Below are 98,309 nucleotides of genomic sequence, written 5' to 3'. Positions count from 1 at the left end.
TGAACTCGCTCGCGTAGCGGGCTGCCAGCCGCGGTGTGCGCGTCGCACCGTGACCGCCGATCAGCACCGGCACCCTGGACTGCGCAGGCTTGGGCAACGCGGGGGAATCGGTGAGCTGGTAGTAGGTGCCGTCGAAGCTGAACGTCTCGCCGATCCCGGTCGCCCACAGCCCGGTGATGATCTCCAGCTGCTCCTCCAGCCTGCCGAACTTCTCCTTGGGGAACGGAATGCCGTAGGCCTTGTGCTCCTCCTCGAACCAACCGGCGCCGAGACCGAGCTCGATGCGCCCGCCGGACATCTGGTCGACCTGCGCGACCTGGATGGCCAGCACGCCGGGAAGCCGGAAGGTCCCCGCGGTCATCAATGTGCCGAGCCGGATCCGCCTGGTCTCACGCGCCAGCCCGGCCAGCGTGATCCACGCGTCGGTCGGGCCGGGCAGCCCGTCCCCCGGCCCCATGCGGAGGTAGTGGTCGGAGCGGTAGAAGGCGTCGAAGCCGAGGTCCTCGGTCGCTCTGGCAACGGTGAGCAGGGTGTCGTAGCTCGCCCCTTGCTGGGGCTCGGTGAAGATTCGAAGATCCATGCCTCCATCCTGCACCTCCGGACACCGGTCGCCGGCCTCCTGCGAACTCCCCGCCCGCTCACTCCCGGAGCCCTGAACGGCTGCGGCCGGCCACGGTCGTGCCGGCTGCTCCGCCGATCGCACCGTGCGGGCCGCGCGCACCGCACGGGCCGTCCCGCCCCCGGCCGCGCTCCAGATCCTGCTGCCGCTCCCTGTCCTGCTCGTCGAGACGGCGGAGCATTCCGTGCACCCGGTCCATGGACTCGTCGGCCGCGTCGATCGCCTCCATGCACTGCCAGTAGAGCCCCTGCTCATCGGTCTCGCAGGCCACCCCGACCAGCGCCATCCCCACTTCCCCGAGCAGCGTGCCCAGCCCCGTCAGCGTCGCCCGGGGCTCGGTGAGCCCGGAGAGCTGCGTGGCCCGCGCCACCCCGGCCCGCGCCGCCGGGTGGTCCAGCGCCCCGCCGCTCCGCCCGCCGATCTCGCTCAGCCCGCGCGCCTCGCCCCGTAACTCCTTGGGCCCTTCGGCTGCCAGGCGGCTGCCGATCGCCTGGGCCAGCGCCTGCGCCTGCCAGGCCTCCGCGATGATGTCCGGTGTCCCCCGGCTCTGAGCCAGAGCACGCCGGCTGACCCCTACAAGCCGTTCCGCTTCCATGCGTTCCCCCGTCCATACGAAAAGCCGCTCACCTCATTCATTACCCACAGTGAGGTCACTGGTACCGAAAAGCCAGGGGAATTCGGAAATCTGTGGACACCAACTCGATTGTTGATAAGTCGATCACTCCGAAGAGTGACGGTCGCTTGATTCCGGGGAGTCCTGGCGTCCCGGCACCGGGAAGCGGGACTCGTTCCGGTCGATCTTCTCCGACAGTGCCGTGAGCGCGTCGATCCCCAGCACCTCGCAGAACTGCAGCAAGTACGCGAGGACATCCGCGACCTCGTCCGCGACCCGGTGCGCCGTCTCGGGCCGCTCCATCACCCGCGCCGATTCCTCCGGCGTCAGCCACTGGAAGATCTCCACCAGTTCGGACGCCTCGACGCTCAGCGCCGCCGCCAGGTTCTTCGGGGTGTGGTACTGCTCCCAGTCCCGTGCGGCCGCGAACGCGGCGAGCCGTCTCTGCAGGGCGCGTACATCGAGTTCTGTCACGGCTCCAGGTCTACCACCGTCACCTCGGGCGTCTCCCTGGCCCTTGCCGCGCCCGGCTCCGTGACCGTCCCGACCAGTCCGAGGTGTCCGGCCGCCCCGACCGACACGGCCAGGGACAGCAGTTCGCGCAGCTGTCTGCCGTCCAGGTCACGGTCGAGTCCGTCGGCCGGCACGGTGAGGGTCTGCAGGGCCGACGGCACCTCCCCCGCGGCGTCCACCTCCAGTCCCCCGGGGCCGGTGAGCAGCACGAGGGCGTGTGCGAGATACCTCGGTTCGCCGTCCCCCAGCCGTCCGACCGGGGTGGACCGTCCCCCGCCCCGCCCGACCGTCGCCCGCAGCGATCCGTCCATGAGCCGCTCGACACCCAGCGCGGTCACCGGCCCCGCGCATCAGGCGTCCGCCGCTGCGACCAGCCGGGCATGACGCTGGGCGCACTGCGTGTACGTACGCTCCAGCGCCGCCGCGAGGTTGTCGCAGCCGCGTCGCAGCCTGTCGTCACCGGCCGGCACGGGGGCACGCATCCGCTGCGGCTGCGGTTCGCACACGTGCGGTCATGGGCGAACGGTATGCGGGCCATGGACCGGCGAGCCGTTCCGCCTGAACGACCTTCCTACGATGGGAGTACGTGAACCGGCTCGCTCCCGCCCGGCCGGGCTACCCTCCCGCGGACCAGGGCGTGTTCCGAAAATCCCGCCCGGCCGGGAACGCCCGGCACTTCCCCAAGCTCTCGGCTTCGCTCGAGCAGGGGAGACCCCATTGCTCGCCGCGTTGTCGGTCGTCGGCGCAGTCCGCTGCGCTCTCCTCCCTCCGCCTCGCGATCGCACGCACCAGACGCCCCGGCTCCGGGCGGACGACGCCACCTTCGAAAACCGCCCTAGGAACCGGGAAGGCCCGCCGCCGTGACTCCCTCGACCTCCATGCCGACCGGCGACAGCAGGAAGACATTCCGGTCGACCCGGTGCATTCCGCTGCCGAGACCGAAGACCACCCCACTGGTGAAGTCCAGGATGCGCTTGGCGACGTCCGCCTCGGCGCTGGTCAGGTCGAGCAGCACCGGGATCTGGGCGACCAGGTACTCGGCCACCTCCCGTGCGTCCGCGAAGACCTGGACCCGCAGCACGACGAGTCGCCGCTGCTCCGACGCCGGGCTCTCGTCGGGGACCGTGCGGTGATCCACCCTGGACGGCCACTCGTTGCGGCTGCGCAGAGGCACGACCTGGGCAAGCCCCTCCCACTGCTCGTCCGTGACGTCGTACCTGTCGTACCTGCTCACCGGACCACCCCGTCTGTGCTTCGGTCGGCGTTGCGCCGGCTGCGCTCGCTGTTCATCGGGCAATTCTCTCGCCACTCACCCGTTCGGCGTACCACCGACACGGTTCATGGCCCGATCGACACCGCCGGCGCCCCGTCCGCGGCTTCCCCTGCGGCCCTGAGCCGGTGCGCTTCCGCACTCATGTCGACGGGGGTGAACCGTACCGGAAGCCGGACCAGCGCACGGTGGAAGGGTCCCGGACGCCACTTCAGCTCACCGACCGGAACGGCCAGTTCCGTGTCGCACAGCTGACTGGTGAGCTGCTCGATCGCGGTCATGGCGATGAGCAGCGCCGGCTGCTTCGCCGGGCACCGGTGCGGACCCGCGGACCAGGCGAGGTGGGCACTGGCCCCGGAGCGGACCGCGAGGTCCGAAAGACCGGGCACGGAGCGGGTGTTGGCCGCGGCGTAGGAGACCAGGAGGAGTTGTCCGGCGCGCAGTCGCACACCGTGGAACTCCGTGTCGTGCCGCGGGTAGTGGGCCGCGAGATTGGCCAGCGGCGGGTCCTGCCAGAGGACCTCGTCGATCGCCTCGTACGCCGTCATCGCGCCGCCGTGCAGCGAACCGGCGTAGCGGGCGTCGGTGAGCATGTGCAGCAGTGCGTTGCCGATCAGATTCGTGGTCGGATCGTGGCCCGCGCTCATGATGAGGGTGATCTGACGCACAGTCTCGTCATTGTCCAGATTCGCCGGGTGGCCGAGGAGGTACGAGGTGAGGTCGCGGCGCGGCCGGGCCCGTCGGTCGGCGACCAGTCCGGTGACGACCTCGACGAGGTCGGCGTAGGCGGTGGCGGCGTCCTCGGCCGAGTTGAACATGCCCGCGACGCCGTTGACGATGCGTTCGCCGTCGCCCGGCGGCACGCCGAAACAGGTGACGAGGACGTGCAGCGGAAGACGTCGGGCGTACTGGGCGATGAGGTCGCCGTTTCCGGTGGCGGCGAATTCGCCGATGAGCCGCTGGGCGACCCGGGCGACCTCGGCCCTCAGGACGTGCGGTTCGATCAGGGCGAGGCTGTCGTTGATGGCGTCGCGGTAGCGGGCGTGCACGTCGCCGTCGCTGAAGAGCGCGGTGGGCCGGTAGCCGAGCATCGGCAGGACAGGCGAGTCCTCGGGGACGGTGGCCTGCCAGGCGCGCGGGTCCTTGGTGAAGGTGTGGGTGTCGCGCAGCAGATCGACGGCGGCCTGGTAGTCGGTGACCAGCAGGGCGTCGATGCCGGGGGCGAGCCGGACGGGCGCGAGCGGGCCGTGTTCGCGCAGCCGCCGGTAGTGGCTCTGCGGGTCGGCGGCGAATTCCGGACCGTACAGGGCGAGGGGCTGCGGCGGCTGTGCGAACGGTGTCATGACGGGTCCTCGGGCCTGGGCATCCGGGTGAGCACGTGCTCGGCCAGCGCGATCAGTGCGTCGATGCTGCCGCGGCGTTCGCGGGCGTCGCACTGCACCAGCGGGGTCTCGGGCGCGAGGTCGAGGTGTGTGCGCAGGACCTCGTCGGGGTGGGCGGGGGCGTCGGGGAAGCGGTTGACCGCGACCGCGTACGGCAGCCCCTGCTCCTCGACCAAGTCCATGACCGCGAAGGAGTCGGCGAGCCTGCGGGTGTCGACCAGGACGAGTGCGCCGAGCGCACCGCGCGCGATGTCCTCCCAGAGCGGCAGGAAGCGCTGCTGGCCGGGGGTGCCGAACATGTAGAGCACCAGGTCGTCCAGGACGGTGAGCCGGCCGAAGTCGATGGCGACGGTGGTCGTGGTCTTGTCCGGCAGCCCGGCGGTGTCGTCGAACCGGGTGCTGGACTGGGTCATCGCCTCTTCGGTGTGGAGCGTGGCGATCTCCGACAACGTCCGGATCAGGGTGGTCTTGCCGACGCCGAACGGCCCCGTGACGACCAGCTTCATCAGGGTCCGGGCCGCGGGCGGCAGATAGCCGACGCCGGTGCGGTCAGTGGAGGGAGCGGAGTCCAACGAGCAGCCTCTCGACGAGCGACCGGTCGATCTCCCCGGCACTGGGGATGGGCGGTCGGGTGTGCAGATGTCCGGCGGCCGCGAGGTCCGTGGCCAGGAAGACGGTGGCGCTGACCGGCAGGTCCAGATGGGCCGCGCACTCGACGACGGTGAGTGCCCCCGGTTCGAGCAGCTCGCAGAGTCTTCGCTGTTCAGAGCCGGTGTCCGGGGGCAGCTCGGTGTCGGCGCGTACGAGTACGTCGAGCCGGTCGAGCGCGGGGCCGGCGGGCCGGGTCCGGCCGCCGGTGACCAGATAGGCGGGTATCAGACGGCGCCCCGGGCCGGAGGTCATGGCCGGGCTGCGGTGTCCGGCCGGCGGGCGGGTGCGTTCATCGCCCGGGTCAGGGCGGTGACCTGCACCTGCATCTGGTACGCGATGTCGCCGAGCTTGGCACCGGGTTCCGCGAACAGGGCGAGTGTGGTGTTGTTCCCGGCCGGTACCACGATGGCGAAGCCCTGGTCGGACTCGACGACCGTCTGGGCCAGGCGCGGTGCCTCGACATCGGTGAATGCCGTGGTGAACGCGCGCGCCGCGGCGTGCAGCGTGGCGGTCATGGCGGCGACGCGTTCGCCGGAGGCCCGGTCCAGGCCGGGCGAGGCGCCTTCGACGAGGCCGTCTCCGGTGGCGACCACGGCGTGCTGGACTCCGGGCAGCTCCAGCAGCGGGGTCAGCACCCATGCGAGGTCACCGGTGGTGGAAGTGGGGGCGCTCACGTCTGGTCGTCTCCTTGCTCGTCCCGGTCGTCCGGGTGGTCGTGGTCGTCCGGTGCCGGTGCGGTTGGCCGCCCGGCGACGCTCCTGCCGTTGAGGGTGCCCTGCTGGAGTGCCGCCCAGGAAGCCCCGGCCTGCTCCGGTGTACGGGGCACCTGTTCCCGGTCCGGGGCGGCGTCGGCGGGCGCGGGGCGGGCCGGGGCCGGACGCGGGGTGCGTCGGCGCCGGCTGGGCAGCGCGGCAGCCTCCCCGCCGGCGGGTTGCGGCACGGGGAAGGTCTCCTGCTCGGTCGGGGCGGAAGCGGCCTGCGCCTGCACCGGCTTCGGGGCGAGGGCGGAGAGGCTGTGGTCCTCCTCCATCACGGTCAGCAGATGGGCGGGGACGCGCAGGATCGTACGCATCCCGCCGAACGGCGAAGCCTCGATGTGGCACTTGAAGCCGTACCGCAGCACCAGCCGGCCGACGACGGCGAAGCCGGTCTGCGGCGGATCGCCCAGCTCGGTCAGCAGGACCTCGGGCGGTCCCGCCAGCAGGGCCCGTGCCCGGTCGAGCGCGTCGTCGTCCATGCCGATGCCCGCGTCGTCGACCACCAGGAACGCGCCCCGGCCGCCGCTCTGCTGGACGGTGACCTGGACATCGGTGTCGGGGTGCGAGTAGGCGGTGGCGTTGGCCAGGAGTTCGGCCAGTGCGATGGCGAGGGGTTCGGCGGCGCGGGCGACGAGCGCGAGCCGTTCGTCGCGCAGATGGTTAGCGACCTTGATGCGTTCGTAGCCGGCGACCCGGGACTGGGCACCGAGCACGATCTCGACGAGCGGCGAGTTCTGACGGGCGAGGCCGGGCCAGGCGTCGCAGAGCACCGCGGTGGCCTGGGTGCGCCGCAGCGCCAGTTCGTTGCGGAAGTCGAGTTGCAGGATCCGCGGGTCGTCGTACTCGTGCTGGAGCTCGTGCAGCAACTGCTGGGACTGGTTGAGCAGGGACTGGATCTTGGCGGAGGTGCCGCGCATCGCCGCGCGGGCGGCCGCGTCGATGCGCCCGCGCTCCTCGACGACGGCCTCGCGGGCGGCCTGCACCGCCTCGGTGAGCAGCCGCGCGGAATCGCCGTCGACCTCGGCCGCCTCGCGCAGTCCGGGGACCTTGGCGGTGGGGTGGGAGAGGGCGAGCGCGGCGACGGGTATCCGGTTGCGGGCCAGCTGACGGATCTCGTCGTTGAGGGCCGCGGTGCGGGCGTCGGCGGCCTTCGACTGCCGTTCGGCCAGCTCGGCGCGGGCCAGGGCGATGTTCTCGGCACGCGCCGAGTTGTGCGCGCGGACCGCTGCCGCCACGGCAGCGGCGACGGCGATCACCGCCACTATCCATCCCATGCCGTCACCGCGTTTCTGTTGTCGGATCGGTCTTCCGGCCGAAGCGGCGGCCGGGGCCCGGCCTACTGCTCCGTGGGGCGGGCCTGCTCATGCGGCCGCTCCAGTTCTTGAGCGACCACGGCGACCTCGGTCATCACCTGGAGCACTCCGGGCAGTTCGGAGCCGTCGAGCTGCCGGTACTCGCTGCCGATGGTCACCACCAGCCGTTCGGGAAGGCCCAGTTCCGGGTAGCGCCCCTCACCGATGACCCGGCGGGCTGCCTCGACGGCGGGAACCCCCTCCGTGTGGAAGGCGTGGGCACGCTCACGTACGTACTCCAGGTACACGATGTGGTCGCGGACCCCGGGCCGGTCGAGGAGCGGACCGTGTCCCGGGACGACGGTACCGGCGCCGGTGGCCAGCACCCGTTCGCAGGCCGAGATCAGATTGCTCAGCGGGCCCGCCCAGTGCACCGGGTGGTCGCCCGGCTGCTCCGGGGTGGAGGAGAAGATGATGTCCCCGGTGAACACGGCGTCCTGCGCGGGCAGATGGACCATCAGGTCGCCGGTGGTGTGTGCGGACGGCAACGCGGAGATCTGGACCGGGTACTCCCCCAGCGTCAGTTCGAGCTCACCGGTGAAGTAGGTGGTCGGCACGACCGGTTCGGTCTGCGACCAGTCGAAGCGGCCGAAGTGCCGGGCGAGGTAGCTGCCGAGCGGGGTGGCCGGATCTCCTGCGGCGACGAGGGCGTGCTGCTGCTTCGGCGTGGGTTCGTAGTGGATGTGCTCGCGGGCCTCGCGGGTGGCGATGATCTCCGCGTCCGGGAGCACACCCGCACCCCAGAAGTGGTCCCCGTTCGCATGGGTGACGATCACCCGGTCGATGCCGACGCCGTCGGGCAGCAGCTTGGTGGACTCGGCCAGGAACTGGCCGGCCAGCACGGCGTCGTACGGGGTGTCGATCCAGAGTGCACCGCGGGACGAGACGAGCAGACCGCAGTTGGCCAGCCCCCAGCCCCGTTTCGGCGGGAGCCAAGCGTAAAGGCCCCGCCCCAGGTCAACGACGTCTCCACCCGTGATCGACATGGACGCGATTATGCCGACCGAATTCCGGCCACGTGTTCGAGCCCGGCCGCCCGGAGATCATATTGGCGCAAATTGATCGCTCACACTCCTCGACGGCGAGGGCATGGTGACCCTACGAGACTGGATCACCTCACCCTCGCCTGCCATCTTCCGGACAATCCGCACCAAACCTTCCGACGTTGTCACACGTCTCGGCACACACCCACCGAGCGACCGTCAAACCGGAACGAGCCGATTACCCACCGAGCATGGCTGAAAACAGCCATAGAGAGAGCTCCGGGGAAAGTGCTGGAAGGCACTGCTCCCGGAGGTCTCCCGAGCGCCGAACCGTTCGCACCGGTCGCACCCGTCGTGCCGGCCGCCGGTCAGCGGACCTGGCCGCCCTCGAAGTGGGCGACCGGCTCCGGGTCGAGGGCCGGTACCTCGAAGGGCGCACCGCCCTCGCGCAGGGAGCGGGTCGCGAGCACACCGGCGGCGACGCTCATCCGGGCGGCGACCGGTGAGGTGTCGGTGACGCCCCCGTCACGCACGAACCGGCAGAGCTCCTCCATGATCCGGCTGTCCCCGCCGCCGTGCGAGCCCTCGGCCTCGGGCACCCGGCAGGTGATGTCGGCCACTCGAACTCGGCGCCACGATCACGACTGCAACACGCACCGGTGGCAGTGCGGCCGTTGCTCCCTCACAGCGACAGTCTCATGGTTCACGACATGCAACCCGATGGCAAGAGTTGTTCATTTAACGCGGGTAACGAACATCCAAGGACATCGAAGTCTTGGTCGGTGTCCGATTCGCCCCCGCCGAAACCCATAATCGGGCACGTCGGAGGCGTGGAGCAGAGACGGAGGAGGCACCTGCACGTTCGACGTACCTTCGGACGGCGCCGCCCCGGCCGCCGCCTCCTCACACGGCGATGACGGTGACACCGGCCTCCGCGAAGCGGGCGCTCGCCGGGGGTGTGATCCCCTTGTCGGTGACCAGGAAGTCGACCTGCCCCAGATCACAGACCCGGGCAAAGGCCCGCTTGCCGATCTTCGAGGAGTCGGCGGCCACGACCACCCGCTGCGCCTGCTGGGCGAGCAGCCGGTTGATGCTGGCCTCGCCCTCGTGGTGGACGTACGCACCGCGCTCGGTGTCGATGGCGTTGACACCCAGCACGGCGACATCCAGCGTGATCTCGCCCAGCACCCCGCTGGCCAGCGGGCCGGTCAGCTCGTACGACTGCGGCCTGGCCACCCCACCGGTCACCACGATCTTGATCTGCGGCCGGATCACCAGTTCGTTGGCGATGTTCAGGGCGTTGGTGACCACGGTCAGGGTCGGCTGGCCGCCCATGTGGGCCGCGCTGTCGCCCACGATGTCGGAGCGCACCGCCAGCGAACGGGCCACCTCGGTCAGCGTCGTACCACCGGTCAGTCCCACCACCTCGCCGACTGCCACCAGTTCGGAGACCGCGCGGCCGATCGCCTGCTTCTCCGGGGCATGGCGCCCGGTCTTGTAGCGCAGGGCCAGCTCGTAACTGACGCCGTGCGCCACCGCGCCGCCCCGGGTGCGGGTGAGCAGCTGCTGCTCGGCGAGCTGGTCCAGGTCACGGCGGATGGTCGCGGCCGAGACGTCCAGCGTGGTGGCGGCGTCCTCGACGTCCACCCGGCCGTTCTTGCCGACGAACTCCAGCAGCGCGTTCCACCGGGCATCCCTGGACAAGGCAACTCTCCTTACGAACCCGGGCTTCGGGCACCCGTCCCCTTGGGTACGGTCACCGGACACGCGCAAGCGTCGCACAAGGCTCCGCCGAGTCAAGCTCCCGCAATCACGATGCTTGATAATGCTCGCAGGTCACATATAACGTGCACAAACGAGCATCCCATCACGAGTACGGAGTGCAAAAGTGTCATTCGTCGAGATCGAGACAGCCAGTCAGCCGGAGTGCTGGCGTCGCGCCGCCGAGCTGGCCCGGACGCAGTCGGCCGCTCTGCCCGCCGCAGGCGAGCGCATCGCGGTCGTCGGCTGCGGCACCTCGTTCTACATGGCTCAGGCGTACGCCGCGCTCCGCGAGGGGTCCGGTCAGGGCGAGTCCGACGCCTTCGCCGCCTCGGAGTTCCCGCTCGGCCGGGGCTACGACCGGGTCGTCGCCCTCACCCGCTCGGGAACCACGACCGAGGTGCTGGAGCTGCTCGACCGTCTGCGTGGTGCCACCCGCACAGTGGCCGTCACCGCCGACCCGAACACCCCGGTCATGACGGCCGCCGACGACGTCGTCGTGCTCGACTTCGCCGACGAGCAGTCCGTCGTGCAGACCCGGTTCGCCACCACCGCGCTCACCCTGCTCCGCGCCCACCTGGGTCTGCACACCGAGGACGTGGTGCGCGACGCGGAGACCGCGCTGGCCGAGCCGCTGCCCGAAGGCCTGGTGGACTGCACCCAGTTCAGCTTCCTCGGCCGCGGCTGGACGGCGGGGCTCGCCAACGAGGCGGCGCTCAAGATGAAGGAGGCGTCGCTGTCCTGGACCGAGTCGTACCCCGCGATGGAGTACCGCCACGGTCCCATCAGCATCGCTACCTCGGGCACCGCGACCTGGATGTTCGGCGCCGCCCCCGAGGGCCTTGAGGAGCAGGTGCTGGCGACCGGCGCCCGCTGGGTGGAGAGCGGTCTGGACCCGTTGGCCGAGCTGGTGCGCGTGCAGCGTCTGGCGATCGCCCGCGCCGCCGCCCGCGGTCTGGACCCGGACAGCCCCCGCCACCTGACCCGCTCGGTCGTGCTCACGGACGCCTGACCGGCCGGTGCACATCGTCGAGCGCACCTTCAGCGACCCTGGCGAAGGCACTCGCGAGGCTGCTCGCGAAACCCCTCATGAAGCCCTCCGCCAGGGCGTTCGCGAGGGGTATCTCGCAAGGCCCGCGGGCGCGCCGGTACCCGGCTGCGAGGTCGGGGTCCTGGTGCTGTCCGGGTCCAGCGGACGCGTCGAGGAGGAGCGGTGCAGGCTCCTGGCCCGGGAGGGCATGGCCGCCCTGTCGGTCCGCTGGTTCGGGGGCTCCGGACAGCCACCGGGCATCTGCGAGGTCCCGCTGGAGACGTTCGAGTCCGCGATCGGGGTGCTCCGCGCGGGCGGCGCACGGCGGATCGGCGTCCTCGGTACGTCCAAGGGTGCGGAGGCCGCCCTGCACCTGTCAGTGCTCCTGCCCGGTGTCGACGCCGTGGTGGCGCTCTCGCCCACTTCGGTGACCTGGGCGAACGTGGGCCCCGGCCGGGACGGGCAGGACCGGCCGTACCGGTCCTCCTGGACCTGGCGCGGCGAGCCGCTGCCCTTCGTCCCCCTCGACGACACCTGGGCGCCGACGTCCGGACGGCCCGAAGGCGGTCCCGTGGCCGTCCTCGGCTGGTACGAGCAGAGCCGGCGCAGGTACGCCCGCCACGTCGACGCGGCGGGAATCCCGGTGGAGAGGTCGGGTGCCGAGCTCGTCCTGGTCGCGGGCGGCGACGACGAGATGTGGCCATCGCTGCGCTCCGCCGAGGAGCTGGCCGCCCGCCGCCGAGCGGCCGGGCTGCCCGTACGGATCATCAGCGGCCCCGACGCGGGCCACCGCCCACGACTGCCGGGCGAGGGCCCTGCGCCCGCCTCCACGCAGTTCCTGTACGGAGGTTCGACCGCGGCGGACGCGGCCCTCGGGGCGGCCGCCTGGCCCCACATACTCGACGCGCTGCGCGGCACACGCGCTCCGGCCGAGGGCGCGTGAGGAGGCCGACGACAGGCGAGAGGGCCGGCGGTACATGAGGGGGCCGGCGGTCGTTCCGTCCGCCGGCCCCGGCCTTCACACGACACCGCCGCGGTCAGGACTCCTCGAAGTAGGCGTCCAGAACCTCGTCGAGTTCCGCCGCCCACTCCTTGAGGCTGCTCCTGGCCGGTGCCTCGACCTCGGCGTTGAACCACCGGCGGGTCGACATGTGGACCGTCACGGTGAACCGGCGGCCGAACCGGGGGGTCTTCACCTCGACCGCGCCGATCTCGTCCCACCGCCACTCGGCCTCCTGGTCGTCCAGCCGGAACCGGACGCCCACACGGTCCGCGGTGATGGAACCGCGGCGGTCGCTCACCTCGAACGAGGGCCCGTCCTCCGCCTCCTTCTCGTCCGCCGCCGGGGCCTTCTCCGCGTCGGCCCCGGCTTCGGCGGCGTCGGACTCCCGCTCCCGCGTCCCTTCCTGCTCCGGCTCCGTCTGTTCCGGTTCTGTCTGCTCCGGTTCTGTCTGCTCCAGGTCTGTCTGCTCCAGGTCTGTCTGCTCCAGGCTCGAATCCGGTTTCCCGGCCGTGACGGGGGCCGTGAGACCGGGGATGAACGCCGGGTCTGTCCCTGCGGCGTATCCGGGCTGAGTGTTCGGATCTATGCGCTGCTCCACGGCGGGCAGTATGGCCGACGAAGCTGTGCCGGGCCAGCGAGCCCGCCGCGGAACGGCCGTGGGAGCCTCAAGAGGACGAAGGCCATGACGCCGAGGGCACTACGACACCGCTCCCCGGGCCGCCAGGAGTTCCGTCACCTGCTCCAGCGGAAGTGCCGGTACGTGGTGTCCGGCCCGGCCGGTCATCGAGTGCGCACCGGTGAGCACATTGAGCACCGCCTCCTCCACCGACTCGACCACCGCTCCGTAGAAGGGGTCCATCCGGCCCCAGGGAACGAAGCGCATCGACTCGTAGGGCGCGCTGCCGTCGTCCTCGGGAAACGTACTGGTCAGTGCGGTCGGGTTGGCCGTGGAGAAGGCCAGGAAGAGATCTCCGGAGAAGTGGCTGCCGGTGGTGCCGGTACGGGCCAGGCCGAGCGTCACCCGACGGGCCAGCGCCTTGCACTGGCCCGGCAGCAGCGGTGCGTCGGTCGCCACCACCACGATCACCGAACCCGCGCCGGGCGGCACGGGGCGCTCCCCGTCGGGCTCCGCCGCGGGGGGCTGCTCCTCGACCGGGTCGGTCAGCTCGCGCCCCACCGGTACGCCGGCCACCACCAGTTCGCGCCGCGCGCCGAAGTTCGCCTGAACGAAGACACCGACGGTGTACCGGTCCTCGCCGTACTCCACCACGCGCGACGCGGTGCCCGAGCCGCCCTTGAAGCCGTAGCAGCGCATGCCCGTCCCGCCACCGACGCATCCCTCCTCGACCGGGCCGGACGCCGCCGCCTCGATCGCGGCAGCCGCGTGCCGGGACTCCACGGCCGGACCGTGGATGTCGTTGAGGTGGCCGTCCCAGGTCTCCGTGACGACCGGCAGCAGCCACTCGGGAGCCATGCCACGGCAGTTGGCGCGCACCCACTCGACCACACCCCGGTGCACCGGGCCGACCGCGTACGTATTGGTGATGACCACCGGAACCGCGAGCGAGCCGCTCTCCTCGATCCAGGCGGTCCCGGTCATCTCGCCGTTGCCGTTGAACGAGTGCCAGCCGGCCGCGCAGGGGGTGCCCACACCGTCCCGGCCGCGCGGCAGAAGTGCGGTCACTCCGGTGCGTACGTCGTCGCCGTCGATGAGGGTGACGTACCCGACCTCGACACCGGGCACGTCCGTGATCGCGTTCCACGGCCCCGGCTCACCGGTCAGGGGGATGCCCGACTCGCGTGCGCGCCTGCGGTGTTCGCCCTGGTGATCTCCGCTCATGCGGACAGAGGTTACGGGAACACCTGTCCGCCGGACAGACCCTGATCACCGGCGGCGTTGTCGATGACGATCGCGGTCAGCAGCAGCCCGTTCTCGGACAGCCAGCGGCCGTGGAAAGCCGCCGGGACCGCCCGCGCCCCCGTCCCTGGCGCCGGCTGCCGGTCGGAGGCCAGCAGTTCGGCGGTGAAGCTGCCGTCGGGGCGGAGCTCGATGTCGGCCTCCTCGAAGCCCAGCCAACGGCGGGTGAGCGGGAACCACGCCTTGTAGACCGCCTCCTTCGCGCTGAACAGCAGACGGTCCCAGTGGATCCGCGGGTGTTCCAGGCGCAGTTCGCGCTCGCGTCGCTGCTCGGTCGCCAGGGCGATGCTGTTGTGCACGTCGCCGGGCAGTGGCGCGTGTTGCTCGGCGTCGATGCCGACGGTGAGGACATCCGGCCGGTGGGCCACGGCAGCGGCTCGGTAGCCGGTGCAGTGGGTCAGGCTTCCGACCGTGTTCTCCGGCCAGAGCGGGGCGCCCCGTTCGCCCTTGAGGATGGGGACGGGAGCGATGCCGAGCGAGCCGAGTGCGCGGCGGGCGCAGTGCCGCGTCGTGGTGAACTCCTTGCGCCGCTTCTCCACGAAACCGCGGGTCAGCTCCTTTTCACCGGGCAGGAGCACGGCGTCGGACAGGTCGGAGAACGCCTCTGCCACCGCTACCCGGGACGGCAGGATTTTCTCGATCATGATCTCCCCTTACCGGCTGGACTCCCCCGTCCTGCCTGGTGTCGGGCGTTCGTGCCCACCGTCCGATGGGCACGAACGCCGACTCCACAGTGTCGCATCGGACACAACGCCGCCGTCAGCGGCCTCCTCGCCAACCTCCCCCTCGTCCCAGGACTCGGCGAGCCTCGGCCGGCGGATCCGCGTGGCGCACAGGGCCATGAGGATCGCCGAGGCGATTGACGGAGTTGCGCCTCGGGGGCGCGGATCACGGCAGCGCCCAGCGGGTCCGCGAAGGCCCGCGGGTACTCGCGGGTGAGCTTGTCGCGGACGGGCCCGGCCGCAACCCGGCCATGCCGTGCCCGCTCTAGGGCCGGGCGTCGGCCGGTGCCCGGCGCAGTGCGGTGGCGACGGTCTCCAGGACCTCGATGGGGCGCAGCAGATCCCCGTAGCCGATCGGCGGCCTGCCCGTTCGGGCCATCTCCAGGAACGCTTCGAGGCCGGGCACGCAGTAGTCCGCACCCGGAACGATGGTCTGCTGGGCCATGCTCTGCCGGGTGAACGCCATTGCGTGGAAGGGAATCTGGTCCGTGCTGCCCGGCTTGACGAGATTCACGACGACGCGGGTGTCGCCGGCCGTGAACGACGCGACCACCGTGGTGTCGGTGACATCCGTCCGGACGCCGGAAATCTCGCCGGGGGCGAGCCGGAGAGCGATGTCCACCGCGTGAATGCCGTAGAAGAAGATCCCGCCGTGCTCGCCGGCCGGATCGGCGGGCCCGGAGACGACGACCAGCTCCGGCCTTCCTTCCGCGGCCGACCGGGCCACCAGAGCGTCGGTGTCGGGAATCCACCGGAGCGCCGAGGACGAGGTGAGCGGCGCGTCGTGGGCGCGCGCGGTGTCGATCAGGGCTTGGGCGTCCTCGACGGTGCGGGCGAGGGGCTTGTCGACGAAGACCGCAAGGCCCTCCGCCAGAAAGGGAATCGCCTGCTCCCGGTGGCGTGCGCCGTCCCGGTCCGCGACGACCACGGCATCGACCAGCCCCAGCAGTTCCGCGGGCTCGTCGACGACTTCCGCGATCCCTCCGGTGGCCGCCAGCGCCTCGTTGCGCCGGCCGCGTCCGCCGCTGAGTGCCACGACGCGCGCGTCGCCGCCGGCCCCGTCGACGTTGAGGTGGCGGACGATCTGGTCGACATGGCTGTTGTCGGTGCCGACGATCCCGATGCGCATCCGGAGAGCTTCCCTTCGAGGTGACAGGCTGGCAGAACCGCACCCTCCCGGACGCGAGGGGCGCCCCTGCGCAGCGCAGGACCGAGTTTCCCACGCGGGACGAACAGGAGACGAGGCGGCCACGGCCGGACCGGCGGCCACCCTCGCCGGCGCTTCACCGCATTCGGCTTCGGTTCCGGACCGGCTAAATACGACGGATGGGCACACTCTCGATCAATGAGCCCATATACGCGCTCCCGTTGACGATGGAGACGCTGCGCGCCGAAGGCCGCGCCGAGGCGGCCGAACCTCAAGGCGGGTTCGGCGACGAGGCCGTTCTGACGCTGCTCGCGCGCGTGGAGAACGACCGCGTCCGGCTGGTCGTGATCGTCGCCGGGTACCCGGACAGGATGGCGGAGTTCCTGGCCGCCAACCCCGGGCCGGCGAGCCGGTTTCCCGAGGACAACATGCTGCGCTTCCCCGACTGTCCGCCGAAGACGCTGCACACCATCGCGCTGCGCCGGCCGGCGGAACGGGGTGCCCGGCCCTCGCACCTCACCGAGGACCGGCTGCAGGAGATCGTCACGGGGATGCACGACGCCCGCAGCGACACCTCCGATAACGGCCGCGACATGCGTCCGCCGCCGGCCGGTCGGCGGTGCTCCCGCCCGGGTTCACCGACCGGCTTCCGCTCCGACCTGGAACCTCGTCAGCGCGAACAGGATCACGAGGTCGAGTGCCATGACGGGGATGGCCCACGCCGGGTAGTACGGAACGAACATGAACTGTGTGATCAGGCTGATCCCCGCCGCCGCCACACCGGCCCCGCGGCCCCAGCTCTTGTTCGCCAGAATCGCCAGGCCGGCGACGACGAGCGCCACACCGACCACGAGATGGATCACGCCCCAGGCCGTGAGATCGAACCGGTAGGCATACCGGGTCGAGGCGGCGAACAGGCTGTCCTCTGCGATGCCGGATGCGCCCATGAGGATGCTGAGCGGCCCGCTGAGCATCAGCATGGCCCCGGCTACCTGGGACGCACCGTCGAGCTTCGCACTGCCGGACCCCCCGTGCCTCGGCGGTGTCCTGTTCGGCATCGCTGTCATGGCCGTCGCCTTCCTGTACGGCGCAGCCACCGACGCACATGGCCCGTGCGAAGACAGCCACGTTCCCCTGCCAGGATCACCGCATTCGCCCGGCGCCGCCACCGCACCCATCGCGAACGGGGCAAAGTCCGCCACCACCCTGGAGTGCCGGAGCCCGGCTGCTTCACCGCCCGTGCCGGCGGAAGCATGAGGTCCACGACTGGGCCGTACACGGGGCCGGGCCCGATGCCCGGACGGCCATGGGCGTCCACCACGCGCAGGGCCGCGAGGCCGGGGTCCGTCCCTGGCAACCGGGTGAACCCCCGTCCCGTGTGCGCCCCTGGCTGCCGTCCCCTGTTCGGACAGGGTGATCCTGTTGTGCCAGTACTGGTCGAGATTGGCGCGGGAGAACCTGATCGCCCCGTCGCGCGCGGTCTCCTCCTCGATCGGCATCCCGGCGTTCCTCGGATCCACCGCCGTCATCGCCCCGTCCTCGGCGAGGGGGACGCGTACGCCGGACTGGACGATGTTGAGCCAGGTCGCCCAGTTCATCGGGCCGTCCGTCGACTCGGGATGCAGGGTCCCGGCGACCGACGCCGCGACGAACCGGAGGGTGTCGGGGCCCTTGGCCAGGCCGTCCTTCGTCACATACATCGCATCGATCGTGTGACCGTATTCATGCTTGGAGTTCTCGTGCAGCGGTGAGACGGCGTCGCGTGCCCGTGAATCCAATTCCCGCTCCACCACACAGACGAGGTCGATGTCACTGTTCGCCTGCCAGTCGCCGAGGGAGGCGGATCCCACCACCACGACATCACGCAGGGTGTCACCCAGGGCGTCGGCCAGTCGATTTGTGAAGCGCCGCGCGAGAATCCACGGTTCCTGGTCAGGGTCGATCACGCAGGGAGAAGTCGACTCGACACCTTTCTTCGTATTTTCGTCGTGCGTGCATGGTGTCCGCCGAAGCCGACGTCATCCCGCTGTGGCGGGCAGGGCCTTACCCGTGCTCGGGCTTGCCTTCTCTTCCTATTGGCCGATATTGAGCCATTTTCTCACCATTCCCCGAAACCATTGCCCCGGCCCGGAGACCGGGCGACACCCCGAATGATCCGATCCAGTGATTTCGCTCGATTCAATGACGCATCGGGCGACCGTGTGCTTTCCGGCTGCATTGAACAGCGCGGCGCACACGGTCAAGTGACTGGTCGTTCCCTATCAATGACAGTGAGATTTCACCGGCGACAGTATGTGACGGACTGCTCTCGGGATAAGGAATGCCCGCACGCGTCACAAGACCGGTCGCGGTGACGACCGAACACCGGAGCGGCGCACCGCGGCGGGACCACGAACCGAGTATTCGCCAGAACGGGGGTTCAGGAATGCGGCACAGCGGCGAGATCGTGCCGTTTGGTGGTGCCGTCCGGCAAGGAGACCGCTGGACGGTCGAAGGGGCCGGGTGCGCGCCTGCGGCAGGGGGCGCCGGTGAACTCGGCCACGGGGACCCGGGGCCCCGTGGCATTCGTCCGACTCTGCAGACCACTGAACTGGGCAGTGTCACGGCACGCCGGATCACGTTCCACGCGGCCGGTTCCGCCCCCCATGTGCTGGAGGCCGATCCCGGGCGGCACGCCCTCGTTCTCAGTTCGTTCGGCGAGATCGCAGTGGTGCGAGCCGGGCGCGAACTCACCGTTCGGGACGCGGCAGTGGCTCTGTGCGACACCCGGCTCCCCCTGCGCATCGGCCCGACGCCGGGGAACCGGACGGCGGAGGCGGTCGTGATGGTCTTCCCGGGCTCCGCGATGCCGACGGTTCCACCGGACGCCGGCGCGTCGCAGCACAAGGTCCGCGACGCAGCCGGTTCCGGGCCGCTGCTCCGCTCGTTCCTGGTCGAGGCGGCCGAGCGGGCGACCGGGCTGGGCGCGCCCGAGGTGGCCCGGTTCGGCGATGCCGCCCTGCACCTGGCCGCAGCGGTCCTGGAACGGCACTTCGTCGACGCCGGCGAAGTGTGCCCGCAGACCCAGCAGTACGAGCTGATAACGCGCATCCGCGGATTCATCGACCGCAATCTCGGCGACTGCGGCCTCACGCCGAGCCTGGTCGCCTCGGCGCATCACATCTCCATTCGCTATCTGCAACGGCTGTTCAAGACAGCGGGCAGCACGCCGTCGGGCTGGATTCGGCAGCGGAGGCTGGAGAAAAGCCGACGCGAACTCTGCGACGCGCGGCTGCGATCGGTTTCGGTTCGCGAGATCGGCCTGCGCAACGGTTTCACTCAGCCCTCCGACTTCAGCCGGGTATTCCGCGCCAAGTACGGCGTACCGCCCGGCAGGTTTCGCGACGACTGGTTCCGGCGCGACGCAATAAGCCAATCAGGTGGCCGCGTCACGGCAATGACAGATCCTGTGGTGGTCAGAAAAATCAAGTAGAGGAAGGAAAGCGAGAAACCGGTTCGCGATTGGCGGACTTGGCTGATCCGTTCCGCAGGAGGAGTCACGCTGTGACCGTGCTCACATCCAGGACCGATCTCGACATCGACCCCGCCGATCTCTGCGATTTGGTGGCCGGCCTGCTGGAAAAGCGTCCGCTGGCCTTCGAGGGGACGCGGCAACTCGCGCTCCAGCACCGACCGGCGGCAACGGGCCCGTGGTACGAGGGCTGTCGGCGGCAGTCGTTGATTTCCTCGGACTCCGACTTCACCGAGGTGCACGCCGATCTGCGCGGCAGTTACCTGGGCGAGGTGTTCGACCGGCTCCCGTTCAGGCCCATCCGCACCAGAATCATGGCGCTGGGCCCGAAGCACTGCTATTCGGTGCACCGGGACATGACACCGCGATATCACCTCGCGGTCACCACGAGCGAGCACGCGCGATTCGTTTTCGTCGAGCACGACAAGGTGGTGCACATCCCGGCCGACGGAAACCTCTACTACGTCGGCACCCGGCATCTGCACAGTGCGTTCGACGGGGGCGACGACATGCGGATCCACATCGTTTTCGGAACGGACGACGAGCAGGAACAACGGCCGGAGGAGTCGGGGTGTGACGAACTTGGTGGCGCATTGGGACCGCCGCGCCGAAAGTCATGACGAAACACCGGGCAATGCGCTGACGTCCGCACAGGCGGAGGCGTGGAAGTCGATGCTCGCGGAGGTCTTTCCCACTCGTTCGGGAAGGCTTCTCGACATCGACATCGACAGCGGGACGGGCACCTACGCATTGTTGTGCGCGGAGCTGGGTTTCGATGTCCACGGTGTGGACACCTCGGAGCAGATGACCGCACGGGGGCGGCCGGGTGGGTCACCGACATCTCGGCGCTGGGCACCGGCCGGGCCGCGCTGAAGCTGGGGGCGGGCAAGTGTTCACGGACGACGCCATCGACCCGCACGCCGGAAATCCGGCTCACCAGGCACCTGGGTGAGCGCGTGGCCGAGGGGGACGTCCTCGCCGAGCCGTTCCACCGCGACGGGCTCGACAGCGGCGAGGCGGTGGAGCTGGTGGCCGGGGCCGTCCGGGTCGGCCCCCGGGAGAACTTCCGGGTACCGCGTGAGCCGGAGCCGGTGTCCGAAGCGGATGTCCACACGGACGGGACGGGGATGGTCCATGTCTAGCGCGATCAACGCGCCCGCGTCCGAGCAGGAGCTGCGGGAGTACCTGTCGAAGATGCTGCGCCGGCACTTCGGCGGGGAGACGGGGTCACGGTTCTGGGTCGGACACCGGGACGCGCTGCCCTTCGACCCGGTCGCCGACATCCATCACGTGGAGCACGTGCTGGCCCAGGCCCGGGACGTGCTCCGCACACAGCCTGTCGGACATCTGCTGGTGACCCCTCCGCTGCTGCGCGCGCTGGCGCGGTCGGCGGAGCTGGCGGAACGTGTGCGTGCCACGGTGCGGGTCATCACCTGGGGCGGGGCGCGCATGACCCGCGAGGAGCAGTACGAGTACGGGCAACCGGTCTTCCCGGACTCCGCCTTCGTCGCCACCTACGCGAGTTCGATCACGGGCACCCGGGCGCTGCTCAGGCGCTCGACGGCATACGACGACCTTCCGGTGTTCGACCCGGCCGGCCCCGAACTGTTCCTTCGCGTCGTCGACCCGGCCACGCGCGTGCCCGTGCCGCACGGGGCCCGCGGCCAGGTGCTGATGCACACGGTCACGCGGGACATGTTCCTGCCAGATCCGCGCACGCGTGGGGTAGGGCGCGCGTCCCCGCGACGGACAAGCAGGCGGACAAGCGGGCGGACAGGCAACGGACGACATTCATCCGATGAGGAGGAACACTGTGCAGGACGCCGAGCAGGCACGCGACGACGAACGGCACGCCCCGGTCCGGCCGGGCGAACCGACCGGACCGGCCGAACCCACGGACGCGGCCGCCGAAGACGACCCCCACTGGTTCGACGACGTACCGGACGAGAACGTCGGGGCGGTGCTCTCGCTGGACGAGCTGACTCCGTACCCGGGGATCTAGAGACTGGTGAGGAGTGTTGTGGAGCCTTCGCACCGAGCCGCCGACCGGGCCGGCGCCGCGCGGCAACAGGAAGTGCTGCACTGGTACGCGTCCCGGCTGGGCGGGCCCGGGACCGAACAGGCTTGGCCCGCGGGCGCGGTGGTCGTCGTGGGGCATGATCTTCTTCCGCACGCTGCCGACCTGGCCGACATCGGATGCCGCATGGTCGCGCAGACCTCTCTCGACGGCTGGCGGCGGGGTTTCGCCGCACGGTCGATCCCGACGTCGGCGAAGTACGCCCTGGTGGTCGCCGCCCGGCAGGAGTTCGATCTCCGGCTCGCCGGAGACATCCTGGACTTCGAGCGCCGGATCGGCCTCCCGGTGGGCACGTTACCGGCACGCTCCAACAGGGAACTGGGCTTCATGCTCAGGCGTATGGCGCTGGCCAGACGGATCCGCGCCGGAAAGCACGTCTTCGTCGATGCCGCCGACGCGTCGTCCGTCGTGGGCGACGCGACGGAATTCGCCGATCCCGGCGCAAAGGACGTGCACAGCGTCTCCGTGTACGGCCACGGCAACGAATCACACGTCAAGATCGGTGACGGGTTCGTCTGCGCGCACAGCGCGAGCGGTTTCCCCGCGCAGGACTGCGAGTGCGCGAAGCACGGTCTCAGATTGTGCAGGCTCGACGACATCCGCTGCGCATGGATCCACCTGGGATCGTGCGGAGCACTGATTCCGGACTGGCGACGCAGTCTGCCCGCGACCAACTTCGTCGATGCCTTCGCGAGTTCCTACGCGGCGACGCTGTGCGGATCGCTCCACCGCATGCCGACGTCGCGCCGGGCGATCGTGGGCCACGAGCTGGATCAGCTCGGCGGGGCCGCGCCGGACGGAGGCGACCTGTCGGCCGGGACTCTGTGCCTGGGCGACCCGGTCCTGCTTCGGCACAGCCGCGGTATTCCGGACCGGAAGACGGCCGTCGCGTCCCTGGGCGGCGAACTCAAGGACATCGAGAGGGGGTTGGCACGCCTGTCCGAGGACAGGGAGCGGCTGCTGGCACTGGCGCGGACGGTCGACGACGCGCGTGGCAGGGTCGTCTCCCTGCGCCTGGCGGGAGGCCCTGCCGCGCACGAGGCGCTGGACGCCTGCGCGCGCGGGATCGACATCGCCTCGGGCTGGACGGCACGAGCCGCCGCGATGCTGTCGGTGGCGAACGAACGGACGCTGTACGGCGAGACCGTCCGGGCCGAGTTCACCCGCTGCGTCGCCAGGGTGGAGCGCCTCGCCGAACGGTTCGAGCGGGAGCTGGTCTCCTTCGTGGCGAGCGTGCCCGCGATCGGCGCCCGGACCGTCGAACGCGCCATGAAGAGCGGGCTGTTCTTCGGGCCCACGGGGTCACGGGTGCTGTGCGCCTGCCGGGTGTGCGGGCTCCCGGTCCGCGTGGGCACGGCCCGGGGCGCGGCGGACGACCGCGAGTGTTTCTGGGCGCGGTGCGACGTCTGCGGACACCTGGCGAGGTCGTCGGACGGAGAGCGGTTTCCCCTGATCACCGTGGAGGAGCCGGAAGTGGTCGGCACGCGCTTCTTCGGCGGCACACGGCTCTCCGACGGCACTCGGCTCCTCGGTGGCGCGCGAACGGCCCCGTCGGCGCGGGTGGTCGTCGATGTCGACGACGGCGCCGGGGGCCTGCACACCAGGAGCGTGCACAGCATCGCGGCAGGTGACGAGGTGCGCGTGCGCTGCGATACGGGCGGATCCGGTCCCTCGCTGCGGGTGCGGGCGCTGGTGGTGTCCGGATTCGCGATGTGGTTCGCGCGCGCGACCGTGCCGTCGGCCGCGCTGCTCGGCTCTCCGTCCCACTGACGCAAAGGAAGTCATATGCGTGGTAACGCTGTCGGGCGGCCCAAGGGCGAGGACTCATGGAGGCCGTGTTCGCAACCGCCGCCGATCCTGACGACCCGTTGTCCGCTGTCGTCGTCGGGCACCGCCCCGATCCCGAGGTGCCTCCGGGCTGGGTACGGGTGGAGGTCCGGGCGGCTTCCCTGAACCACAAGGATCTCTGGACCCTGCGCGGCGTCGGGATCAACCATGACCAGTACCCGCGCATCCTGGGCTGCGAAGCGGCAGGGGAACGGCCGGACGGGACGAGAGCAGTGCTGTATCCGCTTCTCGATTCCCCGCCGGGCATGAGCGACGAGACGCTGGCGATGCCCGCGGCGCAGCTCGCCGGCGCCCGGCCGGGCACACTCGCCGAGTACTTCGCCGCTCCCCCGGAGAGCCTGCTGCCGGTCCCGGACCATCTGTCCTGGGAATCTGTCTGTCCTGGGAAGAGGCGGCGTGCCTGGTGTGCACCTGGCTGCCCGCGTACCGGATGCTGATGATCGATCCGGCGGCCGCACAAGCCGGGTTGTCGGGCGGCGCCCACGGGGGCATGGTCCGATCCGGGGGCCCGGCCGAGAGGATCAGGCGACGACGGCGTCGAACTCGCCGTTCTTGACGTCCTCCACGAGGGAGGCGAACTGGTCGGTGCTCATCTCCACGCGCTGCCCGAAGCCGTCCGTGCTCACGGCCCGGCATTCAGCGGGAGCGGTCTCGTCGGTACCGGAACCAGGGGGGCGGCCCGGCCGACTACTGCGGTATCGGAGGGGCGAACGGCCCCTGCTTCGTGCTGCGGTGAAGGGTGTGGGATGGGTGGGTTGGACGTGCGGATGCGCGGGGTCACGTGCCGGCACGGCCGGGTGGAGGCGGTCTCGGATGTGGACCTGGAGGTTGCCGCCGGGAACCGGGTGGCGCTGACGGGGACCAACGGGTCGGGCAAGACGACGCTGCTGCGTGCGGTTCTCGGCCTGCACCGGCAGGCGGGCGGATCGATCCTGGTCGGCGGCCGGGACACCCGCACGGCGGCGGAGTGGGCGTGGCGGCGTCGGTCCTGTGCCTGGATCCCGCAGAAACCGGCAGCCGGGCGGTTCCCCCTGCTCGGCGCCGAGCTGCTCGCCAGCAGCGCCGCTCCTGCCGAGGCCGCCGACGCGGCCGGCCGGCTCGGGGTGGGCACGCTGGTGGAACGGCCCCTGCACACGCTGTCCGGCGGGCAGCTCCAGCGGATGTACCTGGCCCGGGCGATCGGCTGCGTCGCCGCCGGGGCACAGGTGCTGCTGGCGGACGAGCCGACCGCCGCCCTCGACTTCGGCGGGCAGGCGGAAGCCGCCGAAGTCCTGACCTCGCTGCCGGTGACGCTCGTCGTGGTCACCCACGACCGGGCCCTGGCCGAACGGTGCGACCGGGTTCTGGAAATGGCCGCCGGCCGGCTGCGGGAGGTCCGGTGAGCACGCTCGCGACCGCCGATGTCGGCGCCCTGCTCGAGCTCGTGCCGGTCCGGCGGGCCGGTCTGGCCCTGCTGCTCGCGGCAGTCGGCCTGCCCGTCATCGGCGTGATCATCGTGGGGCTGGACATCATGCCGGTGCGGTTCGCGATGATGCACGTCGCCCTGTTGGGCATCTCCGTCGGGCTCATCGCCGGGCTGGACCCGATGCTGTGCGCGCTGGTGGCCTGCGCCCTGGCCGGGGCCGGTGTGGCACCGCTGGCCCGTACGCCGGACGGGCTGTCCGGGGCGATGGGCCTGCTGATGAGTCTGGCCATCGCGGGCGCGCTGCTGCTCCTGGCGGTGTCCGGAGTGAACGCCTCGGGGGCGTTCGCCCTGCTGTGGGGCTCGATCCTGTCGGTCGGCACGCCCGACCTCGTCGTGCTCGGCGCGCTGGCCGTCGTCGTGCCGGCGCTGTTCTGGTGGCGGCGGCACGACATCGGGCTGCTGCTGTACGACCGGGAGCTCGCCCAGTGCTCGGGCGTCCCGGTCCGCGCCCTGACCGCCGCGCTGCTGGTGCTGGTGGCGGTGGCGGTCGCCGGGGCCATCAAGCTGACCGGTGCGCTGCTCGTCGACGCGCTGACCCTGCTGCCCGCCCTCGCCGCCCGGCGGCTGGGCAGCTCACTGAAATCGATCGTCCTGTGGGCAATCGGTATCGGGGTCGCGGTGAACCTGACCGGGTTCCTGCTGGCCCTGTGGCTGGACTGGCCCCCCGGGCCGGTCCTCGTCCTGACGGCGGGGGCGGTCGTCCTCGCCGTGCACCTGATATCCGAACGGAGAACCAGCTCATGGCGCGCACCAGCGTCCGCATCCCTTCCCTCCTCGCACTGAGCGCGGTCGGCCTGGCTCTCGTCACCGGCTGCGGCGGTGACAAGGACGAGAAGGCCTCTTCTGCCGCGCCCGCGGCCGGGGCGAGCGCTTCCTCGGATCCGGCCGAGAGCAAGCAGAAACCCGTAGTCGTCGTCACCACCACCTGGGAAGGCGCGTTCGCCGAGGCGGCGGGTGCCGACGATGTGAAGGTCATCGTCCCGCAGTCGGTGCACCACGCCCCCGACTACGACCCCAAGCCCTCGGACCTCGCCGCCGTGGCCAAGGCCGACTTCGTGCTGTACGCGCCGTTCGAGCCGTACGCGGCGAAGATCAAGGAGGCGGCCGGTTCGAAGGCGAAGCTGGTGGAGGTCAACCTCGACAACGACCCGGACAAGGTCAAGGCCGAGGTCGACAAGCTGGCCGCGCTGTTCGGCACCACTGAGGTCGCGACGAAGTGGAAGGCCCGGTTCGACACCGAGTACGGCAAGCTCAACAAAGAGGTCAAGGTGGCCTGGCCGGGCGGCAAGAGACCCGTCACGGTCACCCAGGTCTTCACCGCGTGGGCGGCGAAGCTGGCCGGCATCACCCCGGCCGGCACGTACGGGCCGGAAGCGGTGACGCCCGCGCAACTGGCGGAGCTGTCCGCGAAGAAGCCGGCCCTGGTCCTGGACAACGCCCACATGTCGACCGGCACCGTGCTGCCCGACTCCGGTGCGAAGCAGCTGAAGATCGTCAACTACCCCGGCGAGGACCTCGACCTGCTGGCTGTCTACCGCAGCGCCGCGGCCGAGATCAAGAAGGGCATGGGCGGGTCCTGACCGCCTGCCGCCCGCGTGCCGCGCGACGGCCGTGCCCGAGGACGTTCTGCACCGAGCGCCCTCGGACACGGCTTCGGTCCGTTCTGCTCATGCTGTGAAACGGCTCATGGCGGTCCGGTGGCGGTGGGCCCGCGGGACGGGTGGTTCCCGACAACCCTTGTCCGGGCGTCGGACACTGACGGTGTGTGAGTGCTCCGGGGGGCAGCCGCCGCTGCCCGTCCTGGTCGTGGACATCCCGGGCGTGGCCGCGCTCGGCCGGGCGCTGCTCCTGCTCGGCGTCACCCTGGTCGCGTTCCTCGCCGTCGACGTGGCCGCCGGGCTGTTACGCCGCGCCCGCGCGGCAGGCGAGGGGGCCGGCCAGGCGTTGCGCGTGGCCGGCCCGAAGAGCCGTCAGCCCGCCTGGGCGAACGGCGGCTGGTGCGGGGAGGCGTCGTGCTTGGGAAGGCCCGCGGTCAGACGTTCCCGCAGGGCGGCCCGGTCGGGTTTACCGGCCGCGGTGAGCGGCATCGCCTCGACGACGAGGAGCCGTTCGGGGTGCTTGCGGCGCTCCAGGCCCCGGGCCGTCAGGTGCGCGCCGAGCGAATCCAGGGTGGGTGACTCCTCCCCCCTGGGCACCACGCAGGCCGCGAGCCGTTCGCCCATCAGCGGGTCGGGCACACCGACGCAGACCACGTCCCTGACCTGCGGGTGCGAGGTGAGTTCGCGTTCGACCTCGGCGGGGCTGATGTTGGCTCCGCCCCGGATGACGATGTCCTTCAGCCGCCCCACCACGTGCAGGACACCGTCGGTGTCGAGAAAACCGAGGTCGCCGGTGCGGACCCACCCCGCGGGGGTGCGGTAGCGGGCGTCCAGGTCGGGGGCGGCGACGTAGCACAGCGGGGACATCGGACCCCGGGAGATGATCTCGCCGACGGCGCCGTCGGGAAGAGCGTCATGGGTGTCCGGGTCGGCGATCCGGATCTCGGTCACGCGCGGATCCGGACGGCCGGCGACCACACCGGTGCCACCCGTGGGCGGGACGGCGTGCGCCAGCCCGGTGTGGCAGTTGACCCCGTCGGCCGAGCCGTAGAGGTTGACCACCGGGCAGCCGAACGCCTTCGCCGCCGCTGCGGCGGTGGTCTCGTCGAGCGGTGCTCCGCCCAGGACCAGGGCGGTCGGTTCCGGGAGCTGCTCGGCGGTGGCATCGAGGCGTTCGAGCATGATGCGGACCATGGTCGGCACCCCCAGGACGTGGGTCGGCCGGTGTTCCCGTAGGGCCGCGAGGGCGGCCTCGGGCGTGAAGTGGTCGAGCAGGACCAGGGTGCCGCCGTGACGGGCGATGGTGACGGCCGTGCCGTTGGAGCCGAAAGCCGAGGCCAGCGGGACGAGGAAGAGGCAGCGGGGCGGCGTCCGGTCGGGGATGAGGGAGGCCAGGAAGTTGCCGCGGCCGCCGGCGAGCGCGTTGTGCGAGTAGGCGATCATCTTGGGCTCGGCCTCCGATCCGGAGGAGACCAGGATCCGGGCCGCGCTGTCCGGGTCGGGGCGGGCCGGGACGAACGTCTCCGGGTCGCTGCGCATCAGATCGGACCAGGCCACCGTTCCTTCGGGTGCTTCCCCGGGGCCGACGGCGATGACGTGGCGCAGGTCCGGCAGGGACCGCTCGAGGGTGTGCAGGTCGGCAGCGTGGTGGAAGTCGCGGTGCTCGACGGCGGCGATGACGGCGACGGCCTGGGCCCTGCGGAGCAGGCATTCCGCTTCCAGCACGCCCCGGCCGACGGGGAAGGGCAGGGCGACGGCGCCGAGGGCTGCCAGAGCCAGGTCGGCGATGACGGTGTTGCGGTGGTTGGGGAGTTGTACGCCGACCACGTCACCCGGGCGTATGCCGAGTTCTCTCAGGCCGGCGGCCAGGCATCGGACCTTGCGGTCCAAGGCGGTGTAACAGAGCTTGCCCTTGGCGTCCTGAACAGCGGTGTGGTGCGGGTCGGCGATCCGGCGGGCGCGGAAGAGGCTGTAGAGGTCGAGGTCGGGGCAGGTGCCGTCGGCAGCCCAGGAACGGCGGAGCCCGGCGGGCAGCAGGTCGTGCAGGGCGACGGTCATGCGAACCTCCAGGGGGCCAAAACGGCGGGGGCACCGTGCGCGTCGCGGTGGATCGCACCGGCGAAGCGCGGGTCGTGGTGCAGGTCGGACAGATCGGTGGTGACGGCGGTGGCGGCCAGGCCCCGGCTGTTCAGCAGGGCCAGCGCCTCAGCGGTGGGCAGCTCGGAGAGGTCATGGACGCGGGCGGCGCGGTCGTCGGCGTCCGCGGGCGCGATCCAGCCGTCCGCGGTGGGCAGGGGGCGCCGGAACCCGGCGGGTCGGCGCGGGTTCTCCCCTCGCCCCACACGCGCCAGGGCGGGGGCGGTGAGCGTGTCGGCGGCGCCGAGGAGGGAGGAGTCCACCCGGACTCCGTGTCCGCTGCGTTCCCTCAGCAGCAGCCCGGCCAGGACGGCCTCGGTGCCGTGCAGTCCGCCCAGCACGTCGAGCAGGGTCATCAGGGAAGGGGCGGGCGGCTCTCCGTCGGGGCGGACCGCCTCGCCGACGCCGGTGCGGGCCTGGACCATGAAGTCGGTGCCCATGGGGGCGTTCGCGATGCGGTCCGCCCAGCCGCCTGTGTACGCGTACACGAGGGCGGGGTTGACGCGGGCGAGATCCTCGGCGTCGAGGCCGAGTTCGGCGGCCTTGCCCGGAGCCCAGTTGTGCAGGAAGACATCCGCCTGCCCGGCCATGCCCCGCAGCCGGCGGCGGCCGGCCTCCGCCTTGATGTCGATCTCCACGGCCTTCTTGCCCCGGTTGAGGGCGAGCCAGCGCGCCGATATGCCGGAGGAGGTGGGCGGCATGCCCCGCAGCGGGTCCCCGCCCGGCGGCTCGATCCTGATCACCTCGGCTCCCAGCAGGCCGAGGAGGTGCGCGGCGAGGGGAGCCTGGATGCGCCGGCCGGCCTCCAGCACGGTCAGTCCGGCCAACGGACCGTCCGCTGCCGGAACCACGGCTCCCGGTGGGCGCCCGCCCCGACGGAACGATTCGTCACCGAGCGGGCGGAAGGACCAGGGGGGTGCGCCGTCGGCCTCGGCGTGCCGCTCGGCCAGGGTCCGCAGGACGCACACCTCGGCCCCGGACAGTGCGGCGGCCCGGCGGATGGCCGCCATGGGCTTTCCGCGGGTGACCTCGTGGAGGACGGGTGGGAACGGAGCGCAGGCGGTGGCGTAGCGGAACTGGAAAGGGCGCCAGCCGGCCCGGATCGCTTCGGCGGGTGCCTCCAGGGCCCGCCAGAAGGCAGCCCAGGCACCCGGGTCAAGGGTCTCCAGTTCGAAGAGGAGGCCGTCGGCGGAGGTGAAGGGCGGACCGCCGGGGGCGAGTTCGGCCGCCTCGCCTTCATCGGCGCCGGCGGCGGCCAGGTACTGGGACACAGCGAGCAGCCCGGCCCGGTCCGCTCCGGTGTCCAGACGGCTCACTCCGGTGACGCCGCGGGCCTTGCCGATCAGGGCGGCGAGCAGCCCCTGGACGGTGAGTACGGCGGTGGCGGTGGCGGCGTGGTCGACGGCCAGTCCGGCCGGGGCGCCGGCCCGGCGCCCGTGGACGGCCATCACGCCGGTCGCCGCCTGGACCGTCGCCTCGTCGACGAGACCGCTGCCGGGCTCGCCCCAGTGGGCGGTCGCGTGCACGGGATCGAAACCCGCGCCGCTCACCGTGATTCCGCCGGACCGGTCCGCGGCCGCGGTGCGGTCCTGACGCGCCCCGAGCAGGTTCAGGTGCGCGGAGACGACGGCCGTGATCTCCGCGGGCCCCGAGACGGTGGTGTCCATCGCGTCGAGTGGCCGAAGGGCCGCCGTGGTTGCTGGTGACGCCATGCCTCTCCTCTCCCGGCGCGCGGCGGAGGCCGGCGCCCGAGTCGTACCGAAGACGGGAACCAGGGCGCCGGTGCGCCCGACCTGTTCCACGGACAGACAGTCGGACACACGTTCCCGGGAGTTCCCGGGAAGCCGAGGAGGCCATGCCGTGCCGGAGACCGCCGCACCCGTCGACCGCTCGCCCCGATCCGGGCCGCCCCCCGCCGAGTTGGGCGACCGCGTGCGCAGGTTCGTCACGACCCGGGTGATGCCGTACGAGGCGGTGCTCGACGCCGGTGGCCCGGCGGCCGCCGAGGCGCTGGGCACGCTCCGGTCCCGAGCCAGGGAGGACGGGCTCTGGGCCCTCCCGCTCCCCGCCGAACTGGGCGGCGGCGGGCTCTCGTTCGCCGAGTACGCACAGCTGGCCGAGGCCGAGGGGGCCAGCGACCACGGCCCCGCCGCGCTGGGCTCCGCCCCTCTCCTGGACGTCACCATGCTGGCCCGGCACGCGACCGGCCCGGTACGCGACGCCTGCCTGCGCCCGCTGGTCGAGGGAACGATGCGGACCTGCTACGCGATGACGGAACCGGAGGCCCCCGGCACCGACCCCGTCCTGACCCGGACCACCGCCGCTCGTCCGGCGGCCGGGGGCTGGCGGATCAGCGGCCGCAAGTGGTTCGTCTCCGGTGCCGCCGGCGCCGACCTGGTGACCGTGCTGGCACGGACCGGCGGGGCGCCGGGGGGCCGTGACGGCCTGTCACTGTTCCTCGTCCCCACTGCCGCACCCGGGTTCCGGGTGGTACGGGAGCTGCCCGTGCTCGGCGCGACGGGGCAGTACGAGATCGAGTTCGACGGGGTCCATGTCCCGGACGACCACCTGGTGGGGCCGGAGGGCGGTGCCCTGGCCGTCGCGGGCGAACGGCTCGCTCTCGGCCGGACCCTGCGCTGCCTGCGCTGGCTCGGCCAGGCCCAGCGGGCCTTCGACCTCATGTGCGAGCGGGCCGTGGCCCGGACCGGGTCACGCGGACCGCTGGCCGACCACCAGCTCGTCCAGCAGCACGTGTTCGATTCGCTCCTCGCGCTGCGCACCACCCGGCCGCTGGTCCACGAGGCGGTTGCGCTGCTCGCCGCCGGCCGGGACGCCCGTACGGAGGTGGGCCTGGCGAAGGTGGCCGCGGCCCGGATGCTCCAGCAGGTGGCCGACTCGGCGATCCAGGTGTTCGGCGCGGCCGGTCTGGGACCGGACACCCCGCTGCCGTCCCTGTTCCGCGGCGGGCGGGCGGCCCGGATCCTCGACGGTCCCGACGAACTGCACGTCACCTCGGTCGCCCGCCGAGTGCTGCGCGGCCACGGCGCGGGCTCCGTCAGACGCGGGTGAGGTCGGCCAGACCGGTCAGCGAGGCCAGGCCGAGGGCCAGGAAGAAGTCGCCCCAGATCAGCTCGTGGCGCTCGGCCAGGCCCCGGCCGGCGTCGTAGCAGCCGTCCAGCAGCATGCCCGCGGGCCGGTTGCCACCGCTGTACGTCAGGTGCTCCTCGGCCAGGGTCCTCAGCATGACGACACCCCGGTACGAGCAGGCGTGCGACCAGTCTTCGGGCACCCGGGCGAGTTTGAGCAGGGCGACGGCGGTGATCGCCGCGGCCGAAGTGTCCAGGGGCCCGTGCGGGGCCGCGGTGTCGTCCGGCGGAACGAACCGGCCGGACAACACACCGTCCAGCGAGAGCAGATGCCGTGCCGCCGCCGTGAGACGGCTCCTGTCATGGGCGGCGACCTCGGGGCGGAGCAGGGCGTCGGCGACCGCCAGCAGCAGCCATGCCCGGCCGCGGCTCCAGCCGGGCCGGGGGTCCTCGCACGCCTGCCAAGCGGGCCCGGCTTCATCGAAGCGCCATGCGGGGTGCGGTTCTCCGCCGTCGCGGAGGCACAGGTCCAGGTGCCGGTGGAGGTGTTCGGCCGCCGCCCCCGGTGCGACCGTGGACAGGAGCGGCACGGTCCCGGGCACGCCGTCGGCGCGCGCCTGCAGCCGGGGGCCGCCGAGGGCGTCCCCCCAGGGGACGAGGCCGAGTTCGGGGTGACGGGCCGCGAGAACGGCGCGCGCCGCCCGGTCCCGGAGCGCGGCAACCCGGCTGTCCCCGTCGGCGAGCGCGGTGGCGTACCACAGGATCAGGCCCCGGGTGACCGTGTCCGCGTCCACCCAGGGCGCCAGCCCCGACGTACGGCCGGCGGCCGCGCCCCGGTCGGCGTGGGAACCGGTGTACCGGGCCCGCAGCCACAGCAGGCCGGCCCAGAACCCGCCGGTCCAGGAACCGCGGCCGGTCGTCTTCCACACGCCGTCCCGGGGATCCGCGTACAGCGGGAACCGGCCGCCGACCTGCCTCTCGGTGGTGCTGACGCGCTCCATCACGGCGGCCAGTGCCCGGTCCGCCCAGTCGCCCACGTACGCGGTCACGATGTGGTCGTCCCCCGGTCACGTCGGGCCCACCCGTAGGCAACCGCCGCGGCCGCGGTGAACTCGACGGCCACCAGCAGCCAGCCCGTTCCGTAGCGGCCGGACTCCGCGAACGGCGCGAAGGCGGCGGGGCCGATCGCGAAGCCCGCGAAGAAGCCTGCCGCGACGAGCGCCGAATCCTGGCCCGCCCGGCCCGGTGTCGCCCGCTGCATCACCAGCACCATGGACACGGCGTTCGCGGAGACCGCGAACACGCCCACCGCGACCGCACCGGCCCACACCAGCAGGCCTGCCCACTGGGCCGCACCGATCAGGACCGCTGCCCCGACGGCCCCGCAGGCCAGGAGGGCGGGCAGCCGCTCGGCCCGCCCGGGGCGGGCCGAGCGGGACCAGGCGACGCGGCCCACGACCCCGGTGATGCCGAGGACGGCGACCAGAGACGCGGCAACGGCCGGTCCGAGGTCCAGTGGTCCCGCCCCGTACAGCACGAGATAGGTGTTGACCGAGGCGATGCCCGACCCGAGGAACAGGGAGTAGACGCACAGCCAGGCCGTCATCCCCTCAGGAACCCGTACCCGGCCGGGCGGGGAGGCCGGCTGCGCCGGATCTGCGGGCAGCACCCGGTGGGCCCAGGCGGCGGACAGCAGCGCCGCGCCCGCGGCGGTCCACACGGCGGCACGCCAGCCGAGACCGGAGGCGAGCGCGGCCAGCGGAAGTCCCGCCGCGAAGGCACCGAGTTGTACACCCGACTGCTTCATACCGGTCACCGCGCCCCGCCGTTCGGGGGCCACGGCCGCCAGGACGGCCTTGTTGGTGGCGGGGTTGGCCAGTGCCTGCGGTATGCCTCCCAGAGCCACCGCGCCCAGCAGCAGCCCGGTACCGGGGGCAGCTCCGATCAGGGCGAGAGCGGCGGCCGAGGCCACCAGCAGCAGTACCAGCGAGCGCCGCGGCCCGGTACGGTCCACGATCCTGCCGCCCACCGGAGACAGCAGGGCTGCGGTGCCGAAGCCGACGGTCGTGGTCAGGCCCAGCACCGCCGGCGAGACACCCGGGTCGGCCACCAGCCTCGGTCCCAGCGCGCCCAGCAGGAACAGCTGGAGCATGGAGAACGCCATCGCGCCGGTGAGAAGGGCGGTGAGCCGCCGGTCCGCCCGGCGGGCAGGCCGGGCGTTCGCTGCCGTCCCGTGTGGCGCCACAGGTTTCGTCTCCGATTTCTCCGGCGCGGTGATGCGGACCGGTCGCTCAGTCAGTCGGGGCCTGCGGCCCGCGAGTTCCCCCCGGTTCATGTGCCGTACGCCACACCGCAGAGGCTTCGGCCGCCCCCTCCGCGGAAGCGCGCGCCGGTGTTCCCGGGGTGGGGCGTGGGTGCGAGGATGAGCCCGCCATGACCCCAGGCCGCCTCCTCCGAGCCGTGCGGGCCGCGATGTTCGCGGCCGTCTGCGTGCTGCTCGCGGCGGTCGGCCACGTCCTGATGTCCGGTACCGATCTGCCCTGGTGGGCCCTCCTGTCCGCGTTCGCCGGTACGGCCTGCGCAGCCTGGTGCCCGGCCGGCCGGGAGCGGGGTCTGCCCACGGTCACGGCCGCGGCCGTCGTCGTCCAGGCCGTCCTGCACACCGTGTTCTCGGCTTCGCAGTCGGTCCTGCACCCGTCCCCGCCGACCGGGACGTCCTTCGTCCGCCAGTGGGCCGAGTCCATCACCTGCGGAGCCGGCAGTGCCGGGGCCATGTCCTTTGAGGACGCGCTGCGGATCGTCACGGACGCCGGACTCGGCGGGATGGTGACCCAGCCGCCTCCCGGCACGACGATGGGCGCCGCACACGGCGCGGGGCACCACATGGCGGGCGCGTCCTCGGCCGGCATGCTCGCCGTCCACCTTCTCGCCGCCGTCCTGTGCGGTCTCTGGCTCGCCTACGCCGAGCAGGGTGCCTTCCGGCTGCTGCGTGCTCTGGCCCACTGGCTACGGGTGCCGCTGCGGCTCCTGTCCGGCCTCCTCGCACGGACACCGCACCGCCCGCGCGTGCGGCCGGCGCGGGACCTCGGCACGCGGATGCTGCGCGGCCGTCTCCTCGTACACTCCCTCGCCTCACGGGGTCCGCCGACGGGAACCGCTGTCCTGTGACAGCCGGCTCCCCGGGCGCACGCTGACGGCCACCACCGCCGTGCCCCCGGGCATCGGTCCCGCCTTCTCGCGGGGCCGTATCCCCGTCACCGGTCCCGCCGCGCGCGAGACCGGCCTCCTTCACCTGTGAGGACCGTGCGGCAATGAATCCTGCCCTGCCCACCCAGCCCTGTCCGGACGGCCGCAAGCCGTCCCGGCACACTCCCCGATCCGACGCGGAGACGACCAGCCTGGCCCTGAGTGCCCGCGACGGCGATCCCGTCAAGACCGACCGCTTCGTCCGCTCCCTCCAGCACGACGTACGGCGGTACGTGATCTACCTCAGCGCCGACCCGCAGGCCGCCGACGACCTGACCCAGGACGTGTTCGTCCGCGCGCTGGCGGCGCTGCCCCGGTTCGAGGGGCGCTCGTCGGCCCGGACCTGGCTGCTCACCATCGCCCGGCGCACCGTCGTGGACAGCATCCGGCGCGCCGCCGCCCGCCCCCGGCTCTCCGACCGCGACTGGCAGGCCGCCGCCGAGCGGACCCAGCCGTCGGACGTGCCCGGCTTCGAAGAAGGCGTCGCGTTGGACGAGTTGCTGGCCCTGTTGCCCGTCGAACGGCGCAAAGCGTTCGTGCTCACCCAGTTGCTCGGGCTGGAGTACACCGAGGCGGCGACCGCGGTGGGCTGCCCGATCGGCACCATCCGCTCCCGCGTGGCGCGGGCACGCCACGACCTCATCGACCTGCTCAAGGACACCGAGCAGGCGACCGCGGCCACCGGTCCCACGTCAACTGCCCGGGCCACCGCGACACGCCCGGTCGGCCGGGACCGCCCGCCCGCCCGGCGACGCGTACCGGCGATCCCCCTGGGCTGACCCCGGGTGCGGGGCCCGGCGGCGGGGAGCTTCCTCCCACCGCCGGTCCCCGCAGGCCGTCACTTCCGCAGGGGCCGAGGTGGCTGCTCGGCGGCCCGCGTAGCCGGCGCGCAACCGAACCTTCCGCGTGACGCGGGTCACGTTTCGCTTCGGGAACTTGGGCCCCACCACCACCGACTCCTGATGTGCGGCGACCGGTTCCACCCGGTTCGCGACCGACGCCACGAGCAGGAGGTCCCTCATCCATGGGCCAGAGTTCAGCATCCGCGCCCCCGCAGGTGCCCGTCCGCAGGCTGCCGCCGCCGTCGCTGTGGTCCTTCCTCCTGCTCCTCGGGCTGATCTTCTGCGGGGCCTACGCCGTCGGCACAGTCTCGGGGCCGGTGGCTCCAGGCATGGTGGGGAGCCCCGGCTCCGGGGGCGGGCACGGCGATGCCGAGATGCCGATGGACCACTCGGGCGGTCACCGGTGAGTGCTGCGCACGTCCTGTCGGTGATCACCGACATCGAAGTGGGGGGCATGACCTGTGCGGCCTGCGTGCGGCGCGTGGAGCGCCGGCTCGGCAAGCTGGAGGGCGTGAACGCGGAGATCAACCTGGCCACCGGCCGGGCCAGGGTCGCCCACCCGCCGCACATCGCCTCGGGCGACCTCCTGTCGGCCGTCGAGGCCGCCGGATACACGGCCCAGCTGCCACCGCCTCCGGCCGAGCAGACCGGAGAGCCGGAACGGCACCGGGACACCGACCGCGAGGAGCGCCGTCGGCTCGTACTCGTGGCCCTGATGTCGGCGCCCGTCCTCGTACTGTCGATGGCGCCCCCGCTGCAGTTCCGGAACTGGCAGTGGCTGTGCTTCGCGCTGGCCGCCCAGGTGGCCGTCTGGGGTGCCTGGCCGCTGCACCGGCGCGCGCTGAGCGGGCTGCGGCACTCGGCCGCGACCATGGACACCTTGGTATCCCTCGGCGTGGCGGCTTCCTTCGGCTGGTCCGCGTACGCGCTGTTCCTGGGTGGCGCGGGCGCCCCGGGCATGCGGATGCCGTTCACCCTGGTGCCCTCGGCCGGTGACGGCGTGGCCCACGTCTACCTCGAAGCAGCGGTCGGCGTACCGCTGTTCGTGCTCCTCGGCCGCTACCTGGAAGGCCGGGCCCGGCACGGCACCGGAGCGGCGCTGCGCTCCCTGGCCCGGCTGGCCGCCAAGGAGGTGACGGTCCGCCTCGGCGACGGTACGGAGGCGGTGCTCCCGATCGAGCGGCTGCGGGCCGGCGACCTGTTCGTGGTACGGCCGGGTGAGCGCGTCGCCACGGACGGCGAGATCGTCGAAGGCAGCTCGGCCATGAATCTCTCCCTGGTCACCGGGGAGTCGGACCCGGTAGAGGTGGCACCCGGCGAGACGGTCACCGGCGGCGCTGTCAACGAAGGCGGCCTCCTGCTGGTGCGGGCCACCGCGGTCGGGGCCGACACCCAACTAGCCCGCATCACAAGGCTGGTGACGGATGCTCAAGCCGGAAAGGCCCGAGCTCAACGGCTCGCCGACTCCGTCGCCGGGGTGTTCGTACCCGTCGTCCTGGCTCTCGCCGTCACGGTGCTCGGCTTCTGGCTCGGTGCCGGAGCCGACCCGCAGGCCGCTGTCACCGCCGCCGTCGCCGTCCTGGTCGTCGCCTGCCCCTGCGCGCTGGGCCTGGCGACCCCGACCGCCCTGATGGCAGCCACCGGCCGAGGAGCACGGCTGGGCATCCTGATCAGCGGCCCGCAAGCCCTGGAGGGGCTCCGGCACATCGACACCGTGGTCCTCGACAAGACGGGCACCCTCACCACCGGGCACATGACCGTCGGCCGTGTCACCGAAACCCCGGGCGGTCTCGGAACGGAGCACGCCCTGCGACTGGCCGGCTCCGTGGAGAGCGGCTCCGAGCACCCCATCGGCCGGGCCATCGCCCAGCACGCACGGCGCGGCCGGCCCGGGGCCCACCTCCCCGCGGTCCGAGAGTTCCGGGCGCACCCGGGCCACGGGGTCAGCGGCCGGGTCGAAGGACGGCACGTGGAGGTCGGCACCCCGGACGGCACCGACCTGCCGAAGGCCCTGGACGCCGCCGCCGAGAAGGCCGAGGACGCCGCCCGCACCGCCGTACTGGTCCGCGTGGACGGCTCCGCCGAACTGCTCATCGAGGTGGCCGACCTGGTCCGGCCGGGCAGTTACCGGGCAGTCGACCGGCTCCGCCGCCTCGGCGTGCGCCCGGTGCTGGCCACCGGAGACCGGGCGGCAACGGCCCGAGCGGTCGCCGAGGACCTGGGCATCGCGGAGGTCCACTCCCGCTGCTCCCCCGAGGACAAGGCCGCGCTCGTCGCCCGCCTGCGCGACGAGGGACGGCGCGTCGCCGTCGTCGGCGACGGCGTCAACGACGCCGCCGCCCTGGCCGGTGCCGACCTCGGCGTCGCCATGGGAACCGGAACGGACGTCGCCATCGGCGCTGCCGACATCACGCTCGTCCGCGGCGACATCGAAGCGCTCGCCGACGCGGTCCGGCTCGCCCGGCACACCCTCGCCACCATCCGCGTCAACCTCGCCTGGGCCTTCGGTTACAACCTCGTCACCATGCCCCTGGCCATGGTCGGCCTGCTCAACCCGATGGTGGCGGCCGTCGCCATGTCCGCGAGTTCCGTCCTCGTGGTCGCCAACAGCCTTCGGCTGCGCACCTGGGAGCCCTCGCCCGGCCGACGGAACGGACCACGACGCCCAGGCGGCCACCGGCCGGCGGACAGGACTGCACGATGAAGACACCGACGCGCACACGACGCGGGGCACACACCGAAGCCGCCGCCTCCCGGACCTCCGTCCGGGACGCCCCCCGGCGGGCCACCCGAAGCCGCCTGCGCGAATCCCTCACCACGGGCGTCACCGTGCTGCTGGCCTGTGTCACCGCTCTCTGCGGCCTCGCCGCGTGGACCACGGCCGGATACGCCGGCCGGCCGGCGCGCATCGAGGTCCTGAGCGGGCACGTGCTGCTGCCGGTCCTCCCCGGACGGGCCACCAACGCCTACTTCCGCATCACCAACACCGGCGGGGCCCCCGACCGCCTGCTCTCGGCCACCGTCTCAGCAGCAGGCCGGGCCGAACTGACCGCACACCGCATGACACCGGACTCCGGGGCCTACCGGGAGTCCGTCGACGACCTCACCGTCCCCGCCGGCACCGAGCTCACGATGTCCCCCTTCGGCCCCGCCGTGACCGTGGCCGCCTCACCGACGTGGCGCACCGGTGACCGGATCACCTTCACCCTCGGCTTCGAGCGGTCCGGCCCCGTCACCGTCGAAGCGGTCGTACGGCCACCCACCGAGGCCTGGGCCTGGTAGGTGACCCACCCGAGCCGGACTCACGCGCGCGGACATGCCGCCGTTGTCCCTGGGGTGCGGCGACCGCGGAAAGAGACCGAAGTACCTGGCTGATTCACGCTGCCCTGATCGGCTCGGGAGGGCAGGACGAAGCCGGAGCTCGCGGGACCGTTCTCGATCGCCCGCGGGCTGTATCCGGCCAGGGCATGGGGGGCCTGCCCCGAGCCGGCCCTGACGTCGGACACCGCCGATACCCTTGGCCCGTACGCGCGCGACCGTCGCGCGGCCTTCGGCAGATCTTCGAGGTGGGGACCAGAGTGAACACAACGCCGCTGAGCCCGGACGATCCGGCCGAGCTGGGCGGGTTCACGCTGCTGGGACGGATCGGCCACGGCGGCATGGGCCAGGTCTACCTCGGCGAGTCCGCTGCCGGTGAGGCCGTCGCGGTGAAGGTGATCAAACCCACGGTCGTCGATTCGGAGACCCGGCAGCGGTTCGCCCAGGAGATCGAGGTCCTCAAGACGGTCTGGGGACCGCGCGTCGCCGCGTTCGTGAAGGCCGACACGGAGTCGGAGCAGCCGTGGCTCGCGACCGAGTACGTGGAGGGCCCCGACCTGCGTCGGCTCCTCGACACCCGGGGTGTCCTGTCGCCTCTGGCGGCCGCTTCGCTCGGAGCGACCCTTGCCGAGGCGCTGGCCGGAGTCCACAGCCAAGGGCTGCTGCACAGGGACCTCAAGCCGGCGAACATCCTGCTCGGCCCCAACGGCCCCAAGATCATCGACTTCGGCCTCGCCGTCTTCGCCGAGTCCAGCGCCTCCCTCACCGCACCGAACATGGTGATGGGCACTCCTGCCTGCATGTCTCCGGAGCAGGCGAACGGGGAGAAGCCGCTGACGGCCCCGGTGGACGTGTACGCGCTCGGGGCGGTGCTGCTCTTCATGACCACGGGCCACTATCCGTACCGGGCCGATCACGTACAGGTGCTGTTCAGTCACATCGTCGACCCCGCCAAGGCTCCCGACCTGTCGGGGGCCCCAGAGGAACTGGTCGGCCTCCTGTCGTCCATGCTCCGGCACGCGCAGCACGACCGTCCGACGATGGACGAGGTGGTCACCCAGTGCGTGGCGGTCATCAAGGCGCACGGGGCGACCGTGGCCCAGGCCCGACGGCAGCTGGCCTCCCTCACCACGGTCGCGTACGAACCGCCGGAACCCTCCCCCGTGCCGGCTCCCGCCCCGCCGCCCACGGATGCCGAGGCCTTCGCCGAGGTGTCGACCCTCCTGGCCCCGAACCCCGTGGCGGTGGCGCCGACCGCCCCACTGCCGCAGCAGTCCGCCGCCCCCGCCCGCCCGCCGGGCTACACCCCGACGGTGGCGGTGACCACCCCGGACGCCGAGCCCACATCCGAAGCCGCGCCGCAGCCCACGCCCGCGCCGCCCGCCGGCCCGCGCCGTTCCGCCGCCGCGCTCCGGATCGCGGCACAGTTGCGGGAGACGTACGCGTCGACAGCGCCGTTCTGAGCGGGCCGACAGGCAGAGCGGCGCCAGGGCGGGCCGGACAGAGGTGACCATCGCCCCTGGTCCCGGGCCGTGGCCCGCACGAAGATCTACACAGTTCAGCAGCTATCAGGAGGTATCGCGGGTGACCGCCCAGCAGTACAGTCGGCAGCCCGTCCCGGGCACCGGTACGAGTCTCCCGCCCGGCGCCCAGATCGTCGTACGCGATGAGGAATGGCTGGTCAAGAACGTCACCCGGACCGATCACGACGGCGATCGCATCGAGGCCGTCGGGATCTCCGAGTTCGTCCGCGATCAGGAGGCCGTCTTCTTCACGGGCCTGGAGCGCACCCGCGACGGCGCGCCCGGCATCGAGCTGATGGACCCCGCCAAGACCACCCTGATCAGCGACGACTCGCCGAACTTCCGCCGCAGCCGGCTCTTCCTCGAAGCGATTCTCCGCAAGACCCCGCTGCCCCAGTCCGAGCGCGGTCTGGCCCTCGCCGACAGCTTCCTGCTCGACTCGCTCCCCTACCAGCAGCGGCCCGCACAGCTCGCGCTCTCGGGCCGGAACCTGCGCCCGCGCATGCTGATCGCGGACGTCGTCGGCCTCGGCAAGACCCTGGAGATCGGGCTCACCCTCGCGGAGCTGATCCGCCGCGGCCGCGGTGAGCGGATCCTCGTCGTGACCCCGCAGCACGTTCTGGAGCAGTTCCAGCACGAGTTGTGGACACGGTTCGCCATCCCGCTGATCCGCCTCGACTCCGCGGGCATCGAACGGATCCAGCGGGAGATCCCGGCGGGCCGCAACCCCTTCACGTTCTTCAAGCGCGTGATCGTCTCGATCGACACCCTCAAGAACACCGATCAGTACAAGCACCACCTGGAGCACATCCGGTGGGACGCCGTCGTCATCGACGAGTCGCACAACCTGATCAACCGCGGTTCGCTGCGCAATGCGCAACCAGCTCGCGCAGCTCCTCGCCCCGCAGACGGACGCCCTCATCCTCGCCAGCGCCACCCCGCACAACGGCAACGCCCGCTCGTTCGCCGAGCTGATCGCGCTGCTCGACCCGGCGGCGATCCGTGACCCGGAGCGGTACTCGGCCGAGGACATCAAGCACCTGTTCATCCGCCGCACCAAGGTCAGCGCCGAGGTGCGGGAGAAGATGTCCGGCCAGTGGGCCGACCGGGGCCCTTCCGAGTCGGTGCACTGTCCGGCGACCCCGGCCGAGGAGAAGATCTTCGAGGAGCTGGCCCAGGTCTGGCTGCCCGCCGAGGGCCGCTCGGTGAGCGAGGTCCCGCTCTTCCCGTACACGCTGCTCAAGTCCTTCCTCTCCTCGCACACCGCCCTGAGCTCGACGGTCGAGACCCGTATCAAGACGCTGGAGAAGAAGAACGACCCGGACGCGACGGGCGCCGAACTGGCCGCTCTCCAGCGTCTGCGGGAGCTGACGGCCGGTCTGACCGCGCAGGATTCGGCCAAGTTCGCTGCCCTCGTCGAGCAGTTGAAGGCGATCGGGGTCGGGCCGCGCAGCGAGACACGCGTCGTGGTCTTCTCCGAGCGCGTCCAGACCCTGGAGTGGCTGCGGTCCGCCGTGCCGGCCGCGCTCGGTTTCAAGGGCAAGGCCCTGAAGGAAGCGGCCCGTGTGATGCACGGCGGCCTCTCCGACGAGCAGCAGATGAGTTGCGTCGAGGACTTCGGCCTCGCCGACGCACCCGTACGCATCCTCTTCACCGGTGATGTGGCCTCCGAGGGTGTCAACCTCCACCGGCAGTGCCATCAGCTCATCCACTACGACGTTCCGTGGTCGCTGATCCGCATCGAGCAGCGCAACGGCCGTATCGACCGTTACGGTCAGGTCCACAAGCCGCAGTTCCGCGCCCTGATCCTGACCAGCGAGGTGGACGGCGCGAAGGACGACCGCACGGTCGCCGAGCGTCTCCTTGAGCGGGAGGACGAGGCACACCGCTCGCTCGGCACGGCGGAGACGGTCTCCGGCCTGTACCGCGCGGAGACCGAGGAGGGACTCGAGTACCAGCGCATGGTCATCGCGGGGGTTCGGGACGGACTCGTGCCCCGGGAGGCGGTCACCCGCCTACGGAACGCCGATGCCGTCCGCTACCGGCGCGAGCTCCAGCGGGCCCGCTCGCTGCTCTTCGTTGCGGCCACCCGGTCCCGGGACAGCCTCGCCATCTTCTGGCACGGCCGTCCGAGCCCGTTTCTCGAACCGCTCATGCGCTTGCCCGCTTCATGAGCACGCCGGGCAGGAGGATCGCCCGAGGCCCGTGACTTCCCGTGCACGACTCCTCCACGACGGCGCGGACGCTGCAGGCGCGTTGGAGTCGGCAGTCGCCCGAATCGTGTGTCGCCGTGCTTTGAACCGTGACCCCCTATCGGTCGATGCAGCGCCCCACGGCGTCGCCAGCCCCGCCGCCTCCAAGTGGACGCGCGGTCTCGCGGAGATCACTCGTCCGGCGTCAGCGGACCGGGCGTCGAGACGCATTTACGCAGCAGCAGCGCTGCGGCACCAGTGAAAACCAGCGGCACGCACAAGGCGAAGAGGATCCGCGGAATGCCCCACCCGGCACCGATCATGATTCCGCCGAGCAGGCCGCTGGTGAGGGTACCGAGGCGGCCGACTCCGCTCATCCATCCCATGCCCGTGGCTCGCAGCGTCGCCGGGTAGGCCATTGTCCCCACCGCCTGGAGCGAGCCCATGGAACCGCCCAGGCACACTCCGAGTGCAGAGATCACGGTCGAAAGACCGGCGTACCCCGTGCCCACGGCCGCAGTGACACACACGGCGAGGCCGCTGAGCGCCGACGCCAAGGCGAGGAATCGGAAGCGGTCATACCTCCTGAGGAAGAACGACGCCAGGAGCTGTCCGCACAGGGTCCCGGCACCGAACAGCCCGACGACGACTCCGATGCGGTCTGCCGTCGGTCCGGCATGCGCAACCATGAGCGGCAGATAGTTGAGGAGGAGATAGACCACGCCCAGCAGGACGAAGTAACAGAGCCAGATCAAGAGCGTCGTCGGCGCGAAGGATCGAGAGAGCACGATCGCGCTGAGCTTCCTCGTCGGTTGCCGCTCCTCGTGGCGGCCGCTGGTCAGGTCGACGTGCGAGATGTCCCGGCCGGGCGCCAGCAGGGAGAGGCTTTCGCGGATCTGTTCAGCCGGCCGTCCGCGTGAGAGAAGGACGCTCACGGATTCCGGGACGTAGGCCATGAGGAAGGGGACGAGCAGCAGAGGGGCGAGTCCGCACAGTGCGAGCAGCGCCGGCCATCCGAAGCCCGGAATCACCGCCGATGCGAGGAAGCCGCCCGCGACCGTCCCCGCCGCAATGCCCGAGAAGGCGAGCGTCACCACCGGTGCGCGGCGACGGGCCGGAGTCGAGTCGGCGACGATCGCCATGACGACCGGTGCCACCGCACCGAGTCCGGCGCACGCCACGACGCGCAGGGTCGCGAAGGCCTCGATGGTGGTGGCGAGTCCCATCGCCGCCGTGGCCACCCCGAAGAGCAGGATTCCCGTGACGGTCACGCCCCTGCGCCCGTACCGGTCGGCCAGCGGCCCTGCCACCGCACCGCCGACCGCCATGCTCAGCACGCCGGCGGTCACGGTGGTGGTCACCGCGCTCATCGTTATGCCCCAGTCGCGCACGATGTTCGGGTAGACGAAGCTCGCGATGGTGATGTCAAGCCCTTCGGAGACCATCACCGCGAGGCCGAGCAGGGCGATGAGCCGCTGCCGCGGTCCCATCGGGTTCGAGTCGATGAACTCCTGAACGCTCAGCCGTAGTGGGGTGGATCGTCGGGACTCCGGTGGAGATTCGAGCGGCATCTGGGACCTTTCGTCGGAGGGGCAGAGGGGCCGGTCCGTGCTGGTTCCGTCAGCTTCCGGTCCATTTCGGTGGGCGCTTCTCGGTGAACGCGCGCGGCCCTTCCAGCGCGTCCCTGCTGTGCATGCGCTGTTCCTCCCACACGTAGCGGGTAGCGAACGCCTGCTCCAGCGGCATGGTGGCGGAGACGGCCGCGGCCTCCTTGGCGGCCCGGAGGGACAAGGGCGCGCAGCTCAATACGTCCTCCAGCCAGCCGGACACGCAGGCATCCAGGGCGTCGGCCGGCACCACCTCGTTGACCAGGCCCAGCTCGTACGCCCGCGCCGCGGTCATGCGGCGCCCGGTCAGCAGATGTCCCATGGCCACGCGGTAGGGCGCCTGCCGGGTCAGTCGGAAGACCCCACCGGCACCGGCGATCAGGCCGAGCTTCGCCTCCGTCAGCGCGAACTCGGCGTGCTCTGCGGCGATCACGATGTCACAGGCCAGAGCCAGCTCGAAGCCACCGCCCAGGGCGTAGCCGTTCACCCGGGCGATCAGCGGCTTGGACATCGAGAACCGTTCGGTCAGCCGGGGCCAGCCCGGCTTGTCCCGACTGCCGAAGGTGGAGGTGGCGGTGCCCTCGTCGACCCGGCGAACCAGCTCTTTGAGGTCCTGGCCCACGGAGAAGGACCGCTCACCGGCTCCGGTGAGGACACCCACCCAGATGCCGTCGTCCGCCTCGAAATCATCCCAGACGGCAGCCAGTTCGGCATGCATGCGCAGATCCATGGCGTTCAGTGCCTGCGGACGGTCCAGGGTGATGTACGCGACGCGCTCGCGCTTCTCGTAGCGGAGGCACTGTAAGGCGTCGAGCATCCGTCATTCCTCATTCTTGGAGTGATTTGGCTGATCGGGGCAGACTTGCGGGCGTGACCTGGAGATCACGCCCTTGCGGTGTGAGGGCGCTGTCCACCGAGTCCCGTCCCTGTGGCAAGCACCCGCTGCTGGGCACACAAGGAGGGGTGCCCGAAGGGGATGAAAGGGGGCCGGCCGGCGGGCTCGGGCGGCCTCCGTGTCGGAGTGTGGGACCGGAACCGACCGCCATGCCGGGCTGGTCTCTGACCGATGTATGGGTCACACCCGGTTTCGCGGCGGCCGTCGCCGTGTCACAGCAAGGACCGCGCCCACCTCTCCACCGCCTCGGCCGTGGTCGTGGAGTGCTCCTCCAGCATCGTGAAGTGATCACCCGTCACCTCAGCGACCTCATGGGAGAGATTCCAGGAGGCGATCCGCCTCTCATCGGCCCCGTACGGCGTGGCCGCGTGGACCAGCAGGGTGGGAGCCTCGATCGGTTCGGGCTTCCAGTCCCCGAAGAGGCGCGCGTAGGACCTCATCGCCGTCAGCCGGTAGTCGTCGATCGTGACAAGTCGACTGTCACGCTCCAGCATGCCGTCGACCATGACGCCGTGTCCACGCGGATCATCCCCGCTCGCCGGGGTGTCGAGGAGGGCGATCCCGGTGGGAGCCTTGTCCATCCGCTCCAGGGCCGCCGCCACCTCGTGGGCCGCCCAACCGCCCGCGGATCGGCCGACCAGCAGCAGGGGGGCTTCATCGGTCATCTCGAGGATCGTCCGGGCATGGAGCTCCGCGAGGACCTCGACCGAACTCGGCAGCGGTTCGCCCGGGAAGAATCCTGGGTGGGCCAGCGCCGCCACCTTCCATGCGTCACTGAATCCGTCCGCGAAGCGGGCGTACACGTGCACACCGGCGATCGCGCTGAAGGAGGGCAGACACACGACCGTCGGCTGGGCAGCCCCACGACCGAGCCAGGCCGGGACGCGCCGGACGGCTGGGTCCCCGGGGTCGCTGAAGGTCTTCCGCATCCGAGCGGCGGTTTCGGTCAGGGACATGACGTCCTCGATGCGCCCAGCCCCGGCCGCCTCCCGGAACAGCTCGGTGAGCAGCCCGGAGCCGTCCGGTCCGAACCGGCCGTCGGTCGCGTGCCGTCCCGGGGAGACGCCCTCCAGGCAGGAGTCGATGAAGGCCGCGACGGATGCAAGGTCGTCGTGTTCGAGGACGAGCGTGGTGGGCAGTCGGAGACCCAGCGTGCGGCTGAGCCGGTTGCGCAGCTCGATCGCGGTCAGAGAGTCGAAGCCCAGTTCCTGACGGGTGCGGTCCGCCGTGACCGTCGTGCCGGCGTGGCCGAGAGTCTCGGAGGCCGCGGCCAATACGAGCTCGGTGACGGCGGCCAGCCGCTCGGCCCCGGTCAGACCGGCGAAGGGCCCGCCCGCTCCGCCGCCGTTCATCGCGCCCGCGCCGTTTCCGGTCGTCTCCTCCGTCCGGTGATCGAGGGACGGGTTCGCAGAGGGCGAGGCGGGCGTCGTCGTGGAGAACGGCTGGTCCTCGATCCAGTAGGACCGGTACTGGAAGGGATACGTGGGAAGATCCACCAGCTTGCCGTGCCCGTCGAACAGCCGGCTCCAGTCGACCGTGCCTCCGTCGACGTGCAGTTGGGCCAGGGCCGTGACGAGCGATTCTGTCTCCGGGCGGTCCGCGCGCAGTGCCGCCGCGAAGACCTGCTCCTCGGCGTCGGACACGATCCGCTGCGTCAGGGCGGTCAGGACGCCGCCCGGTCCGACCTCCAGCCAGCGGACGGCCCCGGCCTCGCAAGCCCGTGCCACGGCGTCCGCGAAGCGGACCGGAAGGCGCACGTGCCGTACCCAGTACTCGGGGTCCACGACTTCGGCGGGCAGACCGGCCAGTACGGGTTCGTGGAGCTCCAGCCCCGCCACGACCTGGCGGAAATCCGCCAGCATTGGATCCATCAGGGGCGAGTGAAAGGCGTGGCTGACCGTCAGCCGGTGGGTGCGCACGCCTTGTTCGCGCCACGCGTCCACGAGCTTGAGGACCTCGGCCTCCTGGCCGGACAGCACGACGGAGCCGGGGCCGTTGACCGCGGCCAGCGCGACCCGGTCCTCCAGTCCGGCCAGCGCCGCCGACGCCTCGGTCTCGGAGACCTCCACCGCCGCCATGGCGCCGCCCGCGGGCAGCGCCTGCATCAGACGACCCCGCGCCTCCACCAGCCGGCAGGCATCCTCCAGGGACATTACGCCGGCTGCATGGGCCGCGGCCACCTCGCCCACTGAGTGGCCCACGACGGCATGGACATCGATGCCCAGGCTGCGTATCAGCCGGTACAGGGACACCTCCACCGCGAAAAGGGCCACCTGTGCGTAGCGCGTCTGGTCGAGCAGACCGTCCTGCGTGGCACCGAAGACCACCTCCTTCAGAGGCAGACCGGTGAGCTCCGCGATCGCGTCGAACGACTGCGCGAAGACGGGGTGGGCCTCGTACAGCTCCCGTCCCATGCCGAGGCGCTGACTGCCCTGACCGGAGAAGAGCAGAGCGGTACCGCCCGGCCGTGCGACGCCGCTCATCTGCCTGGTGGTGGCGCCCCGGAGGAGTACCGCCCGGTGCCGGAACACTGTGCGCCGCGCGAGCGTGTGGCTCACGTCCACGGGGTCGGCCGACCCTTCCGCCACGGACTCACGCAGCCGCGTGATCTGGTCCCGCAGCGCACCCGCGTCCCGCCCGGACACGGGCCAGGGCACCAGGGACGGTACGGCGTCCGGTGAGGCCTCGCCGACCATGCCGACGGCGGTGGGGCCGACGGCCGAGTCCGGCTCGGGAATCTCGGGTGCTGCCTCGATGATCACATGGGCGTTCGTACCGCTGATGCCGAACGAGGACACCGCCGCCCGGCGGGACCGGCCTGTCTCGGGCCACGCGCGCCGGTTCGTCAGGAGCTTCACCGCGCCCGCCGACCAGTCGACGTGCGGTGTCGCCTCGTCCGCGTGCAGGGTCTTGGGCAGGATGCCGTGCCGCATGGCCTCGATCATCTTGATCACTCCGCCGACCCCGGCCGCGGCCTGCGTGTGGCCCATGTTCGACTTCATCGAACCCAAGTAGAGAGGCTTGTCGGCGTCGCGTTCCTGGCCGTACATGGCCAGGAGTGCCTGGGCCTCGATCGGGTCCCCCAGCTTTGTCCCGGTGCCGTGTCCCTCGACGACGTCGATGTCCCGCGCCGTGAGGCCCGCGTGTGCCAGGGCCTTGCGGATCACCCGCTGCTGGGAAGGGCCGTTGGGAGCCGAGAGTCCGTTGGAGGCGCCGTCCTGGTTCACTGCTGATCCGCGCAGGACCGCGAGGACCGGGTGGCCGTTGCGCCGGGCGTCCGACAGCCGCTCGACGAGCAGCATGCCCGCGCCCTCCGCCCAGCCCGTTCCGTCGGCGCCGGCACCGAACGCCCGGCACCGCCCGTCGGGCGACAGACCCCGCTGCCGGCTGAACGACAGGAAGGCGCGCGGTGACGCCATGATCGTGACTCCACCGGCCAGCGCGAGCCCGCACTCCCCGGAGCGCAGCGCGTGCGCCGCCTGATGCAGGGCGACCAGCGACGACGAGCACGCCGTGTCCACCGTCACCGCCGGCCCCTCGAAGCCGAAGGTGTACGAGATGCGGCCCGAGGCCACGCCGCCGGAGAGGCCGGTGACGAGGTAGGGCTCCAGCGTGTCCGGCACCTGTGCGGTCGCGTAGTCGTGGTGGACGACACCGGTAAACACACCCGTGTCGCTGCCGCGTAGCGCGGCCGGGTCGATCCCAGCACGCTCGAGCGCCTCCCAGGCGGTCTCCAGGAGCAGCCGCTGCTGCGGGTCCATCGCCTGCGCCTCCCGGGGCGAGACGCCGAAGAAGTCCGCGTCGAACAGGGCCGCGTCGTGCAGGAAGCCTCCCTCTCGGGCGTTGCAGGTCCCGGGTCGGTCGGGATCGGGATCGTAGATGCCCTCGATGTCCCAGCCCCGGTTCGTCGGGAACCCGGAGATGGCATCCCGCTCCTCCAGGACCAGCCGCCACAGGTCCTCGGGTGAACGCACTCCGCCGGGGTAGCGGCATGCCATGCCCACGATGGCGATCGGCTCGCGGCTCGCCGACGTCGCGCTGTGCAACTGCCGACGGGTCTCGCGCAACTCGGCGGTGACCTTCTTGAGGTAGTCGACCAGCTTCTCCTCGGTACCCGTCACGTTCTTCTCGGCACCCGTCACGTCAGGATCCCTTCAGTTCGTTGTCGATGAGGTCCAAGAGCTGGTCGACCGTCGCGGCCTCGACGATCTCGTTGTCGAGTGAGGTCTCCTCCGCGCTCCCGGAGTACCCCGACGTGCCGTCGACGAGCCGCGCGGTCAGGGCACGCAGCCGCTCGACGAGCCGGTCGCGGGCTGCGGCGTCAGGGCGATCCCGTTCGACGGATGCTTCGAGCCGGGCCAGTTCACCGAAGACCGCGCCCTCCGGCGGCCGTGCCTCCCCGCCTTCCCGGGCGAGGCCGACGGCGTGGAGCGCGGTGAGCATGTGGCGTGCGATGGCCGTCGACGTCGGGTGGTCGAAGGCCAGCGATGCGGGCAGTTCCAGGCCGATCCTGGCGCCGAGGCGCTCGCTCAGTTCCACGGCGGAGACGGAGTCGAGCCCGAGGTCGGTCATGCTCCGACGGGCCTCGACCTCGTGCGGTCCGTCGAAGCCGGCGACCTCGGCGACGTCGCTCCGGACGAGGTCGGTGAGCTTGCGTTCGCGCAGCTCGTCGGAGAGGCGCGACAGGTCGTTCCGGAGGCGTTCCACGGCCGAGGGCTCGTCCGGCGGGGACGAGGGTTCCGGTGCTTGCGCCTGCACTGTGAGGGCGGTTCCCTCCGGCACAGACGCGAGCCAGTACCGCCGGTGATCGAACGGGTAGGCGGGCAGGTCCACCGGGTGCGCGGGGCCTCCCGCGAAGATCTCCTGCCAGTCGACGCGAACGCCGCGCACATGAGCCCGGGCCACCGCGTCGAGCAACGAACGCACCTCGGACCGTCCGCGCCGAAGTCCTCCGCACAGGGCGAGTTCACCGCCAGGCGCGCAGTCGCCCGCCATGGTGGTGAGCTGGCGGTCCGGGCCGAGTTCAAGGAGGCAGGTGATGCCCTGGCCTGGCAGGGCGGTCACGGCATCCGCGAAGCGGACGGCCTCGCGGACGTGACGCGCCCAGTAGTCGGGCGAGCAGAGCTCGGCCCGCTCGGCAAGCCTGCCGGTCAGGTCGGAAATCATCGGGACGAGGGGCGGCCGGTAGGTCACCTTCCGCGCCGCCGCTCTGAACTCCTCCAGCATGGGGTCCATCAGAGGCGAGTGGAAGGCGTGGCTGACCCGGAGTCCGGTCACCCGGCGCTGCCGCGCCCGGAACGCGTCCCCGACGGCTCGTACCGCCTCCTTCTTACCGGACACCACGACCGAGCGGGGGCCGTTCAACGCGGCGACGGCCGCGGCTCCGGCGCCGTTGGCGGTCGCGATGGCGGTACGGACCTCGTCTTCCGTCGCCTCGATCGCCGCCATGGCGCCGCCGGGTGGCAGTGCGGCCATCAGCCGGCCGCGGGCCGCCACGAGCGATGCCGCGCCCTGGAGGGAGAGCACCCCGGCCGCGTGTGCGGCTGTGAGCGCCCCGATCGAGTGCCCCATGACGAGGTCAGGGACCATGCCCCAGGACTCGACGAGCCGGAAGAGCGCGCTCTCCAGGGCGAACAACGCCGCCTGCGTGAAGTCGGTACGGTCGAGCAGCTCGGCCCGCGCCGTGCCTTCGGTAGCCCACATGACGTCACGCAACGGCCGGTCGAGGTGCGGGTCGAGGGCGGCACAGGCAGCGTCGAACGCCGTGGCGAAGACCGGATAGGCGGCGTACAACTCCTGGCCCATGCCCGGGTGTTGGCTGCCCTGACCCGTGAACGCGAAGGCCAGCGACGCTTCCGCGGGGGCCTCGTCCGACGCGAAGCCGATGTCCTCGCCGGCGGCGACGGCCGCCAGCCGGTGCTCCAGTTCCGCCGCCCCGTCGACGACGAACGCGGTGCGACGCGGGAAGGCGGTACGGGTGGTGGCCAGCGCGGCAGCGAGGTCCGGGACGCGGAGGCCGGAGTCGGCGCGGATCACGTCCAGAAGGCGTTCGGCCTGGCGACGCAGTGCCGGCTTGGTGCGGGCCGAGAGGACGACCGGCACGGTGTCGGGGTGCCCGGCCGGCGAGGCGGTGGTCAGGTGGTCGGGGGCATGTTCCAGGATGAGGTGGGCATTCGTTCCGCTGACCCCGAAGGAGGACACGGCGGCGCGGCGGCGGTCCGCGGTCCCGGGCCAGACGGTGTGCTCGTGGAGCAGGCGGACCGCGCCCGAGGCCCAGTCCACGGCGGGGGTCGGCCGATCGGCGTGCAGGGTGCGGGGCAGTTCGCCGTGTCGGATCGCCTGGACCATCTTGATGACGGCGCCGACACCCGCGGCGGACTGGGCGTGGCCGATGTTGGACTTGAACGAGCCGAGGAGCAGCGGGCGTTCGGCGTCCCGGTCCCGGCCGTACGTCGCGAGGAGCGCGTTGGCCTCGATCGGGTCGCCGAGCACGGTCCCCGTGCCGTGCGCCTCGACGGCGTCCACGTCGGCGGGGGTCAGGCCCGCTTCGGCCAGTGCCTGGCGGATGACCTGCTGCTGAGCCGGTCCGCTCGGCGCGGTGAGACCGTTGCTGGCCCCGTCCTGGTTGACTGCGCTGCCCCGGATCACGGCGAGTACGGGGTGACCGTTGCGACGCGCGTCGGATAGCCGTTCCAGGACGACGATGCCGACGCCCTCGGACCAGCCGGTGCCGTCGGCGTCCGCGCCGAAGGCCTTGCACCGGCCGTCCGGTGCGAGGCCGTGCTGGCGGCTGAACTCCACGAAGGTGCTCGGGGTCGCCATCACCGCGACGCCGCCGGCCAGGGCGAGCGAGCACTCGCCCCGGCGCAGTGCCTGCGAGGCCAGGTGAAGGGCGACGAGTGAGGAGGAGCAAGCGGTGTCCACCGTGAGGGCAGGGCCGTTGAGGCCCAGCGTGTACGCGAGGCGCCCGGAGGCGACACTGCCCGCGGTGCCGGTGCCGAGGAGCCGTTCCAGGTCTTCGGGGAGGGTGCCGGGATTCTTGGCGTAGTCGTGGAACATCAGCCCGACGTAGACGCCGGTGTCCGTCTGCCGCAGGGAGGTCGGGTCGATGCCGGCGCGTTCGACCGCCTCCCAGCCGACTTCCAGGAGCAGTCGTTGCTGCGGGTCCATGGCGAGGGCCTCGCGCGGGCTGATGCCGAAGAACCCGGCGTCGAAGTCGCCCGGCGCATCGAGGAATCCGCCGAAGCCGGTGGCTGAGGTGCCGGGCCCCTTGCCGTCGCCGGACAGCAGCCGCTCCAGGTCCCAGCCGCGGTCGGTGGGGAACGCTCCGATCGCGTCCCGGCCGTCGGCGACGAGCCGCCACAGGTCCTCCGGGGAGGCAACGCCTCCGGGGTAGCGGCAGCCCATGCCGACGATGACGACGGGGTCGTCATCCGGGCGAGGGGGGCGCGGCGCGTTGGGGCCGGCCGGTCGGCGGTCGAACAGCTCGTGGTCCAGGGCGGCGGCCAGCGTGGCGGGCGTCGGATGGTCGAAGGCGATGGTCACGGGCAGTCTCATGCCGGTCCGCGCAGCCAGTCGGTTGCGCAGGGCGACGGCGGTGATCGAGGTGAGCCCGAGGTGGGTGAAAGCGCGATCGACCACGACACGCACGGGCTCCTCGAGCCCGAGCACGCGCGCCGCCTCCTCCCGCACGAGCTCGGTCAGCGCCTGCCGACGCGCCCTGCCGGGCAGCCCGCCCAGCCGTGCCCGCAGCCCCTCGTCGGCTGCCGGGCCTGCGTCGCCATCGGCGGGTGCCTGGAGCAGTGTGCGGAGCCGGGCGGCTCCGGCGGACCGCACGGTCCACGGGTCGGTGCGCATCACCAGCACCTGGCCGCCCTCGGTTATCCGCCCGGCGTCGAAGGCGTCGACCGCCTCCCGCGCCGTGAGTGCCACGAGGCCCGGCGGCGTGGCGTCGGCGGCCTGCTCGTCGGCGGTGATCGGGCCGAAGGCCAGGAAGGTGGAATGGGGGGCGTCATGGGCGAGCGCGGCGGCATAGGCCGTGGCCGCCGCCGCGGAGGGCACGACGGGATGGGCGTCCGGGTGGGTGAGCGCGCCGCAGAGCGTGAGGGTCGTGCGCCCGCTGTCGCGGGTCAGAGCGACCAGCCGCTCCGCGGCTGTCGCGTCGGCGGGGGTCTCCACCGGGTGGACGACCGTGTCGAGCGGGCGGTCCGGGCCCAAGGCGGACAGCAGGGCGGCAGCGCCGTCGGGATTGTCCAGCCGTTCGGTGCGAACGGTCACGGTGGCGCCGAGCCGAGTCAGCCGGGCGGCCAGGGCCTCGGCTGCAGCGGGGTCGGCATCGCTGACGGCGATGTCGCTGAAGCCGAGGTCCATGACGAGGTGGGCCGCGAGCACGCCAGCGAGGGTGGTACCCGCACCTGTCACGAGGGCGGCCCCACCCTGTCGCGGCGCGACCGCGGTGACCTCGGTCGTCGCAGGTACGCGCCTGAGCCGCGGCACGAGGACCCGGTCGGCGCGAACGGCGAACTCCGTCTCCTCCGCCGGGGCTTCCAGGATCGCTCGCCATGCGGCGACGTACGCCTCCCCGCTCCGCTCCCCGGGTTCCAGGTCGACCAGGACCGCCCGGCCGGCGGCCTCGGCAAGGATCCCCGCGCGCGCGGCCGCGGCGCCCGGATCCACCCGGTCCTGGGGGCGACCGGCCACGGCGCCCCGTGTGATCATTACCGTCCGGCCCTCGGGCACCCCGTCCCGGACGGGCGGCGTGGCGATCACGTCCTCCCCCGCGTCGAGGGTCAGCACGTAGCCGTCGAACGGTCCGGCGACCCGTGCCGTGGTCAGGTCCGGGAAGGTCTCGATGACACCGCCGACGCGGCGCACGGCCTCCGCGAACACCGCGTCCGCCGATCCGACCACCGCCCAGCGGGACACCGGGGCGTCCGCGCCTGCCGAGGATGCGCCGTACTGACCGATCGACTCCGGCTCCCACGGAACCCACCTCGTGTGCCACAGGTGTTCGTGGTGGCTGGTGCCGACGCCCCGCAGCCGCGCCGGAAGTCGCGACAGCCTGCGGCGGCTGACCTTGCCGGAGCCGGTCAGAGGCAGGGCGGCGATCTCGTAGAGCTCCGACGGAACCTTGAAGTAGCTGAGCTGCTGCCGACACGCGGCCAGCGCCTCGGCGGGCGACCACTTCTCGGAGGCGGGGACCACGTAGGCCACGGGGACTTCGCCGAGCGCCTCGTCCGGGCGGCCCGTCACGGCCGCGTCCTCGATGCCCGGGACGCTGCGCAGGACGTCCTCGATCTCGCCGGGCTGGATGTTCTCGCCGGCCCGGATGATGAGCTCCTTGACGCGGCCGGTGATGGTCAGGCGTCCATCGGCGTCGCGCCGGGCCAGGTCTCCCGTGTGGTACCAGCCGTCGCGCAGCGCGGCCGCGGTCTCGTCCGGCCGGCCGTGGTAACCGAGCAGCAGGCTCGGGCTCTTCACGAAGACCTCGCCCTCGTCCCCGGTCCGCACGTCGAGCCCGGTGCGCGGGTCGACCAGGCGCAGTTCGCTGCCGGGTACCGCGGTTCCGCAGGTACCGGGCGGCCGGGGCGACTCGGGGCGGCTCATCGTGATCGCGCCGCAGGTCTCGGTGGAGCCGTAGCTGTTCACGAGCGGTGCACCGAGCACGCGCTCGACGGCCGAGGCGAGAGCCGCGCCGGTCGCCGCACCGGTGACCACGCAGACCCGCGGCTTCGAGACCGTCTGGCCGGCCTCCTCGGCCGTCTCCACGGCCTCGACCAGCTGGAAATACATGGCCGGGACGCCGAGCAGCATGGTGAACGGCTCCGCGCGCAGGGCTTCCAACACGTCACGGGCGCCGAAGCCGGGGAGGATGCGCGCGGTCGCACCGGTGACGGTCACGCCCAGGACACAGAGGATGTGCGCAAGGCTATGGAAGAGCGGCAGCGGCCACAACAGCCGGTCCTCGGGGCCGAGACCGAGGACTCCCTGGTAGGAGGAGTGAACCGACCACAGGCAGGCCCGCTGATGGGAGACCACTCCCTTGGCCGCCCCCGTGGTGCCGGAGGTGTAGAGGATCCAGGCCGGCTCGTCGAGGCCGAGGTCGTCGCGGGGACCCTGCTCCGGCTCGGTCTCGGCGAGCTCCTCGAAGGAGAGAGTTCCGGCGCCGGCGGCACTGCCGTGCGCGAGAACCACGAGCATCCTCTTCCGCGTCGCCCGCATGCGCTCGACCTGCTCCAGGTGGGCGCCATCCGTGATGACCAACAGAGCTCCACTGTCGTCGAGTTGATGCGCCAGTTCGGCGTCCGACGACTGGGGGTTGACCGGTACGCCCACGGCGGCTGCGCGGGTGACCGCCAGATAGCTTTCGACAGTCGTGACGCTGTTGCCGAGGAGGATCGCGACCCGGTCGCCGCGCGCCACTCCGAATCCGGCCAAGTGGCCGGCGAGCCGCCCCGTACGCCCGGCGAGCCGCGCGTAGGTGACCTCGCGCTCCTCATCGGCGAAGGCGACCTTGTCCGGGTTGGCGAGCGCATGGCCTCGCAGCACTTCGGAAAGTGGCCGGATGTCTTCGACTTGCGTCACTCGTACGCTCCTGCCTGCTTGAGCTTGCTCATACCTCTGCCGTGACCGGCGAGCACACTGCCCGTAACGCTAGAAAGCCCGGGTCGGCGAATACAACCCCTATTTCTCCCCCTGATCCAGTACCTGTTCCGAATTTCACAAGGAGTCGTCCAGAGGCTGTACAGAAGGCGTTCAGCCCAGCTCCTCGAACCTGGCTGTGTCCAGCCAACACAGTGCTGCGAATGCCCGCTCGACGGGATGTGGCACGTTTCGGATCGGGAAGGTCGAGCATGCCGTCCACTCTCACCGGCATACCCACTGAATTCGATGTCATCGTTATCGGTGGTGGGCCGGCCGGTGCCACCACCGCCGGACTCCTGGCCAAGCGCGGACACAAGGTGCTGATTCTCGACCGCGAGCGTTTTCCGCGTTACCACGTCGGCGAGTCCCTTATTCCGGTCGTGATGGCCCCCATGGCGGAAATGGGGCTGACCGAGCGGCTCGAGCAGCGCGGCTTCGAGCGCAAGTACGGCGGAACGTTCGTCTGGGGAAGCGAGCAGGCGGCCTGGGACTTCTCCTTCGTCGACGGCGGCGACTACCCGTTCGCCTACCACACCCGGCGCGCCGACCTGGACTCGGTGATCCTGGACCGGGCCCGGGAGCTGGGGGCGTTCGTCGTCGAGGACGCCACGGTGAAGGAGCCCATCGAGGAGGACGACCGGGTCACGGGCGTCCGCTTCACCGTGCGCGGCGCCAAGGAGGCGTACGAGGTCAAGGCCTCCATGGTGGTCGACGCGTCGGGTCAGGCGCGCGTCCTCACCCGTAAGTACTCGGAGATCCACTGGCACGACAAGCTCCGCAACGTCGCCGTGTGGACGTACTTCGACAACTGCGAGCGGCTGCCGGGCGACCAGTACACGAACATCCTCATCGAGGGCATCGAGAACGGTTGGTTCTGGGGAATTCCGCTCGACAAGGGGACCGTCAGTGTCGGTTTCGTGACGCCGAGCTCGGTCGCCGGCGAGACCGACCAGAATCTCGAGCAGCTCTTCCGCGACGAGGTCGAGAAGACCACGAAGCTCAAGCACATGCTGAGGGACGCCCGCCAGTCGGCCGGCTTCCGCAGCGCCCGCGACTGGTCCTACACGAACCAGACGGTCTACGGGAAGGGTTGGGCCGCCGTCGGTGACGCGGCCGCCTTCGTCGACCCGCTGATCTCGACCGGCGTCGCGCTGGCGACAACGGCGGGCAGCATCCTGTCCCGGGTCATCGACAAGGTCCTCCAGTACCCGGAGATCGAGGAGGTGGCGCTCAAGCGTTACGCCACCGCCTATCTCAGCTTCTTCAACGAGGTCCGTTCCTTCGTGGAGCGCTTCTACGACCGGTCGCTGAAGAAGGAGGACTACCACAAGCTGGCCCAGTCGATCATCGATCCGGAAGAGAAGAACACTCCGGCGAACGACTTCGTCACGCTCCTCGCCGGCCTGCGCGGCAAGCACCTCGCGCTGGACATCACCGTCGACGACCTGGTCCCGGAGAGCAGGCCCTCCGCCCCCGCCGCGAACTGAGCCGGACGGCCGAACGTCAAACGGAAGGAAGAACTGGTGCACGGCAAGAATTCCGCCTCCACGGCGGCAGACCGGTACGACGTGGCGATCCTCGGCAGCGGCATGGCCGGGGGCATGCTGGGCGCGGTGCTCGCCCGAAACGGGGTGAAGACCCTCATCCTCGACGCGGGCACCCATCCGCGCTTCGCGGTCGGTGAATCGACCATCCCGTACACCTCGGGCATGGCGCGGCTCATCGCGAAGCGCTACGACGTGCCCGAGTTGAAGGCCCTGTCGAACTACAAGGGGACAATCGAGGAGGTCTCCCCCAACTGCGGCCAGAAGCAGAACTTCGGCTTCGTCTACCACCGAGAGGGGCAGCCGCAGAACCCGCAGGAGATCAACCAGCTGGTGGTCCCCATCGATCTGCGTACCGAGACCCACCTGTTCCGCCAGGACGTCGACGCGCACCTCTTCCACGTCGCTCTCCAGTACGGCGCCGAGGCTCGGCTCGCCACCCGGGTCACCGAGATCGACATCGACCCGGACGAGGGTGCGGTCCTGCGCACGGAGCACGGCGAGGAGTTCCGGGCCTCGTACGTGGTCGACGGCAGCGGTTTCCGCTCGCCGCTCGCGGAGAAGTTCGACCTGCGTGAGACGCCGACGCGGGCCCGGACCCACTCACGCTGTCTCTTCACCCACATGATCGGCGTGAAACCGTTCGACGCTTCGCCCACCGCCCAGCCGCACGATCAGCCGAGCCCGTGGCACCACGGCACGCTCCACCACGTCTTCGACGGCGGCTGGCTCTGGGTGATCCCGTTCGACAACCACGACAAGGCCCGAAACCCGCTGTGCAGCGTCGGCCTCACCCTCGATCCGCGGAAGTACCCCAAGGGCGACACACCCCCGGAGCAGGAGTTCGAGGACTTCCTCAAGCGGTTCCCCGAGATCGCCTGGCAGTTCGAGGGGGCGAAGGCGGTCCGCCCGTGGGTCTCCACCGGCCGGCTCCAGTACTCGGCCAAGACGGTCGTCGGCGACCGCTACTGCCTGACGTCCCACGCCGCCGGATTCATCGACGCGCTGTACTCGCGCGGTCTGGCCAACACTCTGGAGCTCGTCAACGCGCTGGGCTGGCGGCTCATCGCCGCTTCCCGCGACGGTGACTGGTCCAAGGAGCGGTTCGCCCACGTGGAGGCCCTGCAGCAGGGGCTCTTCGACTTCCACGACGACCTGGTGTACAGCTCGTTCGTCGGCTTCGGCCACTACGAGCTGTGGAACGCCGTCAACCGGACCTGGATGCTCGGCACGATGAGCGGCAACATGATGGTCGAGGACGCCTACTACCGGTACAGCGAGACCGGCGACCCCGACGTCTTCCTGGAGGCCGAGCGGTCGGGGAACCCGGGCTCCCCGCTGCCGATCAGCGAGACCTTCGTCCGGATGGGCACGCTGACCCGCGAGCTCTGCGAGGCCGTCGAGGCCGGGACGCTCGATCCGGGCGTCGCCGCCGCGCGTATCCACGAGTACATCCAGAAGGAAGTGGACTTCATCGCGCACGCCGACAAGTTCGGTCTGCCCGAGCACCGCTGCTTCAACATGACGCGGGAGCGGATGGACGCGGCCGAGGAGTGGTCGCGCACCCAGGCCCCGCCGGAGATCGGCAAGCGCATGCTCAACGCTGCTCGTGGCATGGCGCGCGCCAAGGAGGCGGAGGCCGGAGACGGTTCCGCGGACTACTGATGCCTGTCCGCTGACTCCGACCTCTGAAGCGGGGCTTCCAGGCCCCGCGCCCCCGTTGGACGGCCTCGTGGACACGACCCCCATCCCCACGAGGCCGTCCGGCGGTCCGGATCCTTCCGGCCTTTCCCCCCTTTCCCTGTCCGTATCCCCGCGACCGAGGCAAGTGAGGACCCATGTCGCACCAGCGGTACGAAGCCGATCTACGCCGTCTGATGGCCGGATTCCCCACGGGTGTCTCGGTCGTGACGGCGCTGGCCCCGGACGGCACTCCCTGGGGGATGACCTGCACCTCCCTGTGCAGCGTCGCCCTCGACCCGCCCACGCTGCTCGTGTGTCTGCGCGCCGGCAGCCCCACCCTTCGCGCGATCACCGACAGCGGGTCACTGTCGGTGAACCTGCTCCACCAGCGCGCCCGCTCCACCGCCGAGTTGTTCGGGTCGGGGGCCGCGGACCGGTTCGACCAGGTGCCGTGGGTCCCGGCTCAGAACGGCGGGCCCCATCTGATCGAGGCGGCGCACACGACCGCCGACTGCACGGTCACCGCGGAACAGACCGTCGGCGACCACGCGGTGGTCATGGCCCGCGTCACACTCGTCACCTCGTTGTCCCGGCCGATCCCTCTGCTGTACGGGATGCGCCGCTACGGTTCCTGGGCGGAGGACGTGGAGAACAGCTTCCTGTCATACGACTTCATCTCCTGACGGCGACGGTGGAGGGGAACGGCGGACCATGGACGTCTCCGTGATCGACCCGTATCCGATGCCCGGCCCGGACCTGCTCGTCGAGAACAGGGTCGATTGGACCGTCGCCCCCGAACGGTCCGCCCTGCTCGTCATGAATATGCAGGGATTCTTCCTCCGGCCGTACGCCCGCGGCGCCTCGCCGCTCGAACCACTGCTCGCCAACTGCTCGGCACTGCTGGAGGCATGCCGCCGACTGCGCGTGCCGGTCATCCACACCGTGCAGCCGGGCACCCAGGCGCCGGGCGAGCGCGGTCTGCTCACGGACTTCTGGGGGAAGGGCCTCGACGATGTCATGGAGGACGCGGCCATCGTGAACGAGGTCGCCCCGGACGCGAGCGGAGCCGTGCTGCCGGCCTGGCGCTACAGCGCCTTCTTCGGCTCGGGCCTGGAGCGGCAGTTGCGGTCGCTGAGGTGCGAACAGCTCGTGATCTGCGGTGTGTACGCCCATCTGGGCTGCGTCACCACGGCGGTGGACGCGTTCAGCCACAACCTCGAGGTCTTCCTCGCGGCCGACGCGATCGCGGACTTCAGCGCCGACGAGCACCAGGCGGCACTTGCCTGGGCGGCAAGCTGCTGCGCCGCCGTGAAGCCCACCGCGCAGCTGACGGCGGAACTGACGGCGGAGCTGCTCGGCGCCGCCCGCGCCCCCAAGCCTGCCCCCTGGGGAGGCGCCGCCCGACGCCTCTCGTGAAGGCATCCGGTCCCGCCCTTTCTCGCTCGACAAGGGCAATCCCCGAGGCTACTATTTTTACATGTACAAAAACTCGGCACGAGAGGAACGGGCCGTAAGCCCTGGAGGCGTCCTGTGGACCGTCTCCGTCGCCCAACTCATGGTTTCCCTCGACGTCTCGGTGGTGAACGTCGCCCTGCCGTCGATGCGGACGGCGCTCGGCTTCGACGAGTCGGGACTGTCCTGGGTGGTCAACGCCTACACACTCACCTTCGGCGGACTGCTGCTCCTGGGCGGCCGGGCCGCTGACCGGTTCGGCCGCAGGCCACTGCTCCTGATCGGCCTCGCGCTCTTCGGCGTCACCTCGCTCCTGGGCGGTCTCGCCCAGGGCCCGGGGCAGCTGATCGCCGCGCGTGCCGTGCAGGGCGTGGGCGCCGCACTGATCGCCCCCGCCGCGCTCGCGGTCCTGACGACGAGCTTCCCGGCCGGACCGCAGCGCGGCAAAGCCCTCGGCGTGTACAGCGCCGTCACAGCCGGCGGTGCCGCGGTCGGCGTCGTGGTGGGCGGTCTGCTCACGGAGTACATCAACTGGCGCTGGGTCATGCTGGTGAACGTCCCGATGGCGATCGTCGGCCTCTGGCTCACCCGTCGTCACGTGGCGAAGGCCGGCGCGGGCGACACGGCCCGCCGGCTCGACGTGGTCGGCGCGATCCTGGCCACCCTGGGAACGTCCTTGCTGGTCTTCGCTCTGGTCAGGACCGAGAGCGAGTCGTGGGGTTCGGCGGCCACCATCGGTGGTCTGGTCGTCGCGGCGGTCCTGCTGACCGGATTCTTCGTCTACGAGGGCACGGGCGCCAAGGAACCGCTGCTGCGTCTGCGGGTGCTCACCAACCGGTCGGTGTCCGGCGCGAACCTCTACATGATGATGGTCTCCATCACGATCTTCACCTCCTTCTATTTCGTATCCCTCTACCTCCAGCAGGTCCTGGATATGGGAGCGATGAGCGCCGGCCTCGCTTTCCTGCCCTTCTGCCTGGGCCTCGTCGTGGGATCGCTGTACGCGGTGAAGCTGCTCGCCCGGTTCTCGGCGCGTCAGCTGCTCATCGTCGGCGGGATCATCGGCGCTGCCGGCATGGCCTGGTTCAGCCAGATCCGGCCGACCGGCACCTTCCTGGTCGACGTCCTGGGGCCGTCCCTGGTGACCAGCTTCGGCATCGGGCCGCTCCTCGTCCCCATCGCCAACGCGGCGACGGCGGGCGTCGCCCCGCACGAGGCAGGCATGGCATCGGGCCTGCTGAACAGCGCGCGCCAGCTCGGCGGCAGCATCGGCCTGGCCGCGATGAGCACGGTCGCGGCCGCCGCCACGTCGAACGCCGCCGCGTCGGCCTCGGTGGGCGAGCGGCTCACCGACGGGTACGGCATGGTGTTCGCGTCCAACAGCGGTCTGCTGATCTTCGCCGTCCTCGTCGCCGTGTTCATCCTCCCCCGCCGGAGCCCTGGCCCCATGCCGGGTCCGGCTGCCCGCCAGGGCTCCGGGCCGATGGCCCGTCCCGACACGCTGAGAGAGAAGGCGACCCGGGCGGAGCGGGGTTGACACAACCCACCCGCACCCACCACCCGACCGGCCGCGAACGGGATCCCCCGCGCGGCCGGTCCGTCGTGTACGCGGCCTGCCCACGTGCCCCGTCCTCGGGGAGAGATCGTCCAGCACTCCTTCAGACGCGTCCACGCAGACTGGAGCCGTCACGGCCTGAGGAGGTGCACACGGATGGTGCTGGTCGAGCGGGAACGCCAACTCGAACAGCTTTCCGGCCTGCTGGAGAACTGTCTGCACGGAGCAGGCAGCGTCGTCGCCCTCCAGGGCCCGGTAGCGGTCGGCAAGACGGAACTACTGCACACCTTCGCCGAGCAGGTGGCGGGCGACCGGGTACGCGTCCTCCGAGCCGCTGCCTCACCGGTCGAACGGCACCTGTCCTTCGGCCTGCTCAGCCAGCTCCTGCACGGCGCCGACACCGCGTACGCGCAGCGGGCCGAGACCGTCATCGGCGGCGAGGCCCAGGCGGACGGCGCAGTCGGCCTCCAGGTGCTGGAGGGGATCTCACGAATCTTTCTCGACATGAGCGCTGAGGAACCACTGCTCATCGCGGTCGACGACGTCTACCACGCGGACACCGACTCCCTCCAGTGCTTACTCTTCCTCGCCCGTCGCCTGCGCCGGTCGCGCATCATGCTCGTCATGGGCGACCAGGACCGCTCGGGGACCCAGCACGCGGATCTTCGCACCGAGCTGTCGCGTCACCCGTACTGCACCCGGATCCGGCTGTCCCCGCTCACCTGCGACGGCGTCGCGGCACTCCTCGCGCACGACCTCGACGCGCATGTGGCCCACAGTCTCGCCCCGGCGGCGTTCGCCGTCACCGGCGGCAACCCTCTGCTCGTACGGGCGCTCGCCGAGGACTGGGAGGCGTCCACCCGGTCCGCGGGCAAGGAACCGCCCACGGGCCCCGTGGTGGGCGACCGATTCGCCGAGCGGGTCGTGAGCTGTCTCCACCGGCTCGAACCGGATGCGCTCGACGTAGCCCGCGCCATCGCCGTCATCGGCGAGGAAACCCGCCCCGAGTTCGTCGCCAGGCTCAGCGGAGTCGGATCCATCGAGAACCGCGCCCTCATCGAACTGCTCAACGCGTCGGGGCTGCTGCACCGCGGCCGCTTCCGGCATCACGCCGCCCAGAACGCCGTGCTGGGGGACTTCGGGACCCCCGACCGCCTCGCGTGCCATCGGCGCGCCGCCGCGATGCTGCACGCCGAGGGTGGACACTCCACCTCGATCGCCAACCAGCTCATCGCCGCCGGCGAGACGGACGAACCATGGGCGGCGGCCATTCTGCGGGAATCCGCTGCCAGCGCGACGGCCAGCGGCCAGGTCGACTTCGCCCTCGACTGCCTCGAACTGGCGCACGCCCTCGCCGACGACGAGCAGCAGCGCGCGGTGAGCCGTGCGGTGCTCGCCGAGGCCGAGTGGCGCGTCGACCCCGCACGCACCGTACGCCATCTCGGACAGCTCGCGGACGCCACGAGCCGAGGGCTGCTGACCGGACGTCAGCCGCTGGCGGTACTCGAGTACCTCTTGTGGCACGGCCGGGTGGACGAGGCGGCCGCGACGCTCGACCGGCTCACCACGACGGCGACCGGACCGGAAGCGGTGGAGCTCGGTGCCGTGCGCGCCTGCCTGGAGCTCTGCTACCCGGCTCAGCGCCTACGCGTGGGCACCGGAACCATGGACCCCGCGCACGGGGACCTGCGCTCCGGCGGCACCCCCTCACTGGTCATCACCATGCTCACGGCCGTTCGGAGCGATGTGGCGGTGCCTGGCGACCACCTCTGGCAGGGCCTGCGCACCGACGAGCCGCTCGCCAGGATCTCGTTGGGCCTGCTGGCGCTGGCCCGGCCCGAGCGACTCGCGACGGTGGCGCCCTGGTGCCTGCCGATGCTCGCGGACGCCGCGGGTGACGACGGTCCGGACTGGCGAGGCCTGTTCACCGCGGCTCACGCTGACGCCGCGCTGCTCCGGGGCGACCTGCCGGCCGCCGGCCGACTAGCGGCGGCTGCCCTGGACGAGACGTCGAGAGCGAGTTGGGGGGTACTCGCCGGCGCGCCGCTCGCCTGTCTGCTCACCATCGCCGTGGAGACCGGGCGCTTCGAAGACGCTGCCGGATATCTGAACCTGTCGACGCCGGGCGCCCTGCTCGAGACACCGTTCGGACTCAGGTACCTGCGGGCGCGCGGGCAGTATCACCTCGCGGTCGGCCGTCCCTACGCCGCCCTGAGCGACTTCAGGACATGTGGCCGGCTCCTGTTGGACTGGGGGGCCGACGGTCTCCGGCACATGCCGTGGCGGATCGACACCGCCCAGGCCCTGGTGCGACTCGACCGCCGTGACGAGGCGCGCACACTCCTGGAGGAGCAGATCGACGGCCTCACAGCCGACGACGAGCGCACCATCGGCCGGGCGCTGCGCCATCTCGCGGCGACACTGGAGCCTCATGAACGGCCGGGCCTGCTCAGCGACGCGGTGGAGGCATTGCATGCGGCCGGCGACCGGGTGGAACTCGCCCACGCCCTCGCCGACCTCGGCAGCGCCTATGCCGCTACAGGTGACTCACGGCGGGCCAGGCCGACCCTGCGCCGCGCGTGGCGGGCGGCGCAGGAATGCCACGCGGAGCGCCTTGCCCGGTCACTGCGGCCCGGTCTCACGGATATGCCGTCGGCTGGAGCCACTTCCGGAGGACCGGCCCTCCGAGGCGATCGCGCGGCGGAACTCAGTGCGGCCGAGCGCCGGGTCGGAGGGCTGGCCGCGCAGGGCCAGAGCAACCGGCAGATAGCGCAGCGGCTGTGCATCACCGTGAGCACCGTCGAGCAGCATCTGACGCAGGTGTACCGAAAACTCCGGGTGCGGAACCGCACCGACCTTCCGGTGTTCCTGGAGGCGGAGAAAAACGAATCAGGGATGGACCCCTTACTCGCCGACTCCATTTCGAATTCTCCCCCTATTCCCCCTAGAGAGCCCGGTGACTTCCTTCACAGAGGGAGGGGTATCCGCAGCCGATAATTCCTCGACTAGGCTGAATCCGCGACTCTTTCACAGAGTATCGAGGGACTTTCCACCGACATCAGCGAGGGCAGTCAGAATGATCCTCAGCGAGGAAATACCCCCCTGGACCGCCACGCGGAGCGGACCGACCATCTTGGGCGTCGGTACCGCGACCCCGGATTCATCCTATTCACAGGAAGATCTCCTGGAGATGTACGAGATCCAGGACAAGCGGATCCGTTCGGTCTTCCTCAACAGTGCGATCGACCGGCGCTTTCTGAACGTTCCGCCTTACGGCGACGACGGCCGGCCCCGCATGGAGACGCAGGGCGAGCTGCTCGCCAAGCACAAGGTCCAGGGCACCGAGATGGGCGCCCGCGCGCTGCAGTCCTGCCTCAAGCGGATCGGTGCCGCGGTGAGCGACATCGGCTATCTGGTCTGCGTGACCTCGACCGGCCTGCTGACTCCCGGTTTCAGCGCTCTCCTCATCCGGGAGCTGGGCATTCCCACCGACTGCAGCCGTCTCGACATCGTCGGCATGGGCTGCAACGCCGGCCTCAACGCCCTCAACGCGACCACCGGCTGGGCCTCGGCCAACCCGGGGCAGATCGCCATGATGGTCTGCATCGAGGTGTGCTCGGCCGCGTACGTCTTCGACGGTACGATGCGTACCTCCGTCGTCAACAGCCTTTTCGGTGACGGGTCCGCAGCGATCGCCGTCTCCCACGCCCCGGAGAAGTCCGGCCCACAGGTACTGAAGTACGCCAGTTGCATCGTCCCCGACGCCGTCGACGCCATGCGCTTCGACTGGGACGACGACCAGGGCAAGTTCAGCTTCCATCTCGACCGCGAGGTGCCCTACGTAGTGGGCGCACACGCCGAGGGCGTCATCGCGGATCTCCTCAACGGGACCGGTCTACGCCGCAGTCAGATCGCGCACTGGCTTGTGCACTCGGGCGGCAAGAAGGTCATCGACTCGGTGTCGGTCAACCTCGGCCTCACCCGGCATGACGTGCGGCACACCACCGACGTACTACGCGACTACGGCAACCTCTCCAGCGGGTCCTTCCTGTTCTCGTACGAGCAGCTGCTGCGGGAAGGCGTGACGCGTCCCGGCGACTACGGCGTCCTCATGACGATGGGCCCCGGTTCGACCATCGAAACGGCGCTCGTCCGCTACTGAACCACGACTCTGTACCGAATCTCCCTTGTCTACCACGACGATCAGGACTCAGACATGTCTTCCTCGGACCTCGCCCAGGGCCTTTCCCCCGACACCACCCTCGAGATCGACAGCACGCGTCCGTTGTGCCCCCGGCTGGTCGCGGAGGTCAACGACCTCTGCGACCGCCTTGAGGACGCGAACGGGACGACGAGCGCTGTGATACGGCTGCACGGCACGGGCCCGGCGGAGAACTGGCCGGGTGATGTCGGCATCGATGTGGTGAGCCGCTGGGAGAAGGCTCTGCGCCGGCTCGAACAGGGCCGGTTCGCCAAGATCGTGACGGTCGAGGGCGTCTGCAGCGGCCCCGCCCTCGACGTCCTCCTCACCGCCGACCACCGGATCGGCACGCCCGGGATGCACATCGCCGTCCCGGTGAACAACGACGGTGTCTGGTCGGGCATGGCCGTGCACCGGCTCACCAACCAGCTCGGCGGCCTGCACGCCCGCCGACTCGTCCTGTTCGGCGCCGAGCTCTCGGAGCAGCGGGCGCTGGCCATCGGGCTGATCGACCAGACGACCAAGGAGCCGGCTGCGGTCGCCGCACGTCTTGCCGCGCGCTTCGCCCAGCTGGACCCCGTCGAGCTCGCGATCCGGCGGCAGCTCGTCATCGAGGCCGGCGTGACCGCCTTCGAGGACGCGCTTGGCAAGCATCTCGCCGCCTGTGACCGGACGTTGCGCCGGACCAGGGACGAGTTCGCCACCGCACGCGGCAACGCCTGATGGTCACCGAGGAAGGAGCGAGGAACATGACGGTGCGTCCCATGACCGGTCCGGAGCGGTGGTCCACCCCGACATCGGTCTTCAACGGCTCGCTGCCGGCCGACGCCAACGCGTTGCGGGCGTACACGGCAGAGGCCGAGAAGCTGCTCGCGGAACTCCCGGCCAAGCCCACGCGGGATCCCGGCGAACAGCAGCTCGCTGCCAAGGTCATCGCCGACCAGCAGCGGGTGCGCGGCGCGTTCCTCGAGCTGCACGCCGAGCGGGTCTACCACGAGCTGACCGGGGGGCTGCGTGAGCAGCGCTCGCTGTCCGAGCTGGTGTTCGCCGCCGCAGAGGCGTTTCCGGGCCTCACCCCGACCGAGGCCCAGATGGCGGCGGAGCGCGAGCGTGAGCAGACCGACAAGGACGGACGGGAGATCGACCAGGGCATCTTCTTCCACTGGATCCTGCGGTCGTCACAGGCCGGCCCCCATCTCATGCAGTCCCTGCTGCGGCCCACCCAGCGCGCCCGGTCGCTGCTCAGCGAATTCAACCGGACGGGGCTCCTCGAACTGGGCACGGTCCGGCTGGAGCGGGTCGATCGGGCGGCACACATCACCCTGTGCAACGGCCGCTTCCTCAACGCCGAGGACAACCAGCTCGTCGACGACCTGGAGACGGCCGTCGATCTCGCCTTGCTCGACGACCGTGTCAAGGTGGGGGTCCTGCGCGGCGGGAAGATGACCCACCCTCGTTACCAGGGCCGCCGGGTCTTCTGTGCCGGCATCAACCTGGTCGACCTGCACCAGGGCCGGATCTCGTTCGTGGACTTCCTGCTCCGCCGCGAACTCGGCTACCTCCACAAGCTGATCCGCGGCATCCGGGTCGACGACGCCTGGCCCCGGCCCCTGGTGGAGAAACCCTGGGTGGCGGCCGTCGACACCTTCGCGATCGGCGGCGGCATGCAGATGCTGTTCGCAGTCGACCACGTCGTCGCCGCCGCCGACTCCTACTTCAGCCTCCCGGCGGCCCAGGAAGGCATCGTGCCGGGCATGGCCAACCTCCGGCTGACCGCGCTCGCGGGCGGGCGGCTGTCGCGACAGGTCATCCTGTCAGGCCGCAAGCTCTGGGCGCGCGAGCCCGAGGCGGGGGTCGTCTGCGACGAGGTGGTCGACCCCAAGCTGATGGACGCGAGTGTCGACGCCGCCGTGGACCGTCTGGCCAGCCCGGCCGTCGTCCCGAACCGGCACATGATCAATCTCTCGGAGGAGCCGATTGACCGCCTCCGTGTGTACGCCGCCGAGTTCGCGCTCGAACAGGCGCTGAGGCTGTACAGCGCCGACGTCATCGACAAGGTGGACCGGTTCAGCGCAGGCACGTCCTCGGAGCGGCGGTCGGGAAGCGGCTCGTGAGGCCCATCGACGCGATGCTGGAGGTGCTGCGTGAGGAAGGCGTGACCCGGGTCTTCGGCAACCCAGGCACGACGGAACTGCCCTTCGTCGAAGCGGTCACGACCGCCCCGGACCTCCAGTACGTCCTGGGTGTCCAGGAGGCCTCCGTGGTCGCGATGGCCGACGGGTACGCACGCGCCACCGGCCGCCCGGCCTTCGTCAGCCTCCACATCGCCGCCGGACTCGCCAACGGCATGGTCGGGCTCCTGAACGCCAGCCGCTCGCGCACGCCACTGGTGGTGACGGCGGGACAGCAGGACCGCCGCCACCTGGCACAGGACCCCATGCTCTCCGGCGATCTGGTGGGAATCGCCCGGGCCGCCGTCAAGCACACGTTCGACGTCCAGCATGCCCACGACCTCCCGGGCATGCTGCGCCGGGCCTTCGCGCTGGCCGTCCAGCCGCCGGCGGGCCCGGTCTTCCTCTCGATCCCGATGGATCTCCTGGAGGAGGACACGCCCATCGACCCGCTGGCGCCGAAATCGAGGCTGGGCGGGCTTGGCCCCGCCCCCGGCTGGCCGGAGGCCGCCGAGCGGCTCGCCGCCGCCGAACGGCCGGCGATCGTCGCCGGAGACGGGGTGGGGCGCAACGGCGCTGTGGCCGACCTCGTGGCGGTCGCCGAGGCGATCGGGGCCACGGTCTACCACCAGCCGATGCATGACGGCGTGGACTTCCCCACGGTGCATCCGCTCTACGCGGGCATGCTCGACGCCCGCTACTCGGCGATCCGTAGCGCACTCGAGGGCCATGATGTGGTACTCATCGCCGGTACCCGGGCGTTCATGGCACACCACTACGAACCGGGTTCGCCGATCCCCGCCGGCACCACCGTCATCCAGCTCGACGATGACCCCAGCGAGCCGGGGCGGACCTTCCCCGTGGCACTCGGGCTGGTCGGCGGGATCCAGGTCACGCTCGCGGCGCTCGCCGCGCAACTCGCAGGGAAGGTTCCGGAGGCGCCGTCGCGCACCCAGGCGATCGGCCGGGTGCACGACGCCGTCCGCACCCGGGTGCGGAAGCGTGCGCTGGCGGGCTACGGCGACGCCCCCATGGACCCGCTGGCCGCCGTACACGCCGTCGTCTCGGGGCTTCCGCCGCACGCCGTGATGGTCGAGGAGGCGATCACCAGCGGGCTGCTGCTGCGCAGCGTCCTGCCGTTGGAGCGCCCCCGTTCGTACGTGCACACGGTGGGCGGGGGGCTCGGCTCCGGTATCGGCGCCGCGATCGGCTCCCGGATGGGGGATCCCACCCGTCCGGTGGTCGCTCTGCTCGGTGACGGCTGCACCCTGTTCGGGCTCCAGGGGCTGTGGAGCGCCGCCCACTACCGCGTCCCGGTCACCTTCGTGGTGATGAACAACGGCGAATACCGCACCCTCAAGGAAACAGCCGCCCGACGGCAGCGGGACCTGGTTCCAGGCCGCCGCGTCGGCGGCCTGGAACTCACGCCGCCCCGTCTCGATCTGACGCCCGCCAGGGACTTCCTGGGTCTCACCGGTGGAACGCCTGGTGGTCCCGACGGCCTGGATCTCGCGCCGCCGGAGCTCGACTTCACCCGCGTCGCCGAGTTCTTCGGCATCACCGCGGTGCGCACCCGCTCGACGGACCACCTCGCCGAGGCCGTGGCGCGGGCCGCCGCGGGAGACGAGCCCGTCCTCATCGATGTACCCATCACGAGGTACGCCGACAGCGTCTGACCGGCGTCGCACGTGCCCCCGAGAACAGCAATACAACGTCAGGAGGAAGCATGGAAAGCCTGGTCGATGTGGACAGGCTCGCCGGGACGGTGTTCAGCGACGGCTGGCATGCCACGTCCGGTGACGCGGTCGTCGACGTGGTCGAACCGGCGACCGGGAAGGCACTCGCCCAGGTCGGCGTCGCCTACGTGTCGGATGTCGCGCGTGCCGCGGCCGGGGCGGCGCGGGCACAACCGGCGTGGGGCGCGCTGCCCCCCGCCGACCGTGCGGCTGTGCTGCGGTGCGCGGCGGCCATACTGGAGGAGCACCACGCCGAGGTCGTTGAGTGGCTGGTCCGAGAAGGCGGTGCCGTACGGGCGAAGGCGGAGACCGAGATCGCGGACGCGATGGAGGAACTCCTCCAGGCGGCGGCCCTGCCAACGCAGCCGCACGGGCAGGTCCTGCCCTCCGAACCCGGCCGGTCGAGCCTGGCCCGCCGGGTCCCGCTGGGCGTCGTCGGAGTGATCAGCCCGTGGAACGTGCCGCTGCTGCTCGCCCTGCGGTCGGTGGCCCCCGCGCTCGCCCTCGGCAATGCCGTGGTCCTCAAGCCGGACGTCCGCACGCCCGTCTCGGGCGGCCTGGTCATAGCGCGTCTCTTCGAGGAGGCGGGCCTCCCGGAGGGTGTCCTGCACGTGCTGCCGGGCGACGCGGTAGCCGGCGGGGCCCTGACGGCCGACCCGACAGTGGCGATGGTGTCGTTCACCGGTTCCACAGCGGTCGGCCGGGAGGTGGGAGCCGCGGCGGGGCGCACCCTGAAGCGGGTCTCGCTGGAGCTCGGCGGCAACAACGCGCTGATCGTGCTGGACGACGCCGCCCTGAAGGCGGCCGCGGCCGCGGGGGCCTTCGCGTCCTTCTTCCACCAGGGTCAGATCTGCATGGCGGCGGGGCGGCACATCGTGCACGCGTCGATCGCCGAGGCGTACGTGAACCGGCTGGTGGAGGAGGCCCGGCGGCTCACCGTCGGCGATCCGTGGACTGGCCGTGTCGACCTGGGGCCGGTGATCGACGACCGGCAGTTGCAGCGCGTCCATGGGATCGTTCGCGACAGCGTCGCGGCGGGGGCCGAACTGCGCTACGGCGGTGCGCCGGACGGACCGTTCTACCCGCCGACCGTGCTCACCGGGGTCACCCGCGACATGCCCGCGTTCACCGAGGAGATCTTCGGGCCGGTGGCACCCGTCGTGGTCGTCCGCAACGACGACGAGGCGGTGGCCGTCGCCAACGACACCGAGTACGGTCTCGTGGCCGCCGTACGGACGGGTTCGGTCGAGCGAGGGCTCCGCATGGCCGATCGCCTGCGAACGGGCATGGTCCACGTGAACGACCAGACCATCAACCACCAGGCGGTGGTGCCCTTCGGTGGCTTCGGCGCCTCGGGCAACGGCGCCCGGCACGGAGCTCAGTTCGCCTGGGACTCGTACACTCAGTGGCGGTGGATCACGGCCCGCGGAGACGGGTCCTGACACCACACACCGCACGATGACGAGGCCGCAGCCCATCGGGCTGCGGCCTCGTCAGCTCTGCTAAGGGCTGTCCGCGTGCCGGAGGCCGGTGAGTTCGACGTCCCCGTCCGGGTTCCGTCGGCCGGCGAAGCCGGAGCGCAGGAGAATACCTCCGCGGCCGGGAGCGGAGCGATCGCCTATGACGTCGAAGGGCAGGGTCCGCCCTCTCGCACACACCTCTCCCGCCTGGCCGGTGCGGAGGTTCTCCCCCAGGGCACCACGCACGCTCAGCCGCACGCCGGGTGCCGCCCCGACCACGGCGTTCCCGCCGGAGGGCACGTCCTGGCCGGCACGGTACGTGCTCACCGCCCATGGCAGCACGCTCCCACCGGGCGCGAACTCGGCGCGCAGAGCGGTCCCGGGCAGGATCTCGGCGTGGCGGGCCACGACCTCGGGGGCGCAGGGGGCACCCACGAGGACGACCATCCGGGGGCGCGGCGGGCGAAGCTCGCGTGCCAGGGAGTCCAGAACACGCGCGTACTCGCCCGACTCGTACACGGCGACGACCCCGTCGAGACCCGCGACGAGTCCGCTCGGCTGCGCGTGCAGTGTGCTGCCCGATCCGAAGGCCCACCACATCGCGGACAAGGTGGCATGTCCCACGGGTTGCTCGTACACGGCGACCGCCTGGCCGGCGGGTCCGATCTGCTCGGACCTCGCGGCCATCGCCAGATGCCAAGCCCGATGGTCCACGAGGTGGCCGGAGCTCCACTCCCCTGCCTCGTCCGCTGCCAGCAGGTAGGCGGGCTCTTCGGGTGCGGAACGTGGCAGAGCCCGGTCGACGGACCGCGCTGCGATCCGCTTCCACAGTTCGGGGTCGTCCAGGACGACGCGCCGCCGACTGCCGGCGTCATCCCAGGCCTCCCAGGTCGACTGACTGCACAGCACCGTCTCGGCGCCACTGACGCGGGCGATCCGGCGAGTCTGACCGGCCCGCAGTTCGTGGGGCACCGGGACGCACACTCCCCCGGCCTTCATGACCGCCAGCTGGGCCACGAGCGCCTGCCGGTGATCGGCACAGTGCACGACGACCGGATCCCCCAGCTGGACGTCGGCGGCCAGCAGTGCCGTGGCGAGCTGCGCGGAGAGCGTGTCGGCCTTGCCGTACAAGAGGTTGTACAGGCCGTCTCGGACCACTACGGCCCGCGGGTGGCGCCGGGCGGCCCGGCTGAAGAGTCCGTCGAGTGTCCGGACCGAATCGGCCGGGTGGCCCTCACGGCGGGTGCCGGGGCGGACGGAATCCCGGAGTTCGACCGAGAGCATGTCTGGTTCTCCTTCTGGTCTTCGTCGTGCTCCTGCTGCTTCCCGCCCTGCTTCCAGCCCGTCGTCCGAGTGGCGCCGCTATGCGGCGGGCGTGACGGACGAGGAGCGTTCCGGCTCCCGTCCGGGGTGTGCGGTCGTGGCCTCCGGCACGATCACGGGCTTCGCGTACGTCCGTGTCAGCAGAGGGCCTGTCATCGCCGTGGTCACCAGTGCCATGACGACCAGGAGCGAGTACAGTCCGCCGTCGAGCAACCCGGCCTGAAGTCCCACGCCGAGGATGACCAACTCGGTCAGGCCACGGGTGTTCATCAGCGCGGAGAGTGCCGCGGCGGGCCTGGCAGGCAGTCCCGAGCTCCGGGCACCCAGATACGTCCCGCCGAACTTGCCGACCACGGCGACGAGCAGGACGGCCGCCAGTTCGGTGATCTCCGCCCAGCCGAACTGCCGGAGGTCCACCTTGAGTCCGGCGACGACGAAGTAGACGGGCAGCAGCACGGAGGTCACCGTGCGGGTGCGCTGCATGAGGTCGGCGCGCAGTCGCTCCGCGCCTTCGCTCGGCATGATCAGTCCGAAGAGGAAGGCACCGAAGATGTAATGCATACCCATGGCCTCCGTCGCCGCACCGCAGAGCAGTGCGCCGATCAGCACCTGCGTGTACCACCAGGCCGTCGCGGGCCGTCGGCCGTCGCCCCCGCTGACGCGGCGTCGCAGCCAGGGGCGTACGACCAGGACGAGCAGCAGGACGAACGGGATCATGAGGGCCACCCGCCAGTGGGCGCCCGCGCTGCCGATCGCGGCCTGCACCCCGGCCAGAGCGGTCCACGCGACGATGTCCACCAGGGCCGCCGCCGCCAGGGCGATGCCGCCGAGAGCGGTGGCGGCGAGGCCTCGGTCGGAGAGAATCCTCGCCAGCACGGGGAAGGCCGTCACGGACACGGCCAGACCGATGAAAATGATGAAGGCGGCCTTCTGGTCGGTCGCGTGATCGCGCAGCAGGAAGAAGCCGAGGCCGGTGCCGAGGACGAACGGCACCGCCGTCGATCCGACGCTCACCGCCGCGGCCATCCGCCCTCGGCCGCGCAGTGCCTGGCGTTCGATCTCCAGCCCCACACCGAACATGAACAAGGTGACGCCGACATCGGCCATCGCGCTCAGCAACGGCCGTATCGCATGGGGGAACAGGGTGTCGGAGAGCGCGCCGTTGAGGAGGGTCGGTCCGAGGAGTACGCCGGCAAGGATCTCGCCCACCACGGGGGGCTGGCCGATCCTGGTGGCGAGATGCCCGAGTCCATGGGCGAGGACGAGGATGAACGCGAGGTCGAAGAGGAGGAGTGCCACCTGATTGCTGCTCATGGCGACCACTCTCCTTCAGCCGCCTACAGATGCTCTGAACGGTCTCTGATGGCCCGCGGAGCCCCACCGCCCATTTCGCCACGGACCATCTCTGGCCGGGGGAGCACAGGCTTCCGACGTGCCTGAGCCCCGTGGTGCACAGGGCGCCACGGGGCTCAGGGCTACGGGGGATTACGCGACCGATTCAGTCGCCTGCAGCAGGCGCGCCATCGCGGCACTGCGATGGGTCAACGGCTCGTGCTCGGCGCACTCGGCCGCGTACAGCCGCATCAGCTCGTGAAACCGGAACGCGCCCCGGCCGGCCTCGACGAGCAGATGGCGGCGGGCGAGCAGCTTCAGCGTCCCCGCCGCCTCCGGCTCGGTCGTGCCCGCGAGGTCGGCCGCGGCCGACACGGTGATCAGCCCGTCGCTGAAGAGCCCGAGGAGCCGGAACATCCTCGCCGCCTCGTCGGGCAGCGCCTGGTAGGACGTCTCGAACAGGGTGTGCAGGTTGGCCGAGGCATCACCTCCGGCCGCCAGCCCGTCGAGCCGGCCGTGTTCCTCGGCGATGTGCTCGACCAGCGTCGCCAGGGGCACGTCCTGGTTGGCGGCCAGCGTCTCCGCCATCATCCGCAGTGCCAGGGGCCGTCCTCCCGACAGTCCCACGAGCCGCCTGGCTACGGCCTCCTGATGCCGGAGCCGGTCGCCGCTGAGACAGCGGAGCAGCACCAGCGCGTCCTGGGTTCCGAGCGGCTCGAGCCGCAGCAGATGCGCGCCGTCGCGGACCGCGAGGCCTCCCAAGCGATGTCGGCCGGTACTGAGCACGCAGGAGGAACCGCCCGGGATCAACGGCCGTAACTGGTCGGCGCTGAGCACGTCGTCGAGCATCACGAGAACCCGCTTGCCGTTCAACAGACTCCGGTACAGCGTCGCACGGCTCGCGAGATCCGCGGGGATGCGAGCGTCGTCGACCCCGAGGCTCCGCAGCACCTGCAGCAGGGCTTCGGAGGCACTCAGCGAACGGCCTTCCATACTCGTGCCGTGCAGATCGACGTAGAGCTGCCCGTCCGGGAAGTGCTCGGACAACCGGTGGGCCAGTTCGAGCGCGAAAGCGCTCTTGCCGACCCCGGCCGGTCCGTCGATGACGACGATAGGGGTGGAGGCACCCCGCGGGTCGTTCTCGATGAGCAGCCGTGCCAGTTGTTCCAGTTCGCGTGAACGTCCAACGAACCCTCGTGCCACCGGGGGAAGTTGGGCTGGCCTGGGCGTCTCCGCGAGCGCCATTCGGGCCGCAGGGGCCTCCGGGGCGAGTGCCCGGGCGCTGACCGCGATGAAGGTTCCGGTACGGGCGACACCGGTCGCGGTGACCGGGCTGCCGGTGAGGATCTGCTGGTGCAGTGTCCGCAGTTCGGCGCTGGGATCGATGCCGAGCTCGTGCCGCAGCAGTCGCCGGGTCTCGGCATAGACCTCCAGGGCGTGCGCCTGACGTCCGCACCGGTACAGCGCCGTCATCAGCAGCCAGCGAAGCTTCTCGCGCAGTGGCTCCTCGGCCACGGCCCCGAGCAGTACGGTGACCGCCTCGACGGGACGGTCCGCCTCCAGCATGTCACCGGCCCACTCCTCGACAGCTGTGAGCCTGAGGTCCTGGAGCCTCGTGCGCTCCATCGTCGCGAACGGGCCGGGAACACCGGAGTGCGCTTCGCCGTGCCACAGGGACAGCGCGGACTCGGCTTGGTCCAGCGCCTCCTGGAGCTTCCCTTCCGCGCGTGCACGCCGCGCCTCGGCATGGCGGCGGGCGAAGAGCGTGGCGTCCACCGCCGCGGGGTCCGCCTGCAGCACGTAGCCACCGGCGGTCGAGATCAGCAGTTCACCGCTCTCCCGTCTACTGCGTTCCGGTTCGAGGGCGCGGCGGAGTCCGGCCACGTAGGTGTGGACACCGTTAGCCGCGGTCTGGGGAATGTCTCCGCCCCACACCGCGTCGATGACGTGGTCCACACTCACCACGTCGTTCGCCCGGTCGGCGAGCAGCGCGAAGACTGCTCGCTGCTTGGGCGGCCCGAGCACGACTTCTCTGCCGTGTCTCCAGGCACGCACCGGACCCAGCAGTTGCACTTCCAAGGACTCCCCCGCTATCGGCATCGCCCTGTCGCCTCCTGAGGTCGTGGTCGCGGTATCAACGGACCGCTTCCGCCGGTGATTTCAGATATGTAGACGCTTCTCGGGCTCAGTGTTCGGCGCCACCCCGGCCACTCTCGGTCACACGTGCCACCAGACGGTCGGCCACACACCTCAGCTTCTCTCTGGTCTCCTCCAGCTCGCGCTCGGGTACGGAGTGCTCGACGACCCCGGCACCAGCCTGGAGCCAGGTCTCGCCGTTCCGGTGGAAGACACTGCGCAGAGCGAGCGCGGCGTCCATGGAACCGTCCTGAGCCACCGTCATCACCGTGCCGGCGTAGAGGCCTCGCTCCCGCGGCTCGCAGTCCGAGATGGCGTCGTACGCGGCGTGCTTGGGCACACCCGAGGCGGTAACGGCAGGGAAGACGGCCGCGAAGGCATCCCAGGGGCTGGCGTCCAGCGGCATCCGACCCACGACCTTGGAGGCGAGATGCTGGACGGAGCCCCTTTCCTTGATCACCATGTATTCCTGGACCACCACGGTCTCCGGCTGGCAGGGTCCGGCGATTTCATCGACGGCTACCTTCACCGAGATGGCGTGCTCATGAAGTTCCTTGGGGTCCGACAGGAGGTGTTCGCGACGCCGCCGGTCCTCGTAGGCGTCGCCGGTCAGGGCCCGGGTACCTGCCAGCGGCTGGCTGGCGACGGTGCGGTCGGGTTCGACCTCTACGACGATCTCCGGGCTGAACCCGAAGGCTTGAAGGTCTCCCATGTGCAACAAGTAGGATCGCGCCGGCGTGTTGGCGCGGCGTCCGACGAGATAGCTCATCGGGAAATCGATGTCAGCAGCGACCGGGACGATGCGGGATACGACCGCCTTCTGCAGCTCTCCGGCGCGTATGCGGTCCACGACGGTGGCGACGGAGTCGCGGTAGGCCGCGCCACCGACCTCGATGTTCACGCCGACCGGCCGGTCCCGAGCTTCCGGTTCCGTTTCCAGACCGATCAGCGTCTTCTCAACGAGGGCCACCTCCTGCGCGTCCAGACCGCGCACGAGGGCCTGCCCCTGGGACAGGCGTATCTCCGTTCTCGGAACGACGAGATGGAGCAGGACGTCATTCTCCACCGGACGGCCGGCAACGGCGTAGGCGAGCTCGAAGGCGCTCCAACCATAGGCTCGCCAGTCGGCCAGCTCCAGACCGTCCAGGAACTCACGGACCTGGGCCAACGGGTCACCCCGCCAAGGGCGCTCGACGGTGGTGCCGTCCTTCGTACATCGCACGGTGTCCGGTTTCAGCACGACTTCTGCCACGACCCCGCCGGCCACCGACCAGACATCCGGACCTTCGTAGAGGACATAAGTGGAGAACAGGCCCGAGGCGACGAGACCCGTTGCCGCGACAAGTGGATCGGCATCCGTGCGCAGGGTAGCCGATTGATAAGAGAACAGCACGATTCTTCCTCCTGTGACTGACGACCGAAATTGACCACTACAAGGGCGGAAAACAATCGATCGATCCCCACAGAAGAGAATCAGGGAAATAATGACACCGTGCTACGAGAAAGCCATCACAGGATGTTGTCGCGAATATTTTTCCGCCACATCGATGCAGCCCAAAGATGCCCTTGGACATAAGAAAACAGCCTGCGAAGCCCCATCGAGACAGAACGCCAGAACCCAGGAGCGAAATGCTACCCGGGCACTCAGATCCCCCCGTCAACTCTCCTGAACTCCCCAGGAGTGACCAACCAGGGGCGACTGTACCCAACGACTTCGACTCGAATCAACAATGTTTCACAGCACTTCGCGACTTGACCCTCACTTTACCAATCTCGCCCTGCCGGCGTTATCGCCGCACTCCGCCTTATGCGAATTCACTTAGCAATAGTGACGAAGTGAAGGCGGCCCGGCGCTTTTGCACGGGGGAGTGCCGGGCTGCCCGAGACCCTGTCGGCCACGCCGGTCGGCGATCCACGGCAGGGCCCGTCTCACAGAGGGCCGACCCCTCGGCCGGACAGCCGGGCAGCCGTACAACACCGCCACCCCGAACCTCGACTCGACTCCCGCACCCGGCCCCCAGGTTTTTATACTTGTAAGTCGTACGCGTACAATAACTGTAGCGTGGGCTCCTGCCGATGTCACCCCCGTCCCGAAGAGCCCAGCACAGCGCGGTGATCCGGCCCGCGGTCCGAGCGCGGACCGGACAGCTCCACCACTCGGATGGGAGACGCAGGGATGAAGCCCCGCAACGGGCGCAGAGGCGGTGCACGTCGGTCCACACCCCTCTCGCAGGAGACCATCGTCGAGGCCGCACTGCGCATCCTCGACAGTGAGGGACCTCGACAGCTGTCCATGCGACGGCTCGCCAAGGAGCTCTCCATCACGCCGATGGCCCTTTACCACCATGTGCGCGACAGGCACGAGCTGCTGCTGCTCCTCGTCGCCTCCCGATCCCAGGGCCATGCCCGGCCGGTCCTGCCCGAAGACCCGCGCGAGAGACTGCTGGCAGCCGCCCAGCTGCTCCACGACGTCCTTGCCCAGTACCCGTTCCTCAACGAAATCCTGGCGTCCCCCGACCTCTTGGCCGTGTCGGCGCTCTGGGTCATGGAGGCCCTGCTCGACGCGGCCGTACAGTGCGGTCTCACCCCCGAAGAGGCGGCTCAGGCCCATCAGGCCATCTGGCACTTCACGGTCGGTGTCCTTCTGATCCGTACGACCAGCCGTCAGCACCATGCCGAACTGACCCGCCCCACTCAGCGCGAACAGATCTTCGCCACTCTTCCGCCCGACGGCTTCCCTCGCATGACCGCGCTCGCCGGACGCTGGTCGGCGCTCACCGCGCGGGACACCCACCGCGAGGCCCTGGAGGACATCGTCGAGGGCCTGCTCGCCGGACGTGCGGCACACCCGGGAGAACACACATGAGCATCGATACGGCACCCGTGATCGGAATCCTCGGCGGGTACGGACGTGTGGGCGCGGCAGCAGCCCGCTTTCTCGCCGCCGAGCACGGCTACACACTGCGGATCGGCGGACGCTCCGCCGAGAAGGCCTCGCGGTTCGCCCGGAAGCTCGGTGACTGCGCGGAAGCCGCGGTGGTCGACGCCCGCGACAGCCAGAGCCTGACGCACTTCACCCGTGGCTGCGCCACTGTGCTCGACTGCTCCGGAACCGCGTTCTCGCTGCGCGGACGGGTCCGCGCCTCGGTCCTCGCGGCAGGCGCCCACTACGTGGGCATGACGGACGACGGCGGCTCGCGTACGCCGGCTGGGGCGCGTTCGGCCGTACTCTTCACGGGGCTTTCGGGCACCCTGGCCGGCTGGGTGCCACGCTGGCTGGCGGAAGGCCTCGACTCCGCGACCCGCTTCAGCGGCTGGTGGGGCGGTCTCGGCGCCATCCCGCCGCACACGGCGGTCTCCTGTCTGCTCGGCAGGCGCCAGGCGGTCGCTCTCCCCGACGACGGCCACCCCGGCGCCACGCCCGCGTTCAGGGAGGAGGGGCCACGAGCGGAAGCCCGTCCCGGCCCCGTCCTCCAAGAGCTCTCCGACTCCGCTCGGGTGCCGGCCCAAGCCGTCGCCGTCCGCCGCGTGCTCCCTGAGGAATTACGGCAGCAGGCCTACCTGCTGCGGCTGCGGGAGGTCCACTGGCACGAGGTCCTCAAGGGGCCCGGCGTACCTGCCTTCCTCGACCGGTTCGCCCTGCGGCATCCGGCGACGGACCATGGCAGAGCACTCATGGCCGCCGCCCGGGAGCTGGCCAAGGCGAGTATGCGGGACGCGGCCGGCAGCTCTCCGTATCAGGTGATGTATGGCACGCTTGACGGGATGACACCCGAGGGCACTCCCGTGCGGCGGAGCGCGCTGCTGCACTGCACGGACGTGACCGGCTTGGTCGGCGTGATCGCCTCGATCACCGCGCACGAGGTCACGGGGGGCCAGGTCCCGTCCGGCGTCCACGTCATGGCGGCTACGCTGCCGCCGGGGGCCACCGCTGACTGGATCGTGCGTCACCTCCCAGGGACGACGGCGGGGACGACGGAGGTCCCAACGGGCGAACCGGGCATCGTGACTCCGGCGTCACCGACCGCCTGACGCCTGGATGAGCCGCGGGCCGTGGCGGTCCGACACCGGCACAGGGGCGGACCGCCACGGCCGCCGCCCGACACCCACTCCGTACCCGGCACGAGCAACAGAAAGACAGAGAGATGACGCCTGAGACCCGACGCACCGGCAGGACCGGCCGTCCACCCCGCCTGTCCCAGGAGGCCATCCTCACTGCGGCCCAGCACATCCTGGACGAGGAGGGGCCGGAGCACCTGTCGATGCGCCGACTCGCGCAGGAGCTGTCGAGCACGGCGATGGCGCTTTACCACCACGTGCGAGACAAGGACGAGCTGCTGCTGCTCCTGCTCGAACGCCACGCCCAACGCTTCCCGCGCCCCGAGCTGCCTGCTGGGCCGCGTGACCGGCTGTTCGCGGCGAGCCAGGCGCTGCACGACATCCTCGCCGAGTGTCCGTGGATCGTTGAAGTCCTCGCCTCCGACGACCTGATGGCCGTCTCGGCCTTGTGGATCGTGGAGAACATGATCGACGCCGGGATCGAGTGCGGACTCAGCCCGGAGGAGGCCGTGTACGCCTACCGCGTCATCTGGTATTACACCGCCGGCGAGCTCACCATCCGGGTGAACCGCGAGCGGCACCACGCCGATCTCAAGCGAACTCCACACCGTGACAAGGCCTTCGCCGAGCTGACGCCGGAAGAGTTTCCCCGGCTTGCCTCGCTCGCGGGCCAGTGGGACGAGATCACCACGCGGGACACCCACCGCGAGGGCCTGGTGGCCATCGTCGACGGACTGCTGTCACGGACGAGTACGGCGCGAAAGGCGACCTGACAGTGGGCCCGTGGTGCCACCATGCACGGTGGCACCACGGGCCCGCACGGCGCAGTTCACTCAGGCGTCGAGGCTCGCCCGCAGGGCGCGCTTGTCGACCTTGCCGACACCCGTCATCGGCAGCTGTTCCAGGACCACCAGCTGATCGGGCACCTTGTAGGCGGCGACCCCCCGGCCCCGGAACGCGGCCTGCACATCCTGCAGGGCAGGCGGATGCGCGCTGTCCTTGGGTACGACACAGGCGCACGTCCGCTCCCCCATCACGGGGTCGCGCAGGGCGATCACGGCGACGCCCACGAGCGGGAAGGCGGCGAGCAGATGCTCCTCCACCTCCAGCGTCGGCACCTTCTCCCCTCCTCGGTTGACCACGTCGTTAATCCTGCCGACGACCTCGAAGTTGCCCTCGGCAGTCCGGCGCACCAGGTCACCCGTGCGGTAGAAGCCGTCCTCGGTGAACCGGGTGAGGTTGCGCTCCCCTGCGCGGTAATAGCCGCGCAAGGTGTACGGCCCGCGAGTGAACAGCTCCCCCGTGTCACCCGGTCCGGCCTCGCTCCCGTCCTCCCGGATCACCCGCACCTCGTCGGCCGGTGACAGCGGCCGCCCCTGGGTATGGACGATCACGTCCTCGGGGTCGTCGAGCCGTGTGTAGTTGAGCAGTCCCTCGGCCATCCCGAACACCTGCTGAAGCGTGCAGCCGAGGGCCTTGGGCACCTGGCGGGCGGTCTCCGGGTCGAGCCGGGCGCCGCCCACCTGGAGGACCTCCAGGGAGGACAGGTCGTGGTCCGTCCACTCCGCCGCGTCGAGCCACAGAGGCACCAGCGGGGGCACCAGCGAGGTGATCGTCACGCCGGCCCGCTCGATGAGCGGGAAGCACACGTCCGCGGTGGGCGCCGGGGCGAGGACGGCCGTTCCTCCGGCGCGAAGCGTCCCCAGAACGCCGGGGCAGCCGAGCGCGAAGTTGTGCTCCACGGGCAGCGCGGCGAGATAGACGCTTCCCGGCCCGACACCGCACAGCCGTGCGGTCTCCCGCAGTTGGTAGGCGTAGTCCGCGTGCGTCCGCGGGATCAGCTTCGGCGGCCCGGAGGTGCCACCCGACAGGAGGAACAGCGCGACGTCCTCGGGATCCAGCAAGGGCAGGGCGACGGGATCGGCGTCGACGGAGGACAGGGCGGTGTACGGACCCGGATCACCTGCCACGAACACGTGGCGGAGGCTGTCCGTCCGATCGAGCACCTCCCGGGCGACGAGCCGGAAGTCGCAGTCGAGCACCCGTTCCGGGCAGACGTAGGCCACTGCCTCGGAGGTGTCAACGAGGTGGGTGATCTCCGTCGTGCGGTGTGCGGGCAGGGCGTACACCGGCAGGATGCCGGTCCGGAAGAGCGCCAGGCTCAGCACTACGACGCTCACATCGTTGGGGAGTTGCACCACGACCCGGTCGCCCGCCGTCAGGCCCGCGCGCAGCAGGCCGGCGGCCATGCGGTCGGCGGCCAGGTCGAGCTCCTCGTGGGTCAGGCTGCCGGCTGCCGTCACCAGGGCGGTCCCCGCCGACTCCTCGGGCGTCCGCGCGAGCCAGGTCCCGAGGACGTCCGCGTTCCAGTACCCCTGTTGCGTGTATGTGCGAGCCACCGACTCAGGCCAAGGCACGCAGCCCTCTTGCATGGGGGGACCCTCTCTTCCGTAACTGATGATGGTTTGCGGCCGACGGCTCGTCACGGGGTGGACGGCCAAGAAGCGGCGGTCTCGGGCAGCGCTGCCCGTACCGCCGCGAAGACGCGCGGCAGTACGGAGGCACGCCGGGTCTCCAGGTAGAAATGGCCGCCGGTGAAGACCTCCACCTCGCAGGGCCCGGCGGTGACCTCGCCCCAGGCAGCGGCCTCGCCTGCGGTGATTTCCGGGTCGTCGTCGGCGTACAGCACGGTCACCGGGATGCCCAGCGTGCCGCCTGGCAAGGGCCGGTAGGTCTCGATGAGCCGGTAGTCGCTCCGGATGCTGGGCAGCAGGGCTTCCAGCAGTGCGCTGTTGCCCATGACCTCCGAGGCGGTGCCTCCAAGCCTCCCCAGGTCGGCGAGGAGTTCGTCGTCGGTGGCGTGGTGGAGGGCACCGCTCCGGGTGTGCGAAGGGGCGGGCTGGCCAGAGACGACGAGCGCGGCCGGCGGGCGGCCGGTGACGGCGAGCCTGCGGGCGGCCTCGTAGGCCACCGCCGCGCCCATGCTGTGCCCGAAGAAGACGGCGGAAGCGAGTTCTTCGCCGGTGCACAAGCGGGTAAGCGCGGGGACGAGGTCGTCCAGCAGGCTCTCCATGTCCGAGGCGGCCGGCTCGTCGAACCGGTCGCCGCGGCCGGGGTACTGCACCCCGTACACCTCGACGTCCCACGGAGCGTCCAGGGACCAGCCCCGATACCCGCCGACGGACCCGCCGGCGTGCGGAAAGCAGATCAACCGGGAGCGGGCGTGCGTGCGCCGGGAGAACACGCGCAGGGCCGAGGGCGCGCGATGGTCGACCGGCATCACAGCTCGCCCTCCTCGTACTTCTCCTCCTCGGACGGACCTCCCACCGCTCCGGTCAGGTCTCCGCCCGGATCCGGGTCCAGGCCGCGCGCCGCCCTGAACTCGCTCACGAGCGCGGCCATGCCGGCCACGGTCGGGGCCCGCAGGACGTCGCGCATCGGCAGTTCGACGCCCAGCCGCCCGCGGATGGCGGCCACCAGGCGGGTTGCCGTCAGGCTGTCCCCGCCGAGGGCGAGGAACCCCGATCCCCGTGCGGTCACGGGTGTGCCGAGCACCCGTGACCAGAGCTCCGCCACCGTCTCCTCCATGGGGCCCTGCGGGGGATCGTCCACACCCTCGACGGGGTCGGCGACCGCTGTGAAGGCCTGTTCGATCCGCCGCCGGTCCACCTTGCCGTTGGCGCTCAGCGGCAGTTCGGCAAGGCCGACGAGGGAGCCGGGGATCATGTGCGCGGGGAGCCGGTCGGCAAGCCAGGACCGTATCGCCGCCGGGTCAACCACCTGGTCGGCGCGCTCCGCTGCCGGACACCCGGCTGTGATCAGAGCAACGCCGTCGGGCTCCCACCTGGACACCTCGACTCCGGAGAATCCGGCCCGTTCCAGAGCTCGCAGCCACCGCGTCACGTCGGCAGCCGGGGAGGAGATCGGCACTGTCGGGACCGCCAGCGGGGAGGCCTCTTCCCGCGCGACGAGGAACAGCCGGCCGGCGGGCCTCCCCAGCAGGGCCAGCGCCCGCGCGGCCGCGTCCGGGTCCGGCTCGCGGCCGAGTGCGTCGTTCGCCACGAGGACGTCGAAAGCGGCGAGCCTCGACTCGGGCACGGCGAAGGCGTCCTGGCGGGCGGTCCGTACCTGGTGACCCGAGCCGACGAGCCTGTCCTCGGCGGCCGTGGTCCGGGACTCCCGGGGATCGAGCAGCACGTAGTCGACCGTCCCCGTCTTGATCCGCTCCAGCAGTGCGGCGGCGCTCCGGCCGCCCCCACCCGCCCACTCGGCGATGTCGACCGTCCGGGCGATCTCGGTCCGCAGGGCCTCCACCTTCACTGCGACGGCGTCCAGGCACGCGGCAGCACCGGGCGCTCGCAGGGCGAGCCCATCCGGTGAAAGGACGGGGTCGTCGGCCAGGGCGTCGATGTCGGCCGTGCCGGCGAGCACCGCCGACAGCAAGGGCATCGCGCCGGCCCAGCCGTCCACGACCGGCTGGAGGTGGGTACCGGCGATCCGGCCGCGAAGCGCGGCGGCCCGTTCTCCGTCGCGGACCTCGGCCCAGCGGGAGCCGCGGGTCAGGGTCCCGGCCGAGCGGCTCAGGACCCGCCGTTCCCGCAGGAACTCCAGCCAGAAGTCCAGCTGTTGGCGCCCTGCCTCCGCCACCGGCAGCGCGGCCTCCTGGACGGGCTGGTCGCCGGGTGGCAGCAGGGCGTCCAGCAGAACGGCGAGAAACGTCTCGGTCAGCTCCGCTTCCAGCTCGTGCGCTTCCCGCCCTCTGCCGACGCCGTCCGGCCGCGTGGACTCCGCGGCCGGGACGGGAGGCGGGGCGGGCAGGAAGGCCGCCGCGATCTCCCGTGTCCGGTCACCCACGACGGCGGCGAGGACGTGCGAGACGGCGGGGTGCGACTGGAGCACGGACTCGATCTCGCCCAGTTCGACGCGGAATCCGTTGATCTTGACCTGGTGGTCGATGCGGCCCAGGAACTCGAGTGTGCCGTCCGGCCAGTAACGTCCCTGATCACCGGTGCGGTACCAGCGCCCGTCCGACCCGCGGGGGAAACGTTCCCTCGTCAGCTCGGGGTCGCCGCGGTAGCCCTGCGCCACTCCGGCGCCGCCGATCCACAGCTCTCCGGGCACCCGGTCCGGACAGTCCCGCCCGTGCGGGTCGACCACGCGGAACCGCTGGTTGGCCAAGGGCCTGCCGTACGGAATGGACCGCCACTGCTCGGGCACGCCGGTGACCTCGTGGGCGTTCGACCAGATCGCTGCCTCGGTGGCGCCGCCGAGGGCGACCAGCCGGCACCGGCCGTCCGTCGCGCGGTGCAGTCGACCGGGCAGGTCGAGACCGATCCAGTCGCCCGAGAGCAACGCGAGGCGCAGGGTTCCCGGAAGGGGCGCTCCGTCGGCCGCGGTGAGGAGCATCTCCATGAGCGCGGGTACGGAGTTCCACACGGTGACGGCATGGCGTTCGCAGAGCTCGAGCCAGCGACGCGCGTCACGCCGATCGGTCTCGTCGACCAGTACCAGAGCCCCACCCTCCGCCAGCGGGCCGAAGACGTCCCACACCGAGAGGTCGAAGTCCAGGGCGGAGACGGCGAGAACACGGTCCCGGGGCCCCACCCCGTACCGTTCGTCGATGTCCTCCACGGTGTTGACCGCGGCGCGATGGCTGACCTCGACGCCCTTGGGCGTACCGGTCGAACCGGAAGTGAAGATCACGTAGGCGGTCTCGTCGGCGGAGACGCCCACCGGGGCGTCGAGCGGCGCCGACCGGAGGGCTTCCGTGAGGGACAGGACGGGGGCGGTGGACGCCGGTGAAGGCGCCGCGCCAGTGCCGTCCAGGACGAGCACACAGCGGCTGAGCGTGTGGATGCGGTCCCTGCGCCCGGCAGCCTGGTCGACGCCGACGGGTATGTACGTGCCTCCCGCCGCGAGGACGCCCAGCACCGCCGCGATCTGGTCGGGTCCCTTGGGGGCGGTGACAACGACCGGGCTGCCCGGCCCGACGCCCCGTGCGGCGAGCGCACCGGCCACGCGCAGCGCACGGTCGGCGAGTTCACCGTGGCCGAGACGGCCGTCCTCCCCCCAGAGCAGCGCGGGCTCGTCGGCCCGGCCGACCGCCCGCTCGAAGAATGCCTCGTGCAGAAGGCGACCGCTCTCTCGCCTGGTCACGGAGTTCGCCTCGGCACGACATCGGAGCTGGGACTCGGGCAGGGGTATGTCCGGCGGGAGGTTCCAGTCCGCGGTCGCCAGGCTCCGCACCAAGCCGGTGTACGCCGCGAACATCTCGTCGATCACGCCCTCGGGGAAGAGCGCCTCGACGGCGTCCCAGGCCAGCAACAGGCCGCCCTCGCGGGTGCCGTACACCTGGTGGTCCAGCCAGACCTGAGGGGTCTGGGAGACCATCCAGGACAGCTCACCGAAGTGGGCGGCGAAGTCGTCGGGCACCAGGGGTGCGTCGAGGTTGCAGGCGAAGACCACGGGCGCCGCGCGCGGGGTTCCGGTGTCGGCGCGGGCGAAGTCGCGCAGCACGTCGACCCCGGTGTACGCGGCGTGCCCCACGTCGTCGTGCAGGCGCGACTGGATCGCGCGGGCCCGGTCGGCGAAGCCGTCGGCACCGGCCAGATCGACGTCGAGCAGCAACAGGCTGGTGAAGTCGGCCACGATGCGCTCGATGTCCGGGTGGAGGCCCTGGTCGCGGTCGAACAACGGGATGTTGAGCAGGAACCGCTGCTGCCCACTCCATCGCATCAGGATCTCGGAGAAGGCGGTGACCAGCAGCACGGCCGGAGTGAGGCCGTGTTCGCCGGCCCGCCGCTGAAGGGCCGTCCACTCCTGCGGAGTCAGGGTGTCCCCCCGCCGTACGAAGCGGGGCACCCCGATCTCGGCGGGGTCGACTGCCAGAGGGAGCGCGGGCCCGCCGGGGAGTTCCGGCAGGCGTCGCTGCCAGTACTCCCGCGCGCGCTCGCGTCTGACCGCCCGCGGGACGGCGGTGTCCGCGAGGTACTGGGGGAAGGTGTAGTGCAGTTCGGCGACTCTCTCCGGATCGGCGTAGAGCACCGCCAGGTCGGACAGGAGGAGCCGGATGCTGTGCACATCGGCGACCAGCAGATCGGCGTTGAGGTGGATGCGTTGCGCCCCACCGGGGTGGAGGCTGAGCTGGACGTCGAGCACCTCTCCCAAGGCGACGTCGAGCACGCGGTGGGAGAGACGTTCCCGCAGATCCACCAGGGCGGCTTCGGCGGTGTCGGCCGGGAGGTCCGTGACGTCGTGGACGGTGAGGCCCGGCCACGTGGCACTCTCGCTGAAGCGCTGTGTCCCGTCCTCCGCGAACGAAGCACGCAGCATGGGGTGTCGGCGGATCAGAGCCAGCACGGCTCGCTCTAGGCGGTCGGCCGCCACGTCCCGGGTGTCGATCTCCAGATAGGCGTGGCAGCCGACGCCGCCGAGCGGTCGGTCGGTGCCGCGGCCGATCCAGTAGGCCTGCTGGACCGGTGTCAGCGGGAACGGCGCGCGCTCGTCAAGGGGGACGGAGGCGCCGGCGTCCGGCTCCGGCACCGCCCCAAGCGCCTCCTCGCTGCTCGACTCGCGCGAGGCGAGCAATTCGTACCAGGCCGCGAGGCGCGGATCCTGGGCCATCTCGGTGAAGTCCACGCCCGCGCCCGAGCGGTTCATCCGGTTGACCAGTGTCATCAACTGGATGGACTGCAAGCCCAGTTCGAAGAGGTTCGCGTCGTCGTCACCGGGGCCCAGTGCGACCCCCAGCAGCGCGGTGACCTCCTTGCGGAGATCGATCGGCTGCCCTTCCGTGCTGCGTGACATCCCTACCCCCGTGTGTCGGATGGTGTCTTACGGGCAAACGCTCGTCATCGTGCCTTCACGCCGCCGCATGTGCGGCGATTCTCCAGAATTCGGCGTACCGGCCGCCGCGCCGGACGAGTTCCTCGTGGGTACCCTGCTCGACGATCCGGCCGCCCTCGAGGAACACGATCAGATCGGCGTTCTCGACCGTGCTGAGTCGGTGGGCGACCATGATCACCGTACGGCCCGCCATGAGCCGGTCGAGGCCTTCCTGAACAGCCGCCTCGCTCTCCGGGTCGAGGGCCGAGGTGGCCTCGTCGAGCAGCAGCACAGGGGCGTTCTTCAGCAGGGCCCGGGCAATCGAAACCCGCTGCCGCTCACCTCCGGACAACGTGGCGCCACCCTCGCCGACCTGGGTGTCCCAGCCATCAGGGAGCCGGTCCACTACCTCGTCCAGGGACGCCGCGACGGCCGCGGCCCGCACCTCCTCGGCAGTGGCGTCGGGCCGACCGACCCGGACGTTGTCCTCGATGGTGCCCTCGAACAGGTAGACGTCCTGGAAGACCATGGACAGCCGGGACATCAGCTCCTCGCTGTCGATGTCCCGTACATCCACCCCACCGAGGCGCACCGCACCGGAATCGACGTCGTGGAACCGGCCGACAAGCTGGAGAAGCGTGCTCTTACCCGCACCCGAGGAGCCGACGACGGCGACCCGTCGGCCCGGGGCGGCCTCCAGGGAGAGTCCATCGAGCACCCGGCGGTCGCCACGCTGGAAGCTGACCTTCTCCAGCTCGACACCATCGTGGGCCGGGACCGTCGGCCGTTCGGCGCGCGGCAGCGGAGGCTCAGTCAGGACCGCGCTGATGCGCTCGAGCTCGCCCCGGGAGACGCGCATGATGCCGCCCAGGTCGGCAAGAGACAACAGGGGTTCGACGCAGCGGGCCGCCAGGACCGTGATCGCCAGCAGCTCCGGTGCGCCGAGGCTGCCATTCAGCGCCAGGTGGACACCGAGGGCGAGGACAGCGGTGAAGACGGCCTGCACGGAGAAGGTGAGGCCGAGCATGCCGGGCACGCCGCTGAGGGCCGCACGCCGGCCGCTGCGCCACTGCTGGTGCAGGGCGTCGTCCAGGAGTCCGAAGCGCTCGCCCGTACGGCCGCCGGCGCGCAGCACCGGCTGGGCGCGGACGAATTCCACGACGCGGCCGGCGGCCTCGTCGCTGCTGCGCGCCCGCTCGGCGTCCTGGCGGGCCGTGGCTTTCGAAGTCCAGCGCTGTACGCCGACGATGACCGGTACGGCGACGAGCCCGGCCAGGGCGAGACGCCACTCGAAGAAGAAGAGGACCACGACCACGGACAGAGGGATCAGTACGGCGTTGATCAGGGGCCGGAGCCGGTGGGCCGGTACCGACATGACCTCCATCACGCTCCGGCTGGTCAGCCCGGAGACGTCCCCTACCCGGCGGGGCGTGAACCAGCCCAGCGGCAGTCCGGCGAGGTGGTCGCCGAGGCGGTGGTGCAGCCCTCGGGAGAGCTCACCCCCGGTACGGAAGCCCGACTTGTCACTGAAGTAGCCGAGGATCGAGGTGACGAGGACGGCCACAGCGAAGGCGGCGAGCCACGGCCAGGCGTCCTGCGCCTCGCCGCCGAGCAGGGCCCGCAGCAGCGGGATGAGGAGCGCGTAGGACAGCCCCTCCACGACGGCGCAGACGGACATCAGCGCGACGGTACGGCGCAGGGGGCCCGAGTGCCGCTCGCCCAGGACCCGGATCAGCAGACCGATCATCGGCGGATCTCCCTCTTCTGGCCGGCACTCGCGCGCTGGGCGCGCCACATGGCGGCGAACTTCCCGTTCACGTCCAGCAATTCGCTGTATGTGCCGCTCTCGACGATCCGTCCGTCCTCCATGACCACGATCCGGTCGGCCCTGGCGACGGTCTCCAGACGGTGGGCGATCATCAATTGCGTACGGCCGTGGACGAGGTTCTCGAGGGCTGCTCGGATCTCGGCCTCGGTCTTGGCGTCGGCGAAGGACATGGCCTCGTCGAGGACCAGCACGGGGGCGTCCACGAGCAGCGCCCGGGCAATGGAGAGTCGCTGCGCCTCGCCTCCGGAGAGGCCCACGTCCTCGCCGATCACGGAGTCGTATCCGCGGGGCATCTCCTGAATACGCTCGTGGATACCCGCCGCGCGTGCCGCCTGCTCGACAGCGGCGCGGTCGGCGTCCGGCACCGCGAGGGCGATGTTCTCGGCAATGCCCGCTCGCAGCAACCGGACGTCCTGGAGGACGAAGGAGATGTGACGGTACAACTGCTCGCTCGGAATGTCGCGTACGTCGACGCCACCGAGGAGCACGGAACCGCTGGTGGGGTCGGAGAAGCGCGGGACCAGCTGGGCCAGAGTAGACTTGCCTGCTCCCGAAGGACCGACGAGCGCGGTGGTGGTGCCGGGCTCGAGGACCAGGTCGATTCCCTGCAGCACCGGGCGGCCGGAGTCGTAGGCGAAGCCGACACCGCGGAACTCCACGCGGTCGCCGCGCGGTTCGGCCGGGGTGACCGGCTCGGGCAACGACGGCACGTTCAGCATCGCCCGGATCCGCTCGGCGGACCGCTCGGCGGCGTGCACGTTGTCCAGGCCGTGGCCGAGGGCGGCGATGGGCGCGGTCAGCGCGACGGCGAGCAGCGGGAAGGGCAGCAGGTCGGCGGGCGGCATGGCGTCGGACGCGATCAGGGCTGTACCGCCGGCGAAGACGAGCAGCAGGACGAACGGCGGGGAGAGCACCAGTGCGGCCAGCGAGGCGAGGCCCGCGGCCCCCGCGACGTAGGTGAGGAAGAAGTCGGCGAAGTCGTCTGCAGCCTTGCGGTAGCGACGGTGTGCCTGCCCGCCGCCGCCGAAGGTCTTGACGACCGAGATTCCTTCGACGAACTCCACAGAGGCGGCGCCGATACGTCCCATGGCCTCGCCCATCCTGCGGCCTTCACGCTGCCTGTCCTCGCTCTGCAGGAGGCGCTGCAGCAGCAGGCCGAGCAGGACCGGCACAAGCGCGACGAGGGTCAGACGCCAGTCCACCCAGGCGAGATAGACGAACGAGGCGAGCGGGACGACGATGGCGGAGGTGGCCTCGACGGGCGCGTGCGCGATGAGGTGGTGGAGTTGGTCGACGTCGCCCTGCACCACGCCGTTGATCTCGCCGGAGCTGCGGCGTGAGTACCAGCCGAGCGGTACCTTGCCCAGGCGCTGGGCAAGGAGCCGCCGCAGCGACAACTGGAGCCGACCGTCGACGAGATGAGCGATGCCGCCGGACGCCGCGGCGAGTACGACGCGGACGAGCAGGCCGGCGACGCCGATCCAGACGGCGAGCCAGGCGGCGTCGTTGTCCACCGGCCCCGGCGTCAGCAGCACCCGCCCGAGCTCGACCACCGCGAGCAGCGGTGCGAGGCCGGCCAGGGAGCTGACGATCTGGAGGACGAAGACGGCGACGAGGCTGGTGCGGTAGGGGCGGAGCAGTCGCAGGAGCACCTGCCGGGAGGTCGCGACCGGACCACCCGCATCGTTTTCGGCGACTCCGCCGTCGACCACCTCCCCGCCGTCGGCACGGCTGTGCAGACCCTCTGCCGTAGCCATGGGATTCCCCACCTTTCGGGCGCGACCGTCCGGTCCGGGAGCGGGCAGCACTGCCACGACCGGACGGCAAGATCCATGAAGACGCCAATAACTTTACACGTATAAGAACCCGCCTCGCAAGGGCATCGAGACGTTCGCCGGGCCACGCCAGGGGGCCGCGGCGCACACTTCTCGACGGGTTTCGCAGCACGCAGAATCCGTCCAGACGATGCCCAGAAGTGGCCTGAAACGATCGCGGGGGCCCCGATCCGCGGCGGCCATGACCTCACCACGGAAAGCTGGGACGTGTGCGCTTACTACTTCTGAGCGGGCTCGGGCCCGCGAACCTCAATTCGCCCTATCTGGAAGGTTCGCTCTTCACGGCGGATCCGTCGGACGCGGCCAGTGAGATGCTCCGGAGGGCCGGAAGCGCCGACCTGGACCTGGGACGGCTCGCCTTCACCCAGCACGGGCGGGAATACGCCCTGCTCAGGCCGCGTTCGGCCACGACGCCGCACCTCACGACGGTCACCCTCCTGTCCATCCTGGAGAACAGCGGCCACAGTTTCGAGCGCATCGACCTGGCCGACGTCTGGGAGGGGCGCGCGAAGGCACCCGCGGCCGACGTCGACGTGGTGCTCCTGTCGACCACGTACATCTGGAACGGCCCGATCCTGGGCTCGGCTGTGCGGTGGGTACGGGAGAACCTCCCGGGCACGCGGATCATGGCGGGCGGGCAGTTCACCAACCTCAAGTTCATGTCCGCCATGCGTGACTTCCCGGAGATCGTCGCGGTGGTGCGCGGCGACGGCGAGATCGCCCTACCCAAGACCCTGGACGCGCTGACGGGCAAGGGCGAGATGAGCGCCGTGCCGAACCTCGTGTGGCGCGACGGGGACAACATCCGCATCAATCCCACCGAGTACGTCGACATCGATGACTTCCCCTCGCCACGAGTCCTCGGAAAGCAGTCGATCGTTCCCTACGAGTCCATGCGAGGCTGTCCCTTCGACTGCAAATTCTGTTCGTTCCCCGCGGCTTCACCCAAATGGCGATACAAGTCCGCCGAGAAGATACGCGACGACTGGATGGCCTACGCCGATCAGAACGGCGCTGACGTCATCTCGGCGATGGATTCGACCTTCACCATTCCGCCGACGCGGCTGCGCCGGCTGCTGGAAATCCTGCCGGATTCGGGTATACCGAGGTGGGAGGGTTTCAGCAGGGCCAACACGATCAATTCGGCGGAGCTCGTGGCAGGCCTCAAGGCCTCGCACTGCTACCAGCTCCACATCGGTTTCGAGTCGATGAACGACGGCACGCTGAAGCGGATGAGCAAGCGGGTCTCGGTGAAGCAGAACCGTCGGGCCGTCGAGCTGCTCAGCCGGAGCGGGCTGTCGTACTACGGCCTCTTCATCGTCGGATACCCCGGCGAGGAGCCCGGGATGTTCCAGGACACGCAGGACTACCTCCTGCGGGAGTACTCCGGGCACTACGCGCTGTCCAAGTTCTCCATCACCGACGAGACCATGCCGCTCTGGCAAGACCGGGAGGAGTTGCAGATCGTCGCCGACGATCCCACGGACCCCGCCTCGCCCTGGTCCCACATCGGCATGGACAGCGCACAGGCTGCCCGGTTGCAGAAGGAGACCCTCGACAAGGTACGGCTCACCAACGACAAGGCCGTACTCAGTCTCTGGCAGCACGACTACCAGCACTGGCTGATGCCCCGACACGACCACTCGACCAACATCGCGGTGGAGAAGTGCCTGGAGCGGATGGGCATGGCTCCGGTCGACTACGCCGACCTGGACGAGGGGGCCGCGGCCATCCGTGACAACCTCCACCGACTGAAGGACTTCGGCGTCGAACTTGCGCCGAAGGGCGTGCAGTTGGTGTGCGATCCGGTGTGATCCTCGCAAGACGACGGCGCGGCGGGTCCTGGCCCGCCGCGCCGTCGTCTGCTACCCGGGACGTGTCACAGCACGCCTTCCTCCATGATCGGGCCGGCGGGGACGACGTCGCCCACCCGTGCGCCGGTGGAGCGCGAGTCGTAAACCCGTCCGGCCTGGCCGGGTCCGCCCGTGGGACGTCCGTCCTCGAAGGTTCCCGCGTCGAGGGTGACGACCGTGCCGGGCAGGTGCCGCTGCAGCGCGTCCAGGACCCCTCGGGCCGACAGCAGCTGCGCCGCCCGGTGCACACCACGGGGAACCCGTCCCCGGGCCACCTCCCGCGCCGCCACCGCACCCACCACGCCGGTCATCGCCGATCCGTCCTCGCCGCGGATCACCACCCTGCACCGCACCTCGACGCCGTCGAGTCCCGTGAACTCCAGGACCCCGCACAGCACGTGGTACGGGGAACGCCCCAAGGCGTCGAGCGTGCTGGCCCGCACCACACCGGCCGCCTGTGCGTCCAGACTGGCCGCGCGATCGTCGCCGGCCCGGTAGCGGTTCAGCGCGTCGAGCAGGTGACGGCCGTCGAAGGCGTTGTACCAGCGGGCCTCCGCGAGGCCCAGCGCCCGGGCCTGGCCCGCCAGCTCCTGGGTGAGATAGGGATACGCGGTGACCGGGCGCGGCACGCCCGCCACCACGCGATCCTCCGCCCCTCGCAGGGCGCCGTGCACGACGCGCCCGTCGCGCCACTGTGCCCGCGGAGTACCGTAACCGCGGTCCAGGCTCAGCAGGTAGTCGATGGCCCCGGTCCGCGTGAACGCACCGAGCGAGACGTAGCAGCCGATGAACCGGGCGGCCCCCAGAGGGTGCCGCCCCTCCGCGAGCAGCCGGGGCAGCAGCCCAGACAGACCGGGCGAGAGCCCGGCCGACAGGACCGCCGTACGTTCCCCCGCCGGAGCGGGACCGGGACCGCAGCCGTCCATCACATCCACGTAGTCGGCCCCCGCGGCAGCCGCAGCCCGGCGGGGACGGTCGGCCAGTTCATAGGCGGGTCCGGCACAGTGGAGCATCACGTCGCAGCCCTGGGCGAACCGTTCGAGGCTCGCCTCGGACCGGGCGTCGACCTCCCTCGCGTCGACCGGACCGCCGAGGGCGGCGGCACAGCGCGCCGCCGCCTCGGGGTTCCGGCCGCCGAGCCGGAGCCGGAACTCTCCCTCTGCCGCGAGGACACGAGCGGCCGCAGCGCCGACAGCCCCGTATCCGCCGAGAATGCCGATCAGGGGCGCGTCGTCGATCACTGCCCGTCCTCCCGGAGCAGCGCGCGCGCCACGGCCTGGGCGTTGGGCGCCTGGACGCAGGTGAAGTGGTCACCGGGCACGTCCACGATGCGCAGGCCCGCGCCGCACACCTCTCGCCAGTAGTCCGTCATGTCTCGGTGCATGCCCGGGAAGATCTCGGCCTCACCCGTCTGACGGACGAACGTCGCCGGCAGGTCACAGGGCGTCGCCTCGTGCAAGGCGACGGAGACCAGACTGTGCTTGACGATCCGGTACAGCCGGGACAGGCGCTCCTCGGAGCGCAGCTCGGCGTCCCCCACCGGCATCGACGCGCCGATGGCACGAATGCGCTCCTCCTGGGGCCGCTCGGCAAGAGCCCGGAACGCCCGCAGTGCCTTCCTTCCCGGCCCGTTGAGCGCCGACTCCTGCCAGTCGACAAGGCTCCCCTGCGGCACCGCATTCGCGAAGCACTCGGTAGTCGCTCGCACCAGGTCCCGCGTCGCCGACTCGTCCTGGGGGTAGCCCAGTCCGACCAGGTCCGCGCGCATCAGCCGGGCGAAGATGTACTCGGCCAACAGGTCGTCCTCCACGAGGTACGGCACCCGGTAGCTGCTGATCACGGTGAGGCCCGTCACCTCGGCGCCGGCATCGGTCAGTCGGCGGGCGAGTTCGGGCACCAGCAGACCGCCCATGCAGTAGCCGACGAGGTGCACCCTCCTCAGCCCTTCGGCGAGGAGGGCCTCGGCGTGCCGTTCGGCGAGCTCCGCAACCTGAGTGCCCGGATCCGCCTTCAGGAACGCCTCGATGTCATCGACGACGAGACCAGCAAGGGGCAGCCGGTCCCCCAGCTCTCGGATCACCTCGCGGTACGGTATGAGGGTGCCCGTTCCGTCGTGCACCAGGACCCGGGTGGCGGTGTCCCCCGCAGCGGCGGCGCCGTCGCTGATCCGGACCAGCGGGGAGGCGGCGACCGCCCCGGCGAGACGGTGGTCGCCTCCGCGGGCGGCGCCGAGGTGTTTGGCGAGCGCCGCCACGGTCGGCCGGTTCATCATCAGGCGCAGCAGGTCGTCCCACTCCAGGTCGGCGGCCTCGGGCATCCGTTCACGCATCCTGGTGACGAGGCGTGCCACGAGCAGCGAGTCGCCACCGAGGTCGAAGAAGTTGGCGTCGCGGCCGACGAAGGTGACCGGCAGCACGTTGATCCAGAGCTCGGCCAGAGTCTGCTCCATGCCGGCGCGCGGCGCGTCGCCGCCCTCGTCGACCCGCCCCTGCGCCGCGGACGCGGTCCACGCGTCGAGACGGGCGCGGTCGACCTTGCCGTTGCCGGTGAGGGGAATCCGGTCCACGACCTGGAGTTCGGCCGGAATCATGTACGACGGCAGCCGGTCCCGTAGATGACCGACGAGCGCCTCCGGCCGGAGCCGGGTGCGATCGGCCTTGAGCCGCGACGCGAAGACGTGCTGGCCGATGCGGGACAGCGGACTGTCCTCCTCGGGCAGACAGAAGGCGACCTCAGCACCGGCTTCGCGGAGCATCCGCAGCCACTGGTCGCGTCCGAAGAAGGTCTGGCCCGTCTCGCGGCGCTCGTCCTCGAAGCCGTGGAGGCCCGCGTTGAACTCCATGGAGGTCATGACGTGGTACGCGTCGCGTGTCGCCTCGATGAAGACCAGCCAGCCCCCGGGCGCGAGGAGCTCCCGCAGCCGGGTGAGGACGTGCTCCGCCTGCACGGAGTTGTGCAGGACGTTGGCCAGAAGGATCACATCGAACGAGTTCGGCGCGAGGCCCTGGGCGCGGTAGTCGCGGTTGAGGTCGAAGAGCCCGTAGCGGACCCAGGGAAAGTCCTGGAACTTGTCCTGTGCCGCGGTGAGGAAGAAGTGGGACAGGTCGGTGAACAGGTAGTCGACGCCCAGGCCGTCGAGCTCGGGCACCAGGACGGTGCTCGTACCGCCCACGCCGGCACCGATCTCCAGGAGCCGGAGCGGCTCGGGGTCGTCGTGCCGCTGAGCGATCTCGCGCAGCGCCGCGACCACGACCGCGTTGTTGTGGCGGCTGATCAGGTTGTCGCGATAGGCGGCCTCAGCGGTCTCCAGACGGCCTTCCGGGAAGAGCAGCGTCTTGAGGTCGATCTCGTTGCGCACTAGCGGAGCGAGGTGCTGTTCGGAAACCCTGTGGTAGCGGACGAGTTCGGCTCCCCAGCGGATGCGGGGCTCGAGTGCGTCGATCCAGTCCAGCACGGCCTCGCGCTGCCCCGGGGTGTCCTCCTGAAGCTCGCGGTAGCGCCCGGTGTCCGCGTCCTGGACCACCCGACCCTCCTGCTCCAGGGCGCCAAGCCAGCGCCGCACGAGGTAGTGGTTCTCGGGGGCCGCGCCCACGGCTTCGATGATCTCCTCGGCGGTGTGCTCGGCCGCGGCGTCGGGGAAGAGCCCGCACGACCGGAAGAGGACGGCAATCGACTGGAGAGCGGAGATGTCGAGCAGCTCGACCATCTCGGTCACCTCGCCCGCGTCGACGGCGCGGACGGCCTCGGGGACGCTCGCGGACGCCTTGTCCCGTAGCGTGGCGGGGAGTTCGGGAGCATCCGTCCGGACGGGCTCGGCGAAAGCGACGAGCCGGCGTGCGGTGCCCTCTCCCTGGAGGGCGGCAGCGGCGGCCTCCACCGCGGGGTGGGTCTGGAGCGCCGCCTCGACCTCGGCAAGCTCGACGCGGTGGCCGTTCAGCTTCACCTGGCGGTCGACACGACCCAGGAACTCGATCTCTCCATCGTCCAGACGGCGTCCCATGTCGCCCGTGTGGTAGAGCCGTTCGCCGGTGACGGGGTGCGTCACGAACCGCTCGGCGGTGCGCTCGGCGTCCCCGAGGTAGCCGAGGGCGAGGCCGGCTCCGGCGATGTACAGCTCGCCGGTGACGTGGACGGGGCATTCCCTGAGGAATGTGTCGAAGACATGGAAGCGCTGGTTGGCCAGCGGCCTTCCGTACGGGATGCTGCGCGCATCGGCGCCGACCATGGTGACGGGGTGACAGATCGACCAGATGGCCGCCTCCGTGGCGCCGCCGAGGCTCACCACGTTCAGCCCGGGAACACGGCGTCGGACGGCATCGGGGAGGGTGACGGGTATCCAGTCGCCCGACAACATCGCCAGTCTCAGCCGGGAGACGTCCACATCGGGTTCCGTACGGAGGTACTCCTCCAGCATCTGCATCTGCGCGGGCACGGAGTTCCACACGGTGACGGCGTGAGTCGCGAGCAGATCCGCCCAGTGCCCGGGGTCGCCGCGACGTGCGGCGTCGGGCAGGACGAGCGCGCCACCGGTCGAGAGGGGGCCGAAGATGTCGTACACCGACAGGTCGAAGCCGAGCTGCGCCAGTCCGAGCACACGGTCGTCGGCG

At 71.0% G+C, this 98,309-nt stretch carries 71 protein-coding genes and 2 pseudogenes; 36 read left to right on the top strand and 37 right to left on the bottom strand.

Features of this window, described 5'->3' with window-relative positions; all coding sequences use genetic code 11:
- The 13 genes and pseudogenes from ACWCQ6_RS15725 to ACWCQ6_RS15665 all read right to left on the bottom strand — a co-directional run.
- Positions 1-580 (bottom strand): LLM class F420-dependent oxidoreductase (locus tag ACWCQ6_RS15725; RefSeq protein ID WP_451089427.1); only part of this gene is annotated, 580 nt, incomplete at its 3' end.
- A gap of 58 nt (positions 581-638) precedes the next feature.
- Positions 639-1,214 (bottom strand): DUF6099 family protein, encoded by a 576-nt coding sequence (locus tag ACWCQ6_RS15720; protein WP_451089425.1) that lies wholly within the window; start codon positions 1,212-1,214, stop codon positions 639-641.
- 123 nt (positions 1,215-1,337) lie between these two features.
- Positions 1,338-1,706, bottom strand: coding sequence for a nucleotide pyrophosphohydrolase (locus ACWCQ6_RS15715; protein WP_451089423.1), 369 nt, complete (start codon positions 1,704-1,706; stop codon positions 1,338-1,340).
- Positions 1,703-2,248 (bottom strand): annotated as a pseudogene (locus tag ACWCQ6_RS15710) (ATP-binding protein); the annotation flags it as partial. The gene ACWCQ6_RS15715 and the pseudogene ACWCQ6_RS15710, both read right to left, overlap by 4 nt.
- Before the next feature lie 332 nt (positions 2,249-2,580).
- Positions 2,581-2,979, bottom strand: a complete 399-nt coding sequence (locus ACWCQ6_RS15705) for a cell division protein SepF (RefSeq protein ID WP_451089421.1) — start codon at positions 2,977-2,979, stop codon at positions 2,581-2,583.
- Between the two features lie 104 nt (positions 2,980-3,083).
- Positions 3,084-4,358: a cytochrome P450 gene (locus ACWCQ6_RS15700; RefSeq protein WP_451089419.1), complete on the bottom strand. Its 1,275-nt coding sequence runs from the start codon at positions 4,356-4,358 to the stop codon at positions 3,084-3,086.
- Positions 4,355-4,969 carry a GTP-binding protein gene (locus ACWCQ6_RS15695; RefSeq protein WP_451089417.1) on the bottom strand — a complete coding sequence of 205 codons (615 nt, stop codon included), beginning with the start codon at positions 4,967-4,969 and terminating at the stop codon, positions 4,355-4,357. Before ACWCQ6_RS15695 ends, ACWCQ6_RS15700 begins: the two co-directional genes overlap by 4 nt.
- Entirely contained in the window at positions 4,947-5,300 is a 354-nt protein-coding gene (locus ACWCQ6_RS15690; protein ID WP_072485915.1) for a DUF742 domain-containing protein, read from the bottom strand. The genes ACWCQ6_RS15695 and ACWCQ6_RS15690 overlap by 23 nt, the downstream gene beginning before the upstream one ends.
- Complete coding sequence (locus ACWCQ6_RS15685; RefSeq protein ID WP_072485914.1) at positions 5,297-5,722, bottom strand: roadblock/LC7 domain-containing protein; 426 nt, start codon at positions 5,720-5,722, stop codon at positions 5,297-5,299. The genes ACWCQ6_RS15690 and ACWCQ6_RS15685 overlap by 4 nt, the downstream gene beginning before the upstream one ends.
- Entirely contained in the window at positions 5,719-7,080 is a 1,362-nt protein-coding gene (locus ACWCQ6_RS15680; protein WP_451089414.1) for an ATP-binding protein, read from the bottom strand. The genes ACWCQ6_RS15685 and ACWCQ6_RS15680 overlap by 4 nt, the downstream gene beginning before the upstream one ends.
- Before the next feature lie 62 nt (positions 7,081-7,142).
- On the bottom strand, positions 7,143-8,144 hold the full coding sequence (locus ACWCQ6_RS15675) for an MBL fold metallo-hydrolase (protein ID WP_451089412.1): 1,002 nt from the start codon (positions 8,142-8,144) through the stop codon (positions 7,143-7,145).
- Between the two features lie 365 nt (positions 8,145-8,509).
- A pseudogene (locus ACWCQ6_RS15670) lies at positions 8,510-8,758 on the bottom strand (gfo/Idh/MocA family oxidoreductase); the annotation flags it as partial.
- 286 nt (positions 8,759-9,044) lie between these two features.
- Positions 9,045-9,845, bottom strand: a complete 801-nt coding sequence (locus ACWCQ6_RS15665; protein WP_451089410.1) for a DeoR/GlpR family DNA-binding transcription regulator — start codon at positions 9,843-9,845, stop codon at positions 9,045-9,047.
- A gap of 184 nt (positions 9,846-10,029) precedes the next feature.
- Here ACWCQ6_RS15665 and ACWCQ6_RS15660 point away from each other — a divergent pair, with 184 nt between their 5' ends.
- Both ACWCQ6_RS15660 and ACWCQ6_RS15655 read left to right on the top strand, forming a co-directional pair.
- Positions 10,030-10,914 carry an SIS domain-containing protein gene (locus ACWCQ6_RS15660; protein ID WP_451089408.1) on the top strand — a complete coding sequence of 295 codons (885 nt, stop codon included), beginning with the start codon at positions 10,030-10,032 and terminating at the stop codon, positions 10,912-10,914.
- A gap of 163 nt (positions 10,915-11,077) precedes the next feature.
- Positions 11,078-11,875: an acyl-CoA thioester hydrolase/BAAT C-terminal domain-containing protein gene (locus ACWCQ6_RS15655; protein WP_451089406.1), complete on the top strand. Its 798-nt coding sequence runs from the start codon at positions 11,078-11,080 to the stop codon at positions 11,873-11,875.
- Positions 11,876-11,969: 94 nt separating this feature from the next.
- Here ACWCQ6_RS15655 and ACWCQ6_RS15650 read toward each other — a convergent pair whose 3' ends face one another.
- From ACWCQ6_RS15650 to ACWCQ6_RS15630, 5 genes are all read right to left on the bottom strand, one after another.
- Complete coding sequence (locus ACWCQ6_RS15650) at positions 11,970-12,533, bottom strand: hypothetical protein (RefSeq protein WP_451089404.1); 564 nt, start codon at positions 12,531-12,533, stop codon at positions 11,970-11,972.
- A gap of 99 nt (positions 12,534-12,632) precedes the next feature.
- Complete coding sequence (locus tag ACWCQ6_RS15645) at positions 12,633-13,775, bottom strand: DmpA family aminopeptidase (protein ID WP_451089402.1); 1,143 nt, start codon at positions 13,773-13,775, stop codon at positions 12,633-12,635.
- Positions 13,776-13,786: 11 nt separating this feature from the next.
- On the bottom strand, positions 13,787-14,497 hold the full coding sequence (locus ACWCQ6_RS15640; protein ID WP_451089400.1) for a 4'-phosphopantetheinyl transferase family protein: 711 nt from the start codon (positions 14,495-14,497) through the stop codon (positions 13,787-13,789).
- A 343-nt stretch (positions 14,498-14,840) separates the two neighbouring features.
- Positions 14,841-15,704, bottom strand: coding sequence for a Gfo/Idh/MocA family protein (locus ACWCQ6_RS15635; protein WP_451089398.1), 864 nt, complete (start codon positions 15,702-15,704; stop codon positions 14,841-14,843).
- 653 nt (positions 15,705-16,357) lie between these two features.
- Positions 16,358-17,668, bottom strand: a complete 1,311-nt coding sequence (locus ACWCQ6_RS15630) for a DUF7144 family membrane protein (protein WP_451089396.1) — start codon at positions 17,666-17,668, stop codon at positions 16,358-16,360.
- A 479-nt stretch (positions 17,669-18,147) separates the two neighbouring features.
- On the opposite strand from ACWCQ6_RS15630, the gene ACWCQ6_RS15625 reads away from it, so the two are divergent.
- The 10 genes from ACWCQ6_RS15625 to ACWCQ6_RS15580 all read left to right on the top strand — a co-directional run bounded on the left by ACWCQ6_RS15625 (position 18,148) and on the right by ACWCQ6_RS15580 (position 26,203).
- A complete protein-coding gene (locus ACWCQ6_RS15625) occupies positions 18,148-19,194 on the top strand; it encodes an AraC family transcriptional regulator (RefSeq protein WP_451089394.1) in 1,047 nt (348 codons plus the stop codon).
- A 71-nt stretch (positions 19,195-19,265) separates the two neighbouring features.
- Positions 19,266-19,853 carry a hypothetical protein gene (locus ACWCQ6_RS15620; protein ID WP_451089392.1) on the top strand — a complete coding sequence of 196 codons (588 nt, stop codon included), beginning with the start codon at positions 19,266-19,268 and terminating at the stop codon, positions 19,851-19,853.
- Entirely contained in the window at positions 19,807-20,106 is a 300-nt protein-coding gene (locus ACWCQ6_RS15615) for a hypothetical protein (RefSeq protein WP_451089435.1), read from the top strand. The genes ACWCQ6_RS15620 and ACWCQ6_RS15615 overlap by 47 nt, the downstream gene beginning before the upstream one ends.
- A complete protein-coding gene (locus ACWCQ6_RS15610; RefSeq protein WP_451089390.1) occupies positions 19,989-20,375 on the top strand; it encodes a hypothetical protein in 387 nt (128 codons plus the stop codon). The genes ACWCQ6_RS15615 and ACWCQ6_RS15610 overlap by 118 nt, the downstream gene beginning before the upstream one ends.
- A 656-nt stretch (positions 20,376-21,031) precedes the next feature.
- On the top strand, positions 21,032-21,235 hold the full coding sequence (locus ACWCQ6_RS15605; RefSeq protein WP_451089388.1) for a hypothetical protein: 204 nt from the start codon (positions 21,032-21,034) through the stop codon (positions 21,233-21,235).
- 18 nt (positions 21,236-21,253) lie between these two features.
- Positions 21,254-23,080, top strand: a complete 1,827-nt coding sequence (locus ACWCQ6_RS15600) for a hypothetical protein (protein WP_451089386.1) — start codon at positions 21,254-21,256, stop codon at positions 23,078-23,080.
- 65 nt (positions 23,081-23,145) lie between these two features.
- Positions 23,146-23,595, top strand: a complete 450-nt coding sequence (locus ACWCQ6_RS15595) for an alcohol dehydrogenase catalytic domain-containing protein (protein WP_451089384.1) — start codon at positions 23,146-23,148, stop codon at positions 23,593-23,595.
- A gap of 309 nt (positions 23,596-23,904) precedes the next feature.
- Positions 23,905-24,540 (top strand): ATP-binding cassette domain-containing protein, encoded by a 636-nt coding sequence (locus ACWCQ6_RS15590; RefSeq protein ID WP_451089382.1) that lies wholly within the window; start codon positions 23,905-23,907, stop codon positions 24,538-24,540.
- Positions 24,537-25,406: a metal ABC transporter permease gene (locus tag ACWCQ6_RS15585; protein WP_451089380.1), complete on the top strand. Its 870-nt coding sequence runs from the start codon at positions 24,537-24,539 to the stop codon at positions 25,404-25,406. The genes ACWCQ6_RS15590 and ACWCQ6_RS15585 overlap by 4 nt, the downstream gene beginning before the upstream one ends.
- Complete coding sequence (locus tag ACWCQ6_RS15580; protein WP_451089378.1) at positions 25,364-26,203, top strand: metal ABC transporter solute-binding protein, Zn/Mn family; 840 nt, start codon at positions 25,364-25,366, stop codon at positions 26,201-26,203. Before ACWCQ6_RS15585 ends, ACWCQ6_RS15580 begins: the two co-directional genes overlap by 43 nt.
- Before the next feature lie 390 nt (positions 26,204-26,593).
- Here ACWCQ6_RS15580 and ACWCQ6_RS15575 read toward each other — a convergent pair whose 3' ends face one another.
- Both ACWCQ6_RS15575 and ACWCQ6_RS15570 read right to left on the bottom strand, forming a co-directional pair.
- Complete coding sequence (locus ACWCQ6_RS15575; protein ID WP_451089376.1) at positions 26,594-28,279, bottom strand: class I adenylate-forming enzyme family protein; 1,686 nt, start codon at positions 28,277-28,279, stop codon at positions 26,594-26,596.
- On the bottom strand, positions 28,276-30,069 hold the full coding sequence (locus ACWCQ6_RS15570; protein ID WP_451089374.1) for a CoA transferase: 1,794 nt from the start codon (positions 30,067-30,069) through the stop codon (positions 28,276-28,278). The genes ACWCQ6_RS15575 and ACWCQ6_RS15570 overlap by 4 nt, the downstream gene beginning before the upstream one ends.
- A gap of 247 nt (positions 30,070-30,316) precedes the next feature.
- Here ACWCQ6_RS15570 and ACWCQ6_RS15565 point away from each other — a divergent pair, with 247 nt between their 5' ends.
- Positions 30,317-31,426, top strand: a complete 1,110-nt coding sequence (locus ACWCQ6_RS15565) for an acyl-CoA dehydrogenase family protein (RefSeq protein ID WP_451089433.1) — start codon at positions 30,317-30,319, stop codon at positions 31,424-31,426.
- On the opposite strand, the gene ACWCQ6_RS15560 is transcribed toward ACWCQ6_RS15565, so the two are convergent.
- Complete coding sequence (locus ACWCQ6_RS15560) at positions 31,413-32,492, bottom strand: sugar ABC transporter permease (RefSeq protein WP_451089372.1); 1,080 nt, start codon at positions 32,490-32,492, stop codon at positions 31,413-31,415. The genes ACWCQ6_RS15565 and ACWCQ6_RS15560 overlap by 14 nt on opposite strands.
- A complete protein-coding gene (locus tag ACWCQ6_RS15555; RefSeq protein WP_451089370.1) occupies positions 32,489-33,688 on the bottom strand; it encodes an MFS transporter in 1,200 nt (399 codons plus the stop codon). Before ACWCQ6_RS15555 ends, ACWCQ6_RS15560 begins: the two co-directional genes overlap by 4 nt.
- A gap of 188 nt (positions 33,689-33,876) precedes the next feature.
- Here ACWCQ6_RS15555 and ACWCQ6_RS15550 point away from each other — a divergent pair, with 188 nt between their 5' ends.
- The 8 genes from ACWCQ6_RS15550 (at position 33,877) to ACWCQ6_RS15515 (ending at position 42,546) form a co-directional block, all read left to right on the top strand.
- Positions 33,877-34,611, top strand: coding sequence for a hypothetical protein (locus ACWCQ6_RS15550; protein ID WP_451089368.1), 735 nt, complete (start codon positions 33,877-33,879; stop codon positions 34,609-34,611).
- A 143-nt stretch (positions 34,612-34,754) separates the two neighbouring features.
- Positions 34,755-35,468 carry a sigma-70 family RNA polymerase sigma factor gene (locus tag ACWCQ6_RS15545; RefSeq protein WP_451089366.1) on the top strand — a complete coding sequence of 238 codons (714 nt, stop codon included), beginning with the start codon at positions 34,755-34,757 and terminating at the stop codon, positions 35,466-35,468.
- 245 nt (positions 35,469-35,713) lie between these two features.
- The gene (locus ACWCQ6_RS15540) at positions 35,714-35,938 is read left to right on the top strand and encodes a hypothetical protein (protein WP_451089364.1); all 225 of its coding nucleotides are present in this window, start codon (positions 35,714-35,716) and stop codon (positions 35,936-35,938) included.
- Between the two features lie 47 nt (positions 35,939-35,985).
- Positions 35,986-38,235: a heavy metal translocating P-type ATPase gene (locus tag ACWCQ6_RS15535; RefSeq protein WP_451089431.1), complete on the top strand. Its 2,250-nt coding sequence runs from the start codon at positions 35,986-35,988 to the stop codon at positions 38,233-38,235.
- On the top strand, positions 38,232-38,813 hold the full coding sequence (locus tag ACWCQ6_RS15530; protein ID WP_451089362.1) for a copper chaperone PCu(A)C: 582 nt from the start codon (positions 38,232-38,234) through the stop codon (positions 38,811-38,813). Before ACWCQ6_RS15535 ends, ACWCQ6_RS15530 begins: the two co-directional genes overlap by 4 nt.
- A gap of 296 nt (positions 38,814-39,109) precedes the next feature.
- Positions 39,110-40,312, top strand: a complete 1,203-nt coding sequence (locus tag ACWCQ6_RS15525; protein ID WP_451089360.1) for a serine/threonine-protein kinase — start codon at positions 39,110-39,112, stop codon at positions 40,310-40,312.
- Positions 40,313-40,433: 121 nt separating this feature from the next.
- On the top strand, positions 40,434-41,378 hold the full coding sequence (locus ACWCQ6_RS15520; RefSeq protein WP_451089358.1) for an SNF2-related protein: 945 nt from the start codon (positions 40,434-40,436) through the stop codon (positions 41,376-41,378).
- Between the two features lie 79 nt (positions 41,379-41,457).
- The gene (locus ACWCQ6_RS15515) at positions 41,458-42,546 is read left to right on the top strand and encodes a C-terminal helicase domain-containing protein (protein ID WP_451089429.1); all 1,089 of its coding nucleotides are present in this window, start codon (positions 41,458-41,460) and stop codon (positions 42,544-42,546) included.
- Positions 42,547-42,755: 209 nt separating this feature from the next.
- Here ACWCQ6_RS15515 and ACWCQ6_RS15510 read toward each other — a convergent pair whose 3' ends face one another.
- The 4 genes from ACWCQ6_RS15510 to ACWCQ6_RS15495 all read right to left on the bottom strand — a co-directional run bounded on the left by ACWCQ6_RS15510 (position 42,756) and on the right by ACWCQ6_RS15495 (position 55,650).
- Positions 42,756-44,054 (bottom strand): MFS transporter, encoded by a 1,299-nt coding sequence (locus ACWCQ6_RS15510; protein ID WP_451089356.1) that lies wholly within the window; start codon positions 44,052-44,054, stop codon positions 42,756-42,758.
- 130 nt (positions 44,055-44,184) lie between these two features.
- The gene (gene dpgD / locus ACWCQ6_RS15505) at positions 44,185-44,988 is read right to left on the bottom strand and encodes an enoyl-CoA-hydratase DpgD (protein ID WP_451089354.1); all 804 of its coding nucleotides are present in this window, start codon (positions 44,986-44,988) and stop codon (positions 44,185-44,187) included.
- Between the two features lie 290 nt (positions 44,989-45,278).
- Positions 45,279-49,208, bottom strand: a complete 3,930-nt coding sequence (locus ACWCQ6_RS15500) for a type I polyketide synthase (protein ID WP_451089352.1) — start codon at positions 49,206-49,208, stop codon at positions 45,279-45,281.
- A 1-nt stretch (position 49,209) separates the two neighbouring features.
- Complete coding sequence (locus ACWCQ6_RS15495; RefSeq protein WP_451089350.1) at positions 49,210-55,650, bottom strand: beta-ketoacyl synthase N-terminal-like domain-containing protein; 6,441 nt, start codon at positions 55,648-55,650, stop codon at positions 49,210-49,212.
- Positions 55,651-55,919: 269 nt separating this feature from the next.
- On the opposite strand from ACWCQ6_RS15495, the gene ACWCQ6_RS15490 reads away from it, so the two are divergent.
- From ACWCQ6_RS15490 to ACWCQ6_RS15440, 11 genes are all read left to right on the top strand, one after another.
- Positions 55,920-57,197 carry an NAD(P)/FAD-dependent oxidoreductase gene (locus tag ACWCQ6_RS15490; RefSeq protein ID WP_451089348.1) on the top strand — a complete coding sequence of 426 codons (1,278 nt, stop codon included), beginning with the start codon at positions 55,920-55,922 and terminating at the stop codon, positions 57,195-57,197.
- 36 nt (positions 57,198-57,233) lie between these two features.
- Positions 57,234-58,919 (top strand): NAD(P)/FAD-dependent oxidoreductase, encoded by a 1,686-nt coding sequence (locus tag ACWCQ6_RS15485; protein WP_451089346.1) that lies wholly within the window; start codon positions 57,234-57,236, stop codon positions 58,917-58,919.
- Positions 58,920-59,092: 173 nt separating this feature from the next.
- The gene (locus ACWCQ6_RS15480; protein ID WP_451089344.1) at positions 59,093-59,620 is read left to right on the top strand and encodes a flavin reductase family protein; all 528 of its coding nucleotides are present in this window, start codon (positions 59,093-59,095) and stop codon (positions 59,618-59,620) included.
- A 28-nt stretch (positions 59,621-59,648) separates the two neighbouring features.
- Complete coding sequence (locus tag ACWCQ6_RS15475) at positions 59,649-60,353, top strand: isochorismatase family protein (RefSeq protein WP_451089342.1); 705 nt, start codon at positions 59,649-59,651, stop codon at positions 60,351-60,353.
- Between the two features lie 61 nt (positions 60,354-60,414).
- Positions 60,415-61,926: an MFS transporter gene (locus ACWCQ6_RS15470; protein ID WP_451089340.1), complete on the top strand. Its 1,512-nt coding sequence runs from the start codon at positions 60,415-60,417 to the stop codon at positions 61,924-61,926.
- A 174-nt stretch (positions 61,927-62,100) separates the two neighbouring features.
- Entirely contained in the window at positions 62,101-64,941 is a 2,841-nt protein-coding gene (locus ACWCQ6_RS15465) for an AAA family ATPase (RefSeq protein ID WP_451089338.1), read from the top strand.
- 79 nt (positions 64,942-65,020) lie between these two features.
- Entirely contained in the window at positions 65,021-66,106 is a 1,086-nt protein-coding gene (gene dpgA, locus ACWCQ6_RS15460) for a 3,5-dihydroxyphenylacetyl-CoA synthase DpgA (RefSeq protein WP_451089336.1), read from the top strand.
- Between the two features lie 54 nt (positions 66,107-66,160).
- On the top strand, positions 66,161-66,868 hold the full coding sequence (gene dpgB, locus ACWCQ6_RS15455; RefSeq protein WP_451089334.1) for an enoyl-CoA-hydratase DpgB: 708 nt from the start codon (positions 66,161-66,163) through the stop codon (positions 66,866-66,868).
- 26 nt (positions 66,869-66,894) lie between these two features.
- Positions 66,895-68,259: a (3,5-dihydroxyphenyl)acetyl-CoA 1,2-dioxygenase DpgC gene (gene dpgC, locus ACWCQ6_RS15450; protein WP_451089332.1), complete on the top strand. Its 1,365-nt coding sequence runs from the start codon at positions 66,895-66,897 to the stop codon at positions 68,257-68,259.
- A complete protein-coding gene (locus tag ACWCQ6_RS15445) occupies positions 68,256-69,992 on the top strand; it encodes a thiamine pyrophosphate-binding protein (RefSeq protein WP_451089330.1) in 1,737 nt (578 codons plus the stop codon). Before dpgC ends, ACWCQ6_RS15445 begins: the two co-directional genes overlap by 4 nt.
- A 50-nt stretch (positions 69,993-70,042) precedes the next feature.
- Positions 70,043-71,494, top strand: a complete 1,452-nt coding sequence (locus tag ACWCQ6_RS15440; protein ID WP_451089328.1) for a benzaldehyde dehydrogenase — start codon at positions 70,043-70,045, stop codon at positions 71,492-71,494.
- 60 nt (positions 71,495-71,554) lie between these two features.
- On the opposite strand, the gene ACWCQ6_RS15435 is transcribed toward ACWCQ6_RS15440, so the two are convergent.
- The 4 genes from ACWCQ6_RS15435 to ACWCQ6_RS15420 all read right to left on the bottom strand — a co-directional run bounded on the left by ACWCQ6_RS15435 (position 71,555) and on the right by ACWCQ6_RS15420 (position 77,696).
- Entirely contained in the window at positions 71,555-72,796 is a 1,242-nt protein-coding gene (locus ACWCQ6_RS15435) for an AMP-binding protein (protein ID WP_451089326.1), read from the bottom strand.
- A 78-nt stretch (positions 72,797-72,874) separates the two neighbouring features.
- The gene (locus ACWCQ6_RS15430) at positions 72,875-74,149 is read right to left on the bottom strand and encodes a cation:proton antiporter (RefSeq protein WP_451089324.1); all 1,275 of its coding nucleotides are present in this window, start codon (positions 74,147-74,149) and stop codon (positions 72,875-72,877) included.
- Between the two features lie 171 nt (positions 74,150-74,320).
- The gene (locus ACWCQ6_RS15425; protein WP_451089322.1) at positions 74,321-76,240 is read right to left on the bottom strand and encodes a BTAD domain-containing putative transcriptional regulator; all 1,920 of its coding nucleotides are present in this window, start codon (positions 76,238-76,240) and stop codon (positions 74,321-74,323) included.
- Between the two features lie 112 nt (positions 76,241-76,352).
- Positions 76,353-77,696 carry a salicylate synthase gene (locus ACWCQ6_RS15420; protein WP_451089320.1) on the bottom strand — a complete coding sequence of 448 codons (1,344 nt, stop codon included), beginning with the start codon at positions 77,694-77,696 and terminating at the stop codon, positions 76,353-76,355.
- Positions 77,697-78,479: 783 nt separating this feature from the next.
- Between ACWCQ6_RS15420 and ACWCQ6_RS15415 the strand changes: the two genes are divergently transcribed.
- The 3 genes from ACWCQ6_RS15415 to ACWCQ6_RS15405 all read left to right on the top strand — a co-directional run bounded on the left by ACWCQ6_RS15415 (position 78,480) and on the right by ACWCQ6_RS15405 (position 81,135).
- On the top strand, positions 78,480-79,169 hold the full coding sequence (locus ACWCQ6_RS15415; RefSeq protein ID WP_451089318.1) for a TetR/AcrR family transcriptional regulator: 690 nt from the start codon (positions 78,480-78,482) through the stop codon (positions 79,167-79,169).
- Complete coding sequence (locus tag ACWCQ6_RS15410) at positions 79,166-80,335, top strand: saccharopine dehydrogenase NADP-binding domain-containing protein (RefSeq protein ID WP_451089316.1); 1,170 nt, start codon at positions 79,166-79,168, stop codon at positions 80,333-80,335. Before ACWCQ6_RS15415 ends, ACWCQ6_RS15410 begins: the two co-directional genes overlap by 4 nt.
- Before the next feature lie 113 nt (positions 80,336-80,448).
- Positions 80,449-81,135 carry a TetR/AcrR family transcriptional regulator gene (locus ACWCQ6_RS15405; protein ID WP_451089314.1) on the top strand — a complete coding sequence of 229 codons (687 nt, stop codon included), beginning with the start codon at positions 80,449-80,451 and terminating at the stop codon, positions 81,133-81,135.
- A gap of 60 nt (positions 81,136-81,195) precedes the next feature.
- Here ACWCQ6_RS15405 and ACWCQ6_RS15400 read toward each other — a convergent pair whose 3' ends face one another.
- The 5 genes from ACWCQ6_RS15400 to ACWCQ6_RS15380 are packed head-to-tail and all read right to left on the bottom strand — an operon-like array spanning position 81,196 to position 91,771.
- Entirely contained in the window at positions 81,196-82,794 is a 1,599-nt protein-coding gene (locus tag ACWCQ6_RS15400) for a (2,3-dihydroxybenzoyl)adenylate synthase (RefSeq protein WP_451089312.1), read from the bottom strand.
- Positions 82,795-82,844: 50 nt separating this feature from the next.
- Complete coding sequence (locus ACWCQ6_RS15395; protein WP_451089310.1) at positions 82,845-83,642, bottom strand: thioesterase II family protein; 798 nt, start codon at positions 83,640-83,642, stop codon at positions 82,845-82,847.
- On the bottom strand, positions 83,642-88,168 hold the full coding sequence (locus ACWCQ6_RS15390) for an amino acid adenylation domain-containing protein (protein ID WP_451089308.1): 4,527 nt from the start codon (positions 88,166-88,168) through the stop codon (positions 83,642-83,644). The genes ACWCQ6_RS15395 and ACWCQ6_RS15390 overlap by 1 nt, the downstream gene beginning before the upstream one ends.
- Positions 88,169-88,223: 55 nt before the next feature.
- Complete coding sequence (locus tag ACWCQ6_RS15385) at positions 88,224-89,933, bottom strand: ABC transporter ATP-binding protein (RefSeq protein ID WP_451089306.1); 1,710 nt, start codon at positions 89,931-89,933, stop codon at positions 88,224-88,226.
- Positions 89,930-91,771 (bottom strand): ABC transporter ATP-binding protein, encoded by a 1,842-nt coding sequence (locus ACWCQ6_RS15380; protein WP_451089304.1) that lies wholly within the window; start codon positions 91,769-91,771, stop codon positions 89,930-89,932. The genes ACWCQ6_RS15385 and ACWCQ6_RS15380 overlap by 4 nt, the downstream gene beginning before the upstream one ends.
- A gap of 287 nt (positions 91,772-92,058) precedes the next feature.
- Here ACWCQ6_RS15380 and ACWCQ6_RS15375 point away from each other — a divergent pair, with 287 nt between their 5' ends.
- Positions 92,059-93,663: a B12-binding domain-containing radical SAM protein gene (locus ACWCQ6_RS15375; RefSeq protein WP_451089302.1), complete on the top strand. Its 1,605-nt coding sequence runs from the start codon at positions 92,059-92,061 to the stop codon at positions 93,661-93,663.
- Between the two features lie 65 nt (positions 93,664-93,728).
- Here the strand turns inward: ACWCQ6_RS15375 and ACWCQ6_RS15370 are convergent, their stop codons facing one another.
- Both ACWCQ6_RS15370 and ACWCQ6_RS15365 read right to left on the bottom strand, forming a co-directional pair.
- Positions 93,729-94,943: a saccharopine dehydrogenase NADP-binding domain-containing protein gene (locus tag ACWCQ6_RS15370; RefSeq protein WP_451089300.1), complete on the bottom strand. Its 1,215-nt coding sequence runs from the start codon at positions 94,941-94,943 to the stop codon at positions 93,729-93,731.
- On the bottom strand, positions 94,940-98,309 hold a 3,370-nt coding region (locus tag ACWCQ6_RS15365), incomplete at its 5' end, for an AMP-binding protein (RefSeq protein ID WP_451089298.1). The genes ACWCQ6_RS15365 and ACWCQ6_RS15370, both read right to left, overlap by 4 nt.

This window comes from Streptomyces sp. NPDC001880, assembly GCF_053594575.1.
Note: the sequence above shows the minus strand (reverse complement) of the source record. Positions and strands in the feature narration are given on the sequence as shown.

Excerpts from the sequence above, each read along its gene's own strand:
- ACWCQ6_RS15640 (WP_451089400.1), bottom strand. The coding sequence starts at position 14,497 with ATGATCGAGAAAATCCTGCCGTCCCGGGTAGCGGTGGCAGAGGCGTTC.
- ACWCQ6_RS15590 (WP_451089382.1), top strand. The coding sequence starts at position 23,905 with ATGGGTGGGTTGGACGTGCGGATGCGCGGGGTCACGTGCCGGCACGGC.
- ACWCQ6_RS15490 (WP_451089348.1), top strand. The coding sequence starts at position 55,920 with ATGCCGTCCACTCTCACCGGCATACCCACTGAATTCGATGTCATCGTT.
- ACWCQ6_RS15540 (WP_451089364.1), top strand. The coding sequence starts at position 35,714 with ATGGGCCAGAGTTCAGCATCCGCGCCCCCGCAGGTGCCCGTCCGCAGG.
- ACWCQ6_RS15535 (WP_451089431.1), top strand. The coding sequence starts at position 35,986 with ATGACCTGTGCGGCCTGCGTGCGGCGCGTGGAGCGCCGGCTCGGCAAG.
- ACWCQ6_RS15675 (WP_451089412.1), bottom strand. The coding sequence starts at position 8,144 with ATGTCGATCACGGGTGGAGACGTCGTTGACCTGGGGCGGGGCCTTTAC.
- dpgD (WP_451089354.1), bottom strand. The coding sequence starts at position 44,988 with ATGCTCGACGCCTTACAGTGCCTCCGCTACGAGAAGCGCGAGCGCGTC.
- ACWCQ6_RS15470 (WP_451089340.1), top strand. The coding sequence starts at position 60,415 with ATGTACAAAAACTCGGCACGAGAGGAACGGGCCGTAAGCCCTGGAGGC.
- ACWCQ6_RS15545 (WP_451089366.1), top strand. The coding sequence starts at position 34,755 with ATGAATCCTGCCCTGCCCACCCAGCCCTGTCCGGACGGCCGCAAGCCG.
- ACWCQ6_RS15465 (WP_451089338.1), top strand. The coding sequence starts at position 62,101 with ATGGTGCTGGTCGAGCGGGAACGCCAACTCGAACAGCTTTCCGGCCTG.
- ACWCQ6_RS15440 (WP_451089328.1), top strand. The coding sequence starts at position 70,043 with ATGGAAAGCCTGGTCGATGTGGACAGGCTCGCCGGGACGGTGTTCAGC.
- ACWCQ6_RS15635 (WP_451089398.1), bottom strand. The coding sequence starts at position 15,704 with ATGCGCATCGGGATCGTCGGCACCGACAACAGCCATGTCGACCAGATC.
- ACWCQ6_RS15575 (WP_451089376.1), bottom strand. The coding sequence starts at position 28,279 with ATGACCGTCGCCCTGCACGACCTGCTGCCCGCCGGGCTCCGCCGTTCC.
- ACWCQ6_RS15410 (WP_451089316.1), top strand. The coding sequence starts at position 79,166 with ATGAGCATCGATACGGCACCCGTGATCGGAATCCTCGGCGGGTACGGA.
- dpgC (WP_451089332.1), top strand. The coding sequence starts at position 66,895 with ATGACGGTGCGTCCCATGACCGGTCCGGAGCGGTGGTCCACCCCGACA.
- ACWCQ6_RS15550 (WP_451089368.1), top strand. The coding sequence starts at position 33,877 with ATGACCCCAGGCCGCCTCCTCCGAGCCGTGCGGGCCGCGATGTTCGCG.
- ACWCQ6_RS15400 (WP_451089312.1), bottom strand. The coding sequence starts at position 82,794 with ATGCAAGAGGGCTGCGTGCCTTGGCCTGAGTCGGTGGCTCGCACATAC.
- ACWCQ6_RS15645 (WP_451089402.1), bottom strand. The coding sequence starts at position 13,775 with ATGAGCGGAGATCACCAGGGCGAACACCGCAGGCGCGCACGCGAGTCG.
- ACWCQ6_RS15605 (WP_451089388.1), top strand. The coding sequence starts at position 21,032 with ATGAGGAGGAACACTGTGCAGGACGCCGAGCAGGCACGCGACGACGAA.
- ACWCQ6_RS15475 (WP_451089342.1), top strand. The coding sequence starts at position 59,649 with ATGGACGTCTCCGTGATCGACCCGTATCCGATGCCCGGCCCGGACCTG.
- ACWCQ6_RS15390 (WP_451089308.1), bottom strand. The coding sequence starts at position 88,168 with ATGTCACGCAGCACGGAAGGGCAGCCGATCGATCTCCGCAAGGAGGTC.
- dpgB (WP_451089334.1), top strand. The coding sequence starts at position 66,161 with ATGTCTTCCTCGGACCTCGCCCAGGGCCTTTCCCCCGACACCACCCTC.
- ACWCQ6_RS15430 (WP_451089324.1), bottom strand. The coding sequence starts at position 74,149 with ATGAGCAGCAATCAGGTGGCACTCCTCCTCTTCGACCTCGCGTTCATC.
- ACWCQ6_RS15395 (WP_451089310.1), bottom strand. The coding sequence starts at position 83,642 with ATGCCGGTCGACCATCGCGCGCCCTCGGCCCTGCGCGTGTTCTCCCGG.
- dpgA (WP_451089336.1), top strand. The coding sequence starts at position 65,021 with ATGATCCTCAGCGAGGAAATACCCCCCTGGACCGCCACGCGGAGCGGA.
- ACWCQ6_RS15405 (WP_451089314.1), top strand. The coding sequence starts at position 80,449 with ATGACGCCTGAGACCCGACGCACCGGCAGGACCGGCCGTCCACCCCGC.
- ACWCQ6_RS15380 (WP_451089304.1), bottom strand. The coding sequence starts at position 91,771 with ATGGCTACGGCAGAGGGTCTGCACAGCCGTGCCGACGGCGGGGAGGTG.
- ACWCQ6_RS15385 (WP_451089306.1), bottom strand. The coding sequence starts at position 89,933 with ATGATCGGTCTGCTGATCCGGGTCCTGGGCGAGCGGCACTCGGGCCCC.
- ACWCQ6_RS15480 (WP_451089344.1), top strand. The coding sequence starts at position 59,093 with ATGTCGCACCAGCGGTACGAAGCCGATCTACGCCGTCTGATGGCCGGA.
- ACWCQ6_RS15570 (WP_451089374.1), bottom strand. The coding sequence starts at position 30,069 with ATGGCGTCACCAGCAACCACGGCGGCCCTTCGGCCACTCGACGCGATG.
- ACWCQ6_RS15565 (WP_451089433.1), top strand. The coding sequence starts at position 30,317 with ATGCCGTACGAGGCGGTGCTCGACGCCGGTGGCCCGGCGGCCGCCGAG.
- ACWCQ6_RS15415 (WP_451089318.1), top strand. The coding sequence starts at position 78,480 with ATGAAGCCCCGCAACGGGCGCAGAGGCGGTGCACGTCGGTCCACACCC.
- ACWCQ6_RS15580 (WP_451089378.1), top strand. The coding sequence starts at position 25,364 with ATGGCGCGCACCAGCGTCCGCATCCCTTCCCTCCTCGCACTGAGCGCG.
- ACWCQ6_RS15680 (WP_451089414.1), bottom strand. The coding sequence starts at position 7,080 with ATGGGATGGATAGTGGCGGTGATCGCCGTCGCCGCTGCCGTGGCGGCA.
- ACWCQ6_RS15510 (WP_451089356.1), bottom strand. The coding sequence starts at position 44,054 with ATGGGACCGCGGCAGCGGCTCATCGCCCTGCTCGGCCTCGCGGTGATG.
- ACWCQ6_RS15515 (WP_451089429.1), top strand. The coding sequence starts at position 41,458 with ATGTCCGGCCAGTGGGCCGACCGGGGCCCTTCCGAGTCGGTGCACTGT.
- ACWCQ6_RS15435 (WP_451089326.1), bottom strand. The coding sequence starts at position 72,796 with ATGCTCTCGGTCGAACTCCGGGATTCCGTCCGCCCCGGCACCCGCCGT.
- ACWCQ6_RS15720 (WP_451089425.1), bottom strand. The coding sequence starts at position 1,214 with ATGGAAGCGGAACGGCTTGTAGGGGTCAGCCGGCGTGCTCTGGCTCAG.
- ACWCQ6_RS15530 (WP_451089362.1), top strand. The coding sequence starts at position 38,232 with ATGAAGACACCGACGCGCACACGACGCGGGGCACACACCGAAGCCGCC.
- ACWCQ6_RS15625 (WP_451089394.1), top strand. The coding sequence starts at position 18,148 with ATGCGGCACAGCGGCGAGATCGTGCCGTTTGGTGGTGCCGTCCGGCAA.
- ACWCQ6_RS15690 (WP_072485915.1), bottom strand. The coding sequence starts at position 5,300 with ATGACCTCCGGCCCGGGGCGCCGTCTGATACCCGCCTATCTGGTCACC.
- ACWCQ6_RS15700 (WP_451089419.1), bottom strand. The coding sequence starts at position 4,358 with ATGACACCGTTCGCACAGCCGCCGCAGCCCCTCGCCCTGTACGGTCCG.